Genomic DNA, 109625 nt, shown 5'->3' on the forward strand with positions numbered 1-109625 from the left:
GACCACCTCCGTGCCGTTCGGCCGCTTCGGGCAGGACTCCAACGGCCAGTCGGTGATCATCTGGGACAAGGAACGCGCCGCGGCGATGTTCGACGCCCTGGCCAAGGACCAGCCGATCCCGCCCGACATCCTCGACAAGTAGCGCACGTGGTGAAGGGGGACGCCCGGCCGGCGTCCCCCTTCGTCGTGTGCGGGGTCAGGACACGAAGCTGGCCAGCTGGCGGTGGTCGCCGTTGAACGTGTTCTGGTCCCCGGGCAGCACCCCGTGGTTGGAGAACTGCCAGATCGTCTGGAAGTCCCAGCCCGCGGGCAGTTCCCCGGGCGCGGGCGCGTAGCGGGCCAGCCACAGCGGGTTGCGCGCGCCGAACGTGGGATTGGCCCCCGTGCACCGGTTCCACCACGCCGTGGTCGTGTAGATCGCGGGGTGGCGGCCGGTGCGCGCGAAGTAGGTGTCGCTGAACTCGGCGATCCAGGCCGACATCCGCTCCGGCGGCAGGCCGTAGCAGATCTCGCCGTAGGGGTTGTGCTCGATGTCGAGCGCGCCCGGCAGCAGCCCGGGCGACCAGCCGCCGCCGTGGTCGACGAAGAAGTTCGCCTGCTGGGCGCCGGAGGAGCGGTCGGGCAGCCCGAAGTGGTAGGCGCCCCGCACCATGCCCACCGCGTGCGCGCCCTCGTACTGGGCGGCGAAGTGGTCGTTGCGGAACCCGGTGCCCTCGGTGGCTTTGACGTAGGCGAACCGGGCGCCGTCGGCCCACGCCCGCGGCCAGTCGACCACTCCCTGGTGCCCGCTGACGTCCATGCCCGCCACACCTCCCGCGGGCACCGGCGCGCTGCGCTGCGCGGGAGCACCGATGCTGTAGCCCGCCCACGCGCCTGCCGGATCATCGGGATCCAGCCGGGGCGCGGTACCGGACGCGGCAGGCGCTCCGGCCGCGGTCACCGCGACGATGATCGCCGCGAGAATGATTCCCCGTCGCGGGAACCGGGAGCTTCGGACAACGGCCATCACAGGGGCCTCCTCACTGTCGGCGGGGCGCGCACGGCCACCGGCACAGGTAAAAGTGAGAAATCTTCCGCTCAGCGGAGAATAACCCGTCGCGGGGCTTCCCGCCGTCCACATGCGACTCGTGTCCGTCCACTGTGGCACACGCCGGGAATGTCCGATTGGAGAATCGCCGCCGGGTCGGGTAGGTCTCGGGGCATGGCACAGCGACCAGGACCACGCCGCGGTGACCGGCCTCGCCCGGCCGGGGGACGACGGGACGAACGAGGGCTGCGCGACGAACTGCGGTCCATGCACGGCAGCAGCTACGGACGCTACAAGTCGCTGCGCGGATCGTGGTCGTTCGACTCCTTCGAGCTGGAGGTCCAGCGGGTCCAGCCCGACCCCTTCGCCCCGGCCAGCCGCTGCCAGGTGCGGGTGGAGCCGCGGGTGGCGGGATTCCCCGAGCAGCTGTGGCGCAACCCGGTGCGCGCCCGCGGCCTGGCCGGGTTCCTGCTGCGCGCGGTGCACCGGCAGCTGCGCGACAGCCGGTTGCGCGTCGACGCCGGCGGTCAGGAGGTGCTCGACCGCAGCGCCTGCCAGATCGCCGGCGGTGCGGTCGTGCTGCGGCTGGGCATCGACCTGCCCGGCCGGGGCCGCACCATCGACGGCCACGCCGCCGCCCGCGCGCTGTGCGACGACCTGCCCGAGGCCGTCGAGGCCGCGCTGCGCTACGCCACCGCCGACCAGCGGCGCGCCCAGGAGTTCGTCGACTCCGTCGAGGACACCGACGCGCTGCGCCGCGCGCTGGACCCCCGCGGTCTGGTCGCCTTCGTCGCCGACGGGGCGATCCTGCCGCGCCGCAGCGGTGTCGACGACCGGCCGCTGGCCACCGCGGTCCCGTTCGACTCCCCGGAATCACTGCGCGTCGAAATCGAACTGCCCAATCGTGGGACGATCACCGGAATGGGCGTGCCGGAGGGGATCACGTTGATCGCCGGCGGCGGTTTCCACGGCAAGTCCACCCTGCTGCGGGCGCTGGAAGACGGCATCTACGACCACGTGCCCGGCGACGGGCGGGAACTGGTGGTCTGCCGCGACGACACCGTCAAGATCCGCGCCGAGGACGGCAGGCGGGTGCACCGGGTCGACGTCAGCCCGTTCGTCTCCCACCTGCCCACCGGCGCCGACACCCGCGACTTCTCCACCGACAACGCCTCCGGCTCGACCTCGCAGGCCGCCGCCATCGCCGAGGCCGTCGAAGCGGGCGCCCGCGCGCTGCTGGTCGACGAGGACACCGCCGCGACCAACCTGATGATCCGCGACGCGCGCATGCAGGCGCTGGTGGCCAAGGAAGCCGAGCCGCTGACCCCGTTCGTCGACCTCGTCCGGCCCCTGCACCGCCAGCGCGGCGTGTCCACCGTGCTGGTCATGGGCGGCTCCGGCGACTACATCGACGTCGCCGACCGGGTCCTGATGATGGACGCCTACCACGCCCGCGACGTCACCGGCCGCGCCCGGGAACTGGCCGCCCGGCCCACCGGCAGGCACGCCGAGGCAGACGAGTTCCCGCCGGTGCGCCACCGCGTGCCCGACCCCCGCTCGCTGGAGACCGACCGGCCCCGCGTCCGCGCCCGCGGCGTCGACGCCCTCACCCTCGGCGAATCCACAGTGGACCTGCGGGCCGTCGAGCAGATCGTCGACGCCGCCCAGGTCACCGGCATCGGCCTGGCGCTGGTGACCTGCGTGCGCGAGGGCCTGATCGACGGCACCCGCAGCCTGGCCGAGGTCCTCGACGCCTACGCCGCCCGCGTCGACCGGCGCGGCCCGGCCGCCGTCGACGACCACTACGTCGGCGACTTCGCGGTGCCCCGCCGGTTCGAACTGGCCGCCGCCCTCAACCGGCTGCGCACCCTGCGCATCGCCGCCCACAACGGGGTTTGACCGACCCGGCCCAGCGGGCATCACCTCCAGTGGGAGCCACCCGCACGCGCCTTCGCGGCGGAGGGAGGCCGACGATGTCGCGCACCGGATTTCCCGAGCGGGCCAGGGAAGGATTCGACGACCGCAGGCACGCCGGGCGCCTGCTGGCCCGGCAGCTCACCGGCCTGGACCTCACCGACCCCGTGGTGTTCGGGCTGGCCAGGGGAGGGGTGCCGGTGGCAGCCGAGGTCGCCCTCGCCCTCGGCGCGCCGCTGCGGGTCGCGGTGGCCCGCAAGATCGGCGCCCCCGGCCAGCCCGAACTCGCCCTCGGCGCCGTCACCGCCGACGGGCCCGTCAGCTACGACCCGCGGCTGCTGCGGGCCTTCCACGTCGACGAGCAGGTCCTCGAACCCGACTGCGCCCGCGAACGCGCCGAGGCCCGCCGCCGCGAGCAGCTGTTCCGCCGCGGTGAGGACGTGCCGCTGGCCGGACGCGACGCGGTGCTCGTCGACGACGGCCTGGCCACCGGCGCCACCGCCCGCGCGGCGGTGCGGATGCTGCGCGAGGCGTCCCCGCGCAGCATCGTGCTGGCCGTGCCCGTCGGCGCACCCGACGCGGTCGCCGCGCTGCGCCGGGAAGCCGACGTCGTGGTCTGCGTGCTGCAACCGGTCGGGTTCGCCGCGGTGGGGCAGTGGTACCGCAACTTCCGCGCGACCAGCGACGAGGAGATCTTCGACGTCCTGGCCGAAGTCGGGTCGTGATCAGCCCACGGGGGTCAACGTGCCCAGCGCGGCCTCGATCGCCCCGGCCGCGGTCAGGCACAGGTCCTCGCGGAACGGGCGGCCGATGACCTGCACCCCCATCGGCACCCCGCCGGACACGCCGGTGGGCACCGCGACCGCGGGGACGCCGACGAACGAGGTCACCGTGCACAACCGGGCCGCCAGCGCGAAGCGGAGGAACTGCTCCTCATCGGGTTGGCCGTCGACGTCTCCGGGCGGTTCGGTGGACACCGGGCCCAGCACCAGCGGGTAGTGGGCCAGGAAGCGCAGCCAGTCGCTGGTGATCCGGTGCCGGTCGGCGGTGGCCCGGACGTAGTCCGGCAGGCTCACCGGGGGCTGTCGGCGCAGGCTCAGCTCCATGTGCCGGGCGCTGTCGTCGGTCAGCAGCGGGCGGATCCGCGGCCACGACAACCCGAACTCGGTGGTGATCAGCTTGCCGTAGCAGTGCAGCGCCTCCGGCAGCGCGGGCACGTCGCGTTCCTCCACCGCGTACCCGGCATCCGAGAGCACCCCGGCGGCCCGCTCGATCTCGGCCCGCACGCGGGGGTCGACGCCGAGACCGCCCGGATCGGCCGTCACCGCCACCCGCACCGGGCCGGTCGGGGCGGGACCGTCCAGCGGGGCCGGGACCGCGCGCGGATCACGCGAATCCGTTCCGGCCAACACCTCGAACGCGGCCCGCAGGTCGCCCACGCTGCGGGCGATCGGCCCGTCCTTGGGGAACAGCTGCGAGGCCAGCGCCGGATCGCGGCCGCCGACCCGGTGCTCCATCGGGAACCGCCCGTAGCTCGGGTTGAGCGCGGTGACCCCGCAGCACAGCGCCGGTCCCCGCACCGAACCGCCCGAGTCGTTGCCCAGGCCGATCGCGGCCATGCCCGCCGCGACCGCGGCGCCGTCGCCGCCGCTGGTGGCGCCGGGATCGCGGATCGTGCCCCACGGGTTGACCGTCTCGCCGAACAGCTGGCTGCGGGTGGACCCGCCGATGGTCAGGTCCGGCATGTTGGTGTGCCCGATGGGGATCGCGCCCGCCGCGCGCAGCCGGGCGACCGGGGGCGCGTCGGCGTCGGCGACGTTGTCGCGGAACCGCGGCACGCCGTGGGTGGTGGGGACTCCGGCGATGTCGATGTTCTCCTTGACCGTGAACGCGACCCCGGCCAGCGGTCCCGGCTCCTCGCCCGCGGCGCGGCGCCGGTCGAGATCGGCCGCCGCGGACCGGGCGCTGCCGGCCAGCAGGGCGGTCACGGCGTTGACGGCCGGGTTGACCGCGGCGATGCGCTCCAGGTGCGCCTCGACGACCTCGGCCGCGCTGATCCGTCCCGAACGGACGGCGGAGGCCACCTCGGTGGCCCGCATTTTCCACATGCCACCGCAAGATACGGATCTGTATCTGAATTCGCTAATGTATATTGGGGTCATGCCGCCGAACCGCCTCAGCCGGCAGGAAAGCCGCGCCCGGACCCGGCAACGCCTGCTCGACGCCGCCGGTGAGCTGTTCGCCGAACGCGGCGTCAACGGCACCTCCGTGGAGCAGATCGCCGAGCACGCCGGATACAGCCGCGGTGCCTTCTACGGCAACTTCACCGACAAGCAGGCCCTCGTCGCCGAACTGCTCAAGCACCGCACCCTGCGCGAACGCGAGGAGGTCGCCGCGCTCCAGCGGGATGCGACCGACGAGCAGGACGTGCTGGAACCGCTGCGGGCCTGGCACCGCGACCGCGCCGAACACCTCACCGGCTGGCTGACGCTGCGCCTGGAACTGCTGCTTTACGCGCTGCGCAACCCCGAGATCCGGCCCGAGGTCGCCGAGCGGGAGACGATCGCGCGCGAGGCCATCGCCGGCGGCGTGCGCCACGAACTCGGCGATGACGCCCCGGCCGACGCCGACTTCCTCGCGCTGATCCTGCACGCGCTGGAAGACGGACTGCTCATCCAACGGCTGCTGCATCCCGACCGGATCAGCGACGAGGTCGTGGTCGACGCCGCCGAGCTGCTCCTGCGCAGCTGGAAGCGCCCCGGCTGAGAATCAGCCGCGCGTCGCGATCACGACGGTCGCCTCCTCGTGCCGCACCACCCGCGGCTCCAGCCCGTGCCCGGCGAACACCGCGACGCTGTGCGCGGCTTGGCCGTCGCTGACCTCCACGAGCACCGATCCGCCCGGCGCCAGCCACCGCCGCGCGTCGGCGGCGACCCGCCGCTGCACGTCCAGCCCGTCCGCGCCGCCGTCGAGCGCCACCCGCGGTTCGTGCTCGCGGGCCTCCGGCGGCATCAACCCCACCGACTCCGTCGGCACGTACGGGGTGTTGGCGAGCAGCACGTCGATCCGGCCCCGCAGCCCGGCAGGCAGCGCGTCGAACAGATCGCCCTCGTAGACCCGGTCCCGGCCGAGGTTGCGGCGCGCGCAGCGCACCGCGGCCGGATCGATGTCGGCGGCGTGCACCTCGACACCGTCCACAGTGGCCGCCAGCGCCGCGCCCAAAGCGCCCGAGCCGCAGCACAGGTCGACGACCACCGACCCCGGCGCCACCAGCTTGGCGGCCTGCGACACGAGGAACTCGGTGCGGCGGCGGGGAACGAACACCCCCGGTTCCAGCGCGACGCGCAGTCCGCAGAACTCGGCCCAGCCCAGCACGTGTTCCAGCGGGAGCCCTGCCACCCGGCGGGCGGCCATCGCGTCGAGTTCGCCAGGGGTGCGCGCGGTCGCCAGCAGCAACCGCGCCTCGTCCTCGGCGAACACGCAGCCCGCCGCACGAAGCCTGGACACCAGAGCAGAAGGAGGGGAAACCGACATCTCACGCGCCTTTCGGGAACTGCCGAGGGGCGCTGCCGCAGTCACCGCCGCGGAGTCGATCCCGCGCGGAGGCCGATGGCAAGCACCCGGACCGCACAAGCGAAAACGGGTCTCACCTCCTCGGCCGTTCCGGACGCCGCCACGCTACCCGAGCCCGTCGCGGGCAGGCTCGGGCGGTGTGCGGGCGAACGCTCGCGCCGCCGCCGAAGAGCACCTCAGCTGTGGTGCCGGCGCTGAGGACGCGGCTTGACCTGCGGAGATCCCAGCCGTCCAACACGGATCTTTTTCGCGTCTGTGGTTTCAGCGTGAACCGAAACCAATCCCGGAGCGGGAAAACCTCCACTACCGGCCCCGAAAGAGCTAGCCTGCTCGCCAAGCAAGGATGCCCCAGGTGTGATAACCGGGTGTTTTTCGACACCGGTTGGGCGGCGATGGGCGCGTCAGGGTGGCTACCGGAACAGGACTCGGGTTGGCTGGTTGGTTATGACTGCCGCTGGACATTCCGACAAGCAACGCGCCCACAACGGACGGCACACGCCGCCCCGGCGCGGGGCCAGACGGAGTGCCGAGTCCGGCGAGGTCGAGACGGGCTACTCCGCCGAGATCGCCGCCCAGCTCGGCGAAGCCTCCGCGCAGCTCGGCGCCCGGCTGGTGGATCCGGCGGTGGCGCACTCGGTCGCCGAGGTCGAGCAGGTCGCCCGCGGGTTCTCCGTCGTGGCCGACGGCATGGCCGAGGGGATGGGCGGGGTCACCGAGTGGCTGCGGGCCGCCGGGCACGCCGGACCGCTGTCCGGGCACGCCAGCGTGGTGGCCGACCGGCTGGCCCACGTCAGCAAGGAACTCACCCGGCTCGCCGAGGCGATCGAGAAAGCCCGCCAGGACACCCCCTGACCGCCGCCTCGCCTCCAGCGCGCCGCGGGCCTCTCAGTATGTTGGGAACGACATCGCGGCGGCGATGATCGAATGGTGCCTCGCCGGCGCGGTCGACCACCCGGGCGCACAGCGCTTCGGCACCGCCGCGACGGTCACCGGCAGGCGGAAACGAGTGTGGAGGTGAGCCGTGAGTCGCGGCAGTGTCGGAGATTCCTCTGCCGCCTTCGATTCGCTGCTCAGTGAGTTGTTCGAGGTGCACGCCGGCGGCGGGCAGCCTGCCGCGCCACCCGTGCCGGGCGGTCTGGAGCTGGGCAACCTGCTCGACACCCAGGCGCACGAGGTGGTCTCGAAGGCGATCCGGGCCACTGTGGACTGGGGCAGCCGGGAACTGGACAGCGCCCACCTGCTGTGGGCGGTGACCCAGGTGCGGCCGACCGCCGAGATGCTGGCCGACTCCGGTGTGCGGGTCGAGGAACTGGCCTCGGCGGTGCGCACAGTGGCGGGCACCTACGACGCGCTGGGCGGGCAGGCGCGGGGCAAACCGGTGCTGTCCTCCTCGGCGCGGCGCGCGTTGCTGGGCGCGCACCAGCAGGCGCTGAGCGAAGGCGCCGACGCCGTCGGTGCGCGGCACGTGCTGCTGGGGCTGGCCACCGACGCGGACTCGGTGGCGGGCCGGGCGCTGGCCCGCGCGATCGAGCGCAGCGAACGCGGCCGCCCGGCCGGGCGGGGATCGGTGCTGAGCACCACGCCCAAGCTCGACGAGTTCGGCCTGGACATGACCGAACTGGCCCGCTCCGGCGGGCTGGACCCGGTCGTCGGGCGCTCCGAGGAGGTCGACCAGGCCGTCGAGGTGCTGGGGCGGCGCACCAAGAACAACCCGGTGTTCATCGGCGATCCCGGGGTCGGCAAGACCGCGATCGTGGAGGGCCTGGCGCAGCGGATCGTCGAGGGTGCGGTGCCGTGGTCGCTGGCGGGCAAGCGGCTGGTGTCGCTGGACCTGGCCGGGATGGTGGCCGGGGCGAAGTACCGGGGCGAGTTCGAGCAGCGGTTCCGCGACGTGATGAACGAGATCCGCCAGCACCGCGACGAACTGCTGGTGTTCATCGACGAGATCCACAGCATCGTCGGCGCCGGTGCCGGCGAGGGCACCATGGACGCGGGCACGATGCTCAAGCCCGCGCTGGCCCGCGGCGAGGTGCGGGTGATCGGCGCGACCACGGTCGAGGAGTACCGCAAGCACGTCGAGAAGGACCCGGCGCTGGAACGCCGGTTCCAGCCGATCCTGGTGCCCGAACCGTCGGTCGAGGACACCGTCCTGGTGCTCAAGGGGCTGCGGGAGCGCTACCAGCGCCACCACGGGGTGGTGATCGCCGACGACGCGCTGACCGCGGCGGCCGGGCTCTCGCAGCGCTACATCGCCGACCGGTTCCTGCCGGACAAGGCGGTCGACCTGCTCGACCAGGCGTGCTCGCGGGTGCGGCTGCTGCGCGGCGGTTCGCCCCGCGACACCCCGGCCGGGGGCGCCCCCGAGCCCGCGGTGGGCCGTGACGACGTCGCCGACGTGGTGTCGCGGCGCACCGGCATCCCGGTCTCGGATCTGACCGCCGCCGACAAGCAGCGCCTGCTGGGGCTGGAGAAGCAGCTGGGCGACCGGGTCATCGGGCAGGAGGCCGCGGTGCGGTCGGTGGCCGAGGCGGTCCGGCGGGCGCGGGCGGGCCTGTCCGATCCGGAGCGGCCGATCGGCAGCTTCCTGTTCCTCGGGCCGACCGGGGTCGGCAAGACCGAGCTGGCGCGCGCCCTGGCGCGGGCGCTGTTCGGGGACGCGCAGCGGCTGATCCGGTTCGACATGGGCGAGTTCCAGGAAAAGCACACGGTCTCGCGGCTCATCGGCGCGCCGCCGGGCTACGTCGGCTACGGGGAGGCCGGGCAGCTGACCGACCGGGTGCGCCGCCAGCCGTATTCGGTGCTGCTGCTCGACGAGGTCGAAAAGGCGCATCCGGACGTGTTCAACACCCTGCTGCAGCTGCTCGACGACGGCAGGCTGACCGACGCGCAGGGCCGCGGCGTGGACTTCCGCAACGTCGTGGTGATCATGACCTCCAACATCGGGGCGCAGCGCATCCTCGACGGCACGCTCGGCCCGCAGGAGTCGGCGCTGGTGCTGCTGGAGGAGCTGCGGGCGTTCTTCCGCCCGGAGTTCATCAACCGCATCGACGAGGTGACGGTGTTCCGCGCGCTGGGGCCTGCCGAACTGCGGGAGATCGCGAGCCTGCTGCTGGAGCGCACCTACGACCAGTTGCTGGCCAAGGGGATCCGGCTGGAGGTCACCGAGTCCGCGGTGGCGTGGCTGGCCGAACGCGGCCACGAGCCGGAGTTCGGGGCGCGGCCGCTGCGGCGGGTGATCCAGCGGGAGCTGGACAACCGGCTGGCCGCGCTGGTGCTCGACGGGTCGCTGGGTTCGGGGCACCGGGTGCTGGTCGACGCCGTCGACGGGGAGCTGGCGCTGGAGGTCGCGCGGGAGCACACCTCGGGCGGGCGGCACGCGGCCCCGGCCGCGGTGTGGTCGTGATCGGGCCCGGTTTCTGCCAGGCTGGGGCCCATGGTGGCCTTCGATGCGATCGGTGAGCGCTACGTCAAGGAGCGCGAGGAGCTGAGCGAGCAGCTGCGGGCGGGGCAGTGGGTGATCGACCGGCTGCCCGCCGGTGCCCGGGTGCTGGATCTGGGCTGCGGTACGGGGTTTCCGACGGCCGAGCAGTTCGCCGCCGCCGGCGTGGAGGTCGTCGGTGTCGACGAGTCGCCGCGGATGCTGGAGCTGACCGCACGGCGGGTGCCCTCGGCGCGGGTGGAGCGTGGCGACATGCGCTCGCTGGATCCGGGGCTCGGGGATTTCGACGCGGTGACGGCGTTCTTCTCGCTGCTGATGCTGACCCGCGCCGAGGTCGCCGAGGTGCTGGCCGCGGTGCGGGGGCGGCTGCGCGGGCCGGGGCTGCTGGCGGTGGCGATGGTGCAGGGCGACTTCGACGCCGAGCCGATCACGTTCCTGGGCACCGAGATCCGGGTGTCGGCGTGGTCGCCGCAGGAGTTCGGCGAGGTCGTTGAGGCGGCCGGGTTCACCGTCGAGGAGCTGCGGGACGTGCGGGTCGAGTGCGAGACCGACCGGCCGTACCAGGTGGAGCCGCAGGTGTTCGTCTACGCCCGCGCGGGCCGGTAGCTCGTCAGCCGAGGTCGGCGAGCTTGCGCTCCAGCACCGCCCGCTCGCGTGCGTTCCCGCACAGCCGCGCGGCGCGTTCCAGTTCGGTGCGCGCTTCGCCGGTGCGTCCCAGGCGGGTGAGCAGTTCCCCGCGGACGCTGGGCAGCAGGTGCGAGTTCGGCAGCGACCCGGCGGCCATGAGCTCGTCGACGATCGGCAGCGCCGCAGCCGGTCCCCGGGACATGGAGACCGCCACCGCCCGGTTGAGGTCGACCACCGGTGACGGCACGAGCCTGCCGAGGGCCTCGTAGAGCAGGACGACGCGTTCCCAGTTTGTCGCGTCGACTGATGCGGCGACGGCATGGCATTCGGCGATCGCCGCCTGCAAGCCGTAGGCGCCCAGGCCCCGGCCGGTGCGTTCGGCGCGGGCGAGGGCGGCTCGTCCCCGGCGGATGGCGGCGCGGTCCCAGCGGCGGCGGTCCTGGTGTTCCAGCAGCACCGGCTCGCCGTCGGGCCCGGTGCGGGCGGGAAAGCGCGCCGCGGTCAGCTCCAGCAGCGCCAGCAGGCCGTGGGTCTCGGGCTGGTCGGGCACCAGCCGGGTCAGCACCCGGGCCAGGCGCTGCGCCTCGCCTGCGAGGTCGAATCGGATGAGGTGTTCACCGGAGCTGGCCGAGGACCCTTCGGTGAAGATCAGGTAGATCACGTTGAGCACCGAGCCGAGCCGTTCGGTCCGCTCCTCGGCCGGGGGCACCGCGAACGGCACCCGGGCGGCCGCGAGGGTTTTCTTCGCGCGAGTGATCCGGGCCTGCACGGTCGCGGTGGGCACGAGGAACGCTTTGGCGATCTCGTCGCTGGTCAGGCCGCCGACCACGCGCAGGGTCAGCGCCACCCGTGCTTCGCGGGACAGCACGGGGTGGCAGGAGGTGAACATCAGCGCGAGCACGTCGTCGTCGATCTGGTCCGGATCCCACAGCACGTCCTCGGCGTCCCGGGCCGGGTCGGCGGGCGCGCTGCCCGCGAAGGCGCCGCCCTCGCCGAGGTCGTGGGCGAGGGCGGCGTAGCGTTCGTCGAGGGCGTGGCGGCGGCGGAACGCGTCGATCGCGCGGCGGCGGCCGACGGTGAGCAGCCATCCCGCGGGGTGGCGGGGGACGCCGTCCCGGGGCCAGGTCACGAGTGCTTCGGCCAGCGCCTCCTGGGCGAGGTCCTCGGCCAGCGCGAAGTCGCCGGTGTAGCGCGCGAGCGCGCCGACGATCCGCGCGGACTCGATCCGCCAGACGGCGGCGACGGCCTCACGGCCGGTGCGACCGGTCATCGCCCGTCGGTCCCCTCAGAGCTGGCCGTTGGCTTCGCGCCACGCCCGCTCCTTGCGGATCCACTCGTTGTCCTGCGGGAACTCGTCGATCGTGGCGACCCGGCGGATCTCGGTCTTGAAGCCCGGCCCGGTCATCGGCGACCGCTTGGCCCACTCGACGGCCTCCTCCTTCGACGCCACGTTGAGGATGTAGAACCCGCCGAACAGCTCCTTGGTCTCGCCGTACGGTCCGTCGGTGACCACCGGCGGCTCCGAGGAGTAGTCGACGACCACGCCCTCGGCGGCGTCGTCGAGTCCTTCCGCCGCGACGAGCACGCCCGCCCGGATCATCTCCTCGTTGTACCTGCCGACGATTTCGAGCATCTCGTCGAAGTCGGCGTCGGCCATCTTCGCGAGGCCCTCGTCGGTGGCGCGCATGATCAGCATGTACTTCACGGTTGTCTCCCTGGTCGTCTGGCCCGCTCTCGGAGCCTCTCACCCCTAGGTCGAACGGGGAACGCCGTGGATCGACACACCCGCCGAAACGTGTTCGAGCGGGAGATCGTTTCGGTGGTTGCGGTGCCGGGTACGCGGGGTGGTGGCCGTGATCCGCGCCGGAGGGAGGCCGCGCCGATGCAGCGCTCGCTGGCCCACAAGCTCATCGGTTCGCACCTGGTCGACGGCGATCTGGTGCCCGGCACCGAGATCGCGCTGGCCGTCGACCAGACGCTGACCCAGGACGCCACCGGCACCCTGGTGATGCAGGAGCTGGAAGCGCTCGGGCTGGACCGGGCCCGCACCGAGGTCAGCGTGCAGTACGTCGACCACAACCTGCTGCAGACCGACGAGAAGAACGCCGAGGACCACGAGTTCCTGCGTTCGGCGTGCCGCCGCTACGGGCTGTGGTTCTCCAAGCCCGGCAACGGGGTGTCGCATCCGACGCACATGCAGCGGTTCGGGATTCCGGGCCGCAGCATGGTCGGTTCGGACTCCCACACCTGCGCGGCGGGGTGCCTGGGGATGCTGGCGATCGGGGTCGGCGGGCTGGAGGTCGCGCTGGCCATCGCCGGGCAGCCGCTGCGGATCCGGATGCCCGAGATCTGGGGCGTGCGGCTGGAGGGGCGGCTGCGGCCGTGGGTGTCGGCCAAGGACGTGATCCTGGAAATGCTGCGTCGCCACGGGGTTTCCGGTGGGGTGCACCGGATCATCGAGTACCACGGGCCGGGGCTGGCGGGCCTGTCGGCGATGGACCGGCACGTCATCGCGAACATGGGTGCCGAGCTGGGGGCCACGACGACGGTGTTCCCTTCCGATTCCGCGGTCTACGAGTTCCTGCGCGCCGAGCGGCGGGAGCACGATTTCGAGGTGTTCACCGCCGATGACGGCGCTTCCTACGACGTGACCGAGACCCTGGACCTCTCGGAGGTCGAGCCGCTGATCGCGCGGCCGTCGGCGCCGGACTCGGTGGTGCCGGTGCGCGAGGTCGCCGGCACCGAGATCGGGCAGGTGGTGATCGGGTCCTCGGCGAATCCGGGGCTGCGGGACTTCGCTGTCGCGGCGGCGATGGTGCGGGGCCGCCAGACCGATCCGCGGGTCAGCTTCGACGTGAACCCGACCTCGCGGGAGATCCTGGCCGATCTGACCCGGATCGGCGGGACCCTGGACCTGGTGACCGCGGGTGCGCGGATCCACCAGGCGGGCTGCATGGGCTGCATCGGCATGGGCCAGGCGCCGGCGGTCGGGCAGAACTCGCTGCGCACGTTCCCCCGCAACTTCCCGGGCCGTTCGGGCACCCGGGAGGACTCGGTGTGGCTGTGCTCGCCGGAGACCGCGGCGGCCTCGGCGCTGACCGGGGTGATCACCGATCCGCGCGATCTGGGCCAGGACCCGCCGCGGCCGGTGCTGCCGGAGAGGGCGTCGGTCAACACCGCGATGCTGGTGCCGCCGCTGCCGGTGGAGCGGGCGCGGGAGGTGGAGCTGGTCAAGGGGCCGAACGTCTCGGCGCTGCCGGAGTTCCCGCGGCTGCCGGACCGGCTGGAGCTGCCGGTGCTGCTCAAGGCCGGTGACGACGTCTCCACCGACGAGATCTCCCCGGCCGGGGCGCGGGCGCTGCCGCTGCGGTCGAACATCCCGGCGCTGGCCGAGTTCAGCTTCACCGGCATCGACCAGGACTACCCGCGGCGGGCGCACGAGGCCGCCGGCGGGCACGCCGTGGTCGGCGGCGCCAACTACGGGCAGGGGTCCTCGCGGGAGCACGCCGCGATCGCGCCCCGCTACCTCGGGCTGCGGATGGTGCTGGCCAGGTCCTTCGCCCGGATCCACTGGCAGAACCTGGTCAACTTCGGCATCGTGCCGCTGGAGTTCGACGACCCCGCCGACTACGAGCGGGTGGGCGTCGGCGACGTGCTGGTCCTCGACGACGCGCCCCGGGCCGTCACCACCGGGGAGATCACGATCCGCAACACCTCGCGGGATCTGGTCGTCCGCGCCAGGCACAGCCTGTCCCCCCGACAGGTGGACACGGTAATCGCAGGGGGTGTCATTCCGCTGATCGCCACTCGACCGTGAGTGAGGGTCACACGAAAGTGGTGATGCTTTGTTGGCCTGCTCCGCTGCTCCTACGGTGGAGGCAGCGGTGGAGACCCCCGTCGCGGTGGCGGTCACGGGTGGTCCGCATCCCGGGTGGCGACCGGCCCCCGCGGCCCGCACAGGGAATCACCACCGACGATGGAGGTAGTGTGATCGTCTTCAGATCCGGTGCGCCTCGCCGGGAGGTCGCGCCCTGGGTGCCCGGCGGGCTCATCGCCGCCCCGCGCGCGGCAGGCGACCCGCCGCTGCAGCACAGCTGCGGAACCCCCGCGCTGCGGCTGTCGGTGGAATGGCCCGCTCCCGGAGTCGTGGTCGTGGGGGTGCGCGGGGAGATCGACCTGGCCTGCGTGCCCCGGCTGACCGAACTCGTCCGGCAACGGCTGACCGCCGCCTCGCTGCGGGCGGTGGTCATCGACGTCTCCGGCGTGACCTACAGCAGCAGCGCGGGCCTGGAGCTGCTCATCCACGCCCACCGCCGCGCCGAACACCGCGGCATCGACCTGTACGTGGTGCCCGGTGACGGGCCGGTGCGCAGGCTGCTGGAGCTGACCGGCCTGCGCGACCACTTCACCTGCCGCGACACCACGGCCGAGGCCCTCGCCGACGCACGGCACTGACCGTCCGCGGCCGCCAGGAACCGGGCCCGGTCAGGGCTTGCCGAGCCGGCGGTGGAGCGGAGTGCTCCCGCTGAACGGTCTCCCGATCACCGCGGTGTCGGCTCGCGCGCCTACACTTCCGCCGCTGGTCCAGGAGAGGCGGACGGACATGACGACCCACATCGCGCTGCTGCGCGGGATCAACGTCGGCGGTCGCACCAACATCGCGATGGCCGATCTGCGGCAGGTGTTCGCCGGGCTCGGCTGCGAGGAGGTCCGCACCTACCTGCGCAGCGGCAACGTCGTGTTCGGCTGCGCGGACAGCGCGGTGGCGGGCCTGGCCGCGGCGGTCGAGCAGCGGGTCGCCCGGGATCTGGGGGTGAGCACGACCGTGCTGCTGCGCACCGCCGGCGAGCTGGCCCGGGTGGTGGCGGGAAACCCGTTCCTGGACGAGGAATCCGACCTCACCCGGCTGCACGTCGGGTTCCTGTCCGAGCCGCCCGGGCCGCAGGCGCGGCTGAGCGTGCCGGGGCAGGGCCGGGAGCGGTTCCGGCTCGCCGGGCGCGAGCTGTTCCTGCACTACCCCGACGGGGTCGGGCGCAGCCGGTTCACCAACGCCCACATCGAAAAGCAGCTCGGGGTCGCGGCCACGGCCCGCAACTGGCGGACCGTGCTGGCGCTGGCGGAGATGACCCGCTAGGCGCGGAACGGCGCGAGGGTGAACCGCAGCCGCCGTCGCAGGCGGTCGGTGAGCGTGCCTTCGGGTTCGATGGCCCAGGTGATCAGCGAGCCGTGGTAGGCGGTCACCACGGCGTCGGCCAGTTCGTCGAGGTCGGGGCAGTGCAGCTGTCCGCTGTCGGCGGCTTCCTGCAGCACCCGGCGCACCTCGGCGCGCAGGCCCGCGGCGAAGGCGCGGGTGTGGTCGTGCAGCTCGGGGTCGGTGAGGTCCATGAGCAGGAACGCCACGTGGTGGGCCATCTGCTGGTGGGTGTCGATGCCGCCTGCCAGGCCGGTCAGGGCCGCTTCGAGCCGGGCCAGCGGCGTGCCGCGGCGCCGGAACGCCTCGCCGACGGTGCCGGCCGCGCGGGTGTTGAGGGCGGCCAGCAGGCCCTTCTTCGAACCGAACCGCTTGATCAGGGTGGCGGGGGAGGCGCCGGTGCGGTCGGCGACGTCGGCGAGGGTCAGCCGCGCCGGGCCGATCTCGGCGATGGCGGCCGCGGCGGCGTCGAGCAGTTGGTCGTCGGTGAAGGCCAGCGGGCGGGGGCTCATGCCAGCCAGCCTACCTTGATTAGTAAATGAACAGTTATTTACTATCGGTGTCATGAACGCACCCCTGCACGGACACATCGCCCTGGTCGCCGGCGGCACCCGCGGCGGAGGCCGCGGCATCGCCGTGGAACTCGGCGCCGTCGGCGCGACCGTCTACGTCACCGGCCGCAGCAGCCGCGCCGGGCGCTCGGAGATGCAGCGGCCGGAAACCATCGACGAGACCGCCGAGCGGGTCACCGCCGCGGGCGGCACCGGCATCCCGGTCCGGGTCGACCACAGCGACCCCGCCCAGGTCCGCGACCTGCTCGCCCGCATCGCCCGGGAGCAGGGCGGGCGGCTGGATGTGCTGGTCAACTCGGTGTGGGGCGGTGACCCGCACACCGACTGGGAACACCCGCTGTGGGAGCAGGACCTCGACACCGGGCTGCGGCTGCTGCGCCAGGCCGTCGAGACGCACGTGATCACCAGCCGCCACGCGCTGCCGCTGCTGGTGCGCCGCGGCCGGGGACTGGTCGTGGAGGTCACCGACGGCAACACCGCCCGCTACCGGGGCAGCTTCTTCTACGACCTGGCCAAGTCGCAGGTGATCCGCCTGGCCGTGGCCCAGGCCGCCGAGCTGCGCCCGCACGGCGTGGCCGCGGTCGCGATCACCCCGGGGTTCCTGCGCTCGGAGGCGGTGCTCGACCACTTCGGCGTCACCGAGGACACCTGGCGCGAGGCGATCGCCCAGGACCCGCACTTCGCGCACTCCGAAACCCCCGCCTACCTCGGCCGGGCGGTGGCCGCGCTGGCCGCCGACCCGCACGTCATGGCCAAGTCCGGGCGGGCGCTGTCGACGGCGGGCCTGCACCGCGAGTACGGCTTCACCGACACCGACGGCACCCAGCCCGACTTCGCCGCCTACTGGGCCACCGCGCTGGAGGACCAGTACGGGCCGCTGGGCGATCCGCTGTAGCTGGGAGTCCGCCCCCGGGGAAGACTCCACACTGGACGGGTGATGAACATCGGACAGTTCGCCCAGTTGACCGGTCTGAGCCTCAAGGCGCTGCGCCTCTACGACGAGCAGGGCCTGCTGCGCCCGGCCGCGGTGGACCCGTGGTCGCGCTACCGCCGCTACACCGCCCGGCAGCTCACCACCGCGGTGCGGCTCAAGGCGCTGCGCGCCGCCGACGTCCCGCTGGCCGAGGCGGGCCGCGCGCTGGAGGGCCAGTCCGCGGCGGTGCTGGCCGAGCACCGCGAGCGCCTGGCCACCGAACGCGCGCGCCAGGACGCCGCACTGGAGGCGGCCGAGGCTCTGCTGAGCGGGGACGAGCAGCGGTGGCGCGTCGAGGAACGCCAGGCGCACCAGCAGCACTGGGTGGCGGTGGTGCTGCCGGTCGACGACGACGAGGACGACGAAGCGGGCACCGAGCGGGCCAACTCCGCCTACACGGCGTTGTGGTCGGCGCTGGAGGCCGAGGGGAACCGCCCGGTCGGCGGGTTCTGGTCGTCGCTGCGGGCCCGGACCGACGGCGAGGTGGAGCTGCTGTGCTGCTGGCCGGTGGCCGGCCCGCCGCCCACCGGGTGGACGCTGCCGGGCTGGGCGGTGCAGACCGGTCTCGTGCCCGAGGGCCGGGAGCTGGTGGTGCGCTGGCGGCACGACGACCCGGTGCCCGCGGTCGACGGCGCGGTCCACCCGGCGGTGCTGGCGCTGCTGGCCGAGGCCGAGCGGCGCGGCACCGACCTGGATCTGGCTCAGCTGCGCCAGATCGGCCTGCTCGACGAGTCCGGCGACAGCGTCGGCGTCGAGGTCAGCGTCGCGGTGGGCTGATCACGGTTCCCGCACCGCCCCGGCCAGGACGGTGGTGACCATCCGGCGGACGGCCTCGGGCTCGGGCGGGGCGGCGGTGCGGTCGGCGAACAGCAGGTGCGCCGCGCCGATGAGTGCGGGGGCCAGCGCGTCGACGTCGGCGCAGGCGTCCAGCCGGCCGAGGTCCCGTTCCGCGGTGAGGTAGGCGGCGATCATGCCGGCGGCCTCGGTCAGGACCGGGACACCGGCGGGCAGGGTCTCGCGCAGCCGGGCGCGCAGGCCGTCCCGGGAGGTGATCAGGGCGACGATCGCCACCGCGACCGATTCGAACAGCGACGTCAGCGCACTGGTGAGGTTGTCCGCGAGGGTGCCGGTCCCGGCGGCCTCGCGCAGCGCCTCGGCCTCGGGGGCCAGCCTGGCGATCCGGTCGAGCACGAACTCGGCCAGGAAGGCGTCGAAGTCGGCGAAGTGCCGGTGCAGAACCCCTTTGGCGCAGCCGGCTTCGGCCGTGACCGCCCGGCTGGTCAGGGCGTTGGGCCCGTCGTGGAGCACGATGCGCTCGGCGGCGCCGAACAGCTGCTCGCGCACGTCGCGCAGGGCCACCCCGGTCGGCATCCGCGGTCCCTCCTTGTCGAGTGGGCATGTGCCCACTACTGTGGGCGCATGCCCACTTTAGCGTCGGGTCCGCCCGAACCGCACCACCACCGACAGGTGGCCGAGTCCTTCGGCACCGATCCCGAGCGCTACGACCGGGCCCGGCCCCGCTATCCCGGCGAGCTCATCGCGCGGATCGCCGGACCCGGGCGCGAGGTCCTCGACGTCGGCTGCGGCACCGGCATCGCCTCCCGGCAGCTGCGCGACGCCGGGTGCGCGGTGCTCGGGGTCGACCCGGACGAGCGGATGGCCGCGTTCGCGCGGCGCAGCGGTGTCGAGGTCGAGGTGGCCAGGTTCGAGGACTGGGATCCGGCGGGCCGAACCTTCGACCTGGTCGTGGCCGCGCAGACCTGGCACTGGGTCGACCCGGTCGCCGGAGCGGCCAAGGCGGCGCGGGTGCTGCGTCCCGAGGGCCGGCTGGCGGTGTTCGGCCACGCGTTCCGGCTGCCGCCCGAGGTGGCTCGCGCCTTCGCCGAGGTCTACCGGCGGGCGGTGCCCGGCTCGCCGTTCTCCGCCCCGCAGGCAGACCGGCACGAGGAGGTGTTCGACAAGGCCGCTGACGGAATCCGGCAGGCGGGCGGTTTCGGCGCTGTCGAGCGGTGGCGGTTCGACTGGGAGCAGCACTACACGCGCGACGCGTGGCTGGATCAGCTGTCGACCACCGGGATGCTCACGTGGCTGCCTGAGGACAAGCAAGCCGAAGTGCTTGACGGTGCCGGGGCCGTTCTCGACGCGTTGGGCGGCGGTTTCACGATGCCCGGCAGCACGATCGCGATGGTCGCCGCCCGCGAAAGCTGAGCGCTCTGACCGCGCCCAGCCCGTCGTGGGAGATCAACGGGTACCACGCGCAGGCACCAGTGCGGTTACGGTGCTGCCGGGTCGGCCGACGTCGACCGGCGTGGCCCGGCACACGAGTCCACAGTGGCCGGTGGCCGCGCCAGCAACGCGCGAACCAGGAGAAGTGATGACCGACCAGAGGTTCCAGCTGTCCCTCGACGGGTTCGACCCGCAGATCGACGACGCCGCGTGGGTGGCGCCCGGGTCCAGCCTCATCGGCCGGGTGCGGCTGGCCGCCGGGTCCAGCGTCTGGTACTCGACGGTGCTGCGCGGCGACACCGAGTGGATCACCATCGGCGCCGGAAGCAACATCCAGGACGGCTGCGTCGTGCACGCCGACCCCGGTTTCCCGGCGACGGTCGGGCAGGGCGTGACCGTCGGCCACCGCGCGGTGCTGCACGGCTGCACGATCGGTGACCACGTGCTGATCGGCATGGGCGCGGTGCTGCTCAACGGCGCCACGGTCGGGTCGGAGTCGCTGGTGGCGGCCGGGACCGTGCTGCTGGAAGGGGTGGAGGTGCCGCCGGGCTCGCTGGTGGCCGGCACCCCGGGCAAGGTCCGGCGGGAGCTCACCGACGACGAGAAGGCGGGGCTGCGGATCTCCGCCGAGCAGTACACCCGCAACGCCGAACGGCACCGCCAGGCCCTGCGCGGATAAGGCCCGCGAAAACGCGGAAGTGCCGTGACCGAGCGGTCACGGCACTTCCGGTCGTACCTGGTGGGACCACGGCGTTGGCGATGCGGTTCAGCGCATCGCGACCCGACGGTTGACCACGTTCAGCGGGTTGTCGCTTGGGAACCGGGGCTGAGGTGTGTCAGCCCTGAACGCGGCGCTGGGCGGTCGTGGAGCTCGGGTGCCGCATCACGGTGCGGGCCCGTCCCATCTCACGTGCCATGTTGCCCAGCCAACGAACCAGACCTGCCATTTCGGCGCCCTCCACTACGTCGTATTTGGTCCAGTCGAGATCCACCGTCTGCCTTAAGGGTTCTTGGTCCTGAGACCGCGGGCCCCTCCGGTGTTGAAGGCTCTCACCCGCATCATCGCCACAGGTAGTCGCGGTATTTCAGCTGTGAATAACGAACAGATAACGAAAAGTCCGGGGTGGTTGCACCGCTGAAACGGTGCGCCGGAGGCAGGAAAGCGCGGGGCGCAAGGGAGGACAGCGCACCCCGCCAAATGGGCTAACGAACGGACTCGGATCAGGGGTGTGCGCCGACGGTGTCGCGCAACTCACCCGCCATCGCCATGTCGGACTGGCGTGCGCAGTGGGCGCAGCAGAAGAACCGGCCGCTGGCCTCCACCCCGTGGCCGAGGATCCGGCAGCCGCAGTGCTCGCACTGCGGAGCCAGCCGCTGCGCGGCGCACTCGAACGAGTCGAAGGTGTGCACGGCGCCGCCGACGGTGTGAATCTCGAACGTCATCCAGTAGTCGTTGCCGCAGACTTCGCAGGTGCCCATCGTGGACCTCCCTGGGGGTTCGCCGGAAAACCCAGCATGCGTGGCCGTGCATGGGTCGGCAACCGCGGCGCGGTTCGGTGTTGATCGCCGCGCCCGGGCCTGGCAGCGTGCGAATACTCCACCCGCGCGGACCCCGGGAGTGTGCATGCACGACGACCGCAGCAACGTCGAGAAGCGGCTCGACCGCGTCCTGCCGGAGCGGTTGCGGCCCGCCCAGTACACGCGGACCGCGCCGTGCGAGGTCGCCGTCTGGCACGTCCCCGGCGAGCCGGTGCCGGTGGCCGAGGCGCTGGCCGCCGACTACGCGCCCGCCGCGGTGGGCGAGGCATGGGGACCGCCGTGGGGGACCAGCTGGTTCCGCGTCACCGCCGAGGTTCCGGCCGAGTGGGCAGGCCTGCCGGTGGAGGTGCTGCTGGACCTGGGGTTCGACGACGACCGGGCCGGATTCCAGTGCGAAGGTCTCGTCCACACCCCCGACGGCACACCGGTCAAGGGCCTCAACCCCCGCAACGCGTTCATCCCCGCCGGCCCCGACGCCGCCGGGCAGCGCCGCACCTGGTACGTCGAAGCCGCCGCCAACCCGCTGATCCTGGGACCGGACGGATTCCGGCCCACCCGGCTGGGCGACCGCGAGACCGCCGGCAGCACCCCGCTGTACCGGCTGGAACGCGCCGAGGTGGCGGTGCTCGACGAGACGGTGTGGAACCTGGTGCAGGACACCGAAGTCCTCGACCAGCTGATGCGGGAACTGCCCACCGACTCCCCGCGCCGCCACGAGATCCTGCGCGCCCTGGAACGCATGCTCGACCGCCTCGACCTGCACGACGTGCCCGGCACGGCCGCCGGCGCCCGCGCCGAGCTCGCCGACGCGCTCGCGCGCCCCGCGCACGCCAGCGCCCACGTCGTCTCGGCCGTCGGCCACGCCCACATCGACTCGGCCTGGCTGTGGCCGCTGCGCGAAACCGTCCGCAAGGTCGCCCGCACCGTGGCCAACGTGACCGCGCTGATGGACGACCACCCCGACTTCAGGTTCGCGATGTCGCAGGCCCAGCAGCTGGCCTGGATCAAACAGCACCAGCCCGCGCTGTTCGAACGGGTCCGCCACCACGTGGCCACCGGACAGTTCGTCCCGGTCGGCGGAATGTGGGTCGAGTCCGACACCAACATGCCCGGCGCGGAGGCGATGGCCCGCCAGTTCGTGCACGGCAAGCGGTTCTACCTCGACGAGTTCGGCCTGGACACCCCGGAGGTGTGGCTGCCGGACTCGTTCGGCTACAGCGCGGCCCTGCCGCAGCTGGTGACCGCGTCGGGCTCGCGATGGTTCCTGACCCAGAAGATCTCCTGGAGCCAGACCAACACCTTCCCGCACCACACGTTCTGGTGGGAAGGCATCGACGGCACCCGGGTGTTCACCCACTTCCCGCCGGTGGACACCTACAACTCCGAGATCTCCGGCGCCGAACTCGCCCACGCCTCCCGCAACTTCGCCGAGCACGGCTTCGCCACCCGCTCCCTGGTGCCGTTCGGCCACGGCGACGGCGGCGGGGGACCGACCCGCGAGATGCTGGCCCGCGCCTACCGCACCGCCGACCTGGAAGGCTCGCCGAAGGTGCGCCTGGAATCGCCCTCGGCGTTCTTCGAAGCCGCCCACGCCGACCACCGCGGGCCCGCAGTGTGGTCAGGGGAGCTGTATCTGGAGTTCCACCGCGGCACCTACACCTCCCAGGCCCGCACCAAGCAGGGCAACCGGCGCAGCGAGCACCTGCTGCGCGAAGCCGAGCTGTGGTGCGCCACCGCCGCGGTCGCCACCGGCCGCGACTACCCCTACGACACGCTGGACCGGGTGTGGAAAACGGTGCTGCTGCACCAGTTCCACGACATCCTGCCGGGCTCGTCGATCGCGTGGGTGCACCGCGAAGCCGAACAGACCTACCGGCAGGTCGCCGCCGAACTAGCCGAGGTCATCGACGACGCCCAGCGCGCCCTGGCCGGCCCCGACAGCGGAGTACCGGTGACGTTCAACGCCGCACCGCACACCCGCGACGGCGTGCCCGCGATGGGCGCAGGCACGGCCGCCGAACCCCCGGCGACCACGGTGGCGCGGCAGGCCGACGGCACCACCGTGCTCGACAACGGCCTCGTGCAGGCCACTGTGGACACCCGGGGCCTGCTGACCTCGGTCCGCGACCACGCCGCCGAACGCGAAGCGCTGGCCGGGCCGGGCAACCTGCTGCAACTGCACGCCGACCACCCCAACGCCTGGGACGCCTGGGACATCGACGACTTCTACCGCCACAACGTCCGAGACCTCACCACCGCCGACGCCGTCGACATCGACGGGGACGCGGTCGTGGTCCGCCGCAGCACCGGCGAGTCCACGATCGTCCAGCGCATCACCCTCGGCCCCGGCGCACGGCGGGTCGACATCGACACCGAGATCGACTGGCACGAGTCGGAGAAGCTGCTCAAAGCAGCCTTCCCGCTGGACGTGCACGCCGACCGCTCGGCCTCCGAGATCCAGTTCGGCCACGTCCACCGCCCCACCCACACCAACACCTCCTGGGACGCGGCGAAGTTCGAGATCTGCGCGCACCGCTGGATCCACGTCGGCGAAACCGGCTACGGGCACGCGCTGACCAACGACTCCACCTACGGCCACGACGTCACCCGCGACACCCGGCCCGACGGCGGCACCACGACCACGGTCCGGCTCTCACTGCTGCGCGCCCCGCGATTCCCCGACCCCGACACCGACCACGGCGTGCACCGCCTGCGCTACAGCCTCGTCGTCGGCGCCGGCATCGGCGACGCGGTCCGCGAGGGCTACCGGATCAACCTGCCCGAACGCACGGTTCGCGGTTCCCGTGAGGTGCAGCCGCTGATCGCCGTCGACGACGAAGCCGTGGTGGTCGAGTCGGTCAAACTCGCCGACGACCGCTCCGGCGACGTCGTGGTCCGCCTCTACGAGTCGCGCGGCGGACGGGCCCGGGCACGGGTGTCGGCCAGCTTCGCGGTCGCGGCGGTCACCCGCACCGACCTGCTGGAACGACCAGTGGAACAGCCCGAAGGCGGCACCGACGTCGTCGACCTGCGGCTGCGCCCGTTCGAGATCGTCACACTGCGCTTCAGGCGGGCGCGGTAGCGATGACGACCTGGATCTGCGGCCCCTCGTCCTCGGTCATCCGCAACACGTACCGATAGGACTCCTGGTCCAGGGTCACACCCTCGCCGTCGAGGAACGCCCACGTGACATCCACGGTCAGCAGCTGCCTGCTCAACGTCGTGTGCGAGCGCAGCGACGGCCTGGCCGCGACGATCCCGCGACCGTGGTAGTGCTGGACGCGATCGGCGTAGAACGCCTCGACCTCGTCGTTGGCGGAGAAGGCCACGGCCCCGGCGTCGGAGAGCACCAGCGCGGGCACCCGGTAGCAGCCCGCGATACCGGCCAGGTCGACGTCGGCCAGCGCCTTGCCGTAGTCGTCGAAGAACCGCCGCAGCTCGTCGAGGTCGCCCATGCACCAAGACGGTAGCCCCCGACCGGCCACCGCGCGCTCCTGATCTCCGCGCGCACGGGTCTTCCGACCTGCCCGAACAGGCCGGAAGACCCGCGAGCCGGGTCAGCGCAGCAGCCGCTTCCACACCTCGTGGTCGGCCACCCCGGTGGGCTGCAGGCCCTGAGCGGACTGGAACTCGCGCACCGCGTCCGCCGACCGCCCCGCGTACTGGGCGTCGGCGGGCACGTAGTGACCACGCGAGGTCAGCAGCACCTGCAACGCCAGCACCGCATCACCCCGGCTGTCACCGGCCAGCACCGGCGCCAGCGCGGTCCAGGCCGTGCCACCGAAGTACCCGGGCTCCTCGACGCGGGTGGCGTGGCAGGTGGCCGCCTCGATCCGGTGCGAGCGCAGGAACTCCCCGGTCGCGGCCTGCGTCTGCGGACCGTAGGCACCATCGACGGGCACCGACAGGCCCTGCGCGCGCAACAGGTGCTGAGTCGCGGTCACAGCGGGCCCACCGGCACCGGGCTTGAGCAGCAACCACGTCACCGGGTGCACGACCCGCTGGCCGACAGCGGCACCGACCGCCTCGCGTAATTCCGGTAAGCGGCCGTAGAACACCTCGCCGGGGCACTCGGTGGACATGAAGTCCCGGTGCCCGTAGATCTCGCTGGCGCTGATCCCGTACTGGGAGACCATGTACGAGCACAGCGACACCAGCGACGTCCACAGCTTCTCGGGCACGTCGACGTCGGTGTAGGTGCCCTCGTTCTCGATGCCCAGCGCGACCGAGTTCTGGTCCCCGGCGTGCGCCCCGAGCACGTGCTGGGCGCCCTCCTGCAACACCGACAGGCTCTTGTGGCGGCCCTCGGTGATCCAGCCGCCGCGGCTGTTGGTGAAGTTCTGCCCGGTGTCCTTCCAGCCGTTGCCGTCCATGTGGTGGTCCTGGATGGACCGCGACAGCGCGAACGCCTGCGCCTGGGAGGTGTCGTCGACGTTGGCGGAGGCGGTGTGGTGCACGATGATCTTGGTGGGCTTGGAGTCGAGCACGTCGATGGCGCTGCTGGGTTCGCGGGCGCCCCAGTCCGCGGTGCCGGCGATCTCCGGTGCCGCGGGCCGGGCGGAGGCGGGCAGGCCGAGCGCGCCGACGGCGGTGACGGTGAGGCCACCGACCAGGAACGACCGGCGCGCGACGGGGGAGCGGTGCAACGACATGTGAGCCCTCCAAGGACGTGGTTGATCACGATCGGGCCGAACCTAGAAACATGAGCGTGCACGCATAACCCCCGGATGAGTTAAATCTTGGCGAAAAAGCGCCAACAACACGTTGCTAGATCACAGGAATCGCACGACCAAGACGGAGGCGAACGTGAAAGTCGCAGTCACCGGCGCACGCGGCACCATCGGCCGGGCCCTGACCCGAGCCCTGGCCGACGCGGGCCACCAGGTCCGCGCCATCGACCGCACCGGCCCCGACCCGGTCGACACCGGCGACTACCCCCGGCTGCGCGACGCCGTGCACGGCAACGACGCCCTGATCCACCTCGCGGGCATCCCCACGCCCTGGCACGACCCCGGACACCTCGTGCACAACACCAACGTCACCGGCAGCTACAACGCCCTGTCAGCCGCCACCGAATGCGGCATCGACCGGATCGTGCTGGCCTCCAGCATCAACGCCGTCGGCGGCGCCTTCAGCCGGCGCGCCCACTACGACTACTTCCCGGTCGACGAAACCCACCCCACCTACAACGAAGACCCCTACAGCCTGTCGAAGTGGATCGCCGAAACCCAGGCCGACTCCTTCGCCCGACGCCACCCCGACCTCACGATCACCAGCCTGCGCCTGCACGGCGCCACCCCCGACCGAGCCACCGCCGCCGCCCACGGCACCGACCCGACGATGACGGTCAACCACCTGTGGGGCTACGTCCGCCTCGACGCCGTCACCCAAGCCTGCCTGCTCGCCCTGCACGCCCCCTGGACCGGCCACCAGGTCTGCAACATCGTCGCCCCCGACACCATCACCGACACCGACTCCCGGACACTGGCCGCACGCCACTACCCGGACGTCCCGATCCGAGGCGACCTCGACGGACGCGCCGGCTTCTACGACTGCACCAAGGCCAAACAACTCCTCGGATGGACCCACCCGCCGGCAACAACGTGATCACGACCGCGTCATGAACCCCCCGGCCACCGGTCCCCACCCCGACAGCTGGCATCAGGCTAGGGGAATCCATGGACCGGTTCGCCGACTTCCTGCGGCGGCAGATCGACATCGACCTGGAACTGCTGCGCTGGGTGCGCGAGGACGCCGAATCCGGAACCAGCCGCGGATGTTTCATCACCATCATCCGCGGCTTCCGGGAATGCGAACTCAAAGCCCGCCTGCTGCGCGTGCACCAGTGGTGCGGACAGGGCTCCGGCCCCTGCGACCAGGTCGGCGACGCCTTCCCCCCAGAGGACGAACGCGGCTGCACCACCCGTGCCCTGCTCGGCCTGCCCTACTCCGACCGGCCCGGCTACGCCCACCGCTGGCGGCCCTGACCCGCAACCCGGTAGCGCAGGTGCACCGCACCACCGTCGAACCGCACCTCGTCCACCAACTCCAACCCGAACCGGACACCCTCCGGCAACCCCTTCTTGCCCGCACCCACCACAACCGGCTGCAAGTAGAGGCACACCTCGTCCACCAACCCCGCGCGGAACGCGTGCACAGCCAACGCGGGCCCACCAATGCTGATGTCGTACCCGGCCCCCGCCTTGAACCGCCGCACCGCCTCCGGGTCGAACACCCGCTCCAACCGCGTCCGTGCCGTCGACACCGACTCCAGCGTCGACGAATAGACGACCTTGTCCAAACTCCGCCACAACTCCGCGAAATCACGACCAGGCGACGGCTGCTCGTCATCGACGTGCATGGTCTCCCAACCACGCATCAACTCGTACGTGCGACGCCCGTACAAATGCGCACCAACACCGCGCTCCAGAGCGTTGACGTGCGCATGCACCTGATCATCGGGCACCGCCCAGCTGAAATCACCGCTCTCATCGGCGATGTAGCCATCCAGCGACATGATCGCGGTGTAGATCAGCCTGCCCATCAGCGCCCCGCCTCCACCACGGCCAGCACCTCCGGCGTCACCGGATCCAGCAGATCGTCGAAGTCGTGGTGCCGCCCCACGTACCTGGCCACGAACGGGCACACCGGCACGACCCGCATACCCGCCGCCCGCGTCCCCGCCAACGCCTCAGCCACCAGAACACCTCCCAGCCCCTGTCCGGCGAAACCCGGATCGACCTCGGTGTGGTAGAAGATCCGCTGCCCATCGCGGTCGACGTACTCGGTGAACCCCGCCAGCTCACCCTCGACGCTGATCTCGTAGCGATGCCGGCCGGAAGCGTTGGTCACGGTAACCATGGCCCTCACTATGCCCCACCCGCGCCACCAGAACCCCGCCGTTGCCGACACCCCCGCCCACGCGCACGCTGGAACCGGCACCAACACGAGGGGGCCACTCGTGAACATCACGTTCCCAGGCGAAAGCGAGCAATACCGCACCGCCCGCGACAAACTCCTGCACCAGGAAGCCGAACTGCGCCGCGCCACCGAAGCCGTCGCCGCCGCCCGCCGCACCCTGCCACCCGGCGGCCCCGTCCCGCAGGACTACCTCTTCCAAGCCGCACAACCCGACGGCACACCCGTCGACATCCGCCTGTCCGAACTGTTCACCACCAACACCCTGCTGATCTACAGCTTCATGTTCCCCCGCCACCCCGCCGACGACCGCCCAGGACCAGGGGAAGGCCGCACCGCCCAGCTCGCCGCGAGCCAAAGCCCCTGCCCGTCCTGCACCGCACTGCTCGACCAGCTCGACGGCGCCATCGAACACCTCACCCAACGCGCCGACTTCGCCGTCGTCGCCCGAGCACCGCTCCCACGCCTGCTCGCCTTCGCCGCCGACCGCGGCTGGCGCCGCCTGCGCCTGCTCTCCGGCGCCGCCAACAACTACACCCGCGACTACCACGGCCAAACCCCCGACGGCGACCCCATGCCCATGCTCAACGTCTTCCACCGCGACGGCGCCACCATCCGCCACTTCTGGGGATCCGAACTCCTCTACACCGACCCCGAACCCGACCAGGACCCGCGCCACCTCGGCACCATCGAACCGCTCTGGAACCTGCTCGACCTCACCCCCGAAGGCCGCGGCACCGACTGGCACGAACAACTCCGCTACCCCTGACCCACCACCGGAGAACGGCATGCTCGACCTCGGACCAGCAGCCCGGCGGATGACCACCCTCCTCGAAGGAGTCACCGACGACCAGCTCACCGCACCCACACCCTGCGAGAACTACCGCCTCGGCGACCTCGTCGACCACATCGACGGCCTCACCCGCGCCTTCACCGCCGCGGCCACCAAAGACCACGCGGAAACAGGGGACCAGCAGCCCACGGCCGACGCCCGGCGACTCGCCCCGGACTGGCGCACCCGCATCCCCACCCAGCTCGCCGCACTCGCCGAAGCCTGGCGCGCACCGCAAGCCTGGCAGGGCACGACCCGCGCAGGCGGCATCGACCTGCCCGGCGAAGTCGCCGGCCTCGTCGCACTCGACGAACTCGTCCTGCACGGCTGGGACGTCGCCCGCGCCACCGGCCAGCCCTACGACATCGACACGCCCTCCCTGGAAGGCTGCATGGAGTTCGTCTCCGCGATGTCGACCCCCGACCAGCTCGACAGCCGCGAAGGACTCTTCGGCCCCATCGTGCCCGTCCCACCCGACCGCCCACTGCTCGACCGCGTCCTCGGCCTCAGCGGCCGCGACCCGGCCTGGACCGCCTGAACAGCGACCGCGCGGCCCCCATCGCCGGACTCACTCGCCGCGACACCGCCCACCACCAAAGGCCGAAAGCCCCGCGCCTACACCGCCTGACGACTGATCCGGTTCGAGACCAGGAACGCGTTGGCCCACCGAGCGCGCGGATCGCTGTCGACCAGCAACGCCTTGGCCAACAGCGTCAGCGGAATGGCCAACACCGCCCCCAGCGGCCCGAGCACCCAGGTCCAGAACACCAGCGACAGCATCGTCACCGTCGTCGACAACCCGACCGCATCACCCACGAACCGAGGCTGGATCACGCTCTGCACCAGGAAGTTCAGCACGAGGTAGATCACGACGACGGTCAGCGCCAACTGCCACCCGCCCTGCAACAGCGCGAGCACCACCGGCGGCACAAGCCCGATGAAGAACCCGACATTCGGGATGTAGTTGGTCACGAACGCCAGCAAACCCCACAGCACCGCAAGCGGAATCCCGAGCAGCGCCAACGCGACCGCGTCCAGCACGGCCACGATCGCACCGAACACCGTCGACACCACCAGGTAGCTGCGCGTGCCCCGCGCGAACCCGGTCAGCGCCCGCGCCGTCTCCGGATGATCACCGATGATCACGGCCATCCGCGTGCCGAGCCCACTGCTTTCCACGCTGAGGAACAACAGCAACGCCAACAGGAACACGAGGTTCGTACCGATCGTCGCCACACCCGACAGCAACGCACCCATGAACCCCGCCAACCGCCCGAAGTCAATCTTGCCCACCGCGGCCCTGACCTGGTCCGGACCGATGCCGAACCCGGCCAGCGCGCGCGACAGCTCCGCCACCATCTCCTCCGCGCGATGCGCGTACTGCGGCAGGATCGTCGCCAGCCTGCCCACGGAAAGGACCACGACCACCGCGAAGGTGATCAGCACCGCGTACACGAGCACGACCAGCACCAGGGTCGACAGCCAGCGCGGACACCCCTTGCCCGCAAGCCAGTCGGACACCGGACTCGTCGCGATGACGATGACCAACGCCAGGAACGTCGGAGCCACGAGCCAGGAGATCGACCGCAACCCGGCCACCACGATCACCACCGACGCCAGGCCGAGCAGCACCACCAGGCCCCTGGGCAGAGCCCGCGAGTCTGATCCAGTAGGAGCAGCGGCGCCCATCCGGCCAAGATAGGGCGACCGGCGGCAACGCGCCGCATGACCACCGGCCGCCATGCCGCGCACCCCGGTCCGCGCGACCATGGACGCGTCGATCCGAGGATGGAGGCGCAGTGGCCGGACGCAAACCGGTGGTCGTCGGCTTCGACCGATCCACCCGATCACGCCGGGCCGCCGCCTGGGCGGCCAGGGACGCCGCCAGCAGGCGTCTCCCGCTGCTGCTCGTCCACGCGATCGGATGGCCGTTGAGCCCGCAGGCCGTGGCAGGGGGAGAGGACCCCCGCCAGCCACTGCGCGAAGTCCTCGAACGCGAACTGGAACAGCTGGTCGACTGGTGCGCCGGAATCGCCCCCGCACTCGACGTCCGCAGCGAGCTGGTGTTCGCAGACCCGGTCGAAGTGCTCGGCGAACGCGCGGCCGACGCGGAGCTGCTCGTGCTGGGCGGCCCGAGGATCGAAGACGACCTGGGCTTCGTCGGCTCCACCTCGGCCGAACTGCTCACGCACCGCTCCGGCGTTCCTGTCGTCGTCGTGCGGGGCGACCGGGAGCAGCCGGACTCGGCACCGGTCGTAGTCGGCGTCGACGGCTCCACGACCAGCGCCATGGCGATCGGCTTCGCCTACGACTTCGCCTCCCGCCACGGCGCCGACCTGGTCGCCGTGCACGGCTGGAGCGATGTCCTCCCGGACCCGTTCGTACGACTCCCGGACTGGGACCAGGTCCACGAAAACGCGCGCACCGAAGCCGCCGAGCTGCTCGCCGAATCCCTGGCGGGATGGGGCGAGCGGTATCCCGATGTCGCCGTGCGCAGGGTGCTGACCCCGGAGAAACCCGCCAGCGCGCTGCTGGACGAGGCCCGGAACGCGGGACTGCTCGTCGTGGGCAGCCACGGCCGCGGTCCCGTGCGACGCGCGCTGCTCGGATCGGTGAGCCACACTGCGGTGAACAAGGCTCCGTGCCCAGTGGCGGTGCTGCGCTCACCGAAGCTGGGGGACTAGTCGGCAACGGAGGCTGGCCGACGCCTCCGAGCCAGGGGAGCGGCGGTCGGACGGGCTTTCCCTCAGTTCCCGTGCGTCCGGCGCGTCACCGGCAGCGAGCGAAACTCCGTGCTGGCAGGGAAGTTTCGGAGCCGGGACCGCCAACAGTGGACGTTCGGCAGCTGGTGCGCCTGTTTCTCTATTTGGTGGATAATCTTCATTATCCACCAAATAGAGAAAGACCTCAGCAGAGGATAGCCCGCACCTGCCGCGGGGGACACGACTTCCGCTGGCGCGTTCTCCGGCTGCGCCCGCAGCTTCTCGTTTCGTTCGGCTTCGCGCCGTCTCGCTTCGATGACCGACGCCGGTTGCTGTGCCGCCGCTGGACGGGACGACCGGCATCGAGATCAACTTCGACGGGTCGGCATTGGCTGGTTGTCAGCCTTCTCCGGCGCTGAGACTCGACGTCCGGGACCGCCTACCCGGAATCGTCACTGTGACGTTAATACAGTGACCCTCCGGGGATTTCCCGGCCGGGCAGTCGAATGCCGCCCCGGGCGCCGCGCACTGAGCCATGAGCCACGAGCCGCGCCCCGTCGTCGTCCGCGCGGTCCGCGCTCCGCAGCAGCCGAGCGTCGTTCGCCGTCGGATGCCCGCCGCGCGCCCGCCGGACGCGACTTCGGCCGGCGCCGCCGGAACACGGCGCCTGGCCACTTCCCGGCGGATCTTCCCCGGTCGCTCAAATGCCGATAATTGACATTATGTTAAGTAGTAGGTTCGGAGGCGCCTGAGAGCGGTCCCCTGCGCGCTCTGATCGAGCCGAGCCCCCGAATGCCGCCTTTCCGGTACCTGACGCGGATCTGCTCATGCCCGGATCGGCCGAGCCGGTGGCTCTCCGGCGCCGGACCGGGATCGCCGGTCGCGAGTCGCCGAGCGGCTGTCCGGGGCCGTTCGCCAGGCAGCGGTACCCGCCGAAACTCCGACCTCTCCCCTGGCTTGCGGCCCAACAGCAGCCTCCGTTGGGAAGGCCCCGGATGACCGTCCGGTCGCTACGCTCGCGGTGTTGGGGTTTCTCCCGATCCCGCTGGGGGTTCCGTGGAACCGAGCGATGGCCTGCGCGCAGTGGCGGACCGGTGCGCCGCGCGGATCGACCGGGAGCGGCTCACTGCGACCCTGAGCGAACTCATCAGCCTGCCCAGCGTCAACCCGTTCGGCGGCGAGCTCGGTGACGGTCAGGGTGAGCTGCTGGTGGCGCGCTACCTCGATGATCGGTTGGGGCGGCTGGGCTGGGACGGCGATGTCGTGGAGTACGCGCCCGGGCGGTACAACGCGGTCGCCCGGCTGGCCGGTGGTGGTGGCCAGGTGCTGATGCTGGCGGGCCACCTGGACACCGTGGAGACCACCGGCTATCCGGAGCCGTTCGCCGGGGCCGTGCGCGGCGGCAGGGTTTACGGGCGTGGTGCCTGTGACATGAAGGCGGCGCTGGCCTGCTACGTCGAGGCGGCCGAGGTGCTGGCCGCCGAGGCGGTCGAGCTTCCGGGTGATCTGGTGGTCGCGGGCGTCGGTGACGAGGAATACCGCCAGGAGGGCGCGAAAGCGCTCGGACTGCGGGCCGACGGTGTGATCATCGGCGAGCCGACCGAGCTGGTGATCTGCCACGCGACCAAGGGGCTCGCCGCCTACGACCTGACCGTCACGGGCGAGGCCACCCACAGCAGCGTGCCGCAGCACGGGTCGAACGCGATCCTCGGTGCTGCCGCGTTGCTGGGCTCGTTCGGCGAGTACGTGCGGTTGCTGGAGCGGCGCGGGCATCCGTTGCTGGGCCCGCCCACGGCCAATGTCGGCGTCATCGAGGGCGGGGTGAAGCCGAACATCGTGCCTTCGTCGTGCACGGTGCAGCTCAGCCGCCGGCTTCTTCCCGGGGAGACCGCGGCGGGTGCTCGGGAGGAGCTCGTGGGCGTGCTGGCGGGTGCTGGTGGTTCCGCGCGGTGGTCGCTCGGGGATTCGTGGTGGACCGTTGAGCCCTACGAGCTGCCCGCCGGGCATCCGCTGGGTGGCGTTGTCGCCGTCGCGGCTGAGCTCAGTGGTCTCGCCGACACCGTGCCGCGGGGTTTTCCGGGCAGTTCGGACGCGGCGTACTTCGGTTCGCCGGTCGTGCTGTTCGGTCCTGGTTCGCTGGCGCAGGCGCACAGCCTCGACGAGTGGGTGCCGGTCGAGGAGATGGTCACCGCGACCGAGGTGTACCTGCGCTCTGCCCTCGCGTTCGGTGGTTGACCTGCGCGTGGGTGCCGGTTCCTGTACTGCTTTTCGGGGGGTCCGTTCCGCGCTGGAAGGACGATGAGGATGTTCGTGCTGGGGTTTCTCGCGGTTTCGCTGCTGGTCGCTCTGACTCCGGGGGCCAACAACCTGCTGGCGCTGCGCCACGGGATGTCGCACGGTTTCGGCGGTTCGATGGTCGGGGTCGGCGGGCGGCTGGTGGCGTTCGCGGTTCTGGTGCTCGCGGTGGTGGCGGGGTTGGGGCCGCTGCTGTCGGCGTCGGAGTGGGCGTTGACGGTCATCAAGTGGGCCGGGGTTGCTTATCTGGCTTATCTCGGTGTCACGACGTTGTGGGCGAGCTTCCGGCCGGGTGCTGAGCCGGGTGGTGCGGAGGTTCCGGCGTCCGGGCCGGTGTTTTCGTTGGCGCGCAAGGAGTTCCTGGTCGCGATCACGAATCCGAAGGCGGTTTTGGTGTTCACCGCGTTCGTTCCGCAGTTCGTGGTGCCCGAGCACGGGGCGGTGACTGGGCAGTTGGCGGTGCTCGGTGCCTTCTACCTCATCGCGGAAGGGGTGGCGGCCGGGGTGTTCGCCGTGGTTGGTGCGGTGATCAAGGCGGTTCGCCTGAGCTACCGGGCGCACCGCAGGCTGGATCGCGCCACGGGTGGTGTCCTGCTGGGCATGGCGGGTCTGCTTGCGGTGGAGTCGACCTGAGACGGGTTATTTCCGGAATCCGGCGTCAGTGTTGATGGTGATGCGCCGTGGTCGTTCTTTGGGCAGCAGGAACCGGTTGAGGTCGGTGCGGATCTGGTCGGCGCGGGAGATGTCGTCGATGTGCAGTTCCAGGTCCAGCTGGGTGGAGCCGTCGTCAGCGGTGGTGAGGTGGGGCGTGCAGCGCAGGACTCCGGGGATGCTGTGCGCGGCTTGGCGGATGGTGAACAGCGAGATCTTCTCGCCGCGGAGGACGACGAGTTCGGATCGTCTGCCGTGGAAGTGGAGGTAGCCGTCGTCGTCGAGGCGGAAGAGGTCGCCGGTGGCGATCTGGCCGGTCGGCAGCAGTGGCGGGGTGCCGTCGGTGCGGCGGATGAGTGCGGTGTCGGTGCGGATGAGGAGTTCGCCTGCGCCGGTTTCCGGTTGCGGGTCGCGGAGTTGGACTTCGACTCCGGGTAGTGGCAGGCCGGCTGAGGTGTGGCGGTGGGCTGGTTCGGCGTGTGCGGCGAGGGTGGAGACGCGTGGTCCGGCTTCGGTGAGTCCGTAGGTGAGGTAGAGCTCGTTGCGGTGCAGTGCGAGGAGGTTGCCGACGTCGGTTGCGGCGAGGTGGTCGCCGCCGATGGTGAGCATGCGGAGTCGGGTGGGTGGTGCGTTGCCGTGTTCGAGGAGTGCTCGGGCGATGGTCGGGGTGATGGACGACGAGGTGATGTCGTGGCGGTGCAGTGCCGAGTGGTAGGTCTGCGGTGAGAACGGGGGTCCGGAGACGACGATGCGGGCGCCGGTGACGTAGGCGGCGAGCACTTGTGCGACGACGGCGTAGGAGTAGTACAGGGGCAGGTTGATCAGGATGGTGTCGTCCGGTCGCAGTCCGACGGCTTGGGCGTGTTTGGTGGCGTTGCGCAGGAGTGAGCCGAGGTGGTGCACGCAGGCGCTGAACAGGCCGGAGGTGCCGGAGGTGAGGATGACGAACTCCCCTGGGCTGTAGGGGGTTTGTGGTGTGTTGAGCAGGGCTGCTTTGGCGGTGGCCACCTGGTGGGTGTGGTGGGTGGGTCTGGTGCTGATGAGCGCGCCTGCGCCGAGTCGCCGGGCGAGGGCGTTGATCCGGTTCGCCGGTGTTGCCGGGGATGTCGGCATGGGGACGGCGCCGGTGAGCAGCAGGGCCAGCAGGATGTGGATCGTGGTGGCGGTGTTGGGCAGTGCGACGATCACGAGGGTGCCGGGGAGCAGGCCGAGCCGGTGGATGTCCTCGAGCGTGGTGTCGAGGTCGGGGGCTGCCGGTTTGGGGGTTTCGTCGGTGGTCCGGGCGGCGAGGTCGGCCACTCGTGCTGCGGTGAGGGCTCGGTCAGCCGGCATCTGCCGCTCCCCTTCCGGTGATGAGGGGGTGTATGTCGTGGGTGGTGAGCGGGTGGCGGGCCACGACGCATTGGACTTCGTGCGTGCCGGTGTCGTCGAGCGTGTGGCCGGCGAGCACGAGGAAGCGGGCGAGGCCGCGGGTCAGCCACGAGTCGGCGACGGTGAGTGCTGTTGGTGCGGCTGCTGCTGGGGTGGTCGACAGGGCCAGTGAGGGGCCTCGTAGTCCCCAGCGGATGCAGGGCAGGCCGGTGGTGGCTCCGGGGTTGGAGCCTGCGAAGCGCAGTGGGGACACGCGTCCGCGTTGGGCGGTGGTGGCCACTGCTTGCATCGTGAGCAGGGTGGCGTGCTCGGACATGGTGATGATGGCGACGTCGTCGGGGTTGGCAAGGACGGTGGCGTGGTGGGGTTGGAGTGCTTGTCCGATGGCTGCGGCGAATTGCCATGCCACGGGGTCGGCGAAGAAGGATGGGCGGTTCTCGGCGAATTCGGCGGGGTTGGTGCTGCGGACGGTGCTGTGGCCGAGTACGGAGGTTCGCATCAGGCGTCGCCGTTCCTGGTGAACAGCAGGCTGGTGTTGAAGCCGCCGAAGCCGAGGGTGATGCTCAGTCCGGCGGTGCCGTTGAAGGCGTGCGGTCTGCCGAGCACGAGTGGCAGGGCGGTCGCGGGGGTTGTGGTGGCGGCGATCGGTGGGGCGAGCTGGTCGCGCAGGGCGAGGACGGTGGAGACGGCTTCGATGGCGCCGGTTGCTCCGAGGCTGTGGCCGAGTGCGCCTTTGGTGGCGAACACCGGTGGTGGGTGTTCGGTGAACAGTGCGGCGAGGGTTGCTTCCTCCACGGTGTCGTTGAGCGGGGTTCCGGTGGCGTGGGCGTTGATCACGGCGATGTCGGCGGTGGTCAGGCCGGTGCCGGTGAGGCTGCGGTGGATGGCGAGCCGGATGCTGGTGCCGGAGGTGTCGGGTGCGGTCATTCCGGCGGCGTCGTTGGCCGATCCGGCTCCGGTGAGCAGGGCGTGGGTGCGTGCTTGCCGCAGGTGTGCCGAGCGGGCTGATTCGAGGACGAGGAAGGCGGCGCCTTCGCCGAGGAGCATGCCGTCGTGGTGTTCGTCGAAGGCTCGGAGGGTGGTGGGTGACATCGTGCCGAGTGCGGAGTGGCCGAGGCGTTTTGCCGTGGTCAGGATGTCCGCGCCGCCGCAGACGCAGGTGTCGTGGGTGCCGGCGCGGATCAGTTCGGCGCCGATGAGCAGGCTGTCGGCTCCGGCGGAGCAGGCCGTGGTGACGGTGATCGGTTCGTTGCGGTGTCCTGCGCGGCGGGCGCTTTCCCGGGCCCAGTGGTGCAGTGATGTGGTGCCGGGTGTGTCGAGGTGGTGGGCGTAGCTGGTGCCCAGGATGGGTGTGATCGCGGGGTCGGCCGGGTCGATTCCGGCGTCGGCGCAGGCGGCGCGCAGGGTGTTCGCGGTGATGGTGAGTTGTCTTTCCCGGAGGTCTTGGGCTGCGTCGGGTATGGCGGCGGCGAGGTCGTTGCGCAGTGGGAAGGGCGAGGTGTGGTGGTCGAACGCGGTGCGTCCCGCGCAGAGGTCGCGCCAGGTGCTGTCGAGGTCGGAGCCCAGCGGGGTGCACCAGGCCATGCCGGTGATCCTCGGGGTCCGGTCGGTCACCACAGTTGCCGGCCCAGTTGGCTGATCGTGGTGCGGACCAGGTTGCCGGAGAAGGCCGCGACGCGGCGGTCGTCGACGGTGGCGTTGGCGGAGAAGAAGAACACGTTGTCCCGCAGGCGGTCCTGGCGGAGGTGGAACAGGACGCGGTCTCCGGGGACGACGATGCCGGTGAAGCGGGATTTGACGCTGCCGATCAGGGTGATCTCGTCTTCGGTGAGGGGGCTGGTGCTGAGCTGGTGGAAGACGATGCCGGACTGGGCGAAGGCCTGCATGAGGTGGCTGCCGGGGAAGATCGCGCGGTCCGGGAAGTGGCCCGCGATGCTGTCGAGGTTGGCCGAGACCGACAGCACGCTGGTCAGGTGTGATCCGGGTTCGTAGTCGGTGACGCGGTCGATGTAGAGCATCGGGTGGCGATGGCGCAGGAGTTGTTTGAGTTCGGAGAAGCCCAGCTGCCGGTCGGTGGTCTCAGTCATCTGCGGTGAGTCCTTTCAGGCTTCGCGCTGCTTGGGCGGGCAGGGCGACCGCGCGCCCGGTTCCGGTGTCCACGGCGCACAGCACGAGCTTGGCGACTGCCAGCGGTTCGCCGGTGTCGCGTGCGAGGTCGGCGCGGGCTCGCAGGGTCGCGGCGGTGGCGCGTTCGAGGGTGGTGGTGGCGAGCACGACGTCGCGGAACCTCGCGGGTGCGAGGTAGCGGATGTGCAGGTCGGTGACGGCGAGTTCGGTGCCGTGGCGCTGGAACAGGTCGAGTCCGGTTCCGTTGTGGTGCAGGAAGGACAGGACCGCGGTTTCGGCGAGCGAGGCGTAGCGGGAGAAGTGCATGACGCCTGCGGCGTCGGTGTCGACGTGTTCGACCCGGTGCCGGAGCGCGGGGTTCATCACGACTCCTGGAAGGCGCGGGTGCCGGTGGCGATGCGTTCGACGATGGTGTCGGCCTGTGCGGTGGTGGTGATCGCGGGTGGTGCGATTCGCATGGTCGGGTGGAGGTAGCGCAGTCCGCGGGTGCGGCGGCCTGCTCCGGCCATGAACTCGACGTAGACGCCGGCGCGCAGGATTTTCTCCCGCAGTTCGGGGAGTTTGCGGGCGGCGCGTTCTTGCAGTTCGAGGCCGTGGATGACGCCGAGGCCGCGGTTTTCCCGGTAGATGTCGGGGAATTGGGTGACGAGCTGGTCGTGCAGGGTCTGGTTCAGGTGCTGGCCGAGTGCGGCGGTGTGTTCGAGGATTCCGGTGGTGCGCAGGTGGGTCAGTCCGTCGTTGAGCACGGCGCAGGTGATGGGTCGCAGGTCGGAGGTGGCGACCGCGCCGCTGCTGCGGGTGCCGAGGTCGGCGCGGGTGATGACCATCGAGGCGGGGACCACACCCATGCCGAGGTTCTTGCCGATGACGGTGATGTCGGTGGGGATGGGGCCGTGCTGGTCGGTCATCGCGAAGAACTGGCCTGTTTTGGCGAATGTGAGGACTTCGTCGGCGACGAGCAGCACGTCGGAGTCGGCGCACAGGCGGGACACCGCGCGCAGGTAGTCCGGTGGCGGGACCAGGATGCCCGCGTCGCCTTGGACCGGTTCGATGACGACTGCGAGCAGGCGTTCGGCGTTGTCGGCGAAGTACTCCTGGATGGCGTCGTGGTCGCCGAAGGGGATGTGCTGCACGCGGACGTCGTAGTCGCCGCTCGTGGCGCGGGCGGGCAGGCCGACCTGGTAGTGCCTGCGGTTGAGCAGCGGCACGAGGCCGTCGGTCCAGCCGTGCCAGGCGCCTTCGAAGGCGAGGACGGTGTCGCGGTGTTCGCGGCCGGGGTGGTGCCGGAGCCTGCGGCGGTCGAAGCGGGATTCGAGGACCAGCCGGACGGCCAGTTCCATGCCCTCCGAGCCGGAATTGCGTCCGCTGACGCGGTATTGGCCGGTCGGAAACCGGTCGGTCCAGATTCCGCCGGGGCCGAACAGGGTGTGCAGGAGGCGGGCGCGTTCCAGGGATGCCATTTCGTCGGTCGAGTAGCCGACTTCCTGGACCGCGCGGCGCAGTGCGCGCACCATTTCGGGGTGACCGGCGCCGAGGCAGGCGGTTCCGTAGCCGCCGCTGGCGTCGATCGCGGTGTGCGGCTGCCCGAGGTTGTCCTCGGCGGTGCCGACGAGGTTCATTTCGATTCCGCGGGCGCCGGTGCAGGCGTAGGGCAGCTTCGGCCCGCCGTAGTGGTCGAAATGTATTTCCCGGGAGGAGAGGAGGAGGTTCAGGTCGGTTGGGGACGTTTCGTGCGTTCCGGTCAAGACCACCTCGGTGTCCCGTCTGTGCGGCGGATGGGGTCTGCTGGGGGCGCTGGTCAGGGTGCGGTGGGGTCGGCGTCGGCCGAGGTCAGCCGTTCGATGAGGCCGGCGAGCGAGGAGATCGAGGAGAAGTTGTCCGGGGAGAAGTCGTCGTCGTCGATGGTGATGCCGAATATGTTCTCGCACTGGACTCGCAATTCGACGAACCCCAGGGAGTCCAGGCCGAAGATGTCGCGCAGGTTTTCGTCCTCCCTCATTTCTTCGGCGGGTACTTCCACGAAGAGATCGGATACCAGTACTTCCTTGATTTTGTCCGCGATGTTCATCGAACACTTCCTCTCCGAAGAAAGACGAAGTGGATGTGGGCCCCGATCTGAACGTTACTGGCGGCGAATCAGGCGTCGCAAGCGTCGTGCCGACGTTCACTGTTTTGTATCATCGCCGGGCCGTTGTTCGCGGCCGATAGGAGTAGGCGGTCCGGCTGAAGGAATGGTTGTGGGTTCCGCAGACGTACGACACCGCGGGCGTGGCGTGATCATTTCTTCGGTCAGGTGGTGCGGCGCACGGCGCTGGGTGTGCTCCCCCACCAGCGGCGGCAGCAGCGGCTGAGCGCGGACTGCTCGGACAGGCCGAGCAGCGCGGCGATCTGGCTCATGGGCATCTCGGTGGTGGTGAGGTAGCGGCGGGCGGCGTGGCGGCGGACGTCGTCGAGGATGTCGGCGAAGGTGGTGCCTTCGCGGGTGAGGCGGCGCTGGAGGGTGCGCGGGTGGATGTTGATCAGGCGGGCGATGGCGCCGATCTCGGGCGGGGTGGTTCCCAGCGACTGGGCGATGACGCTGCGGACTCGCGGGGTCAGGTGGGTGCTCTCCCCCGCCGACTGCTCGTCGAGGTAGGCCAGGGCGAGCTGGCGGAGCCGTTCGTCGGTGCCGGTCAGCGGTGTGGTGGCGAGGCTGCGGGGCAGGCGGAGCATGGGGGCGGTGCTGCCGGTGCGGACGGGGACGCCGAAGAAGTCCTCGTAGGCGCTGAGCGGGGCTCGGGGGGTGTGGGGCAGTTCGACGCCGCGGAGTCCGTAGGGGCCGGAGACCAGGAAGGTGATGGCGCGGTGGAGGAATCCGAGGCTGAGGTCGACGGCCTGGGCGGAGATGGGGGCGGTGCGCGGGAGTTCGTAGCGCAGGGCGGCGATGCCGTGGGCGCCGCGCGGGTCGTCGGTCAGGACGAGTTCGAGGGAGCGGGTGTGGACGAACAGGTAGCGGGAGGTGCAGTCGAGGGCGTCGCCGACGGTGGGCGAGTTCTGGATGGCCAGGGCGAGCGGGCCGAGCAGGCCGAGGTCCTGGCGGGCGGCGACGAGCAGGCCGAGGTCGGGTCGGCGCAGTGCGGTGGCCGCGATGTCGAGGACGGCGACGAGCGCGTCGTCGGGGACGAGGAGGTCGTCGGTGTCGAGTGCGGCGACGGGCAGGCCGGCGGCCCGGGCGTAGTCCTCGGCGTTGCCGCCGAGTTCGGCGACGGTGGCGCGGAAGCCGCGGAGCCCGGCGGAGCGGATCACCGACATGTCGTGCAGGGTCAAATACTTGTCGTGGGAAGTCAAGAGCGCGGTGGGCGGGCTGAGCACACTGGGGGCATGGCCACCGCTGATGAGGTCGAGCACCTGGATGTCGTGATCGTCGGTGCCGGGTTGTCCGGTGTCGGTGCGGCGTACCGGTTGCGGACGGAGTGCCCGGGCAAGTCGCTGGCGCTGCTGGAGGCGCGGGACGCGATGGGCGGGACGTGGGATCTGTTCCGGTATCCGGGGGTCCGGTCGGATTCGGACATGTTCACGCTGGGGTATCCGTTCCGGCCCTGGCGGGAAGCGAAGGCGATCGCGGACGGGCCGTCGATCCTGAGCTACATCCGGCGGACGGCGGCCGAGCACGGGATCGACGCGTTGATCCGGTACCGGACGAAGGTGGTCTCGGCGGACTGGTCATCAGCAGAGGCGCGGTGGACGTTGGTGCTGGCGGTGCGCGATGAGCGGGGCAACGTCGAGCAGCGGCGCCTGACGTGCGACTTCCTGTATTCGTGCGCGGGTTACTACGACTACGAGCGGGGGCATGATCCGGTGTTCCCCGGGGTGGAGTCGTTCGCGGGGACGGTGGTGCATCCGCAGTTCTGGCCGGAGGAGCTGGACTACGCGGGCAAGCGGGTCGTGGTGATCGGCAGCGGCGCGACGGCGGTGACGTTGGTGCCGTCGATGGCCGAGGACGCGGCGCGGGTGACGATGTTGCAGCGCTCCCCCACCTGGATCAGTCCGGTGCCGGGGCGGGACCGGGTCGCCGACCGGGTCCGGGCGGTGCTGCCCGCCGGGTTGGCGCATCGGGTGGTGCGGGCCAAGAACATCGCGTTCACCGCGGGTTTCTACCAGTTCTGCCGGCGGTGGCCGAAGGCGGCGCGGCGGCTGCTGACGAGGTTGAGCAGGCGTGCGTTGCGGGATGCGCGGGCGGTGCGGGAGCACTTCACGCCGTCGTACGACCCGTGGGATCAGCGGTTGTGCGCGGTGCCGGATGCGGATCTGTACCGGGCGATCCGGAAGGGCCGGGCCGAGGTCGTGACCGATCACGTCGACTCGTTCGTGCCCGAGGGCATCCGGTTGCGGTCGGGGCGGGTGCTGGAGGCCGATGTGGTGGTGACCGCGACCGGGTTGCGGTTGCTGGCGTTCGGTGGGATCGCGCCGCGGGTGGACGGCCGCCGGGTGGAGTGGCCGGAGCAGTTCGTGTGGCGTGGGGCGATGGTGACCGGCGTGCCGAACTTCGCGGTGTGCATCGGTTATACGAACGCGTCGTGGACGTTGCGGGCCGATCTGACGTCGCGGTTGGTGTGCAAGGTGCTGAACCTGATGGAGCGTCGGGGGCTTGCGGCGGTGGTGCCGGAGCCGGACCGGGAGCTGGTGGCGCGTCCGCTGCTGGATCTGGCGTCGGGCTACGTGCGGCGGTCGATCGACGAGTTCCCGCGGCAGGGTGATCGGGGTCCGTGGCGGGTGCGGCAGAACTACCCGCTGGACGCGGTGCTGACGCTGCGGGGTGATCTGGCTCGGGGCCTGTCCCCCACGCCGCGGTCGTCGGTGCGGCGGGCCTGAGCGTCACCGGGGATGACGGGGTTCCAGGGTTCGGGGGCCTGGCCGGAGCCGGAGTGCAGGACGCTGCGGAAGGTGGCGGTGGTGTCGCGGGCGAGTTCGGCGTCGGCGATGCCGGGCTGCTGGAAGTACTGCATGTAGTCGTTGTCGCCGAAGCGGGTGCGCATCGCGGTGAGCAGGCTCTGCTGCCCTCGTGGGATGAACGGGATGCTGAGCGCGGCGACGCCGCGGACGCGGTCGGGGCGCAGGAGCGCGGTGGTCCAGGCGATCATGGCGCCCCAGTCGTGGCCGACGATGACCGCGTCGCGTTCGCCGAGGGCAAGGAACAGCTGTTCGCTGGCCGGCCACCTCGCCGGGACGCTGCGCCACATCCTGCGCGGCTGATCAGGCGGGCCGGGCTCGGTCGGCGGCCAAGTGCACCGCGATCCCGGCCAGCACGGTGCCCATCAGGTAGCGCTGCACCCGCAGCCACGCCGGGTGCCGCGCCAGCAGCGCGGCGAGCGCCCCGGCGCCGAGCACGATCAGCCCGTTGACCGTCAGCGCCACCGCGATCTGGGTCGCGCCCAGCACCAGGCTCTGCACCGCCACGTCACCGAGCGCGGGCTCGATGAACTGCGGCAGCAGCGACACGTAGAGGACCGCGATCTTCGGGTTGAGCAGGTTGGTCACCAGGCCCATCGCGAACAGCCGCCGCGGCGGATCCGCGGGCAGCTCCCGCGGGGGCGCGAACACCGACGTGCCGCCCGGCCGCACCGCCTGCCAGGCCAGCCACAGCAGGTACCCGGCGCCGGCGAGCTTGATCGCGGTGTAGAGCGCGGGAACGGCCGTGAACACGGTGACCAGCCCGGCGGTGGCCGCGGCGAGGTAGACCAGGAACCCGGCCGCCACCCCCAGCAGCGAGATCAGCCCGGCCCGGCGTCCCTGGGTGATCGAGCGCGACACCAGGTAGAGCATGTTCGGGCCGGGGGTGAGGACCATGCCCAGGGCGATCAGCGCGATACCGGCCATGGCGTGCGTGCTGATCATCGGACCTGCTTCGGCGTCGGGGACGGGTTCGGCGTCGGACGCTAGCCGCGGGCGGTTCCGGCGGAAACGGCCAATTCGCGGGTGCTGGCCTTCGTCACGAGGTCTGCCGGGTGCGGATCCGTTCGACGGCGGCGGTGACGAGTTCGGCGTTGTCGGCGGCGATCTGCCCGTCCGGCAGCAGCAGGGTGTCCTCCAGGCCGATTCGGGTGTCGAGGTCCCGGCGGGCGGCCAGCGCCAGCACCGGCCACGCCCCCGCTCCCTCACCGTGCAGCAGCACCGGTGCCGGTGCGGGGTCCAGGCGGCGCAGCAGCGCCTCGGCCGTGGTGGCCGCGCCGCGCTTGGTGAGGTCGGTGACCTCGGCCAGCACCCGCAGCACGTGGTGGCGCAGCGGGGAAGCCAGGAACTGCTGTTCGGAGCCGGTGCCGGAGTGGATCCCGGCCTCCACGGCGACTCCCCGGTCCAGCAGCGCCTGCGCGAGGTCCTCGGCGCCGGGCTCGTGCCAGTTGACCGAGGCGTGGTCGGGCAGCACCGTCCAGGAGCGGATCAGCCGGATGCGGTCCTGCGGGTCGGGCGTGGTCCAGGCTCCGGTGGTCACGCCCACCGGCACCCCGGGCGCGGCGGCGCGCACCGCGCGCAGCGTGGCCGCGACGACCTGGGCGTCGAGGGTGTCGGACCCGCCGGGAGCTTTCGGGTGCAGGTGGATGTCGGAGGCGCCGGCGGCGACGCTGGCCGCGGCGGCGCTGGCGAGGTGCTCGGGGCGCACGGGCAGGTGGTGGTGTTCGCGTGGGGACCGGGCGCCGTTCAGGCAGACCTGCAGCATGCCCCGATTGTCCCCCGAGCCGGGTCGGCCGCGGTACCGCGCGCGGGGCGGTCGTTGGCGTGTCGTGATCATTCCGCGCGCTCGTGCGCTGCGACGATCGGGTCAGCGCAGCGCGGCCCAGTCCGTTCGGGTGAGCACGTGCAGGTGGGTGTGGACGCCGTCGCTGTCGGTGCGGTCGGCGTGGTGGGTCATGCCGAGTTTGGTCATGATCCGACCCGAGACGTCGTTGCCGGTCTGGTACTGGGCGTAGACGACGTCGGTGTGGCCGAACGCGTGGTCGCGCGCGGCGCGCACGGCTTCGGTCGCCACGCCCTTGCCCCACGCGGGCGGCGCCAGCAGCCAGCCGAGCTCGACGGCGGGCCGCCCGAGGACGGATTCGCCGACCGGGCGGTGGCTGACCGAAACCATGCCCACCGCGGTGCCGTCGTGCCGCCACCGGATGGCCCGCCAGCCGAAGCCGTGGGCGGACCAGTGCTCCAGCGCCGCGTCGTGGCGCTCACGGGTGAACTCCGCCGACCACGGCTCCTGGTCGCGGATGTGGCGCACGACGAGCGGATCCGAGACCAGGGTGGTGAGCAGCCGGAGGTCGTCGCCGGTCCACCTGGTCAGTTCCAGTCGCGGGGTCGTCAGGCTGGCGGACACGGCGTTCTCCTCTCACGCGCGGCGCGCCACACCGTAGCGGGTCACCGAATTCGGTTGCCACGGCCGGGTGTCGCGGTCAGAGTCGGTAGATGATCTCCAGCGCGCTGGCCCGGTTCCTGCCCGCCCGGCACGGGCACTTCCGGTTCGAGTCCGGGCATCACGGGCAGCTGTGGCTGGACCTCGACGTCCTGTTCATCTCCCCCGCCCGGCTGCGGCCGGTCGTCGACGACCTCACCCGGCGGCTCGCCCGCCACGCCGTCACCGCGGTGTGCGGGCCGCTGACCGGAGGCGCGTTCGTCGCGCAGCAGGCCGCCCTCGGGCTCGACGGGCTGTTCACCGCGGCCGAACGCCACCTCGACGGCGACCAGGTCGCCTACCGCGTCCCGGACGCGGTGCACGCTCACTTGGCGGGCCAGCGCGTCGCGGTCGTCGACGACGTGCTCAACGCCGGGTCCGCTGTGGACAAGACCGTCGCCGATCTGCGGCGCTGCGAGGTCGAGGTGGTCGTCGTCGGCGGGCTGCTGGCGCTGGGCTCGGGCGCGCAGGCGATGGCCGCGCGGCGCGGAGTGCCGCTGGAGGCCGTCGAGACCTGGCCGCACGAGCTGTGGCCGCCGGAGCAGTGCCCGCTGTGCGCACGGGGCGAGCCGCTGACGGGCTAGCGTGGACGGATGTTGTTGAGCAGCCAGGTGTTGCGGGGCGTGGTCGCCGGTGAGATCACGCTGGCGTTCCGCCGGTGGGCCAGCCCGCAGGCCAGGTCCGGGTCGCGGATGCGGACCGCGGTGGGCGTCGTCGCGATCGGCGAGGTGCGCGAGGTCGATCCGGACGGGATCACCGAGGAGGACGCGCGGCTGGCCGGATTCCGCTCGGCGGCCGGCCTGCGCAGCTCGCTGGACAAGCACGGCACCGGACGGGTGTTCCGGATCGAGATCGGCTACGCCGGGCCCGACCCGCGCGCCGAACTGCGCGAGCAGGCCGAGCTGACCGCCCGGGACCGGGCCGAGCTGGACCGGCGGCTGGCGCGGATGGACACCTCCCCGGTCCGCGGCCCCTGGACCCGGCAGCTGCTGGAACTGCTGCGCGACCACCCCGGCGTGCGGGCCGCGGAACTGGCGCAGGCCCAGCGGCGCCCGGTGGCGCGGTTCAAATCCGACGTCTGGAAGCTCAAGGAACTGGGCCTGACCGAAAGCCTGCCCGTCGGCTACCGGCTCTCGGCCCGCGGACAGGCGTACCTGGACGGACGGGACTGACCGAGGAGGAACATGTCGGACCGGCAAGCCGTGGCGGCCTTGGCCCGCGCCTACGCGCAAGGCACCGCACCGGCGGAGCTGACCGGCCACGTCACCGGCCTGGAATCGGCTCTGCACCTGGGAATCCGGGCGCACGCGATGCGGGACCGCTCCACCGCGCACCACTGCGCGACCCGCGCCGTGCGGTTCGATCCGGGCAGCGAGTTCGCGCGGCTGCTGGTCCGCCACACCGCCGACGACAACGGCAACCGCGTCTACGACTCCCCGGCGGCGTTCCGGGCGTTCATCCGCGGCGGCGGCAACATCGGGCTCTACGAGCAGACCTCGGCGGCGCTGCGCGACGCCTACCGGCGGCACCGGCCGCGCCGGGTGCTCGACATCGGCGTCGGTGACGGGCTCGCCCTGCTGCCCGCGCTGGGCGCGGGCGGGCCGGCCGTCGACGTCGTCGAACCCAGCGCCGAACTGCTCACCCGCACCCGCCAGGAGCTCCACGACCGCGGCATCGAGCACCGCGCGTGGCAGTCCACGATCCAGGACTTCGCCGCGGACCACGACGAGCACGGGGAAGGCGAGCACTGGGACCTGGTGCAGTCGACCTACGCGATGCAGAGCCTGCCGCCCGGCGACCGCGCGACGGTCCTGTCCTGGATCGCCCGGCACAGCTCGACGTTCGTGCTCGTCGAGTTCGACGTGCCGGAAGTGCCCTCGCCCTGGGAACCGGACTGGTTCTTCGAGTTCGTGCGCCGCGTCGAACGCGGACTGCGCGAATACACCGGCGACCGCGACCTCGTCGGCCTGGGCTTCGTGCTCCCGGTCGTGCTGGGTGTCTTCGGCCCCGGCCCGCGGACCAACTACGAACTGGCCATCGACGGCTGGCAGCGCGAACTGCGCGCGGCGGGCTTCACCGACGTCTCCGGGCGGGTCCTGCACGACTACTGGTGGCGGCCCGCCCACATCGTCGAAGCCCGCCGCTGACCCGCCGCCCCTGGCGGAACTCCCCAGGCCTGCCGCCAAACCCGCAGGTGATGCGTTTTCGCAGGTCAAATCGGGTGGCGTAACTCCGGCGTAACAGGTGGTCCGGTACCGTTCGCCGGACCCGAACCCGGTCAGCCAGGAGGACGCGTGCCCGAGAACCGATCGTCGCGGCCGGAGGGCACCTGGCGGCCGAGGTCGGACCGGGCCCGCCAGGTCGCCGACGTGCTGCGCCAGCAGATCGCCGACGGCGCCTTCGGCTCCGGGATGCTGCCCGACGAGCGGGTCCTGGTCGCCGAGTTCGCCACGACCCGCAACGCCGTGCGCGACGCGCTGGACGTGCTGCGCGCCGAAGGGCTGATCGTGCGCCGCCGCGGGGTCGGCACCCAGGTCGTGGCCCGCAAGTACGGGCACGGCCTGCACCGGCTCAGCGGGCTGGCCGAAACGCTGCACGAGCAGGGCACCGTCGTCAACGACGTCCGCGTCGCCGCCCCGATGCGCCCGCCCGCCGCGGTGGCCGCCCGGCTGGGCATCGATCCGTACACCCCTGTGGTGTACCTGGAACGGCTGCGGCTGCTCGGCGACCGGCCGCTGTCGCTGGACATGACCTACCTCGCCGCCGACATCGGCACCCCGCTGCTGGCCGAGGACCTGCGCCACCACGACGTGTTCGCGCTGATCGAGCAGACCAGCGGCTCCCGCCTGGGCGCCGCGGAGCTGGCGATCCAGGCGGTCAACGCCGACGCCCGCACCGCCGAGGTCCTGGAGATCGACGAGGGCGCCGCGGTGTTCGCGGTGGAGCGGCTGACCCGGCTGGCCTGCGGGCGGCCGGTGGACCTGGAGATGATCCGCATCCGCGGCGACCGGCTCACCCTGCACGGCGATCTGCACCGCTCCCGCTGACGCCCGCTCGTTTCCCGTTGTCCGGCAAGGAGGTTTCGCGTGCTCACAGCGGTGTTGCTGGCGTTGTCGGGGCTGGCGGCCGGGATCGGCATCACCGCCGTCGGCCCCGGCGGGGTGCTGGCCACCATCGGCCTGTTCGCGTTCACCGCGCTGCCGCCCGCCGAGGTGGCGGGCACCGCGATCGCCACCCACATCGCCACCGGGCTGCTCGGCACCGCCGTCTACGTCCACTCCGGACAGCTGCGGGAGGCCGCGACCCGGCGGACCGCGGTGATCCTGGCCGCCACCGCCGTCCTGGGCACCCCGGTCGGCGTGCTGGTCAACTCCGCGGTCTCCGGGCGGGCGTTCGGCGTGCTGCTCGCGGTGTTCGTCACCGTGATCGCCGTGCTGGTCTGGTACCGCGACCGCCGCGCCGGACCAGCCGCGCACCACCACCCCACCGTCCTGCTGGCGGGAATCGGGTTCGGCGTCGCGGCGGCCGGTGGCGTGTTCGGCGTCGGCGGGCCGATGCTCGCCGTTCCCCTGCTGGTGCTCATCGGCACCGGGGTGCTGCCCGCGCTGGCCGCCGCTCAGGTGCAGTCGGTGGTGATCTCCACCGTCGGCACCGCCGGATACCTGGTGCGGGGAGCCGTCGACTGGCGGCTGGCGCTGCTGGTCGGGGTGCCCGAGCTGTGCGGGGTGGTGCTGGGCTGGAAGCTCGCCCGCGCCGTGCCCGCCCGCCGCCTGACCTGCGCCCTGATCGTCTCCCTGCTGGCGCTGGCCCCCTACCTCGCCCTGCACGGCTGACAGAAGGAGGAAACCGATGACCCACCACGACGGCATCCCCCGGCGGGGATTCCTCGCCGGGGCCGGACTCGCCGGCGCCGCGGGACTCGCCCCGGCCGCCTCGGCGGACCCGCGACCCCCGCTGGGACCCCGGGACCTGTCCGGCGACGAGCTGCTGCTGGTCCCCGACGCGGTGCTGCTGCCCGACGGCATCGCAGCCGATCACGCCGTGCTCGTCGCGGGCGGCAGGTTCGCCGACATCGGCCCCACCGAGCGGATCACCGCCGCCCACCCCGGAAAAACCCCGCTGCGGCTGCCCGGACACCTGCTCATGCCCGGCTTCGTCGACGCCCACCACCACCTCACCCAGAGCTTCGGCAAAGCCCAGGCGTTCGGCCAGCCCTCGGAGATCTTCAAGCAGATCTGGGAACCGCTGGAACACACCCTCGACGAGCACTCCGCCTACGTCGCGGCCAAGCTCGCCGCGCTGGAAGCGCTGCGCGGCGGCTTCACCACCGTCGCCGACGCCGGCACCCGCGCCCCGGTCGACACCGGCGTGCTGGCCGCCGCGACCCGGGACGCCGGAATTCGCTGCGTGCTGGGCAAAGTCTGCTCCGACGGCACCGGCGGTCCCGAACACCTCGCCCGCTTCGAGCACACCCCGCTCGTGCATCCGTCGCTGGCGATCCCGGTGCCCGAGGACGCCACCGACGACGTGCTCGCCCGCACCGCCGCCCTCTGCGAGGAAGCCGGCGCGGTGTTCCAGATCCACGTCAACGAACACCTCGCCGCCGTCGAACGGTCCCTGAAAAGCGTCGGCAGGCGCCCGATGCAGCACCTCGGACACCTCGGCGCGCTCGGCCCGCGGACCCTGTGCGCCCACGCCACCCTGCTCACCCCCGACGAGATGCGGCTGGTCGCCGGCACCGGCACCGCGCTCAGCTACAACCCGGTGGCCAGCGCGTGGAAGGGCAACGCCGTCGCCCACGCCGCCATGTGGGCCGCGATGGGCATCCGCTTCGGCACCGGCACCGACGGCACCCGCGGCGACGGGTTCCGGCTGGCCGACGCCGCCGAGACCGCGCAACGACTGGCCTTCGGCCTGCACACCGGCGACTCCGCGTGCGGGGCGGGACAGCTCTGGCTCGACCACGCGACCACCCGCGGCGCCGACGCGCTGGGCCTTGGCGGGATCACCGGGGCCGTCGCGGCCGGGCAGGCCGCGGACTTCCTGCTCGTCGACCTCGCCGTGCCCGAGTTGACCCCGTCCTGGGACCTGCCGTGGGAACTGGTGCGGCTGGCAGGCCGCGACCAGATCACCGCCGTGGTCGTCGACGGCCGCCTGCGGTTGTGGCGGGGCTGGCCCACCGACTGGGACGGGCCCGCGCTGGTCCGCCAGGCCACCGAGGTCGGCCGCGACGTCGTGCGCCGCGCACCGCTCAAGCGGGTCGACCCCACTCCCTGATTCCTACTCCGCCTGATTCCCTCTGCGGCCCGCCGCTTCCCGGCACGGCGGGTCACCGGGTGCGGACCAACCCCCGCTCCAGCACCGCGGTCCGGGTGTCCACGCCCAGCTTGCGGGAACAGCCGCCAGAGCCGCTGCCGACGCGGATCAAGGCACCGCCACGGTCAACCACGTACCGGTCACCTCGAACCCGAGCCGCTCGTAGACCCGCACCGCCGGATTGCCGACGGTCACCGCCAGCCCCATCGCCGCCCAACCGTCCGCCGCGGCCTTGGCCAGCGCCCGGCGCAGCAACACCGACCCCAGCCCGGCGCAGGCCGAACCGGGCCGCCGGAACACGTCGCCGACCCACGGCACCCCGTCGCGGTCGTTGACCACCGCGGCGGCCACCACCCGCTCGCCGGAGTCGACCACCAGACCGCTGCACGGCAGCAGCGGACCAAGCACCCGCCCCGACAGCAGCGGCCCGATCAGGTCGGTGACCACGTCCTCGTCCCCGCCCGGATACGCGTCCGGATGCCCGGGCGGGAACGCCTCCCGCCACGCCTCCACCAGCTCACCGGGCGGACGATCGCAGGCCACCACCCGGAAACCGGGCGCCACCACCGGATCCGCCCACTCCGCCGCGGGCGGCTGCGCCACCAGATCCCGCCGCATCGCGTGCGCCCGCCGCAACCCCCGGCCGCCGCGCCGCAGCAGCTGCTCGCCCAGCTCGACCGGCGCGATCACCTCCCAGCCCGGCAACCGCGACCACACCAGGCCCGCCGGATCCGGACCGGTCACCTCCACCACCCGCGCCCTGCGCGGGCCGACACCCACGTACGACACCGACGTCCGACCCGACGACACCACCGACGTCGCCCCCACCGGCCACCTCCCAGATCGTCACCGCCCGCCAGCATCCTCCAGCGGCGCAACCGGATTTCCCACCGCCACCAACACCAGCGGCTCGTGCCCGGCGGGCACGAACCCGCGCACCACCTCATCGGCGAAACCCCCGACGAGCACCACGCCCAGACCGCACTCACCGGCCTGCAAGTACACGTTCTGCGCCGCCGCACCGGCCTCCACCCACGCGTACCGGACACCCCGGTCGCCGGGCGGCTGATCGGCGAAATGCCGGCGCATGCCCTCGACATCGCCGCTGAGCACGATCACCGCCGCCGCGTCGGCCAGCCACGGCTGCGCACCGATGCCCGCCGCGGCGAGCGCGCGCCGGTGATCCCCCGGCACCACGGTCTCCAGCGCGTGATCGCGATACCGGTACACGCCGGGCCCGACACCGTCCACAGTGGACGCTATCAGTCCGGCCGCCAGCGGGTGGCGACCACCCGCCGACGGGGTCGTGCGGCGCCCGCCGTCCAACTCGCCCTGCGCGGCCCACAACAGCCGCATCACCAGCGCTCGCGGTACGGGCGCGGCCGAGAACGACCGCACCGTGCGCCGGTGCCGCAGCGCGGATCCGACCGGTCCCTCGGGTTCAAGATCAGCTGGTTGCACGCCCGCATTCTGCCCGCGGAAACCGGCTTGTCGCTCCCGTCCGGGCTGGGTTACCGTACCAATGTAGTTTAGAAGCTAAAGGAGTTTTACGTGCGACAGATCGTCGTCACCGGTGCGGGCACCGGCATCGGATACGCCATCGCCGAGCACTTCGCCGCCGCGGGCGAAGCCGTGACCATCACCGGCCGCCGCACCGACGTCCTGCACCGCGCTGCCGAGACCCTCGGCGCCCGCGCCCTGCCCTTCGACGCCACCGACCCGGCCGCCGTCGAAGCCGCCACCGAACACCTGCCCGACCGGATCGACGTCCTGGTCAACAACGCAGGCGGCAACACCGACCTCGACGGACCCGAACCCGCCGGGCTCGCCGACCTCGCCCGCGCCTGGGAAGCCAACCTGCGCGCCAACCTGCTCTCCGCCGTGCTGGTCACCACCGCGGCCACCCCGCGGCTGTCCGACGGCGCCCGCGTCATCACCATCGGATCCATCGCGGGCAGCCAGGGCGGCGGCTCCTACGGCGCGGCCAAAGCCGCCGTCGACGCCTGGAACGCCGGCCTCGCCACCGAGCTCGGACCGCGGGGCATCACCGCCAACGTGATCGCCCCCGGCCTCATCGGCGACACCGAGTTCTTCCGCGGCAAGCTCTCCGACGAACGCCGCGCCCAGCTCGTGGCCGCCACCCGCAACAAGCGCGCGGGCACCCCGGCCGACGCCGCCGCGCTCGCCGCGTTCCTCGCCTCCGACCAGGCCGGACACCTCACCGGCCAGGTCATCCACCTCAACGGCGGCGCCCACCTCGGCCGCTGAGGCGGCCCGGTCCGGCGCCGGCGTCCATCATGGACGGTCGTCGGCGCCGAACCGGCTCGTCAGATCCCGCAGCAGCACCCGCAGCAACTCCGTCAGCTGCGCCCGCTGCCGCGCGTCCAGCGAGGACAGCAACGTCTCCTCGTGCCGCAGCAGGTCATCCACCCGCTCCTCGATCAGCGCGTGGCCCTGCTCGGTCAACTCCACCTGCACCGACCGCCCGTCGGCACCGCCCTTGATGCGGCGCACCAGCCCGCGCTCCTCGGCCCGCGCCAGCCGCTGCGAGATCGCCCCCGCGCTGACCAGGCACTGCCGCGCGATCTCACCCGCGGACAACCGGTAGGGCGCGCCCGAACGCCGCAACGTGCTCAGCAGATCCCGCGTCGGCGCGTCCAGCCCGATGCGCGCGTCGGAACGGCGCCGCTCGTCGTCGAGCAGCTTGGCGATCCGCCAGATCCGGGTGATCACCCCGATCGACTCCACCGGCATCCCCGGGCGCTCCCGCTGCCACGCCCGCTGGATCCGGTCAACGCCGTCCTCGCCGTCCGACATGGTCGGCAAGCCTAGTCCGCGCGGAAAACCGGTGGACGCCCCGACCGGGGGTGTGGCTATACTCCCGGCATCATGAAGAACTGACCTCACCCACCGCCCGCGTCCGCGGCGTCCGCGAACCCGTTCGCGTCGACCCATGCCCGGCGGGCACCCTCTCGATCTTCCCGGTGAGTGAGCTCCGCATGTCATTTCCCCTGCTGGCCCGTGACCTGGTCAAGTCCTACGGCGAGCGCCGCGTCCTCGACGGCGTGTCGCTGACCGCCGCCCCCGGCCGCCGCATCGGCCTGGTCGGCGAGAACGGCGCGGGCAAGTCCACGCTGCTGCGGCTGCTGGCCGGCCACGAGCAGCCCGACACCGGCGAGGTCACCCGCCCCGACGACCTCGGCTTCCTGCACCAGGAACCGCCGTTCGACCTCGACGACACCCTCGACGAGATCGTCGACCACGCCCTGGCCGAACTGCGCGCCGCCGAATCCCGGCTCGCCGAGCTCACCGAGGCCATGACCCGCGACCCCGACGACACCACCGTCCAGGCCGACTACGCCGAACTGCTGGAGTGGGCCCAGATCCACGACCTGTGGGACGCCGACCACCGCGCCCGGCTGGTCCTGGACGGGCTCGGACTCGGCGGCCTCGACCGGCACCGCCGCGCCCGCACCCTGTCCGGCGGGCAACGCGCCCGGCTGGCCATCGCCGCGCTGCTGCTGCGCCAACCCCGCGCGCTGCTGCTCGACGAACCCACCAACCACCTCGACGAACCCGCGCTGCTGTTCCTCCAGCAGCACCTGAGCAAACTGCCCGGCGTGGTCGTGCTGGCCAGCCACGACCGCGTGTTCCTCGACGCCGTCTGCACCGACATCGTCGACCTCGACCCCACCGCCGACGGCATCACCCGCTACGGCGGGACCTTCAGCGACTACCTCGACGCCAAGCGCGCCGAACGCGCCCGCTGGGAACAGCGCTACGCCGAGGAACAGGCCGAACTGGCCCGGCTGCGCCACTCCGTGGACGTCACCGCGCGCAACGTCAGCCACCACGCCCCGCGCGGCAACACCAGCAAGCTCGCCTACGACTACAAGGGCGCGCGGGTGGACAAGCAGATCTCCCGGCGCGTGCGCAACGCCCAGCAACGGCTCGACGAACTCACCCGCGACCAGGTCCGCAAACCACCCCAGCCGCTGCGGTTCGCCGCCGAGCTCACCAGCGGCACCACCACCGGCGACGTCGTCGTGCAGGTGCGCGCGGCCAGCATCGACCACCGCCTGCACATCGACGAGCTCGACCTGGCAGGCGACGGCCGCATCCTGGTCACCGGCCCCAACGGCGCGGGCAAGTCCACCCTGCTGCGGCTGCTGGCCGGCCACCTCCCACCCGACAGCGGCACCGTGCAGCGCCGCCGCGGACTGCGGGTGGGACTGCTGGAACAGGACGTGGTCTTCCCCGACCCCGCCCGCACCCCGCGCCGCGTCTACGAAGCCGCCACCGCGGGACGCCCGCGCGTGCCCGCGCTCGGCGAGCTCGGCCTGATCGCACCGCGCGACCTGGACCGCCCGGTCGGCGCGCTGTCGGTCGGCCAGCGACGGCGGCTCGCGCTGGCCGCGCTCATCGCCGACCCGCCGCACGTGCTGCTGCTCGACGAACCCACCAACCACCTCTCGCTGACCCTGGCGGGAGAGCTGGAGGACGCGCTGCGCACCGCACCCGGCGCCGTCGTCGTGGCCAGCCACGACCGCTGGCTGCGCCGCCGCTGGGACGGGCCCGCGCTCGCCCTCGACAGCGGACACATCGCCGCCTGACCACCGGAACGAGTGATGAGCACCCGTCGGCGCCCGCCACCGCCGTGGTGCGATCGTGCAGCGACAACGACCTTCGAGGAGTCCCATGCCCCACGTACCCGACCCGGCCGCGCCACACCCCAGCACCCGGCCGGAGCTGACCGGCGTCACCTTCCTGTCCGCGGTGGTCACCTCACCGTTCGTCGAGGTCGGTGACTACACCTACTACGACGGGCCGGAGAACTTCGAGACCGACAACGTCCTCTACAACTACGGGCCCGCCAAGCTGCGCATCGGCCGGTTCTGCGCCATCGCCACCGGCGCGCGGTTCGTCATGCCCGCCGCCAACCACCCCATGATCGGCTGCTCGACCTACCCGTTCACCATGTTCGGCGGCGACTGGACCGAGGCGACCCTCGACATCGCCGCCGCCCTGCCCGCCAAGGGCGACACCGTCATCGGCAACGACGTCTGGTTCGGCCGCGACGTCACGATCATGCCCGGCGTGCGCGTCGGTGACGGCGCGGTCATCGCCACCTCGGCGGTGGTCACCTCCGACGTCCCCGCCTACGGCATCGCCGGCGGCAACCCGGCCCGCGTCATCCGGCGGCGCTTCTACGACGCCGACGTCGCACTGCTCCAGCGCATCGCGTGGTGGAACTGGCCGATCGAGACCATCACCGCCCACGTGCGCACGATCATGGGCGGCCAGCCCGCCGACCTCGCCGCCCTCGCCCGGCGGGAAGGACTGCTCGATGACTGACCCCACCCCAGCTGTGATCGACACCGGCCTGCACGGGCGCACCGCGATCGTCACCGGCGCCAACAGCCCGCTGGGCATCGGCGCGGCGATCGCGACCGCCCTGGCCCGCCAAGGAGTCCGCGTGCTGCTGGCCGCCCTCCCGGAACCCGGCCCCCGCCACGACGACACCGGCGCCGCCCGCACCTACGCCGAAGCCAAGGCCGCCGACGGCAGCGCGGTGCGCGACGCCCTGCGCGCCGACGGAGCCGACGTCGAGTTCCTGGCCGTCGACCTGGCCGACCCCGGCGCGGCACCGGAGCTGTTCGACCGGGCCGAAGAGCTGTTCAGCCCGGTCGAAATCCTGGTCAACAACGCCGCGCACTGCGTGCCCGACACCTTCGACCCGGCCGCGGGCGGCCTCGACGTCGCCGGGCTCGACGCCCACCACGCGGTCAACACCCGCGCCCCCGCGCTGCTGATGGCCGAGTTCCACCGCCGCCACCTGCACCGCGGCGCCGACTGGGGACGGGTGATCAACATCAGCACCGACGCCGCACCCGGAGCCGCCGCCCAGATCTCCTACTGGGCCACCAAGCACGCGCTGGAAAGCCTCAGCCGCTCAGCGGCCCTCGAACTCGGTCCCGCGGGCATCACCGTCAACACCATCGCCCCCGGCCCGGTCCAGACCGGCTGGATCGACCAGGACATGGACGCCGAGTTCGCCCGGTTCAGCCCGCTCGGCCGCATCGGCCACCCCGACGACATCGCCGACATCGCGGTGTTCCTGGCCTCCCACCAGGGCCGCTGGCTCACCGGCCAGAACCTGCTCGCAGGCGGCGGCAAACGGATGTGGTGACCACTTCGGACAGAGGTGTGACCATCCTCAACCGGTCAGGCCACCCAGGTCGCCTCGTCGCAGTGTTCGTAGCGTCCGTCGTGCGACTTCAAGCAGATGTGAAACCTGTACTTCTGGCCATCCTGGAGGTCGTACTTCGCATCGACCGCCGGGCTGAGTTTCTGACACGTGCCGAAGCCGGTCGTGCTGAGCAGTCGTTGATTCCTCACTACTGATCCCCCTTGGTTTACCGCCCTCCCACCGCCATGACCAACTGGGAGGGCATCCGATGACGCCTTCCAGTTCAGCTTGTTCACGGAACTCGCACTAGCGACCATGGCTGCATTGGCGGTGACGAAAGTCGGGTCATCTGCTTGGAACGACAGTCGTTCGTATGGTCTTCGGCGCATTCGGTTGAAAGACGGCGTCACCGCTTGACCTGGGCGCCACTCCATCCCAGCTCAGGCACGCAGCCCGGCTCGCCGACCCGCACAGGTCCTCTTCCGGCGAATTCGCTTCCCATTCCAGATACAGTTGTGTATCTGAAATGGAGGAAGCCATGACCGACCACACCCACCGCGTGATCGTGCGCGGCAGGTTCGACGCGCTCGACGACACCGCCCGCACCGCGCTGCTCGACGCCGCCGACGCCCACGACAGCACCGACGTGTTCAACGCCCGCTTCAGCGCCGACGGCAACCTCACCTACGACCGGCGCCTGACCGGGTTCACCCTGCGCTGCGAGATCACCCTGCCCCGCGACGCGGGCACCGGGGACCTGCGCGCCCGCGCCGAGGCGCTGCTGGCCGCCGCGCTCGCCCCCTTCGGCTGCGGGCACCGCGACCTCGACATCAGGGCGACCGACATGGACGAGATCAAGATCCGCCGCCGCTGACCGCCTACCAGGCCAGCGGCAGCCCGTCGTCACCGTGGGCCGACCTGCGCTCGAAGTCCAGCAGCTGCCGCTTGCGCTCCAGCCCGCCGCCGTAGCCGGTGAGCGCGCCACCGGAACCGACCACGCGGTGGCACGGCACCACGATGCCGATCGGGTTCCTGCCGTTGGCCAGCCCCACCGCCCGCGACGCCGTCGGCCTGCCGATCCGCTCGGCCAGCTCGCCGTAGGACACCGTCTGCCCGTAGGGGATCTCGCACAGCGCCGCCCACACCGTCCGCTGGAACGGCGTGCCCGCGAAGTGCAGCGGCAGGTCGAAGTCGCGCAGCCGCCCGGAGAAGTACTCCTCCAGCTGCCGCGCGCACGCCTCGAACGGCGCGTCGTCGGGCTCGCCGAAGGTCTCCTGCGGCGGCCGGTGCCGCTGCTGGTCCATGTAGATCCCCGACAGCACCCCGTCGGTGGCCACCAGCGTCAGCGGCCCGACCGGACTTTCCACGACGGTATGCGCACGCATCCCGGTTTTTCCTTTCACGCAGCAGGAAGTGTGTTGATGGCGTGGTCCCCGGTGGCCCACAGGTACTGCACCGCGTAGGCCCGCCACGGCCGCCACGCCGCGGCGCGCGCCGTCAGCGCCGCCGGGGTCCGCGGCAGCCCCAGCTCCCGCGCGGCCAGCCGCACCCCCAGATCGCTGACCACGAACGCGTCCGGATCACCCAGCGCCCGCATCGCGATCGACTCCACGCTCCACGGCCCGATACCCGGCAGCGCCGCCAACCGCGCCCGCGCCTGCCGCCAGTCCCCGGAGACCTCCAGGTCGATCTCCCCGGCGGCCAGCGCCTCCACCAGCGCCAGCAGCGCCCGCCGCCGCGCCCGCGGGAAGGCCAGCCGCTCCGGATCCAGCGCCGCCAGCGCCGAAGGCGACGGGAACAGGTGGGTCAGCCCGCCCTCGTCGTCGTCCACCGGCTCCCCGTGCGCGGTGACCAGCCGCGCGGCCAGCGTCCGCGCCGCCGCCGTCGACACCTGCTGGCCCAGCACCGTGCGCACCGCGAACTCGGCCGAGTCGACCGTGCGCGGCACCCGGCGCCCGGGGTTCTTGTCCACCAGCTCGGTCAGCAGCGGGTCCTCCCGCAGCAGGTCGTCGACCGCCACCGGATCGGCGTCGAGGTCCAGCAACCGGCGGCACCGGTTGATCGCGATCGGCAGATCCCGCAGATCGGTCAGCGACAACCGGCACGCCACGTGATCGGGCATCGGCCGCAGCGCCACGACCCCGTGCCCGTGCGGCAGCCGCAACGTCCGCCGGTACGCGCCGCCGCGCCACTCCTCGACCCCGGGCACCGCCGTGGCGACCAGATGCCCGAACACGTTGTCCGGGCACAGCGGAGCGCGGAACGGCAACCGCAGCGACAGCGCACCCGAGGTCGCCGGACACGTGCCTGCCCGCCGCCGCAGCTCCGTCGGCGCCAGCCCGAACACCTCGCGCACCGTGTCGTTGAACGCGCGGATGCTGCGAAAGCCCGCCGCCAGCGCCACCTCCGCCATCGGCAACGCCGTCGTCTCCACCAGCAGCCGCGCGGTCTGCGCGCGCTGCGCCCGTGCCAGCGCCAGCGGACCCGCCCCGACCTCGGCCAGCAGCTGGCGCTCGATCTGCCGCTCGCTGTAGCCCAGCCGCGCCGCCAGACCCGGCACCCCGTCGCGGTCGACGACCCCGTCGGCGATCAGCCGCATCGCCCGCGCCACCAGATCCGCCCGGTGGTTCCACTCCGGCGAACCGGGACTGGCGTCGGGACGGCACCGCTTGCACGCCCGGAACCCGGCCAGCTGCGCCGCCGCCGCGCTCGGGTAGAACCGCATGTTCTCGGCCTTCGGCGGCACCACCGGGCAGCTCGGCCTGCAGTAGATCCCGGTGGTGACCACCGCGGTGAAGAACCACCCGTCGAACCGGGAGTCCCGGGAGCGCACCGCCCGCACGCACCGTTGAACGTCTTCATGCACCCCCGCAGCATCCACCGCGGGCGCGGACCGGTCTAGCAGAAATCCGACATCCACCGGAATACCGGTGATCTTGGTCAGACGAGCCGCTGCTCCAGCACCTGGCCCGGCCACCCCCTGTGCTCGAAGGTCTCGGTCGGCGTGAACCCCGCCCGCACGTAGTAGTCGACCAGCTTCCGGTCGCCACCGCCCCAGCAGTCCACCCGCAGCAGCGCGACCCCCAGCCTGCGCGCCTGCGCGCGGGCCTGCTCCAGCAGCGCCGCACCGATGCCCCGGCCCGCCAGCCGGCGCGAGGTCAGCAGCAGGCGCACGTAGAGCTCGGGCTCACCGGCCGCGGGAACGTGCTCCGGTGGACGTTCGCCCAGCACGGTCGCCCCGGCCACGGCGCCGTCGACCTCGGCGATCCACAGATCACCGGCGTCGAGCAAACCCCGCACCCCGTCGACCCGCGCCGGGTCCTGCGACCAGGGCAGCGCGCCCCACTGGTCCTGGCTGCCCCGGTCGGCCAGCCACGCGACCGCCTCGTCGAACATCGCCAGCAGCGCGGGCACCTCGTCACGGCCACCCAGGCGAACGGAAGTCATGATCACCAGCCTGCCCGAGGACCCGGCCCGGCGTCGGCGCGGGCGGGAACTCGCCACCACCGAGTGACCCGGGCCTCGATGCTGAATCGGTCCGGCAGCGGGTCCACTGTGATCCTCTGCGGCCTCGCGCGGCAGCCCCGCCACGGCCGATAGCATCGCCTCGGCAACCACCCGGCGAGCAGGAAGTAAATTCAGATGACCCAAGCTCCCGTCACCGTGACCGTCACCGGCGCGGCCGGTCAGATCGGCTACGCCCTGCTGTTCCGGATCGCCTCCGGCCAGCTCATCGGGCCCGACACCCCGGTCAAGCTCCGGCTGCTGGAAATCCCGCAGGCGGTCAAGGCGGCCGAGGGCACCGCGATGGAGCTCGACGACTGCGCCTTCCCGCTGCTGCACAGCGTCGAGGTCACCGACGACGCCCGCAAGGCCTTCGACGGCACCAACGTCGCGCTGCTCGTCGGCGCGCGCCCCCGGACCAAGGGCATGGAGCGCGGCGACCTCCTGGAGGCCAACGGCGGCATCTTCAAGCCGCAGGGCGAGGCGATCAACGCCGGTGCCGCCGACGACATCCGCGTGCTGGTCGTCGGCAACCCCGCCAACACCAACGCGCTGATCGCCCAGGCGCACGCCCCGGACGTGCCCGCCGAGCGCTTCACCGCGATGACCCGCCTGGACCACAACCGGGCGCTGACCCAGCTCGCGCAGAAGCTGGGCGTGTCGGTCACCGACATCAAGAAGCTGACGATCTGGGGCAACCACTCCGCCACCCAGTACCCGGACCTGTTCCACGCCGAGGTCGGCGGCAAGATCGCCGCCGAGCAGGTCGAGCAGTCCTGGCTGGCCGACGAGTTCATCCCCACCGTGGCCAAGCGCGGCGCGGCGATCATCGAGGCCCGCGGCGCGTCCTCGGCCGCCTCGGCCGCCAACGCCGCCATCGACCACGTCCACACCTGGGTCAACGGCACCCCGGAGGGCGACTGGACCTCGGCCGGTGTGGTCTCCGACGGCTCCTACGGCGTGCCGGAGGGCCTGATCTCCTCGTTCCCGGTCGTCGCCCGCGACGGCAGGTTCGAGATCGTGCAGGGCCTCGACATCGACGAGTTCTCCCGGGCGCGCATCGACGCCTCGGTCGCCGAGCTCAGCGAGGAGCGCGAAGCGGTCCGCGGCCTGGGCCTGCTCTGACGCACCGCCCGCGGGGCCGCACCTCGCGCCGAGGTGCGGCCCCGCGGTGCTTTCCTAGGCGGATGGGGCGTTTCCTATGCGGGGTGCGCGAAAACCGGGTAGTGGTCGGAGAAGTCGGTGAACGTGTAGGTCTGCCCCCACGACTCCACCGTCCACTCCGGCGAGTGCACCGCGCGGGTCTCGTTGACCCACTGCTGCCGACCGTGCCCGGCCAGCGGCAGCACGTGGTCGAGCAGCTGGCCCGGCCAGCCCGGAGCCTGGTGGGCCGCCACCGAGTTGGTCGCCGCGTCGTAGGAGAACGGGTGCCCGGTGGCCTCCGGCCGCTCGGCCCCCAGCGTCTGCAACGCCGAGTCGAACTCCCCGGCGGAGGCGTCGACGTTGAGGTCCCCGGCCACGACCACCGGCTCCGCGGCGGGAATCGCCCGGTCCCGCACGAACGCCGCGATCTCGGCCAGCTGCGAGGCCCGCACCTGCGGGGCGCGGTCGCCGCAGGCGCTGTCGTCGGCCTGCAGGTGGGTGCCGATCACGTGCAGCGGACCGTCCGGCGAGTCGACGCGGGCGTAGGCGAAGCCCTTGTTCGACGACGCGTCGGCGCCGCATCCCGGCGGGAAGACGTACTGCACCCGCTCGGCCACCGGCCAGCGGCTGAGCACCGCCACCCCGCCGTCCTCGGGCCGGGTGTCCGAATAGGAGCCGAGCGTGGCGTCCCAGCCGTCCCGCGAGCGGCCCAGCACCGGCGTCTGGTGCGGGTACTGGTCGCCGAGGTTGGACAGCAGGCGCTGCGAGGCGTCGTTGTCGAAGGCTTCCTGCACGACCACGACGTCCTGACCGGCCAGCACGCCCTCGGAGTCGATCAGGTCGGCCCGCTGCTGCTGGCCCCAGTTCGGGTACAGCGAGCGCGGCAGCATGAACACGTTGTAGGAGGCGATCCGGGGCCCGTCGGCGGGATCGGCGACGGCCTGCGGCGCGGCCAGCCCGCCCACCAGCACCACCAGAGAAATGAATGAAATTCGTCTTCTCACGTCGGGTCATCCTGCCCGGCCGGTGGTGCGGCGAGCCAGCGCCCGGCGTGTTCCCGCCGCGTCTTTCCACAGTGGACACCTGCCTGCGGCGCTGACCGGGCCGGTCGCTGGCACCATCGGCGGATGGGCACCGAGCGGTGGGCGGACTTCGGCGTCCGGGCGCTCCCTGGTGCTGCTCGGTGTGATCACGGGATTCCTCGGCGCCATGCTCAACGCCTGGGTGCTGCTGGTGGAAATCCTGCGCTGAATTCCGCGAAACACGTTGTCCCGCCACGCCGGTGCGATTAGTGTTGCGGCCGTGACTGCCGGGTCGGCCATGTGCCACGAGCGAGTGAGGTTCCCGGCCTTGGCGTGAGCGCCGGGCGGGCCCGCGGGCCTCCTTCCCCTTGTTTCGCGCGCCGCTTCCGCGCGCCCTTCTTTCTTTTCCCCAGCGGTGTTCGCCGCTGATTTCCGCATGTCCCGGCCCCGGAACCGAATTCCCCGGCCGGTTCACCACCATGCCTTTTTCACCGACCGCCATCGGCGGTGAATTCGTGCTGCCCGCGAAAAGCGGGTCGACCCCTGAAACCTGGAGAAGAATGCCGCACGATTTCAACCACCAGATCATCGAGGAGTTCCGCGCCAACAACGGCCGCGTCGGAGGCTGGTTCGAGGGAGCCCGCCTGCTCCTGCTGACCACCACCGGAGCCCGCACCGGCCGCGCGCACACCACGCCCGTCGGCTACCTTCCCGACGGCGACCGGGTCCTGGTCATCGCCTCGGCCGGAGGCGCGCCCAAGCACCCCGCCTGGTTCCACAACCTGCTCGCCCACCCCCGGGCCACCGTCGAGGACGGCGTGTTCACCTACGAAGCCCGCGCCACCGTCCTGGACGGCGACGAACGCAACCGGATGTTCGCCCGCGCGGTCGAAGCCGACCCCGGATGGGCCGAGTACCAGGCCAAAACCACCCGCACCATCCCCGTGATCGCCCTGGAGCGGATCTCCGCCGGGCCGCCGGACGCCTCCTCGCCCAGCGCGGCGCTCAAACTCGTCCACGACGCGTTCCGGCGCGAACTGTCCATCATCCGCACCGAAATCGCCGGATCCGGCCCCCGCCTGGGCGCCCAGCTGCGCGTGAACTGCCTGACCATGTGCCAGGGACTGCACTTCCACCACCACGCCGAGGACACCGCGGTCTTCCCCGCCCTGGCCGAGAGGTATCCGGAACTGGCCCCGACCATGGACCGCCTGCACGCCGAGCACGGCACGATCGCGGCCCTGCTGGACGACCTGCGGAACGTCCTGGCAGGCGACAACGCCGATCCGCGGCAGCTGCGGGCCGAGGTCGACCGGCTCACCGGAGAACTGGAACGCCACCTCGACTACGAGGAGGAACAGCTGATGCCGCTGCTCGACACCCTCTGAAACCGCGACGCGTTCCCCGCCCGGTCACCGGGCGGGGACGTCGTGCTGGAACCGGTCTGACCACGCCTCACACGTCGAGCACGAGGTGCGGGCGCGCCCAGGTGATCGCCCCGTACGGGCCGACCTCACCGACCCGGCGCGCGCCGAGCGACAGGTAGAACGGCTCCGACGGCGGGTGCGACACGATGTGCAGCCGCCGCAGCCCCCGCTCGGCCGCCCGCTCCCGCAGGTCGGCGACGAGCAACCGGCCCAGGCCGCGGCCCTGCTGGTCGTTGTCGACGAACAGGTAGTCGAGCTCGCCTTCGCCGTCAGTACCTCGTCCCGGGGTCATCAGCAGGTAGAACCCCAGCGGCCGGTCACCGTCGCGGGCCACCCGGACCAGGTGAACGGCCAGGTCGCCCGCGGTGATCGACGCGTCGGCCACCATCGGCCGGTACTCGCCCCGGTAGGCCGAGCTGGCCCGGACCATCGCGGTCAGCAGCGGCAGGTCGTGCTCGGTGGCGTCGTCGACGAAAAGCATGAACGAACGTTAACCGGGCGGGCTGACGGGGTACCCGGGCAGGACGACACGCCCGCGAGTCGTGTGTGGGGGGCAACGCCAGCGGGGCCGCAGTGCGTGTACTCGTCAAGATCGGCGCACGCACTGGGGAGGCCGTCATGTCCACCGAACACCTGGCCCCGTCGCGCCCGGGACTGCTCAGCGTCGACGACGCCGTGCGGCTCGGGCGCGACGCGATCGGCCGGCTCTACCGCCAGCACGTCAGCCCCGGCCAGTGGGCCGCGTTCGGACTGCTCGGCCTGGACCGGATCACCGTCGACCACGCCGAGGACGTGCACTACGTCGACCGGTCGGGCCGCCGGATCCTGGACTTCTTCGGCGGCTTCGGCGCCATGGCGCTCGGCCACAACCACCCCCGGCTGCTGGCCGTCCGCCGCGGCTTCCAGGACCAGCAGCGCCACGAGCTCGGCCTGACCCTGCCGTCCCAGTACGTCGCCGCGCTCTCCAGGAACCTCGCGATGCTGGCACCCGAGGACCTGGACCGGGTCATGCTCTACTGCACCGGCTCGGAGGCCGTCGAGGCCGCGATCAAACTCGCCGAACGCGCCCAGGGCCCGCGCCGCGCCGGGGTCGCCTACGCGCGGAAGTCCTTCCACGGCAAGACGATCGGCGCCCTGTCGGTCACCGACTCGAGGTTCTACAGGGGACGGTTCGAGGTGCTCCCGCGCCGCCGCGCGGTGCCCTTCGGCGACGCCGAGGCCCTGGAGGAACTGCTGCGCCGCGACCGCGGCATCGGCGTGCTGATCCTGGAAACCGTGCAGGGCGGCGCCGGCATCGTGCTGCCGCCGCCCGGCTACCTCCAGCGCGTGCGGGAACTGTGCGACCGGTACGGGGTGCTGTGGATCGCCGACGAAGTGCAGTGCGGCGTCGGCCGGACCGGCCGCTTCTTCGCCTTCGAGCACGCCGGGGTCACCCCCGACATCGTCACGCTCGCCAAGGCCCTGGGCGGCGGCAAGACCGCGATCTCGGCCGTCCTGGCCCGCAGGGACCTCCACGACCGCGCCTACGGCGGCACCCGCGGCGCGCTGGTCCACGGGCCCTCGACGTTCAGCGGCATGGGCGAGGCCTGCTGCACCGCGATCGAAACCCTGCACGTCCTGCACGACGAGAACCTCCTGGCCAACGCCGCCGAGCAGGGCGACTACCTGCTCGCGCGGCTGCGCGGGCTGCGCGACCGGCACCCGCAGCTCATCCGCGAGGTGCGCGGCAGCGGGCTGATGGCCGCGGTGGAGTTCACCGACATCAGTGCCAGCTTTCCGGGCATCACCGGACTCCTGGCCGGGGTGCTGGACCGGCCGCTGCGCGGCAGCGTGGCGATGCTGACCGGCTCCCAGCTGCTGTCCGAACACGGCGTGCTGGTCGGGTTCACCGACTACAACCGCAACGTCGTGCGCCTGGAACCACCGCTGACCGTCCAGCCCGAGCACATCGACGCGTTCGCCGACTCGCTCGACGAGCTGCTCTCGCGCGGTGTCGGCAGGCTGGCAGGCGGTTTCCTGCGCCGCCGGTGCCTTCCTCGAACCGGCGCGCAGACGCCGGTACTGTCGTGATCATGAACCCATATGTCCGATTGGTCCGAAGCTCGCAGTTGTCCGACGCCGCCGAATACGCCTACGCCGCCACCATCGAACCCGGCGCGCGCACGGTGTTCACCGCCGGAGCGTGCCCGCTCGACGCCGAGGGCAACACCGTCGCCGTCGGCGACTACGCGGGCCAGGCGCGGCAGGTCATGGCCAACCTGCGCACCGCGCTGGGCGAGGCCGGAGCCGGACTCAGCGACGTCGTCAAGAGCACCGTCTACGTGGCCTCCACCCGCCAGGACGACCTGGTCGCGGCCTGGGAGGTCGTGCGCGAGCACTTCGGCGACCACGACGCCCCCAGCACCCTGCTCGGCGTGGCCGTCCTCGGCTACGACGACCAGCTGGTGGAGGTCGAAGCGGTCGCCGTCGTGCACTGACCCGGCCGCCCCCGCCTGCGGGTATCCAGCGCGGTTGTGCCGCCACCGCAACCGCGTGTTTCCCCCGGGCGGCAACCGCCGCCTAGGGTCCGGTTCAGGTCGCTCACCAGCATCGACGCGGAAGAAGGAGTGGTGATCGTGACGGAGCACGGGCTGCGCGGCAAGGTCGTGGTGATCGGCGGGGGCGCCAAGAACCTCGGCGGACTGCTGTCGACCAGATTCGCCGGGGCCGGGGCGAAGGTCGTCGTGCACTACCACAGCGACTCCTCGGCCGACGACGCCGACAAGGTCGTCGACGCGGTGCGGGACGCCGGTTCGCAGGCGGTCGCCGTGCAGGGCGACCTGACCCGGGTCGCCGACGTGCGGCGGCTGTTCGACACCGCGGTCGACACCTACGGCGGGGCCGACATCGCGGTCAACACCACCGGGATGGTGCTGCGCAAACCGATCCTGGAGACCACCGAGGACGAGTTCGACCGGATGTTCGCGGTCAACGCCAAGGCCGCGTACTTCTTCATCCAGGAAGCGGGCAGGCGGCTCAACGACCACGGCAGGATCATCAGCCTGGGCACCTCGCTGCTGGCGGCGTTCACCGACGGCTACTCCACCTACGCCGGCGGCAAGGCACCGCTGGAGCACTTCACCCGCGCCGCGGCCAAGGAGTTCGCCGACCGGGGCATCTCGGTCAACACCGTCGCCCCGGGCCCCATGGACACGCCGTTCTTCTACCCGCAGGAAACCCCGGAGCGCGTGGAGTTCCACAAGTCGCAGGCCATGGGCAACCAGCTCACCCGGATCGAGGACATCGCCCCGATCATCGAGTTCCTGGCCACCGACGGCCGGTGGTTCACCGGGCAGACGATGTTCCCCAACGGGGGCTACACCACCCGATGAGGGCGGGGGCCGCGGTGCGGGCGCCCGGCTTGCGGACCGGCGCCCGCACCGCGTACAAACCGCGCGGGACAACTGAGGGGTGTGGGAACGGGTGAATGCCGAACAGCCGGTCGCGGGCCACCGGATCAGCGCGTGGTGGCAGGTGATGCGCGGACGCGATCCGCAGGAGGCGCACCGGGCGTCGACGCCGCTGGAACTGTTCTTCGACCTGTGCTTCGTGGTCGCGGTCGCCCAGGCCGCCGTCCAGCTGCACCACGCGCTCGCCGAGGGCCACTGGGCCGCCGGGCTCGCCGGCTACGCGGCGGTGTTCTTCGCGATCTGGTGGGCCTGGATGAACTTCACCTGGTTCGCCTCGGCCTACGACACCGACGACGTGCCCTACCGGTTGCTGACCCTGCTGCAGATGGGCGGCGTGCTGGTGCTGGCCGCGGGCGTGGCGCCGGCGTTCCAGCGTTACGACTTCACCGTCGTGGTGATCGGCTACGTGATCATGCGCGTGGCGATGATCGCCCAGTGGCTGCGGGCCGCGGCCGAACACCCCGAAGGCCGGGCCGCCGCGCTGCGCTACGCGGCCGGGATCGCCGTCGTCCAGCTCGGCTGGATCGCGCGGCTGTGGGCACCCGGGACCTGGGCGTGGATCACCTTCCTCGTCCTGGTCGCCGCCGAGCTGGCGGTGCCCGCCTGGGCGGAGTCGCGCGGGCGCCGGACGAACTGGCATCCCGAGCACATCGTCGAGCGCTACGGGCTGTTCACGATCATCGTGCTCGGCGAGGTCATCCTCGCCACGTTCACGGCCGTGCAGTCGTCGCTGGCCGAACGGGGCCTGTCGAGTTCGCTGCTGCTCATCGCCGTGGGCGGGCTGGCGCTGGTGTTCGGGCTGTGGTGGATCTACTTCACCGGCCCCGCCGCCCGGCTGCCCACCCTGCGCGTCGCGCTGTCGTGGGGATACGGCCACTACGTGGTCTTCGCCGCCATCGCCGCGCTCGGCGCGGGCCTGGAGGCCGCGGTGGACACCGCCGGGCACCACGCACACCTGTCGGAGCACGCCGCCGCTCTGACCGTGGCGATCCCGGTGGTGATCGTGCTCGGCGTGCTGGCCGCGCTGCACCTGATGACCGGCGCGGGCACCGTCGGGCACCCCCTGCTGGTGGCCGCCGGCGCGGTCGTGGTGCTGGCGCTGACGTGGAGCCCACCGGTGCTCGGGCTCGGCGGCGCGGTGCTGGCCATGGGACTGGTCCTGGCCGCGACGCTGACCGCCAACCTCGTGGTCAGCATCCGCAGGCACGCCGCGGTCAGGGCGTGACGTGGCCGTCGACCTGCACAAGCTCGAACACCTCGTCGCGGTCGCCGAGGAAGGCAGCTTCACCCGCGCCGCGGCCCGGCTGCACCTGTCCCAGCAGGCGCTGTCGACCTCGGTGCGCGCGCTGGAACGGGAGGTCGGCGTCGAACTGCTCGACCGCGGCGGCAACGCCGTCACCGCCCGGCCCGCCGGGCAGGCGCTGATCGCCGACGCCCGGGTGCTGCACGGCCTGGCCCGCTCCGCGGTCCAGCGCGCCCGCCGGATCGGCCGCGGCGAGACCGAGGTCCTGCGCATCGGCCACACCCCGGCGGTCACCGGCGACGAGATCACCGCGCTGCTGCGCCAGGTGCACCGCACCCACCCCGACCTCGCCCCGCAGGTCAACCAGCGCTACCCGCACGAGCTCACCGACCAGCTGCTGGCCGGTGAGCTCGACCTCGGCCTGTGCCGGGCGATGGCCCCCGCGCACGGCCTGACCCGCAGCACCCTGTCCGAACAGCGGCTCCACCTCGCCGTGTCCGCCGACCACCACCTCGCCGGCCGCGACCGGGTCGAGCTCGGCGAGCTGGCCGGGGAACTCATCGTGGTCTGGGGACATCCGGGGCGTTCCGGCTACACCGACCTGCTGATCGACCACTGCAGGCGGGCCGGGTTCGAACCCCGCGTCCACCGCAACCCGATCCAGGGCACCCCGCCAGTGACCGCCGTGCTCGGCACCGACCAGGTCGCCTTCGTCACCGCCTCCCCCGGGCCCGCCGCGGGCGGCCAGGTGCGGGTGCTCGAACTGCACCCGCCGGTGTTCGCGCCGCTGCACGCGCTCTGGCCGCACCACACGACCTGCCCGGCCCGCGACGCCTTCCTCGAAACCGCGGCTACGCCGCCGGCCGCCGCGCCGGAAGCGTGACGTCGGGCTTGAGCGTCGCCGGATCGAACTCGGCAGGCGGCCGGTGCTCGGCGAGCCGCCGCGGCCAGTCGGGGTTGGCCAGCGCACCCCTGGCGAGCGCGACCAGGTCGGCGTGCCCGCCGGTGAGCACCGACTCGGCACGTGCCGGGTCGTGCATCCCGCCGTTGGCGATCACCGGCCGCCCGGTGACCTGCCGGGCCAGCGCGGTGACCGTGACGCCGCCGTCGAGCACCGCGGTCTCCAGCCAGTCCCGGCCCTCGCTGGCCAGGTGCAGGTAGTCGGCTTCTCCGAAGGCGCGCAGGATCCCGCTCGCCTCGGCCACCCCGCTCCACCGGTAGGCCAGGTCGTTGACCTTGGTCTGCGACAACCGGATCCCGACGGTGAACCCGGGCCCGGTGGCCGCCCGCACCGCGCGCAGCACCTCCACCGGAAGCCGTGTGCGGCCGGTGACGTCACCGCCGTACTCGTCGTCGCGGTGGTTGGTGTAGGTGGTCAGGAACTGGTCGAGCAGGTAGCCGTTGGCGCCATGGAGCTCGACCCCGTCGAAGCCCGCGTCGCGGGCGCGCACCGCCGAGGCGGCGAAGCCGTCGACGAGCTCGCGCAGCTGCGCGGCGGTGGCCGCCGCGGGCAGCGGGAACGGTCCCCGTCCGCCGTAGGCGGGCATCTTCTGCCCCTTGGGCGCGACCGCGGACGGCGCGATGGTGCGGTCGAGGGTTTGCGACAGCGCTCCGGCGTGCATCAGCTGGAGCACGATCGGCGACCCGCAGGCGTGCACGGCATCGGTCACCCTCCGCCACGCCGCGACCTGCTCGGCGGTGACGATCCCGGGCTGGTCCGGGTAGGCCTGGCTGTGCGCGGAGTCGGTGTAGGTGCCTTCGGTGATGACCAGGCCGAATCCGCCGCGCGCGAATTCGGCGTAGTAGTCGGCCATCTCCGCCGTCGCGACGCCGTCCCCGCCGGTGCTGACCCTCGACATGGGAGCCACCACCGCCCGGTTGGCGATGGTCGTCCCGGCCAGGCGCACCGGGTTCAGGGCAGGGTGGACCGACATCGGTTTCTCCTTGGTGTGTCGGTGAAATCGGCTGCGAACAGCTTCCGCCGCGACTCTCGCGCCGACAAGTACGGTCTTTTCCGACCGGTGGTTCCAGGATGTATACCGAGCTGGTCGGCGAGGTGCGGAAAAGGATTCGCCGCCGCGGGAACCGATCACTACTGTCGCCGCCGTGACGACTCCTGACTACCTCGCGGTCAACCGGCCGATGTGGGACGAGCGGGTTCCCATCCACGTCTCCAGCGACTTCTACGACCTGGCCGGGTTCCGGGCCGGGAAGCTGGCCCTGCGCGAGTTCGAGCTGGCCGAGGTCGGCGAGGTCACCGGCCGCGGCCTGGTGCACCTGCAGTGCCACTTCGGACTCGACACCCTGTCCTGGGCCAGGCTGGGCGCGACGGTGACCGGGCTGGACTTCTCCGGCAAGGCGGTCGAAGCCGCCCGCGAAGTGGCCGGGCAGGCGGGGATCCAGGCCCGGTTCGTCGCCGCCGACGTCTACGACGCGGTCACCGCGCTCGGCGAGACCTACGACATCGTCTACACCGGACTCGGCGCGCTGTGCTGGCTGCCCGACATCGACCGCTGGGCCGAGATCGTCGCGACCCTGCTGCGCCAGGGCGGTTTCCTGTACCTCGCCGAGTTCCACCCCTTCACCGACACCCTCGACTACGCCGACGGCCGCACGGTCACCTACGACTACTTCGCCGAAGGACCCCAGATCGACGAGGACAGCGAGGGCAGCTACGCCGATCCGCAGGCCCACGTCGAGCACACGCGGTCGATCCAGTTCGCCCACGGACTGGGCGAAGTGGTCACCGCGCTCATCAACGCGGGCCTGCGCATCGAGTTCCTGCACGAGCACGACCACACCCTCTGGCCGCGGTTCCAGGTGCTGGAACGCGACGGCATCGCCTACCGCTACCCCGAAGGCAGCCCCCGGGTGCCGCTGATGTACTCGCTGCGCGCGGGCAAACCCTGAACCACCCCGCCGGTACGCTCGGTTCCCAGGACCGCTCGGGGAGGGAACGGGAATGCGGCAGCACGTGGCGGACATGCACGACTACTGCACCATCGAGGCGGCGATGGCGGTCGTCGGCGGCAAGTGGAAGCTGGCGATCCTCAACCACCTCTTCGACGGCACCCGCCGCTTCGGGGAGCTGGGCCGCGCGCTGCCCGGCATCACGCAGCGGATGCTGACCCGCCAGCTGCGCGAACTGGAAGCCGACGGCCTGGTGCACCGCACCGTCCACCCGGAGGTGCCGCCGAAGGTCGAGTACTCGGTGACCGCGATCGGCCAGAGCCTGCGGCCGATCGCCGCGCAGTTGCAGGAGTGGGGCGTGCAGTACCGCCGGCACGTCGATTCGGGACAGGGTGCCTGAGAGTACGGTGGCAGGATGCCGCCGCAGACCAACCCTGATTCCGCCTCGGACGTCGATCTCCTCCGCCCGGTAGGACTGTGGGCCGCAGACTGCGCTGAGCGGGTCCTGCCCCTCTTCGAAGCGCAAGCACCGTCGGACACCCGGCCGAGGGAAGCGATCGAATGCATCCGGACCTTCGGCAACGGCGGCCCGCGGAACAAGCAGCTGCGCGTGGTGGCACTGGCCGCGCTGGCCGCCGCCCGCGAGGTGGACGACCCGGCCGCGACCTCCGCGGCCCGCGCCGCGTGCCTGGCAGCCTCCTCCGCGTACACGCACCTGGACCTCGACAGCCCGGAACAGGTCAAGCACGTCCTGGGCCCGGCGGTGTACGCGGCGCAGGCGCGGGAGATCGCCGCCGAGGGTGACACCAGCGCCGCAGAGGACGAGATCCGGTGGGCGATCGAGCAGGCCACACCGGCGATCCGCAAGGTCGTGCGACAGATGCCCGCGCCCAACGTCAGCCGCACCCGGCTGAGCACGCTGTTCCAGCTGGCCGACGCGGCCCTGCGCTGACCGGCTAGCCGAGTTCGGCGGCGAACCGGTCGGCGGCCTGGCCGCGGAGCCTGCCGGGCGGCAGCTTGCGGCCGAAGGCGACCAGCAGCAGGTCCTGGCCGCTGCCGGTCAGCGGGGTTCCGGCTCCGAACGACCAGCCGAGGTCGTCGGCGCGGAGCTGGACGCCGTCGAGGTCGGCGCCGAAGAACCGCAGCGACTTGGGCGTGACGCCGTCGAGCAGCACGCGCAGCCGGTCTTCGGGAACCCGGCGGTCGTGGCCGAGCGCGACCGTGATGTCCAGGCCGTGAACCACGTCGTGGCCCAGCGCCGCCTCGATCCCGCCGACCGGCGGCTTCCACGGGTGGCGGGCGTTGTCGCGGAGGGCGGTCGCCAGCTCCGCGGTCGAGAAGGCGGTGGCGTCCGCGCGGGCACAGCGGTCGGTCATCCGGTTCAGGTTGCCGCGCGCCTTGAGCAGTTCCGCGGCGATCCGGGGCAGCGAGTAGCGGAACCCGAAGCTCATGTGCGCCGCGACCTCCCGGACCCGCCAGCCCGTGCACAGGCTCGGCGCCTCCCACTGCTCGGGCGCGAGGTCGTCCAGCAGGGCCGCCAGTTCGGTGCGTTCGGCTGCGATCGCCGACCGGATGTCCATCGGTGCTGCTCTCCGTTCGTCGTTGCTGCCCCGATGATTCCCACGACTGTCCGATAAGTCCAAGAGCCGGTCGTTCCCGGAACTAGAATCATCGCTTATGGAACTTCGGCAGCTGCGGTACTTCGTCGCGGTGGTGGACGAAGGCGGTTTCACCCGCGCTGCCGCCCGCCTGCACCTGGCCCAGCCGGGCCTGAGCGCGCAGATCCGCCAGCTGGAACGGGAACTCGGGCAGCCGCTGCTGCACCGGGCCGGGCGTTCGGTGACCACGACCGAGGTCGGCGCCGCGGTGCTCGAACACGCGCGGGCAGCCCTCGCCGCCGCGGACGCGGTGCGGGCCACGGTGGACGAGTTCACCGGACTCCTGCGGGGACAGGTCCGGATCGGACTCGTATCCGGCGCCGCGGCCGCCCGCGAGTTCGACGTCGCCGCCACGCTCGCCGACTTCCACGACCAGCACCCGCAGGTCGAGATCGCGCTCACCGAGGACACCTCGGAGCGGATGCTGGCCGCGCTGCGCCGCGGCGAGCTCGACATCGCCGTGGTCGGGCTGTCCGGCGCCCAACCGCCGCCGGGCACGTCGACGCAGATCGTCGTCGACGAACCGCTGGTGGCCGCGGTCGCCCCCGGCGACCCGCTGCTCACGCCAGGCCGCACCAGCGTGGCGCTGGCCGACCTGCGGGACCGCCCGCTGATCAGCCTGCCCCGCGGCACCGGGCTGCGCGGCGTGCTCGAAAGGGCCTGCGCGGACGCCGGAATCCAACCGCGGATCGCGTTCGAAGCCGCCGCTCCACCGCTGCTGGCCCAGCTCGCCGCACGCGGCCTCGGCGTGGCGGTGGTGCCGGCGGCGCCCGGCGACACGGTGGCCGGGCTGCGGACGCTGGAGATCACCGATCCGCGGATGCGGGGGCGGATCGGTCTGACCTGGCCCGCGAACGGTCCGACCAGCCCGGCGGCGCGGATACTGCTGGGCGAGCTCCGCGCCGCGCTAGGGCACGGCGTCCAGGTCGGCGTAGGCGATCATCCGCACCACCTGGCCGTCGCGGACGGTGAACACGTCGACCGCCCTGGCCTCCTGCGGAGTGCCGTCGAGCAAGGTCCCGGAGACGCGGTGCACGACGACCACGTCCCCGCCCCGACGGCGGACGGTGCGCTCGGAGGTCAGCTCCGACCACCTCTCCCGTGAGGCGCGCAGGTAGTCGGCCACCGACTCCCGCCCCTGGCGCGGACCCCCGTCGGGAAACTCCTCGGGTTCCACCCACTCGACCTGCGGGTGCAGCTTGGCCACAGCCGCGTCGATGTCGCCGCGTTCCCACGCCGCGTAGCAGTCCAGGACCAGCGCGACGTCCTGGTCGTGTTGTCCGGTCACCTGCCCGACCGTAGGCGGTCCACGGCGGTCACCGGCGCGTGTTCGCTTCCGGCGCAGCGGAAATCCGGTTGCCGCGGCCGGATTCCCCGGCCATCCTCCATCCGTGATCGTCCGGACTGGCAGCGGCCTCGTGCGCGGCAGGCAGACCGCGGCAGGTGTCGTGGCCTTCCTCGGAATCCCCTACGCCGCGCCCCCTTTCGGCCCGCGGCGCTTCCTCCCGCCGGAAGCGCCCGAGCCGTGGCGGGGTGTGCGGGAGTGCGCGGAGTTCGGACCGGTCGCGCCGCAGTCGGCGAAGCTGCCCGGAACCCCGGAGTGGTCGCCGGGCGATGAGGACGTGCTCACCCTCAACGTGTGGACGGCACCACCGGCCGGGCCGCGGCCGGTCCTGGTCTGGATCCACGGCGGTGCCTACGCCTTCGGCTCGTCCGCGCAGCCCGACTTCGACGGCAGCGCGCTCGCCCGCGCGGGGCTCGTGGTCGTCAGCTGCAACTTCCGGCTCGGTTTCGAGGGATTCGGCCGGTTGCCGGGCTGTCCCGACAACCGGGGGCTGCTCGACCAGACAGCGGTTCTGCGGTGGGTGCGGGCCAACATCGCGGGCTTCGGCGGCGACCCGGGATCGGTCACCGCCGCCGGGCAGTCCTCCGGAGCGGGATCGATCGCCTGCCTGCTCCGGGAACCCGGACTGGCCGACCGCGCGATCCTGCACAGCGTTCCCGACGCCTACCTCACCGCCGAGGCCGCCGCCGAGATCTCCACGGCGATCCAGGCGGAACTGCCGGTCCCCATCGACACCGCCGCACCCGAGCAGCTTCTCGACGCCGCCGACCGCGTCACCGCCGCGTGCCGAGGTCGTGCACCGGGCCGGCTCGGCTACGACCCGGTGCTGTTCGGACCGATCACCGGCGAGCCGCACATCGACGCCCGCGTGGATCTGCTGGTTTGCCACACCACCGACGAATACGGGCTGTTCGACGCGGTCGGCGGGCTCACCCCGGTCGACACCGGCCGGCAGCTGACCGCGTTCGCACGGGCGCTGGACATCCCCGACCGGATCGTGACCGGATACCGGCGCCTGCTGCCCGGGATGCCGGTGCGCGAGCTGTACCTGCGGCTGTTCGGCGACCGGATCTTCAGCGCCCACACCACCGCGCTGGCCCGCCACCACACCGCCGCCGGTGGCCGCGCGCACCTGGCGCGTTTCGCACGTCCCCGCGCCTGGCACTGCGCGGACGTGCCGTTCTGCTTCGGCACGATCGACGTGCCAGAAACGCATTTCCTGCTCGGCGGCGCGCCGGACGCGCAGGACCGGCAGCTGTCGGCGGCGATGCTGCGCGCGTGGGCCGACTTCGCGGCCACCGGTGATCCCGGCTGGCCCGCGTGGTCCTCCGATGCGAGGCCGGTGAAGTGGTGGACCGTGCCGCGCAGCCCGGTGCTCGACGACGAGCCCCCGACACTGCGGCTGTGGCACGACGTCCCGATGTCGAGATGACGCACCCGGCTCCGACGTCCCGGGTGAAGCGTCCACCAGGGACGCCGGACGAGGAGGCGACCATGCCCGATCCAGTGGTGCACTTCGAAATCATCGGCACCGACCCCGCCGCGCTGCGCGACTACTACGGCGCGCTGTTCGGCTGGGAGTACGGCGTCGGAGACGCGGCCACCGAAGCCGTCTCCGCACCCGGCGACTACGGCTTCGTCGATGGGAACACGACCGGCGGGATCAACGGCGGAGTCGGCGGCGGTGCGGGTTACCAGCGCCGAGTGCTGGTCTACGTCGACGTCGACAGCGTGGAGGCCGCGCTGCGCAAAGCCGAAAGCCTCGGCGGCAAGCGCCGGATGGGGCCCGTGCACGCACCCGGCGGTGACCTGGTGATCGGACAGTTCACCGACCCCGAGGGCAACCTCATCGGGGTGGCAGGCGGCGCGTGAGAGCCCGGTCGGGCCCGCCCGGCGGAGACGGGCCCGATCGAGCCGGATCGGTGGTGCTGGCAAGATCGCCGGGTGCGCTATTACGCCGATCTGCACATCCACTCGAAGTACTCCCGCGCGTGCAGCAAGGACTGCGACATCGAGCACCTGACGTGGTGGGCGCGCCGCAAGGGGATCAGCCTGGTGGGCACGGGCGACTTCACCCACCCCGCGTGGTTCGCGCACCTGCGGGACGTGCTCGAACCGGCCGAGCCCGGGCTGTTCCGGTTGAAGCCCGACCACGACCGGGAGTTCTCCCGCGGCATGCCGCCCACCTGCGCCGGCGAGGTGCGGTTCATGCTGTCGGTCGAGATCTCCACGATCTACAAGTACGGCGACTTCACGCGCAAGGTCCACCACCTCTGCTACATGCCCGACTTCGCCGCGGCCGAGGAGTTCAACCGGCGGCTGGGCCGCATCGGCAACCTCGGTTCCGACGGCAGGCCGATCCTGGGGCTGGACTCCCGCGACCTGCTGGAGATCACGCTGGAAAGCGGTGACGGCGCCTACCTGGTGCCCGCCCACATCTGGACCCCGTGGTTCGCGGTGCTGGGCTCCAAGGCCGGGTTCAACCGCATCGACGACTGCTACCGCGACCTCGCCGGGCACATCTTCGCGCTGGAGACCGGGCTCTCCAGCGATCCGGAGATGAACTGGCGGGTGTCCATGCTGGACCGCTACACCCTGGTCAGCCACTCCGACGCGCACTCCCCGCCGATGCTCGGCCGGGAGGCCAGCGTCTTCGACACCGACCTGGACTACTTCGCGGTCAAACGCGCGCTGGAGACCGGCAACGGGTTCGGCGGGACGGTGGAGTTCTTCCCCGAGGAGGGCAAGTACCACCTCGACGGGCACCGCAAGTGCGAGGTGCGCATGGACCCCGGCACCACCCGCGCCCACGACGGCCGGTGCCCGTCCTGCGGCAAGCCGCTGACGGTCGGCGTCCTGCACCGCGTGCACGAACTCGCCGACCGGCCCGCGGGCGTGCGACCGGAGGGCGCGGCCGGCTACCGGAACCTGATCCCGCTGCCGGAGATCGTCGGCGAGCTCATGGGTGTGGGCCCCAAGAGCAAGCGGGTCCTCGGCGAGATCGACCGGCTCACCGCCGCGCACGGGCCGGAGCTGTCGATCCTCGAAGACGTCCCGGTCGACGACCTGCGCCGCAGTTCGGCACCGCTGGCCGAGGCGATCGACCGGCTGCGCCGAGGCGAGGTCATCCGGGAATCCGGTTACGACGGCGAATACGGCACGATCCGCCTGTTCCAGCCCGGCGAAGTCCAAAGCCTGCGCACCGGGCACACCTCCGCCCTGTTCGACGACGCGCTGTTCACCCCGCCCGCGCCCGAGCCGGTGCGGGAGCCGGTGCCGCAGGCCCGCCCGCAACCGGCGACCCCGGCCGAGCCCGCGCCCGCCGGGACCAGCGGGGTGCTCGACGGGCTCGACCCGGACCAGCGCCGGGCCGCGGCCGTGGAAAGCGGGCCGCTGCTCATCGTCGCCGGACCCGGCACCGGCAAGACCCGCACGGTCACCCACCGCATCGCGCACCTGATCCTCGAACGCGGCGTGCCCGCCGAGGAATGCCTGGCGATCACCTTCACCCGCCGCGCCGCCGAGGAGATGACCGAACGCCTGCACGCCCTGGCCGGAACGGCCGCGGCCGGCGCCACGGTCGCGACGTTCCACTCCTTCGGCCTGCAACTGCTGCGCGACCACCACGGCAAAGCGGGACTGGCCGCCGACTTCGGGCTCGCCGACGCCGCCTGCCAGCACGAGATCCTCACCGGCATCGCCGGGGACGAACGCTCGGCGCGCAAGCTGCGCACCGAGCTGTCCCACGCCCGCCGCACCGGCGAACACGCCCCGGCGCTGGCCGACTACACCGCCGCGCTGCGGGAACGCAACCTCGTCGACTTCGACGACCTGGTGGTGCTCGCCGTGGAACTGCTGGAGTCCGACGACGAGCTGCGCGCCGCCTGCCGCCGCCGCTACCGGTGGGTCACCGTCGACGAGTACCAGGACGTCGACGACACCCAGTACCGGCTGCTGCGCCAGCTCGCCCCCGAGGACGCCAACCTGACCGCGATCGGCGACCCGGACCAGGCGATCTACTCCTTCCGCGGCGCCGACGTCGGGTTCTTCCTGCGGTTCCAGCAGGACTGGCCGCAGGCCCCGGTGGTGGCGCTGACCCGCAACTACCGCAGCGGCAAGCACATCCTCGACGGCGCGGTCACCGCCATCCGCCCCAGCACGCTGGTCGCCGACCGCGCGCTGCTGGCGGCCGGTGACCGCGCCGCGCACCGGATCGCGGTGCACGAGGCCGCCGACGAGCGCGCCGAGGCGGCGTTCGTCGCGCGCAGCATCGACCAGCTGCTCGGCGGCGCGTCGTTCCACTCGCTGGATTCCGGACGGGTCGACGGCGACGGGCACGGCGGCATCGGGTTCGCCGACATCGCCGTGCTCTACCGCACCGACTCGCAGTCCCACGCGGTGCTCGACGAGCTCACCCGCTGCGGGTTCCCGGTGCAGAAGCGCTCGCACGATCCGCTCTCGGCGCGCCCGGGCGTCGACGACCTCATGCGCGAACTCGCGCTCACCTCGCAACGTTCCGGAACCGTGGCGCAGCGGGTGCGCTGGGCCGCCGACGCGGTGCTGGCCACGATGCCCACCGCGGAGGAGGAGCGGATCAACGGCGCGGTCGAGGTGCTGGCACCGCTGGCGCACCGCTGCGGCGACGACCTCGACCGCTTCCGGCGGGAGATCCTGCTCGGCGCCGAAGTCGACACCCTCGACCCCAGGGCGGACGCGGTGTCGCTGCTGACGCTGCACGCCGCCAAGGGCCTGGAGTTCCCGGTGGTGTTCCTCGTCGGCTGCGAAGACGGGCTGCTCCCGCTGCGCTGGCCCGGCACGACCGCCTCCGACGACGACATCGCCGAGGAACGCAGGCTGTTCTTCGTCGGCATGACCCGCGCGCAGGACCACCTGTTCCTCACCCGCGCCGCCCGCCGCACCCGGCACGGCCGGGAGCAGGACCGCACGCCGTCACCGTTCCTGTCCGGCCTGGGCGCCGACGTCGCCGAACACGTCCGGCACTCCGCGCCGAGGCGGCCCAAGGCCACCCAGCTGAGCCTGCTGTAGGAACCGACCGATCGGGCGCTTGGGAACCGAGCTCGACGCTTACCGCGGCCACGCCACCCTGGTCAAGAAGGTGGGCAGGGCTCTGACGAGGCGGTGAACGCCCGTCACGACGTGACGGCGCACTGCCCGCGGTCCTGCCGGACCGGGCCCGCGGCGGTGGGCCGGATGTCGAAGTCGAAGATCGCGGTCGGGATGTAGAGGGTGCAGCAGGCGTTGGGGATGTCCACGACGCCGCTGATCCGGCCCTCCACGGGCGCGGATCCGATGAGCAGGTACGCCTGTTCGCCGGTGTAGCCCCACTGCTTGAGGTACTCGATCGCGTTGAGGCAGGCGCGGCGGTAGGCCACGGTCGCGTCCAGGTAGTGGTTGGTGTCGGTGTCGTGGTCGACCGACACGCCGGAGAACGACAGGAACTCCGAGTACCGGGGCTCGACGTTGCCGGGCATGAACACCGGGTTGGTGCTCACCCCGTACTTGGCCATGCCGTCCTTGATCAGGTCCACGTGCAGGTCGAGGTAGCCGCCCATCTCGATCGCGCCGCAGAAGGTGATCTCGCCGTCGCCCTGGCTGAAGTGCAGGTCGCCCATGGACAGCTTGGCGTCGGGCACGAACACCGGGAAGTACACGCGTGATCCGCGGGTGAAGTTCTTGATGTCCTGGTTGCCGCCGTTCTCCCGGGCGGGCACGGTGCGGGCGCCTTCGGCGGCGATCCTGCGGGCGTCGTCACCGGTGGCCTGCCCGGCGAGCGCACCGGGCGGGGTCGGCGGCAGCGCCAGCGGCGGGACCCGGTGCGGGTCGGTGTCGATCAGCGCCTGCTCCCGCCGGTTCCACCGGGACAGCAGCTCGGCCGACGGGGCGGTGCCGATCAGCCCGGGGTGGGTGATGCCGGTGTAGCGGATGCCGGGCAGGTGGCGGGAGGTGGCCTGCTGGCCGTGGAAGTCCCAGATCGCCTTGTAGGCGTCCGGGAAGTGGTCGGTCAGGAACCCGCCGCCGTTGACCTTGGCGAACACACCTGTGTAGCCCCAGCCCTGGCCGGGGGCGCCGCCGGTCTCCTGCGGCACCGGCCCGAGGTCGAGGATGTCGACGACCAGCAGGTCCCCGGGTTCGGCGCCCTGCACGCCGATCGGGCCGGAGAGCATGTGGGTCAAGTCCAGGTCGACGTCGCGCACGTCGTTGGCCGAGTCGTTGTTGCCGAGCTGCCCGTCGGTCCACTCGCGGCACTCGACGCGGAACTCCTGACCCGGCAGGACCATCGCGGCCAGCGGGATGTCGGGGTGCCAGCGGTTGTGCCCGGGGACCGCCTGGTCGCGCATGGACTTCGACTGGTCGACGCTGAAAACGACTTGTGGCATGGGGATCAGCCCTTTGGAACGCCCGTGTGCAGACGAGGAGACGCGCGACACCCGAGGTGTGTCAAGTGCGGCGACCCGGATTTGCGTCTTCCGCCAACGGAATTCCGCCGGTGTATCTCGCGTCGGCCAGTTCAAGGGCAGCCGTCGGTTCCGCCTGCGGAATGTACTTGTCCGACAGGAAAGTGCTCCTGTACTTTCCCAGTAGGCAACAACATGACGGGGAAGCAAGTTTTTCTGGTCAAGGAGGAACCAACGCATGCCTGCCACGGAGGTCTCCATGGGCGCGCGCGTGGGCCGACTGGCCGTGGCGGCGGTACTGGCACTCCTGCTGGCGGCGGTCCTGCGTGCCGCACATGTGCAGTTTCCCACGACGATCGGTATGGCACTGCTGGCCGTGCTGATCTTCGGATGGGAACCGCTGCGCGCCCGAATGCGGAGGCGCACGCATGCATGAGCACGGCCAGCTGGACACCGCACTGCTGGACCCGACGCGGCTGTCGATCGTGTCGCTGCTGGCGGCGACACGCTGGGCGGAGTTCAGCTACGTCCGGGATTCCGTCGGCCTGTCCGACTCGGCACTGTCCAAACAGGTCAGTGCGCTGGACCGGCTCGGATACGTCGAGGTGGAGAAGGGCTACGTCGGCAAACGGCCGCGCACCTGGCTCAACCTCAGCGAAACCGGGCGCGCTGCGCTGACCCGGCACATCGCCGCGCTGCAGAGGATCGCCGACAGCGCCAGCGAGGCAGGCCAGCAGCACCACAAGCACACCGCTGACTAAGCCGCCGCGGCGCACTGTGCAACGCTCACCGAGGAATCCCCGGCTGAGGTGGGGATTCCTCTACATGTCCCTCAAGCCCCGGCTAGCCCTGCGGTCGCAGCGCGTCGAGGGCAGCGGTGACCGTGCCGCGCAGTGTCGTGGCGTCTGCTCCGGCGCGGGAGCGGAGGTTGACGCCATAGGCCAGGAGCGCGAGCACGTCGGCGGTGGTGGCAGTGTCGGTGGCGTCGGCGAGCTGTCCTCGGCGGCGCGCGGTTTCCAGTGCGGCGTGCATCGAATCGCGCAGCTGTCGGTGGTGTTCTTCAAGCACCGCCTGCACATCGGGGTCCTGGCGGTCGGTTCCGGTGTGGGCGTTGACGATCATGCAGCCCCAGCCCGCGTAGGCGCCGGTGCAGCGGACGCCGACGAGCTGGGTGAAGAACTCCTCGATGGCGGGCAGTCCCCGCTCGTCCTCGGCGAGCAGGCGCAGTGCGGGTTCGGCGCGCAGGCGGCGGTAGCGGCGCAGCGCGGCCAGGTAGAGCTCCCGCTTGCCGCCGAAGGTGGCGTAGAGGCTGGACCGGTTGAGCCCGGTCGCGGTGGCGACGGCCTGGATCGAGGTGGTGGCCGCGCCGTGCTGCCAGAACAGCTCCTCGACGCGTTCGAGCGCGGTGTCGGGATCGAAGTGCTTGATGTCGGGCATGGTCGTCTCGCAATGTCCTGGAACGGCGGTTCCAAGATAGTCCTTGACGGCCGCCACCCGGTACGGGAATCTTGAAATGATCGTTCCAAGATTTTCGGGAGGCACCGGATGACCCTGCGCGACGAACTGCGAGCCATGCATGCCGAGGGCCAACGGCGGCTGCCGGAGGACGTCCGGGCGACCATGAACCGCAACGCCGCCGACCTCGCCGCCTCCGGCTTGGCCGAGCAGGCCCTGGGTGCCGGGGCGCGAGCGCCGGAGTTCACCCTGCCCTCCGCCACCGGCACGCCGGTCGCACTCGAAGAACTGCTGGCCGAAGGCCCGGTGGTGCTGACCTTCTACCGCGGAGCCTGGTGCCCGTTCTGCAACATCGCCCTGCGGGCCCTGCAACAGCACCTCGACGCGCTGCGCGCCCGCGGCGCGCAACTGGTCGCCGTCTCACCGCAGATCGCCGACGAGTCGCTGTCGCTGACCGACAAGCACGAGCTGGCGTTCCCGGTGCTCAGCGACATCGGGTCCGAAGTGGCCAAGCGCTTCGGCATCGCGTTCGACCTCTCCGAGGAACTGGCCGCGGTCTACGAGCGGCTGGGCTTCGACCTCCAGCGCGTCAACGCCGGGCACGCCCGCACCCTGCCGCTGCCCGCCACCTACGTCATCGACCGCACCGGCACCGTCGCTTGGGCCTTCGTCGACACCGACTACTCCCGGCGCGCCGAACCCGCCGACATCCTGGCCGCGCTCGACGCCCTTCCCTGAAGCGGGAAAACCAGTGGCGCGCGCTCATAAGGTGCGAGGTGATGAGCGCGCACGCCCCGGAGTCGGTCCTGGTCAACTTCGTCTACTGCCACCCAGTCGGTCACGCCGTCGAGGCGGTGCAGCACTGCCTCGGCTACCGGGCGGCCGATCCCGCGCGGCGGATCGGCGTGGTGCTCAAGGCCAACACCGCGGTCGACCTCGCGCACTGGAGCCCGTTCGTCGACGAGGTGTACACAGTGGACTTCGACGTGTTCGGGCAGGTGCCGCCGGGCGCGCTCGACCACCTGCCCCGCGACTGGGACTGGGTGGTCGACGACCCCCGCGGCCACCAGCAGTGGCAGCACGACATCTTCCCCGGCCTGGCCGAGTACTACCGGCTGTCGGCCGAGCACTTCCGCGCGCGGCGCGGGCACCACCAGGTCGGCAGCCCGCAGCCCTCGTACCGGCCGCGCAGCCGGCTGGAGCTGCGACTGCCCGCGCCCGCGCGGGAGTGGGCGGCCGAGGCCGTGCCCGACGGCGAGGGGCCGACGATCGCCGTGCTGCCCGCGGGCAGCGACCAGCGGTGGATGTACCCGTCGCTGGAGTCCTGGCGCAGGATGCTCGCCGCGCTGCTCGACCAGTACCCGCGGGCGCGGTTCTGCTTCGTCGGCAAGCTCGCCGACGACGGCCGCACGAGCACCGGGTTCTCCCGCGCGGAGTTCGACGCCCTGGCCGCGGCGGTGCCGACGGCGCTGTGGGCGGTCGACGTGCCGCTCGCCGAGCAGCTCGCCGCGGTGCAGCGCTGCGACCTGCTGTTCTCGCCGCACTCGGGGTTCGCGTTCGCGGCCATGGCCGTGGGCACACCGTGGCTGGTGCTGGCGGGCAACAAGTGGGCCGAGTACTACTTCAACCCCGGGGTGCCGTTCTACTCCGTGCTGCCCGACATCGACCGGTTCCCGTGCTACGTGATGCTCGGCAACGATCCCGAGCCGGTGCCCGACGACGGGCCGCGCTCCCCCAGCATGTCCGCGGAGCGGATCACCGGCGACCTCGACGAGATCGTCTCCGGGGCGCGGTGGCTGCTGGAGGGCGGGGCGGACTTCGACGCGGCGATGAGCGACCACTTCGCCCGCATCCTCGCGATGTACCGGGGCCGCACCGACCTGATCTTCTCGGTCGACGGCCTGCACCACGACTACCTGCCGAAAACCAGGGAATAGCGCCAGAACAGGTGCCTGCGGATCCGCGCGCCGGGCAGTTCGCGGGCGGCCACCCGCCGGATCTCGGCCAGCGGCATCGAGGCGGGACGGGTCACCGCGGTCATCGCGACCGGACGCTTCCCGCCGCGCGGCGATTTCGCCCATCCCACCGCGAGGTTCGCCGGGACAGCCATCAGGGCCAGCGTCCAGTCCCCGATCGTCTGCGGCTGGTAGACGCCGAGAACGACCAGCCTGCCGCCCGGGGCGAGATTCGCGCGCAGCGTCCGCAGCGTCTCGGCGAAGGGCAGGTGGTGCAGGGTGGCGACGCAGGTGATCACGTCGTAGTCGCCGCCCGGTGGCAGCTCGCGCGCGTCCTGCTGCCGGAACCGGATGTTGTGCCGGGGGATGTCGCCCGCGTGCCGCAGGATTTCCGGGTCCTGGTCGATCGCGTCGACGCTGTCGGCACGCTCGGCCAGCGCACGCGCCAGCTCACCGCTGCCGCAGCCGACGTCGAGCGCGCGGCCGAACCGCGCGGGGAGCTGCCGCAGGATCCACCGGTGGTAGTGCCGGTTGTGATCCCAGGGGTGCGCGGCGTTGAACCGGTCGAACGCCGCGCGCACACCGCTGATCATGACCGGACGCTAGCAGCCCGGCCGGTTTCAGCCGTTCGGACCTCGTCACGTCGGCGGGCGCAGGCCAGGCTGGCACCAGCAGGCCGACAGCACCGACCACCTGGGGGAGTCATGGGTTCGCCCGAGCAGCGCGCCGCCGCGACGCGATCGAGACGGGTGCGCGATGTGGTGCGGGACGTGGTCGAGCAGGTCGCGGACGAGGAGCTGCCGGTCGTGGACGGGCTGTCCCGGTTCGACGACGACACGGTCGTGCGGCGACTGGGCCGCCGGGACCGGCAGCGGGATCCGCTGGGCTTCGGCCTCGGTGAGCTCGCGGTCATGGTGACCCCGGTGGTCTGGCTGGTGCTGGACCAGGTGGTCAAGCAGGTCACCGAGACCGCCGTCGACAGCGCCGCCACCGGGACGAAGAACGCGCTGCGCAAGCTGTTCGGCAGGAAGCGCGGCGCGGCTCCGGAGGTTCCGGAGCTGACCCCCGAGCAGCTCGGCGAGGTGCGGCAGCGGGTGCTGGACGCGGCCCTGCACCGCGGGCTACCGCAGGAGCAGGCCGAGGAGGTCGCCGACGCCGTGGTGGCCCGGCTGGCGATCGCCGCACCCTCAGACGACACCGACGACGACACTGACGGCCAGGAGAAGGCGCCGGCCTAGGCTCGATCGTCGATGAGCACGGCCAGCCCGTCGAGGATCCGTCGCAGGCCGAACTCCCACGCCTGATCTCTCCCGCCGGAGTCGGCGAGCGCGGCGGTGAGGGCGGGGAAACGGCTGCCGTGGGTCCGCATCAGCTCCGCGAGCAGTGCGCCGAGCTGCGCTTCCGCGCCGGGACCGGAAGCGCGGGCCTGCTGGGCCAGGGAGCGCACGTGGCCGGTCAGCAGCACGGCGGCGTCCATCCGCTCCGGGCCGGTGAGCCCGGTGCCGTCGAGGGCGGCGACAGCGCGTTCCAGCCAGCCCAGTTCGACCGGCCCCATGACGCGGGGGCCGATGGTGGCGTCGAGCAGCCACGGATGGCCGTCGAAGACCTCGGCCAGCGCGCGGGCCCACGCGTCGAGCCGGCCCCGCCAGTCCTGTTCCACCGGTTCCGGAGGGTCGCTGATCGCGGTCTCGACCATGACGGCGACGAGTTCTGCTTTGCCCGGCACGTAGCGGTACAGCGCCATCTTGGTGACGCCGAGCTGGGCGGCGACCCGCTGCATCGACACCGCGGCCAGGCCCTCCGAGTCGGCGACGCCGATGCCGGCTCGGGCGATGCGTTCCAGGTCGAGCGTGGGCTTGGGACCGCGTGCGGCGGTGGTTCGCGGCTCCCACAGCAGCCGCGCGGTCGCGGTGTGCTCGTCGTTCATCCGTACCCGTCCTTGCCGCCGTCATCGAACTGTGTCTATCGTACACAGTAATTACCGTGTCCTGCGGAAGCAGTTTCTGGGGGAGCCATGACCCGAACCGTCCTGATCTCCGGCGCGAGCGTCGCCGGGCCTGCGCTGGCCTACTGGCTGGGCCGCTACGGATTCCGCCCCACCGTCGTCGAGCGGGCGCCCGCGCTGCGCGACGGCGGGCAGGCGGTCGACTTCCGCGGCGACACGCACCTGTCGGTGCTCTCACGGATGGGAGTGCTCCCCCGGCTTCGCCAGCTGCGCACGGGCGGGAGCCCGATCCGCTTCGTCGACGAGAGCGGGCGGGTCCTGCTGCACCTGCCCGCGGAGTTCGCCGGTGGCGACGTGGAGGTGCCGCGGGGTGATCTGGTGCGCGTGCTCCACGAGCACAGCCTGCCCACCACCGAGTACGTCTTCGGCGACTCGATCACCAGCCTCGACGAGACCGCCTCGGGCGTGCGGGTCGGGTTCCGGCACGCGCCCGCGCGCGAGTTCGACCTGGTGATCGGCGCGGACGGCCTGCACTCCCAGGTGCGGCGGCTGGCCTTCGGCCCCGAGCGGGACTACGTCGGCCACCTCGGCTACTACGCCGCGACGTGGGCGATGCCCAACGACCTGCGGGTGGCCGAGGGTTCGGTCGGGTTCAACGCTCCGGGGCGGTTCGCCTCGGTCGGCGTCGACCACCGCGATCCGGACCGGGCGGGCGCGTTCGTCGTGTTCGCCGCTCCCCGCCTGGACTACGACCGCCACGACCTCGGCCAGCAGAAGAAACTGGTGGAGACGGCGTTCTCCGGTCTGGGATGGGAGGTTCCGCGACTGCTGCGATCGCTGCCGGAGGCGCCGGAGCTGTACTTCGACTCGATCAGCCGGGTCGACGTGCCCTGCTGGTCGACCGGCCGGATCGGCCTCGTCGGCGACGCGGCCTGCGGGGCGACCATCGGCGGCATGGGCACGGGAACAGCGGTGGTCGCCGCCTACGTGCTGGCCGGGGAGCTGGCCAGGGCGGGCGACGACTACCGCACCGGTTTCGCGCGGTACGAGGCCACGCTGCGCGACTACGCGCAGGGATGCCAGAAGGGCGGCGACCGGACGGGCAAGTTCCTCGCTCCCGCCACCGCGCTCGGGCTGCGCGTGCGCAACTCCTTGCTGAGCAAGGACTTCTTCCTGAACTGGATGCTCCGGGAGGGCCAGAAGGTCACCACGATGACCGTGCCGGACTACTCCGCCGAACTCGCCAGGGCCGCGTAGGGCCGTCGCGGCGCCCGGGCAGGACGCCGCGACGGCCCGGCGGGGTCAGTCGGTGCCGGACTCGATCGCGACGCGGTCGAGGGTGGCGTCCGGGCCGGAGTCCTGGCCGCGGGAGGCGATGACGTCGGCGCCGCCCTGCGGCATCGCGCCGATCAGCCCGGTCGAGGCGGCCTGGGCGGCGCCGATCAGCGCGGGGTGGCCGGTGCCGACCATGCCCAGGCCCGCGTACTGCTCCAGCTTCGCGCGCGAGTCGGCGATGTCGAGGTTGCGCATGGTGAGCTGGCCGATCCGGTCCACCGGGCCGAACGCCGAGTCCTCGGTGCGCTCCATCGACAGCTTGTCCGGGTGGTAGCTGAACGCCGGACCGGTGGTGTCCATGATCGAGTAGTCCTCACCGCGCCGCAGCCGCAGCGTGACCTCGCCGGTGATCGCGGTGCCGACCCAGCGCTGCAGCGACTCGCGCAGCATCAGCGCCTGCGGGTCCAGCCAGCGGCCCTCGTACATCAGCCTGCCCAGGCGCCGGCCCTCGTTGTGGTAGGCGGCCAGGGTGTCCTCGTTGTGGATGGCGTTGACCAGCCGCTCGTAGGCCGCGTGCAGCAGCGCCATGCCGGGGGCCTCGTAGATGCCGCGGCTCTTGGCCTCGATGACCCGGTTCTCGATCTGGTCGGACATGCCCATGCCGTGGCGTCCGCCGATCGCGTTGGCCGCCAGCACCAGCTCGACCGGGGTGGCGAACTCCTCGCCGTTGATGGTGACCGGGCGGCCCTGGTCGAAGCCGATCGTGACGTCCTCGGCGGCGATGTCGACCTCGGGGTCCCAGAACCGCACGCCCATGATCGGTTCCACGGTCTCGATGCCGGTGTCGAGGTGCTCCAGCGTCTTGGCCTCGTGGGTGGCGCCCCAGATGTTGGCGTCGGTGGAGTACGCCTTCTCGGTGCTGTCCCGGTACGGCAGCCCGTGGGCGAGCAGCCACTCCGACATCTCCTTGCGCCCGCCGAGCTCGGAGACGAAGTCGGAGTCCAGCCACGGCTTGTAGATCCGCAGGTGCGGGTTGGCCAGCAGGCCGTAGCGGTAGAACCGCTCGATGTCGTTGCCCTTGAACGTCGAGCCGTCGCCCCAGATCTGCACGTCGTCCTCGAGCATGGCCCGCACCAGCAGCGTCCCGGTCACGGCGCGGCCGAGCGGGGTGGTGTTGAAGTAGGGCCGCCCCGCCGAGCGGATGTGGAACGCGCCGCAGGTCAGCGCGGCCAGGCCCTCCTCGACCAGCGCGGCGCGGCAGTCGACCAGGCGCGCGATCTCGGCACCGTAGGTCGACGCGCGACCGGGCACCGAGGCGATGTCGGGCTCGTCGTACTGGCCGATGTCGGCGGTGTAGGTGCACGGGACGGCGCCCTTGTCGCGCATCCAGGCGACCGCGACCGAGGTGTCGAGGCCGCCGGAGAAGGCGATGCCGACGCGCTCGCCGGTGGGCAGGGAGGTGAGAACCTTGGACATAGGAGAAGTATGCATTGCCATGAATGACCATGCAAGTTGGGGGTCCGGTGTGGTGTGTCGCAGCACCGGGCGGGACGGCCTGCGCATGTCTGTCCACAGTGGTTTCTTCTGCTGAATTGGCTGGAACGGCGGGGATTCCGGCTTTCGTGTCGGTACTCTTTGATCACCGACACGAGGAGGACTGGGTGCCGATCGCACGCCGCGACGGGTTCGAGATCGCTTACGAGGTCGCCGGGGACGGCCCTCCCCTGGTCCTGCATCCCGGCATGTACCAGGTCGGTGACCACTGGTCCCGGGCCGGTTACACCGGGTCGCTGACCGGCTCGTGGACGGTGATCACCATCGATCCGCTGGGCCTGGGAGCCAGCTGCGCCCCGCACGACCCGGCGGCCTACGCGCTGCCCCGGCGCGCGGAGTCGGTCGTCGCCGTGCTCGACGATGTCGGCGCGGACCGCGCGGCGTACTGGGGCTACTCGCTGGGCGCGCTGACCGGCTACGCCGTGGCCGTGCACGCTCCGGAACGGCTCGCCCGGCTGGTCGCCGGCGGGTTCGATCCGATCGGCGGGTTCCGCACCGCGGTCGACATGGTGCTCGAACATTTCGGGCTCCCCGCTGACACCGACCCCTATCCGCTCATGGAGCAGGCGGCCCGCGCCGATCCGGTGTTCGCCGCCGTGATCGAGGCGGCGGATCCGGCCGCTCTGCGCGCGAACTTCGAGGCGTTCCTGCACGAGCCGGGTGTGCACGCCGATCTGGCGAGCGCCGGTGTGCCGATGCTGATGTACGCGGGCACGGCCGATCCGTGGCACGAGCCGATGCGGACCTTCGCCGACCGCACCGGCACGCCGTTCTTCTCGCTTCCCGGCGCCGATCATCAGAACGGCTGGAGCAGATCGGCCGACGTGCTCCCCCTGGTTCTGCCGTTCCTGACCGGATCTGTTTCGTCACCGTGACGTTGCAACCGGTGGCCGGTAGGTCGGGTTCGGGCCCTCCCGGAACCGGTATCCGGAGGCGCGCAGGTGCCGGTATTCCCAGAACGCCAGCGCGAGCGTGGAGATCAACCCGCAGATGTTCAGGCTCAGCCACAGCGGAGACGGCAGGCCGTTGGTCTCCCGCAGGTACGTTTCCCTGGCGGTGACCACCAGCACCAGCACGACCGATCCGACCGGCGCCAGCAGCGGATGCATCTCGCCGAGCCAGAAGCTGGTCCGCGCGGCCCAGTAGATCGTGCACGCGAAGAACACGGCGCACCACAGGCCGGTGAGGATCAGACCGGGCAGGGAGGCCAGCGCCAGCAGCGCTTGGACTCCCCTGAGCTCACCGTTGAACAGGCTGAAAAAGCCCATGACGGCGAAGGCGTACCCGAACAGCACGCCGTAGCAGGCGATTACGGTTGCGACGCGGCGCACCAGCCGCGGTGTCCTGCCGACGAATTCGTGGCGGTAGGCCGAGCGGGTCGCGGCGAGCAGGACGAAGAAGGCCAGGGGCAGGCCGATCATGGCGTACTGCGCGGTGAGCAGCGCTTTCTCCTGGGCGTTTCCCAGGACGGCCCGGACGGACAGATAGGGGGTGCTCGCCACGGCGACGGCGGCCAGTCCGATGACCGCCCGCCAGAACCCGATCCGGTCCAGCAGCCGGTCCCGGGGCTGCGGCCCGATCGCGGGTTTGAGCAGGAATCTGGCGGTTGACCAGGGAAAGAACACCACCGCGAGCACGCGCAGCGCTACTCTCCCACCGCTTTCGGGTTGCTGAAGCTGTTGCGGCTGTTGTCCCCACATCGCTCCCCCAGCGTCGACAGGCCGACACCCAGAGTATCGATCTTTCGGCGGGTGCTGGGGCTAATCGGTCGCGAGCCAGCCCCGGTGCAGGGCCGGGGACAGTTCGTGGGCGGCGGAGTTGGCGAGGTTGTCGGCGTCGTGCAGGTAGCCCTCGGTGGTGGCCAGTGCCGCGTGCCCGAGGTCGCGCTGGACCTGGCGGGGGTCGGCGCCGCGCTCGATGGCGTGGGTGGCGTAGGAGTGGCGGGCCGAGTGCGGGTGGATCGTCTCGCGCAGCGGGGCGAGGTGGGTGGCGATGAACGCGGCGTCGGGTCCGGTGAGCAGGTCGGCGAGCCAGCGGGCGCGGGGCGGGCGGGCGCCGGGAGCGGGCGCGAAGATACCGCACAGCCGCCGGAGCACGGCCCGGACGTGGGTGACGTGCACGCGGGTGCTGGTGCTGGTGACGAACAGCGGTTCGCTGCCGGGGCGCCCGCTGTGGCCTGGCAGGGCGGGCGCGGAGGCGGGGACCCGCTGGGCGAGGTAGGCATCGACGGCGTCGGCGACGGGTGCGGCCAGGGCGACCCGGCGGTCCTTGGCGCCTTTGCCGTGCACGCGCAGCGCGGCGGGGCCGCCGGGGGTGGGCCGGTGGTAGTCGGCGAGGTTGACGCCGACGAGTTCTTCGGCGCGGATTCCGGTGCCGATCAGGACTTCGACCATGGCGCGGTCGCGGTGGCCGTCGCGGCGGTGCTCGGCGAGCAGGTAGGCGGCCAGCAGGAGCGCGCGGCAGGCTTGGAAGGACCACATCGCGGTCTGGGAGGGCGTGCCCGTGGCGCGGTTGAGGTGCTGGGCTGAGCGGTCGACCAGGGCGGCCGGGTTGTGCTCGGCGAGCCCTTCGCGCATGAGGTACTTGCGGTAGAACGCCGAGACGGCCGAGAGCATCCGGGCGCGGGTGGCGTCGCGGTAGCCGGCCCGGGCCAGTTCGTCGAGCCAGCGTTCGACGTGCTCGACGCGGATGTCGGCGAAGGAGGCGAAGCCGTTGCGCAGGCACCAGGTCAGCCATTCCAGGCCGGTGGGTTCGGTGCGCCTGGTCCGGCCCCGCCTGCGCCGCGGGTCTGGTGGGGCGTAGCCGGGGACCCAGTCCAGCGGGATGCCCAGATCGGTGGCGTAGGCGATGCGGGTGTTCAGCGACGTGTAGATGCGCAGGAACTCCGCGAAGCGTTCCCGGGTGGTCTTGTCGGGCTGGCCCGCCAGGGCCACCTCGTGGGTCACCAGCACCCTCCTGTCCGTTTCATCCGTTTTGGGGGGCGGTCCCCAGTTTTCGGCGCCCTGTCACGGGGTTTGGGGAGCCGTCTCGGCCTGTTCCGCTAGATCATATCGATAATCCTCCTTATTCATATGACTCGGGTCGGGCGCTCGACTCGCTGAGTTCTAGGTTCAAAACCTAGAACTCATGTTATGATTCGTAACCTCTGATCTTGATGACGACGTTTGTGCAGGCAGAAGAGCTGGGAGGGTGCATGGCGCCGGAGTGGACCGCCGCGGGACCGTCGGAGGACGAACGGGACGCCGAGGGAAGGCCGGAGCCGCCGCCCCGGCAGGGCAGTCGCGCGGAGCGGCGTGAGCGCACCTTGCGAGCCTTGGCAGACGGCGGGGAGGCGGCGTGCGCCTACTGCGGCGCGCCGCTGCCGCCTGCGCCACCCAAGGGTGGACGTCCCACGCCGTATTGCCCCGCGAACACGGACCGCTACGGCAAGTGGGGCACGAAAACGATCACCTGCGCGATGCTGGACGAGCACCGCGAGATCTGGATGCAGGTCTACGGACCGGACCAGCCGATGACCAAGGTGGATCTCGACGGGCTGCGCCTCCGCCTGGCCGATCTGAAGGCCGTGCTGAGCCCGGTGCACGAGGAAATCGCCGGGCTCGAGAAGCTCGCCGCCGCCGAACTCGCCCGGGCGCTGGCCGCCCGCGAGACCGCCGACGCGAAACGCGCAGCCGCGGAGGAAGCCGCGCGCACGGCCGTAGCCGAACGCGACGAGGCCGTGGCCGCGGCCGCGGAGGCCCGGGAACACGCCGGGGCAGCCCAGGCCGAGCACGCCGCCGCCGAGTCCCGCGCCTCCGAGGCGATCGTCGAGCGCGACCGAGCAATCACCGATCGCGACGCCGCCCGGGGCGAGGCCACCCGCGCGCACGCCGATCGGCAGGCCGCACTCGACCAGGCTGCCCAGAGCCACCAGCGCATCACCGAGCTGCAAAACACCCTGGCAGAAGAACGCGCCTCCACGCTCGACCGCATCGATGCGCTGCGGCGCGACCATGAACAGGCGCAGCGGGACCTGCGCCGCACGCTCAGCGAGGACTACGATCAGCGCTTGCGCTCGCAGAGCGATGACTTCACCCAGCGTCTGCAGGCCGCACAGACCGCCGCCGAGCGCCGCAGCACCGAGCTCACCGAACGACTGGCCGAAGCCACCCGTGCCTACGCCGACAATCTCGGCCCGCTCCACGACAAGGTCCGTGCCCTGACCGAGGAACTCGCCACGCTCCGGGCCGCGGCACACGACGAGCGCGCTCGCAACGAGCAACTCCGTGCCGACCTCACCGAGGTCCTCCAACACGACGACGACGCGCTGCGCGCCAGCCTGCACGCCGCACTGCATCGCCACGACCCCGTCGCACCCTCCACACGGCGAGACAACATCCCTGAGGGCGGTGTCGGATGATCTCGATACTGTGCGCCCATGACCGACTTCGTGGAGTCATGGGCTGACGGGCCGCTGCTGGCCCTCGATTTCGAATCCACCGGCACCGACACGGCCACTGACCGGATCGTCACGGCCACGGTGATCTCGATCGTTCCTGGCAAGTCCCCGGATGTCCGGACATGGCTGGCCAATCCGGGAGTGGACATCCCCGCCGAGGCCACCGAGATCCACGGCGTAAGTACCGACTATGCCCGCCAGCACGGACGCGATGCCGCCGTCGTGGTGGCCGAGGTCGCCGACGTGCTCACGGCGGACTGGAGCGAATCGACACCGTTGTGCGTCTTCAATGCCCCGTTCGACCTGTCGCTGCTGCACGCCGAGCTACGCCGCCACCACCAGCGCGACCTGGAAATGGTTGGCTCGGTGGTGGATCCGCGGTGCATCGACAAACACCTGGACCGCTACCGCAAGGGCAAACGCACCCTCGGTGATCTGTGCACCCACTACCGGGTCCGGCTGGACGAAGCGCACGACTCGGCCGGGGACGCCCTGGCCTGCGCCCGACTGGTATGGCGCCTCGCCAAGGCTTATCCCCGTAAGATCGGCACCCGGCCGCTGGCGGACTTGCACCGCGACCAGATCGCCTGGCACCGGGCCGATCAGCACAACTTTGCCGAGTTCCTCGATCGCCAGGCGCGCCGCGTCGATGAGCGCGCCGAAGCCGACCAGCTGCGCGAGCGAGCGGCGGACGTGCGCACGAACGCCGATGGATGGCCTGTGAAGACTGCGGTGACCGCGTCGAGCGCCGCGCTCGTCCATGCGCATTCCCGGTGATGCGGACCCCCGTAACGCGCACGCGGTGGCCTTCTATGAGATAGATCACCGCGCTTGCTGCCCCGGGACATCCCAGTGCAGGATCCTGATTGCCCTCGCCGATCAGGGACGGTTCGCCGAAGCCAAGGATCTCGCCGAAACCCTCGCCCTGACTGGATAACTGGCGTGTCAGGCGCGGTGTTGCTCGCTGGCGGCACCGTCAGGGCAGGACTTTGTCGCCCGGCTACGCCAACACCGACAGGTTCCTGCTTGACATGGACAAACTCCTGAATCTCGATGTGAGGGCCGCGTAGCCGCACTCGCGAACGGCCACCCAGCGGCATGAGCGGACGTTGAGGAACATGACGACAATTGCTCGTCGGCAAACGATGTTTTGGGCAGGCTCCACTGGGCGATCGGGAACGTCAATGGTCGGCGGGCAAGGATTGAGACATCCGTCCTGTTGCGCGACGCGGTATTTCATGGCCTGTGCGGGTGGAGTTGGCTCACTGTGGGTGCTGTGACCTGCGGTGGGCCGTCTTCGATGGCAGAACGAGTGCGCGACTTCGCCGGTGAAGGTGGCCCGTTCGGCTTCCCTGTTGCGCGAAACGGGATTTCATGGCCTCTGCGGCAGGCCGATAGCTTCGGATTCATGGAGTGGAATTTTCGGTCGGCCGAAGAGCTCGCGGTCGCGTTGCGTGCCGGTGAGGTGACCTCGGTGGAATTGACCGACGAGGCGATCGCCCGTATTGAGCGCGATGACGAGGTGATCAACGCGATCTGCGTGCCGGACTTCGACCGTGCGCGGGCCGCCGCACACCGTGCCGACCAGGCACGCGCGCGTGGTGAGGATCGGCCGCTGCTCGGCATTCCGGTGACGGTCAAAGAGTCGTACAACATGGCCGGGCTGCCCACGACCTGGGGCATGCCGCCGCACCGGAACTATGTGCCGGCTGAGGACGCGGTACAGGTGTCGCGACTCAAGGCCGCGGGCGCGGTGGTGCTCGCTAAGACCAATGTGCCCTTGGGGCTGCAAGACATCCAGAGCTTCAACGAGATTTACGGCACCACCAACAACCCGTGGGATCACGGTCGCACCTCGGGCGGTTCCTCCGGCGGGTCGGCGGCGGCCCTGGCGTGCGGGTTCGGTGCGCTGTCCATCGGCTCCGACCTCGCCGGTTCGCTGCGCACCCCCGCGCATTTCTGCGGCATCTACGCGCACAAGCCGACACTCGGGCTGGCGGCAACCCGCGGCATGGTCCCCCCGTCCGAGCCGGCATTGCCGGTCGACCTCGACCTCGCCGTCGTCGGTCCGATGGCGCGCACCGCCCGCGACCTCACGCTCCTGCTCGACGTCATGGCCGGACCGGACCCGCTGACGCTCGGCATAGCGCACGAGTTGACGCTGCCGCCCGCGCGCCATGAGCGGCTCGGCGACTTCCGGGTCTTGGTCCTCGATGAGCATCCGCTCATTCCGACCGGGTCCGCCGTGCGGGCGGGCGTGAACCGGGTGGCCGCCGCGCTCGTCGACGGCGGTGCCCGCGTCGAACGGCACAGTCCGCTGCTGCCCGATCTGACCGAAGCCGCGAGGCTCTACATGCAGTTGCTGATTTCGGGCTCCGTTGCGCGTTTTCCCATCGAATCGCACGAGCAGCTGCGGACCCGCGCCGCCGGACTGAGTGCGGGCGACCAGAGTCTTGACGCTGTGCGGCTGCGCGCCATGGTGTTCAGCCACCGCGACTGGATCGAGGCGAACACCCGTCGCGAACTCCACCGCCACGGCTGGCGGCAGCTGTTCGCCGAGTTCGACGCCGTGGTGTGCCCGATCACGCCGACGCCCGCGTTCCCGCACGACCACAACCCCAATCCGTTGGAACGGCGCATCGACATCGACGGCGTCGAGTACCCGTACTTCGACCAGCTCGTCTGGGCCGGCCTGGCCACCATGCCCGGGCTGCCCGCCACCGCCATACCCGCGGGCCGGTCCCCCGAGGGCCTGCCGGTCGGAGTGCAGATCATCGGCCCGATGTTCGAGGACCGCACCCCGCTGCGGCTGGCCGAACTGCTCGAGCACACGACCGGCGGCTTCCAAGCACCGAAATAGCGAGCAGGCCGTCCGCCAAGACCACACGCTCCTGCAACTGTGGACCGGGGAAGGCAACCAGCGTGGCCCTCGAACTGTCGCGCACCGGGAACCCGCCGGATCGGCTGGTCAAGGCCAGCGCGCTCCTCGGCGATATCGTCAACAACCGGCTGCCCTCGGTGGAGGAAGTCCGGATTCGTTGTGAGCTGGCCGAATTCCGAGCCAAGCAGGGCGTTCCGATCGCTGCCGTCGCCATCGCCGGCGCGAACGGGACAGGCAAGGCCACCGGTTGGCGCAGGCCGCCGTACAAGCCGGGCGGGAAATCTTCGGCAGCTGCTTCCGCCGGAGAGCTCGGCGACGATGTTGTCGTGCTGCTGCGCGCCTCCGAGTAGGAGTGGGAAATGCGGGATCGCGTCCAGCAGATGTACCAGCGGCTGTCCCAGCACCATGGCCGAAGCGCGGGGCAAGCCTTGGTCGCCGCTGCCGGAGCGCCGGTCCGGGAGCTGGAGGCGCTACCGCAGACGATCGGCCAGGCCCAAGAGTCGGTGACCATCGCCCGCCGGCTCGGCATCCGCGGACAGGTGCTGCTCGCCAATGACCTCGGTGCCTACCGGCTGCTGTCGAAGTTCCAGCACGCCTTGAGCAAGGCCGAAACGGCCAGGACATTACGGCCTCGGGGAACATCGGTCTGGCCCCAGCGGTCAACCCCGGCTACGAGGCGTTGACCCGGGCCCGGCTCGTGCACGTCGATCAGTACTACCTGCGGGCCGACACCATCGCCGCGGCGAACGCCGCGCTGATCGCGGCCCAGGCCGAGATCCCGATCGTGCAGTTCTGGGGCGACGGGCTGCTCGCCTCCGTGGACGGGTTGCGGTTCGTCGTCCCCGTCCGGACCATGAACGCGGCACCGTCGCCGAAGTACTTCGGCTTCAAGCGGGGCATCACCTGGCTCAACGCGGTCAACGACCAGGTCGCGGGCATCGGGCAGATGGTCGTGCCCGGCACCCCGCGCGACTCGCTGCACATCCTGGACGCCCTGCTGAACCTGGACGGCGGGAGGAAGCCGGAGATGGTGGCGACCGACAACGCCTCGTACTCCGACATGGTGTTCGGTCTGTTCAAGATCCTCGGCTACAACTTCAGTCCGCGGTTCCGCGACCTGGACGACCAGCGGTTCTGGTGGGCCACGATGCCCGGCGTCGAGACGGGCACATACGGCGTGGTGGAGGACCTGGCCCGCAACCGGGTCCACCTGAACAAGCTGATCACGCACTGGCCGGACATGTTGAAGGTCGCCGGTTCCCTGGTCACCAACCAGGTCCGCGCCTACGACCTGCTGCGCGTGGTCGACCCGGTGGACGACACCTACCGCCGGCAGATGAACCGCCAGCTCACCGTGCAGGAGTCCCGCCACAAGCTCGCCCGTGACGTGTGCCACGGCAAGCGCGGCACCATCCACCAGGCGTACCGGGACGGGATGGAGGACCAGCTTGGCGCGCTCGGCCTGGTCCTCAACGCCATCGTGCTCTGGACGACCCGCTACATCGACGCCGCCGTCGCCCAGCTGAAGGCCGAGGGCCACGAGATCCGGGACGAGGACATCGCCCGGCTCTCCCCGCTCAAGCACCGCAACCTGAACCTGCTCGGCCGCTACAGCCCCGGCCGCCGGCGCCCTGCGCCCGCTGCGCGACCCAGAGGCGTCGGAGCTGGACGAAGACGACGGCGGGCAGAAGTGAGCATCAGGAGCCGATCGGATCAATCCGTGACGGGCAGGCACTCGGCGAGCAGAGCGACGACGTCACGCCAGGCTCGCTGTGCGTGCCGTGGGTGGTAGCCGACGCCGGGACGTACCGTGTGGTCGACCGGTGGATGGTGGAAGGCGTGAAGGGCTCCCCCGTAAACCACGAGGCGCCAGTCGACGCCCGCAGCCTCCATCTCTGCGGTGAACGCGTCCCGTTGGGCGGGCGGCATGATCGGGTCTTCCGACCCGACCCCGGCCCATACCGGGCAGCGAATGCGTGCCGCCTCGCCCGGTCGGCCCGTGGTGAGTGCGTTGACTGTCCCAATCGCGCGCAGACCGACACCATCGCGACCGAGTTCCAGTGCGACTGCACCCCCAGTGCCGTAGCCGACGGCGGCGGTCCGGTCGGGGTCGGCCCGTGGTTCGGCACGCAACACGTCGAGCGCGGCGTGACCGATTCCTCGCATCCGGTCGGGGTCGGCGAGCAGCGGCATGCAACGGGCCAACATTTCCTCTGGGTCTTCCAAATAGCGTCCACCGTGGAGGTCGAAAGCCAGCGCCACGTACCCCAGCTCGGCCAGAGCCTCGGCCCGGCGGCGTTCGACATCGCTGAGCCCCACCCCCTCGGGTCCGATCAGGACTGCGGGTCGGCGCTCGGTACCGGCCGGGAGCGCGAGGTATCCGATCATCGTCAGGTTGTCGGCCGGGTATTCGACCGTACGGGTTGTGACCGTCGTCATGCGACTGGACGGTAATGACCGTTGCGCCCGCTCGGGGTGGTGTTCACCGATGGCAGACAGCAGTCTGTCCCGACTACAACACCCGGACACGTCGCCCTCCTGTCGGCAAACGATCGTTTAAAGACAGGGCGGCCGGACGTCCAATGGACCCGTGGATTTCCGGGATCGGTAGGGCCCGAATCCAATCAGATCCGATGGTGATTGCTGACAGGTTTTGACGTCCAATCCTCCGCGTGAAAGGGCACTCCCGGTGGCGAACCTCGTCTACAAGCGAGTTCAGCCGCGGCGCCATCCGCACGGCTGTCGCCGACGTCCTGCCCGAGCACAAGTCCGCCGACCCGGACGCCCCCGCCCCAGAACTACCGGTCACCCTCGACATGCCGGGCAAGGTCGCCGACTTCCTCCGTGCCGCCGACCTGGAGCCCGCAGAGCGGGCCGCGCTCGACCAAGGGACAATCGCTCGACGGCGGCCAGGGCGTCCCTGCTGTCCCGGCCCAGCGCAAGGCCCGCCGCGAGTACGAGAAACCGCGTCAGCACACTCGCGCCGATCGGACCATGATCAATCTCAGCGCCAACCGCTGTCCGATGTTCCCCGAGGCCGCATTAGGCATCCGCCGGCAAACCCTGTACAACTGCCTGGCCAACATCGAAGAAGTCCTCGGCCCCGTCGCCCTCACAGACCAAATCGGCGAACCGCCCTGCACCCCTGGCGCCTGCGCGCGGGTCTCGGCCCCGAAGCCTCTGACGATGACGTGTTCGCCGGGACCTGGGCGAGCAAGCCTGAAGTTTAGGATGGGTCCCCGAGCGGCTGGGGCAAAGTCGACGCGGTGAACGGGGCGGCCATGGACCTGCGGCAACTTCAGTACTTCGTCGTCGTCGCGGAGGAGCTTCACTTCGGGAGGGCCGCGGAGCGGCTGCACATCGTCCAGTCCGCGGTCACCCAGCAGATCCAGCGGCTCGAACGGCAGCTCGGTGTCCAGCTGTTCGACAGGTCTCGCCGACAGGTGCAACTCACTGATGCGGGCACACGGGTACTGCCGGCGGCCAGGCGGGTGCTGGACGCGGCTGACGGGGTTGTTGCGGCAGCACGCGGTGTTGAGGACGACCCGGTCATGCTCCGCCTGGGTACGGCGTCCGGGTTGGGCCGCCGACTTGACGCCGTCCTTGAGCGGCTGACGTCGAAGAGCCCGGTACTGCGTGCGCAGCTGGCGCGGCTTCCCGTGGTGAACAGGTTGAACGACGTCCGTTCCGGCCGCCTGGATGCCGCGTTCGCCCGCGCGGTGCGAACCCTGCCCGGTTTGCGTGTGGCTCCACTGTGGCAGGACGACCTCATGGTCGCCTTGCCCTGCACGCACCCGCTCGGGGATCACGACGCGCTGCGGCTCGGCCAGCTCGCCGACCTTCCGCTTCGGCTGGTGCCACATGAGCGGAATCCGTCGTTCGTCGACTTGGTCGTGGCTGCTTGCAACGCGGCGGGTTTCGATCCGGTCATGGGCGCCGCGTTCACCACACTCCAGGACACCCTGGCCGAACTTGGTCAGGGTGTCCCGGCGTGGACGGTGGTGGCCGACAGCGAATACGTTCGGCCGGCCAGTGCGAAAGTCAGGCTCATACCCCTGGTCGACCCACCGGTTCCGGTCGTGACCGCACTGGTGACCGGGCCGGCGCCGAGTTCCGAGGTCGAGTTGTTGATCGAGTCGTGCCGCGAGGTCGTCGAGATGTCCTAGTGATTCACGCGGTGTGCGGGACGGTGAGGACGACCTTTCCGCCCTCGATTTTGCGTTCCCGCAGCGCGATGAGTGCGGAGTTCAGCTCCGTCCAGTCGGCCACGTGACCGAGTGTCGGGTTGAGCCTGCCACTGGCGACCAGTTCGACGAGGATCCGCAGGTCGGCGTCATCGGCCTGGCCTGCCTGGTACGACATGTAGTTCTGCAGCCGGGCGCCTTCGTGCCCGATGAAGTCGTACACGCTGATCGGCGCGGGCTCGTTCGAGCTGTTGCCGAGGACGACGACAGTCCCGCGTGGGGCGATCTTGGCGATGGCGTCGACGAGTGAGGAGCCGCCGACCGATTCCTGCACGAGGTGAAAGGTGTCCTCGGCGTCGCCCACCGTGCCCACTACGGAGTCGGCGCCGAGTGCGGTCAGCTCGTCGGCCTTGTCGAGTCGGGTGGTCACGGCGGTGACGCGCGCGCCCGCGGCCGCGGCGAGCTCGATGTGGAACCGCCCGACCCCGCCGTTGGCACCGGTGATCAGGACCCGGCGTCCCAGCAGGTCGCCGCCCAAGCGCAGCGTGCGCAATGCGGTGAGCCCTGCCATCGGCAGTGCCGCTGCTTGCTCGATGGAGACCTCATCCGGCAGGGCGGTCAGGCGTGAGGTACTCAGCGCGACCTGCTCGGCCCATCCGGCCTGGTCCACCATGCCGACGACGCGCGTGCCGACCGGCGGGCCGGACCCGTCGGCGGCTTCCCGCAGTACGACGCCGGCCACGTCTTGCCCGGGCCGCCATCCGGGCCGGCGATTGGCGATCAAGGCCAGCTCGCCGCGGTTCACCGAGAAGGCTCCGACTTGGAGCAGTACCTGGTCGTCCGCGGGCTCCGGGTACGGCACCTGCTGGATCTCGACCGGGTCCGGCATGTCCGGAGTGGGAGTGTTCACCACACCACGCACGTTCGTGTCCTTTCCTTTGTTGCCGTCGTCGTTTCCATGACACGTCGGCACGAGGGCACCAACAAGCGGCAACGCGCAATCGCTGTGATCACGAACGCCGATCAGTCGGCCCAGGCGGTCGAACCTGGAGGCGGTCATGAGGGCCGGCGTTAGTCGGCCACGCGCGCGACGTACTTGCCGGCGCCGGTCCCGTCGGCGAGGCCGCGCAGCAGCTGGCCGCTCAATCCACTCAGGACCGCGATCAGGCCGTGGCCGAACGCGAAGCCGCCCAGCGCGACGCCGACAAGCGCGTCGCCGAAATCAACGGCCAGCTCACCGAAGCCACCCGCACCTATGCGTCCCCTGCACGACGAACTCGGCTCCCTCAAACAGGAACTGGCCACCCGGACCACCACGGCCTCCGCTGTCCAGCAGCAGCTCGACGCCCTGCGCGAACACCTCCGCCACGCTGTGTGGCATGCCGCGCTCGACGATGCCACCCGCGCGGACCTGCAGGCCGCGCTCGACGGCTGACGGTCACCGCGGCCGGCGCAGTCCCGCGATGAGCAGGCCGACCAGCCGGCGCGCGTCGTAGCGGGGGTTGTCGCCCGCGCCCGCGCACAGGCCACCGACGCCGCGCATCAGCTCGTAGGCGTCCTGGCCTGCGTGGATCTCGCCCGCCTCGGCTGCGGCGTCGAGCAGTCGCGTGCACACGGGTACGAGGCGGTCGAGGAAGTAGGAGTGCAGGGGGTCGTAGCAGGGGTCGTCGGACTGGAGCACGGTGGCGAGCCCCTGCTTGGTGATCACGAAATCGACGAAGCGGCCGATCCATTCGCCGAGCGCGGCGTAGGGGGTCGGGCTGGTCGCCAGCAGGTCGGTGCCGGCTTCGGCGAGGGATTCGACCTGGTGCTGGTAGACGGCGATGATCAGATCCGCTCGTGTCGGGAAGTGCCGGTAGATCGTGGCCGTGCCGACCCCGGCTTCGGCCGCGATGTCGCGCATCGGCGCGTTGACGCCGGATGCGACGAAGACCGCGGCGGCCGCGTCGAGCAGGGTCTCCGCGTTGCGCCGCGCGTCGGCCCGCCTGGGCCGGGCCGTGCCCCGATCGCTGTCGCTCACCACGCTCTTCCTCCCACTGTCCTGGATAACCGGGACAGTGTCCCGTATCTTCAAACGGGACACTGTCCCGTTTCCTCATGGTGGCAGATCAGCGACCCAGCCACGAAGGAAGTTCCATGACCGCTGCATCCTCCCCCGTCGTCTCGGTGAAGCCGGTGGTCTTACCGGCGCCGGGCCGCGGGGACGACCTGCGCGTGCGCGTGTCGGCGCCCGCGACCGGCAGTGAGCTGCCGGTTGTCGTGTTCTCGCACGGCTTCGGCTCGTCGCTGGACGGCTACGGGCCGTTGACCGACTTCTGGGCCGCGCACGGCTTCGTGGTGATCCAGCCGACCCACCTCGACTCCCGGACGCTGGGCATCGGCCAGGACGATCCCCGCACACCGCGGATCTGGCGCTTCCGCAACGAGGACGTCAAGCGCGTCCTCGACCAGCTCCCTCTACTGGAAGACGCCGTTCCCGGCCTCGCCGGGCGCGTGGACCGCAGCCGCATCGCGGCGGCAGGGCACTCCTTCGGCGGGCAGACCGCGGGAACCCTGCTGGGTTTGCGGGTCCGCGATCCGCGGACCGGGGTGGCCGAGGACCTGTCCGACCCGCGGGTGAAAGCGGGCGTGCTGCTGGCCACGGCCGGGCGTGGCGGAGCGGACCTGACGCCGTTCGCCGCCGAGAACTTCCCCTTCATGAACCCGGATTTCGCGGACATGACCACGCCGGCGCTGGTGGTCGCCGGAGATCGGGATGACCTGCCGCTGACCGTCCGGGGTCCGGATTGGACGGCGGACCCGTACTTCCTGAGTCCTGGCGGCAAGAGCCTGCTCACCGTGTTCGGCGCTGAGCACTCGCTGGGCGGCATCCCCGGCTACGAGGCTCGGGAAACCACCGACGACAGCCCGGAGCGGGTCGCCCTGGTCCAGCGGGTCACCTGGGCCTACCTCCGCCACGCGCTCGGCGTCGAGGGGGCGAGCTGGACGGCGTTGTCGGAGGGCGTCGGCCCGTTGGGGCGGCTTGAATCCAGGTGAGGCCGGATGGCTGTCGCAGCCGCCGTCGCGCTCGACGCGGCCGATCACGGCCAGAGCAGACCGGCGCCGACCCACAGGCCCCATGCGGTGCACCCCGCCGCCCGCGACTAGGCTCGTCGCGGCGTGCCCGGCTTCGTGCACGATCGTGCCGAGGAGGTTGATGGTGCGCAGTGCCCGGCTTCCGATGACGTCGGCGCACCGACAGCTCCGCCGGTGTCGAATCGCCCCACCTGACCATCCAACACCCCGGCATCGCCGCACCGCGCCGGAGCGGGGACGATGGGGTGGTTGCACCCTCAAACCCGGGAGATCCGCACCGTTGTCCCCGACCTCCGACGCCGAACTGCGTTCCGACTGCGGCAGCTGTTTCGGGCTGTGCTGCGTGGCACTGCCCTTCACCGCCTCGGCGGACTTCCCGGTCGACAAGGACGCGGGCACGCCGTGCCGCAACCTGCTGGCCGACTTCCGGTGCGGGATCCATTCCCGGTTGCGGGACAACGGGTTCGCCGGCTGCACGGTCTTCGAGTGCTTCGGCGCGGGGCAGAAGGTCTCGCAGGTCACCTTCGGCGGCCGGGACTGGCGGCAGCACCCGGGCACGGCGCGGCGGATGTTCGAGGTGTTCGGCGTGATGCGCCAGCTGCACGAGCTGCTGGCCTACCTCGGTGAGGCGCTGACCCTGCCGCGGGCCGAGCCCGTGCACGAGCAGCTGCGGCAGGCGCGCGCCGAGGTCGACCGCCTGACCCGCACCAGCGCCGAGGAACTGGTCGCGCTGGACGTCGCCGCGCAGCGCGCCGAGGTCAACGTCCTGCTGCTGCGCACCAGCGAGCTGGTGCGGGCCGGGTTCGGCGGACGGGGCAAGAACCGCCGGGGTGCTGATCTCATGGGTGCCCGGCTGCGCAATGCTGATCTGCGGGGCGCGAACCTGCGCGGGGCGTATCTGATCGCGGCCGATCTGCGGGGTGCTGATCTGCGTTCGGCGGATGTGATCGGCGCGGACTTCCGCGACGCCGATCTGCGCGGGGCGGATCTGACCGACTGCTTGTTCCTGACCCAGGCTCAGCTCAACGCCGCTCGGGGCGACGCGGCGACCACGGTTCCGCCGGCGCTGGCCAGGCCCGCGCACTGGTAGCCCCGCGTCTCAGGGTCCCGCGGCGAGCCACTCGTCGGTCTCGCGGTGCAGGCGCCGCTTGGTGTCCTCCGGGGCGAACGACGCGTCGATCGCGGTGCGCGCGAGGTCGGCCAGGTCGTGGTCGGTGTAGCCGAAGGTGTCGCGCACGAGTTCGTACTCGCGGGTCAGGGTGGTGTCGATGACGGCGGGCACGTCGGTGTTGACGGTGACGCGCAGTCCGGCGTCGCGCAGCCGCGGCAGCGGATGCTCGGCGGCCGAGGCGGTGAAGCCGAGGGCGATGTTCGACGACGGGCAGACCTCCAGGGGCAGGCCGAGGTCGCGGACCTCGGCGACGAGGCCGGGGTCGTCGAGGACGCGGATGCCGTGGCCGAGGCGGCGGGTGCGGCCGGTGGTGATCGCTTCGCGGATGCTCTCGGCGCCGCGGGCCTCGCCCGCGTGGTGGACCAGGTGCACGCCCGCGTCGTGGGCGGCGTCGACGACGTCGGCGAACGGTGCGAGCGGGTAGGACTCCTCCCCTGCCATGCCGATCGCGATCACCTGCTCGTAGCGGGTGGCCAGCCGCAGCGTCGACCAGGCTCGTTCGACCGACCGGCGGCGGGAGTGGTCGAGCAGCACCCGGCATTCGAGCCCGGTCTCGGCCTGGCCGCGGGCCAGGCCGTCGAGCACGGCTTCCAGCGGCATCTCGGGGTGGCCGAGCCGTTCGCCGTGGGCGGCGGCGGTGAAGGTGACCTCGGCGTAGCGGGTGCCGTGGGCGGCTTCGGCGTGGCAGAACTCGCGCGCGACGCGGGCGAAGTCCTCCGGCCTGCGCAGGCAGTCGCGGACCAGCGCGTTGTGGTCGGCGAACTGCCGGAAGCCGGCGAAACCGGTGGTCTCGGCGGGCACCGTGACGCCGTTGGCGTCGCCGATCTCGCGCAGCGTCGAGGCGCTGACGGTGCTTTCGAGGTGGACGTGCAGGTGCGCTTTGGGCAGCAGGGTCAGGTCTCGCACCGGGCGAGGCTATGCGGCCGGGTGTGACCACCGATACCGGGTTTTGCCGCCGCCGGCCGGTGTGCCCGCTCACCAGCGGTGTCGTGGTCGCCGGGTGGGTGTGGCCCGGATGATCTCAGGATCGGGCTGGGACAGGGGTGGTGCTTTACCGGTCCGTTACCGGTAAGGTCTGACGCGCCGGAAGGGTGACCTCCGGCGACACTGGCCGTTTGCTTCCTCAGAGTCGATACGGATGACACTTCAAGACGACCTTGCACGACCTTGGTTCCAGCCGATGGTCCCGATGGAAGCGCAGCAGGAACAAGCGCGACCGGACGCCGGGCCGGTGACCACCCGCATCGTCGGGGAACTGCCCCTGGACGAGGCGATGGCCCCGGTGGGTCCGGCCTCGCCCGGGCGGGTTCCCCCGCCGGACCGGGTCGAGGTGACCCAGCCCTACATCCCGGCGATCAGGGGTGAGCAGCCGGAGTTCGCCAAGCGGCTCAGCCCCGAACCACCGACGCCGTCCGGTGCGGCGGCGCTGGTGACCGACCCTATCCCCGCTCCCGTCCCCCGGCCCGCGCCCGTTCCGGCTTCGCCGCCCGCGCAGGCGGCCAAGCCCGCGGTGCCGGTCAAGAAGCGCAGCCTGGTGCGCCGGGTGGTCCGCAAGATCATCGGGCCGGACCTGCTGCGCAAGGATCCGCCGAAGAAGCGCCGCTGATCCGCGCCCGCTGACCCGGGCGTGGTCCGGGTCAGCGGGTGGTGCGCCGGTAGTGCAGCCCGGTGATCGTGTGCCCGGAGGGCGCGGTGCCGGTGACGGGTTCGCCGTCGGTGCGGAAGCCGTTGCGTTCCAGCACGCGCTGGGAGGCGTGGTTGTCGATGTCGGCGCGGGCGCCGAGTTCGCGGATGCCGTGTTCGTGCGCCCAGGCGGCGACGAGCGCGATCGCGCGGTTGGTGGCGCCGGTGCCGCGTGCGTCCGGGGTGAGCCAGAACCCGATCTCGGCGGTGTCGCCGGTGATGCCGAACAGGGTGATCGAGCCGAGGAACCGGTCGTCGGTGGCGTCGGCGATGGCCAGGACCGCCAGTTGCCCGCTGCGCAGCCCGTCGGCGATGACGCCGCGGATCTGCTCTCGCACGGTGCCGGGCGTGTAGTGCTCCAGCGGGAGGTGCGCGAAGCGGCGCACGGCGTCGTCGGCGCTGCCCGCGGCGAAGGCGTCGGCGTCGCGGTCGGCCAGTTCGCGCACGGTGATGATCTGGTCGGTGAGGCCGTGGCTGGGCAGTTCGAGGGGTCGGGGCACGGGCAGCCTTTCCGGACGTGATGATCTTCAACGGTAGCAGCGGCGGGTGTCCCGGGATCTGGATCGACTTCGAGGCCGCGGGCCGGGATCGCCTAGTCTGGGCGGGTTGGCTGTTCCCGAGTTCCACTGAGGACATCGATGACGTTGAGCCCCCAGGACACCGGTCTCCCGGTGCTGGCCGACAGCGTGCGGCTGGCCGACGACGGGGTGCACATCCTCGACCGCCGGGTGTTCCCGTTCGAGCGGACGTGGGTGCACGCCCGCACCGCCGAGGAGGTCGCCAGGGCGATCGAGGACATGGTGACCCAGTCCTCCGGCCCGTACTTCGCGACGCTGTGGGGGATGGTGCTGGCGGCGCGGGAGATCGCCGGGGGCCCGTCCGCGCGGGAGCGGATGGGCGAGGCGGGCAGGCGGTTCGTGGCGACGCGGCCGACCAACGACCAGCCGCGCAAGGCGGTCGGCTGGGTGCTGGCGGCGCTGGACGCCGATCCCGGGGGCGATCTGGTGGAAGCGGCGCTGGCAGGCGCCCGCGCCGGGGACGAGGACTACCGGCGGCGCAGCCGCGAGCTGGGCGAGGCCGCCGCGGCGCTGCTGCCCGACGAGGCCCGGGTTCTGACGCATTGTTGGGGTGATCTGTACCTGGTGGGGATGGTGCAGGCGGCGCTGGCGCGGGGAAAGCGGCCGGTGTTCTTCTGCACCGAGACCCGCCCGTACCTGCAGGGGGCGCGGCTGACCGCGGAGACGCTGGCCGAGATGGGCGTGGACACCACGCTGGTCACCGACGGCATGGGGGCGTCGCTGTTCAGCGAGGGCCGGGTGGACGCGCTGGTGACCGCCAGCGACCGGGTCACCCTCGACGGGCACGTGATCAACAAGGTGGGCACGTTGCAGCTGGCGGTGGCCGCGCAGGCGTTCGGGGTGCCGTTCCACGCGCTGTGCCACGCGCCGGACCGGGGCTCGCCGACGGGCTCGGACGTGCCGATCGAGTACCGCGACGGCGACGAGGTGCTGCACGCGCTGGGTACCCGCACGGCCACCGAGCGGGTCAAGGGCCTGTATCCGGCGTTCGACGTCACTCCCCCGCGTTTCGTCACCTCGATCGCGACCGACCGCGGGGTGTTCGCGCCCGAGCGGGTCGGCGAGTACTGGAAGGAGCAGGGGTGAGCGCGTCCGTGGCGGCCCGGTGGGTCGTGGTCGACATCGAGGGCACGTTGACGCCGACGAGCCAGGTGCACGTGGTGCTCTACGACTACGCGCGGCCCCGGCTGGGCCCGTGGATCGAGGCGCACCCGGATGATCCGGTGGTGCGGGACGCGGTGGCCGAGGTCCGCGCCGAGGCGGGGCTGGCGCCCGACGCCGGGACGGCGGAGGTCGTGGCGGTGCTGCACGGCTGGATGGACGCCGACCGCAAGGCCGCGCCGTTGAAGGCGTTGCAGGGGTTGATCTGGCAGGACGGCTACGCGCGCGGCGAGCTGGTCACCGACTACTTCGGCGATGTGGTGCCGAACCTGCGGGCGTGGAAGGACCGGGGCCTGGGGCTGGCGGTGTTCTCGTCGGGGTCGGTGGCCGGTCAGGTGGCGTCGTTTTCGAACACGACCTCGGGTGATCTGCGGCCGTTGTTCGCGGCGCACTTCGACACGGTCAACGCGGGCCCGAAGCGGGAGCGGGCCTCCTACGAGGCGATCGCGGCGGGGCTGGGTGGTCCGCGGCCGGAGCAGGTGGTGTTCCTGTCGGACGTGCCCGCCGAGCTGGACGCCGCGGTGGCGGCGGGCTGGCGCGCGGTGGGTCTGGCGCGTGCGGGGGAACCGTTCGCCGACGCCGATTTCGGGGCGCATCCGGTGGTGGGCGGTTTCGACGAGATCGACATCGAGGTGGTGGCGTGAGCGCGGTGGGGTTGCGCGAGGCCGGGGCGGCGCTGGCCGCGGAGTCGGCGCGGTTCGCGGGACTGGGCTGGATGCGCGGCACGTCGGGGAACCTGTCGATGACGCTGGGCCGGGATCCGCTGCGGCTGGCGGTGACGGTCAGCGGCGTGGACAAGGGCGAGCTGGGCGCCGACGACGTGGTCGTGGTGGACGCGGCGGGGGCCGCGGTGCCCGACCAGCCGAATCCGGCGTCGCGCCCGTCGGCGGAGGCCGGTCTGCACGCCCGCATCGCCGAGGTCTCGGGTGCGGGCGCGGTGGTGCACGTGCACATGATGGCTCCGGTGCTGGCCGCGCAGCGGTGGCCGGACGGGGTGGTGCTGCGTGATCTGGAGATGCTCAAGGGGCTGGGGCGCGGTGCGCACGGTGACGTGATGACCGTGCCGGTGGTGCCCAACAGCCAGGACATGTCGGTGCTGGGCGCGGCGTTCGAGGCGGGTTTCGATCCGGCGACGCCGGCGTTGATCGTGGCCCGGCACGGGGTGTACGTGTGGGGTGAGGACCTGCGGCAGGCCCGGCACCGCACCGAATGCCTGGAGTGGTTGTTGCGGTTCGCGCTGGAAACCGACTGACGTAGGA

At 71.6% G+C, this 109625-nt stretch carries 116 protein-coding genes and 2 pseudogenes (1 of these 118 only partly in view); 69 read left to right on the forward strand and 49 right to left on the reverse strand.

The annotated features are described in order from the left end of the window. Positions 1-142 carry the end of an LCP family protein gene (locus tag ABD691_RS14750; RefSeq protein ID WP_344680233.1) on the forward strand. The gene continues 998 nt to the left of window position 1, outside the view, so the window shows 142 of its 1140 coding nt (coding positions 999-1140); its start codon lies beyond the left edge, outside the window; it ends in the stop codon at positions 140-142. A gap of 54 nt (positions 143-196) precedes the next feature. On the opposite strand, the gene ABD691_RS14755 is transcribed toward ABD691_RS14750, so the two are convergent. Then, positions 197-1006, reverse strand: a complete 810-nt coding sequence (locus ABD691_RS14755; protein ID WP_344680234.1) for a lysozyme — start codon at positions 1004-1006, stop codon at positions 197-199. A gap of 195 nt (positions 1007-1201) precedes the next feature. On the opposite strand from ABD691_RS14755, the gene ABD691_RS14760 reads away from it, so the two are divergent. Then, positions 1202-2926, forward strand: a complete 1725-nt coding sequence (locus ABD691_RS14760) for an ABC-ATPase domain-containing protein (RefSeq protein WP_425565086.1) — start codon at positions 1202-1204, stop codon at positions 2924-2926. A gap of 74 nt (positions 2927-3000) precedes the next feature. Then, complete coding sequence (locus ABD691_RS14765; RefSeq protein ID WP_344680235.1) at positions 3001-3666, forward strand: phosphoribosyltransferase; 666 nt, start codon at positions 3001-3003, stop codon at positions 3664-3666. Here the strand turns inward: ABD691_RS14765 and ABD691_RS14770 are convergent, their stop codons facing one another. Beyond that, positions 3667-5049 carry an amidase gene (locus ABD691_RS14770; protein ID WP_344680236.1) on the reverse strand — a complete coding sequence of 461 codons (1383 nt, stop codon included), beginning with the start codon at positions 5047-5049 and terminating at the stop codon, positions 3667-3669. A gap of 52 nt (positions 5050-5101) precedes the next feature. On the opposite strand from ABD691_RS14770, the gene ABD691_RS14775 reads away from it, so the two are divergent. After that, positions 5102-5707: a TetR/AcrR family transcriptional regulator gene (locus tag ABD691_RS14775; RefSeq protein ID WP_344680237.1), complete on the forward strand. Its 606-nt coding sequence runs from the start codon at positions 5102-5104 to the stop codon at positions 5705-5707. A 3-nt stretch (positions 5708-5710) separates the two neighbouring features. On the opposite strand, the gene ABD691_RS14780 is transcribed toward ABD691_RS14775, so the two are convergent. Next, positions 5711-6475, reverse strand: coding sequence for a putative protein N(5)-glutamine methyltransferase (locus ABD691_RS14780; protein WP_344680238.1), 765 nt, complete (start codon positions 6473-6475; stop codon positions 5711-5713). Positions 6476-6958: 483 nt separating this feature from the next. On the opposite strand from ABD691_RS14780, the gene ABD691_RS14785 reads away from it, so the two are divergent. From ABD691_RS14785 to ABD691_RS14795, 3 genes are all read left to right on the forward strand, one after another. Continuing rightward, positions 6959-7366: a hypothetical protein gene (locus tag ABD691_RS14785; protein ID WP_344680239.1), complete on the forward strand. Its 408-nt coding sequence runs from the start codon at positions 6959-6961 to the stop codon at positions 7364-7366. Positions 7367-7535: 169 nt separating this feature from the next. Further along, positions 7536-9917, forward strand: a complete 2382-nt coding sequence (locus ABD691_RS14790; protein WP_344680240.1) for an ATP-dependent Clp protease ATP-binding subunit — start codon at positions 7536-7538, stop codon at positions 9915-9917. 30 nt (positions 9918-9947) lie between these two features. After that, the gene (locus tag ABD691_RS14795; protein ID WP_344680241.1) at positions 9948-10559 is read left to right on the forward strand and encodes a class I SAM-dependent methyltransferase; all 612 of its coding nucleotides are present in this window, start codon (positions 9948-9950) and stop codon (positions 10557-10559) included. A 4-nt stretch (positions 10560-10563) separates the two neighbouring features. On the opposite strand, the gene ABD691_RS14800 is transcribed toward ABD691_RS14795, so the two are convergent. Continuing rightward, the gene (locus ABD691_RS14800; RefSeq protein WP_344680242.1) at positions 10564-11850 is read right to left on the reverse strand and encodes an RNA polymerase sigma factor; all 1287 of its coding nucleotides are present in this window, start codon (positions 11848-11850) and stop codon (positions 10564-10566) included. Positions 11851-11865: 15 nt separating this feature from the next. Next, the gene (locus ABD691_RS14805; RefSeq protein WP_344680243.1) at positions 11866-12285 is read right to left on the reverse strand and encodes a YciI family protein; all 420 of its coding nucleotides are present in this window, start codon (positions 12283-12285) and stop codon (positions 11866-11868) included. A gap of 177 nt (positions 12286-12462) precedes the next feature. On the opposite strand from ABD691_RS14805, the gene ABD691_RS14810 reads away from it, so the two are divergent. The 3 genes from ABD691_RS14810 (at position 12463) to ABD691_RS14820 (ending at position 15714) form a co-directional block, all read left to right on the forward strand. Then, positions 12463-14397, forward strand: a complete 1935-nt coding sequence (locus ABD691_RS14810; RefSeq protein ID WP_344680244.1) for an aconitate hydratase — start codon at positions 12463-12465, stop codon at positions 14395-14397. Positions 14398-14567: 170 nt separating this feature from the next. Then, positions 14568-15035, forward strand: a complete 468-nt coding sequence (locus ABD691_RS14815; protein WP_344680245.1) for an STAS domain-containing protein — start codon at positions 14568-14570, stop codon at positions 15033-15035. Between the two features lie 148 nt (positions 15036-15183). After that, complete coding sequence (locus ABD691_RS14820; RefSeq protein ID WP_344680246.1) at positions 15184-15714, forward strand: DUF1697 domain-containing protein; 531 nt, start codon at positions 15184-15186, stop codon at positions 15712-15714. On the opposite strand, the gene ABD691_RS14825 is transcribed toward ABD691_RS14820, so the two are convergent. Further along, positions 15711-16283 carry a TetR/AcrR family transcriptional regulator gene (locus tag ABD691_RS14825; protein WP_344680247.1) on the reverse strand — a complete coding sequence of 191 codons (573 nt, stop codon included), beginning with the start codon at positions 16281-16283 and terminating at the stop codon, positions 15711-15713. The genes ABD691_RS14820 and ABD691_RS14825 overlap by 4 nt on opposite strands. 52 nt (positions 16284-16335) lie before the next feature. Between ABD691_RS14825 and ABD691_RS14830 the strand changes: the two genes are divergently transcribed. Together ABD691_RS14830 and ABD691_RS14835 are read left to right on the forward strand one after the other, a co-directional pair. Continuing rightward, a complete protein-coding gene (locus tag ABD691_RS14830) occupies positions 16336-17238 on the forward strand; it encodes an SDR family oxidoreductase (protein WP_344680248.1) in 903 nt (300 codons plus the stop codon). A 42-nt stretch (positions 17239-17280) separates the two neighbouring features. Beyond that, positions 17281-18093, forward strand: coding sequence for a MerR family transcriptional regulator (locus tag ABD691_RS14835; protein ID WP_344680249.1), 813 nt, complete (start codon positions 17281-17283; stop codon positions 18091-18093). On the opposite strand, the gene ABD691_RS14840 is transcribed toward ABD691_RS14835, so the two are convergent. Next, positions 18094-18687 (reverse strand): TetR/AcrR family transcriptional regulator, encoded by a 594-nt coding sequence (locus tag ABD691_RS14840; RefSeq protein WP_344680250.1) that lies wholly within the window; start codon positions 18685-18687, stop codon positions 18094-18096. It lies immediately after the preceding gene. Positions 18688-18735: 48 nt separating this feature from the next. Here ABD691_RS14840 and ABD691_RS14845 point away from each other — a divergent pair, with 48 nt between their 5' ends. Together ABD691_RS14845 and ABD691_RS14850 are read left to right on the forward strand one after the other, a co-directional pair. Further along, positions 18736-19524: a class I SAM-dependent methyltransferase gene (locus tag ABD691_RS14845; protein ID WP_344680251.1), complete on the forward strand. Its 789-nt coding sequence runs from the start codon at positions 18736-18738 to the stop codon at positions 19522-19524. A gap of 166 nt (positions 19525-19690) precedes the next feature. Further along, the gene (locus ABD691_RS14850; protein WP_344680252.1) at positions 19691-20221 is read left to right on the forward strand and encodes a gamma carbonic anhydrase family protein; all 531 of its coding nucleotides are present in this window, start codon (positions 19691-19693) and stop codon (positions 20219-20221) included. A gap of 542 nt (positions 20222-20763) precedes the next feature. Here ABD691_RS14850 and ABD691_RS14855 read toward each other — a convergent pair. Next, entirely contained in the window at positions 20764-21021 is a 258-nt protein-coding gene (locus ABD691_RS14855; RefSeq protein ID WP_344680253.1) for a Prokaryotic metallothionein, read from the reverse strand. 145 nt (positions 21022-21166) lie between these two features. On the opposite strand from ABD691_RS14855, the gene ABD691_RS14860 reads away from it, so the two are divergent. Continuing rightward, positions 21167-24163, forward strand: coding sequence for an alpha-mannosidase (locus ABD691_RS14860; RefSeq protein WP_344680254.1), 2997 nt, complete (start codon positions 21167-21169; stop codon positions 24161-24163). On the opposite strand, the gene ABD691_RS14865 is transcribed toward ABD691_RS14860, so the two are convergent. Together ABD691_RS14865 and ABD691_RS14870 are read right to left on the reverse strand one after the other, a co-directional pair. Beyond that, positions 24147-24536 carry a hypothetical protein gene (locus ABD691_RS14865; RefSeq protein ID WP_344680255.1) on the reverse strand — a complete coding sequence of 130 codons (390 nt, stop codon included), beginning with the start codon at positions 24534-24536 and terminating at the stop codon, positions 24147-24149. The two genes, ABD691_RS14860 and ABD691_RS14865, sit on opposite strands and share 17 nt — an antisense overlap. 102 nt (positions 24537-24638) lie before the next feature. Continuing rightward, positions 24639-25733: a peptidoglycan recognition protein family protein gene (locus ABD691_RS14870; RefSeq protein WP_344680256.1), complete on the reverse strand. Its 1095-nt coding sequence runs from the start codon at positions 25731-25733 to the stop codon at positions 24639-24641. 154 nt (positions 25734-25887) lie between these two features. Between ABD691_RS14870 and ABD691_RS14875 the strand changes: the two genes are divergently transcribed. Together ABD691_RS14875 and ABD691_RS14880 are read left to right on the forward strand one after the other, a co-directional pair. Beyond that, entirely contained in the window at positions 25888-26688 is an 801-nt protein-coding gene (locus ABD691_RS14875) for an NAD-dependent epimerase/dehydratase family protein (protein WP_344680257.1), read from the forward strand. Between the two features lie 71 nt (positions 26689-26759). After that, positions 26760-27068, forward strand: a complete 309-nt coding sequence (locus ABD691_RS14880) for a DUF6221 family protein (RefSeq protein WP_344680258.1) — start codon at positions 26760-26762, stop codon at positions 27066-27068. On the opposite strand, the gene ABD691_RS14885 is transcribed toward ABD691_RS14880, so the two are convergent. Next, on the reverse strand, positions 27044-27625 hold the full coding sequence (locus tag ABD691_RS14885; RefSeq protein ID WP_344680259.1) for a dihydrofolate reductase family protein: 582 nt from the start codon (positions 27623-27625) through the stop codon (positions 27044-27046). The genes ABD691_RS14880 and ABD691_RS14885 overlap by 25 nt on opposite strands. Next, entirely contained in the window at positions 27625-27942 is a 318-nt protein-coding gene (locus tag ABD691_RS14890) for a GNAT family N-acetyltransferase (protein WP_344680260.1), read from the reverse strand. The genes ABD691_RS14885 and ABD691_RS14890 overlap by 1 nt, the downstream gene beginning before the upstream one ends. 100 nt (positions 27943-28042) lie before the next feature. Here ABD691_RS14890 and ABD691_RS14895 point away from each other — a divergent pair, with 100 nt between their 5' ends. Beyond that, the gene (locus tag ABD691_RS14895; RefSeq protein WP_344680261.1) at positions 28043-28768 is read left to right on the forward strand and encodes a DUF899 family protein; all 726 of its coding nucleotides are present in this window, start codon (positions 28043-28045) and stop codon (positions 28766-28768) included. Between the two features lie 19 nt (positions 28769-28787). Beyond that, positions 28788-29369, forward strand: coding sequence for a TIGR03086 family metal-binding protein (locus ABD691_RS14900; RefSeq protein ID WP_344680262.1), 582 nt, complete (start codon positions 28788-28790; stop codon positions 29367-29369). Between the two features lie 77 nt (positions 29370-29446). Here ABD691_RS14900 and ABD691_RS14905 read toward each other — a convergent pair whose 3' ends face one another. Then, positions 29447-30520 (reverse strand): AI-2E family transporter, encoded by a 1074-nt coding sequence (locus ABD691_RS14905; protein WP_344680263.1) that lies wholly within the window; start codon positions 30518-30520, stop codon positions 29447-29449. Positions 30521-30630: 110 nt separating this feature from the next. Here ABD691_RS14905 and ABD691_RS14910 point away from each other — a divergent pair, with 110 nt between their 5' ends. From ABD691_RS14910 to ABD691_RS14920, 3 genes are all read left to right on the forward strand, one after another. Continuing rightward, the gene (locus tag ABD691_RS14910) at positions 30631-31515 is read left to right on the forward strand and encodes a universal stress protein (RefSeq protein ID WP_344680264.1); all 885 of its coding nucleotides are present in this window, start codon (positions 30631-30633) and stop codon (positions 31513-31515) included. Positions 31516-32589: 1074 nt separating this feature from the next. Beyond that, positions 32590-33768, forward strand: coding sequence for a M20 family metallopeptidase (locus ABD691_RS14915; RefSeq protein ID WP_344680265.1), 1179 nt, complete (start codon positions 32590-32592; stop codon positions 33766-33768). Between the two features lie 63 nt (positions 33769-33831). Further along, complete coding sequence (locus ABD691_RS14920) at positions 33832-34461, forward strand: LysE family translocator (protein ID WP_344680266.1); 630 nt, start codon at positions 33832-33834, stop codon at positions 34459-34461. Positions 34462-34467: 6 nt separating this feature from the next. Here the strand turns inward: ABD691_RS14920 and ABD691_RS14925 are convergent, their stop codons facing one another. The 8 genes from ABD691_RS14925 to ABD691_RS14960 all read right to left on the reverse strand — a co-directional run bounded on the left by ABD691_RS14925 (position 34468) and on the right by ABD691_RS14960 (position 41268). Further along, a complete protein-coding gene (locus ABD691_RS14925; RefSeq protein WP_344680267.1) occupies positions 34468-35811 on the reverse strand; it encodes a class I adenylate-forming enzyme family protein in 1344 nt (447 codons plus the stop codon). Further along, positions 35801-36349, reverse strand: coding sequence for a hypothetical protein (locus ABD691_RS14930; protein WP_344680268.1), 549 nt, complete (start codon positions 36347-36349; stop codon positions 35801-35803). The genes ABD691_RS14925 and ABD691_RS14930 overlap by 11 nt, the downstream gene beginning before the upstream one ends. After that, positions 36349-37434, reverse strand: a complete 1086-nt coding sequence (locus tag ABD691_RS14935; protein WP_344680269.1) for a beta-ketoacyl synthase N-terminal-like domain-containing protein — start codon at positions 37432-37434, stop codon at positions 36349-36351. Before ABD691_RS14935 ends, ABD691_RS14930 begins: the two co-directional genes overlap by 1 nt. 26 nt (positions 37435-37460) lie before the next feature. Then, positions 37461-37937 (reverse strand): 3-hydroxyacyl-ACP dehydratase FabZ family protein, encoded by a 477-nt coding sequence (locus ABD691_RS14940; RefSeq protein ID WP_344680270.1) that lies wholly within the window; start codon positions 37935-37937, stop codon positions 37461-37463. Continuing rightward, on the reverse strand, positions 37930-38340 hold the full coding sequence (locus tag ABD691_RS14945; RefSeq protein WP_344680271.1) for an acyl-CoA thioesterase: 411 nt from the start codon (positions 38338-38340) through the stop codon (positions 37930-37932). Before ABD691_RS14945 ends, ABD691_RS14940 begins: the two co-directional genes overlap by 8 nt. After that, positions 38340-39722, reverse strand: coding sequence for an aminotransferase class III-fold pyridoxal phosphate-dependent enzyme (locus tag ABD691_RS14950; RefSeq protein ID WP_344680272.1), 1383 nt, complete (start codon positions 39720-39722; stop codon positions 38340-38342). Before ABD691_RS14950 ends, ABD691_RS14945 begins: the two co-directional genes overlap by 1 nt. Before the next feature lie 53 nt (positions 39723-39775). Continuing rightward, entirely contained in the window at positions 39776-40045 is a 270-nt protein-coding gene (locus tag ABD691_RS14955) for an acyl carrier protein (protein ID WP_344680273.1), read from the reverse strand. Between the two features lie 221 nt (positions 40046-40266). After that, positions 40267-41268 (reverse strand): AraC family transcriptional regulator, encoded by a 1002-nt coding sequence (locus ABD691_RS14960; protein ID WP_344680274.1) that lies wholly within the window; start codon positions 41266-41268, stop codon positions 40267-40269. Between the two features lie 69 nt (positions 41269-41337). On the opposite strand from ABD691_RS14960, the gene ABD691_RS14965 reads away from it, so the two are divergent. Beyond that, a complete protein-coding gene (locus tag ABD691_RS14965) occupies positions 41338-42828 on the forward strand; it encodes a flavin-containing monooxygenase (protein ID WP_344680275.1) in 1491 nt (496 codons plus the stop codon). Here the strand turns inward: ABD691_RS14965 and ABD691_RS14970 are convergent. The 4 genes from ABD691_RS14970 to ABD691_RS14985 all read right to left on the reverse strand — a co-directional run bounded on the left by ABD691_RS14970 (position 42741) and on the right by ABD691_RS14985 (position 45313). Then, positions 42741-43196, reverse strand: a complete 456-nt coding sequence (locus ABD691_RS14970; RefSeq protein ID WP_344680276.1) for an alpha/beta hydrolase — start codon at positions 43194-43196, stop codon at positions 42741-42743. The genes ABD691_RS14965 and ABD691_RS14970 overlap by 88 nt on opposite strands. A gap of 13 nt (positions 43197-43209) precedes the next feature. Further along, on the reverse strand, positions 43210-43851 hold the full coding sequence (locus ABD691_RS14975; protein ID WP_344680277.1) for a LysE family translocator: 642 nt from the start codon (positions 43849-43851) through the stop codon (positions 43210-43212). 94 nt (positions 43852-43945) lie between these two features. Continuing rightward, positions 43946-44671: a 3-keto-5-aminohexanoate cleavage protein gene (locus ABD691_RS14980; RefSeq protein WP_344680278.1), complete on the reverse strand. Its 726-nt coding sequence runs from the start codon at positions 44669-44671 to the stop codon at positions 43946-43948. 102 nt (positions 44672-44773) lie between these two features. Further along, positions 44774-45313 (reverse strand): GNAT family N-acetyltransferase, encoded by a 540-nt coding sequence (locus ABD691_RS14985; protein WP_344680279.1) that lies wholly within the window; start codon positions 45311-45313, stop codon positions 44774-44776. A gap of 89 nt (positions 45314-45402) precedes the next feature. On the opposite strand from ABD691_RS14985, the gene ABD691_RS14990 reads away from it, so the two are divergent. The 6 genes from ABD691_RS14990 (at position 45403) to ABD691_RS15015 (ending at position 50665) form a co-directional block, all read left to right on the forward strand. Continuing rightward, positions 45403-45972, forward strand: coding sequence for a phosphoribosyltransferase family protein (locus ABD691_RS14990; protein ID WP_344680280.1), 570 nt, complete (start codon positions 45403-45405; stop codon positions 45970-45972). Positions 45973-45981: 9 nt separating this feature from the next. Further along, on the forward strand, positions 45982-46560 hold the full coding sequence (locus ABD691_RS14995; protein ID WP_344680281.1) for an ASCH domain-containing protein: 579 nt from the start codon (positions 45982-45984) through the stop codon (positions 46558-46560). 12 nt (positions 46561-46572) lie between these two features. After that, positions 46573-47535, forward strand: coding sequence for a class I SAM-dependent methyltransferase (locus ABD691_RS15000; RefSeq protein ID WP_344680282.1), 963 nt, complete (start codon positions 46573-46575; stop codon positions 47533-47535). Between the two features lie 147 nt (positions 47536-47682). Continuing rightward, on the forward strand, positions 47683-48435 hold the full coding sequence (locus tag ABD691_RS15005; RefSeq protein WP_344680283.1) for a GntR family transcriptional regulator: 753 nt from the start codon (positions 47683-47685) through the stop codon (positions 48433-48435). Between the two features lie 39 nt (positions 48436-48474). Continuing rightward, positions 48475-49221, forward strand: a complete 747-nt coding sequence (locus ABD691_RS15010) for a sulfite exporter TauE/SafE family protein (protein WP_344680284.1) — start codon at positions 48475-48477, stop codon at positions 49219-49221. A gap of 16 nt (positions 49222-49237) precedes the next feature. Then, positions 49238-50665, forward strand: coding sequence for an amidohydrolase family protein (locus ABD691_RS15015; protein WP_344680285.1), 1428 nt, complete (start codon positions 49238-49240; stop codon positions 50663-50665). A 147-nt stretch (positions 50666-50812) separates the two neighbouring features. On the opposite strand, the gene ABD691_RS15020 is transcribed toward ABD691_RS15015, so the two are convergent. Together ABD691_RS15020 and ABD691_RS15025 are read right to left on the reverse strand one after the other, a co-directional pair. Next, on the reverse strand, positions 50813-51532 hold the full coding sequence (locus ABD691_RS15020; protein ID WP_344680286.1) for a GNAT family N-acetyltransferase: 720 nt from the start codon (positions 51530-51532) through the stop codon (positions 50813-50815). An 18-nt stretch (positions 51533-51550) separates the two neighbouring features. Then, positions 51551-52165 carry a SagB/ThcOx family dehydrogenase gene (locus tag ABD691_RS15025; RefSeq protein ID WP_344680287.1) on the reverse strand — a complete coding sequence of 205 codons (615 nt, stop codon included), beginning with the start codon at positions 52163-52165 and terminating at the stop codon, positions 51551-51553. A gap of 90 nt (positions 52166-52255) precedes the next feature. On the opposite strand from ABD691_RS15025, the gene ABD691_RS15030 reads away from it, so the two are divergent. Next, positions 52256-52972: an SDR family NAD(P)-dependent oxidoreductase gene (locus ABD691_RS15030; RefSeq protein WP_344680288.1), complete on the forward strand. Its 717-nt coding sequence runs from the start codon at positions 52256-52258 to the stop codon at positions 52970-52972. Positions 52973-52999: 27 nt separating this feature from the next. On the opposite strand, the gene ABD691_RS15035 is transcribed toward ABD691_RS15030, so the two are convergent. Beyond that, on the reverse strand, positions 53000-53521 hold the full coding sequence (locus tag ABD691_RS15035; RefSeq protein ID WP_344680289.1) for a MarR family winged helix-turn-helix transcriptional regulator: 522 nt from the start codon (positions 53519-53521) through the stop codon (positions 53000-53002). A gap of 182 nt (positions 53522-53703) precedes the next feature. Here ABD691_RS15035 and ABD691_RS15040 point away from each other — a divergent pair, with 182 nt between their 5' ends. The 4 genes from ABD691_RS15040 (at position 53704) to ABD691_RS15055 (ending at position 57768) form a co-directional block, all read left to right on the forward strand. Continuing rightward, a complete protein-coding gene (locus tag ABD691_RS15040; protein ID WP_344680290.1) occupies positions 53704-55317 on the forward strand; it encodes an ABC-F family ATP-binding cassette domain-containing protein in 1614 nt (537 codons plus the stop codon). A gap of 85 nt (positions 55318-55402) precedes the next feature. Further along, positions 55403-56059 (forward strand): CatB-related O-acetyltransferase, encoded by a 657-nt coding sequence (locus ABD691_RS15045; RefSeq protein WP_344680291.1) that lies wholly within the window; start codon positions 55403-55405, stop codon positions 56057-56059. After that, entirely contained in the window at positions 56052-56894 is an 843-nt protein-coding gene (locus tag ABD691_RS15050) for an SDR family NAD(P)-dependent oxidoreductase (RefSeq protein ID WP_344680292.1), read from the forward strand. The genes ABD691_RS15045 and ABD691_RS15050 overlap by 8 nt, the downstream gene beginning before the upstream one ends. Positions 56895-57432: 538 nt before the next feature. Continuing rightward, entirely contained in the window at positions 57433-57768 is a 336-nt protein-coding gene (locus ABD691_RS15055) for a DUF6204 family protein (protein ID WP_344680293.1), read from the forward strand. A gap of 4 nt (positions 57769-57772) precedes the next feature. Here ABD691_RS15055 and ABD691_RS15060 read toward each other — a convergent pair whose 3' ends face one another. From ABD691_RS15060 to ABD691_RS15070, 3 genes are all read right to left on the reverse strand, one after another. After that, on the reverse strand, positions 57773-58279 hold the full coding sequence (locus ABD691_RS15060) for a methylated-DNA--[protein]-cysteine S-methyltransferase (protein ID WP_344680294.1): 507 nt from the start codon (positions 58277-58279) through the stop codon (positions 57773-57775). A 14-nt stretch (positions 58280-58293) separates the two neighbouring features. Continuing rightward, positions 58294-59760, reverse strand: coding sequence for an AlkA N-terminal domain-containing protein (locus ABD691_RS15065; RefSeq protein WP_344680296.1), 1467 nt, complete (start codon positions 59758-59760; stop codon positions 58294-58296). Between the two features lie 74 nt (positions 59761-59834). Beyond that, positions 59835-60341 (reverse strand): GNAT family N-acetyltransferase, encoded by a 507-nt coding sequence (locus tag ABD691_RS15070; protein WP_344680297.1) that lies wholly within the window; start codon positions 60339-60341, stop codon positions 59835-59837. A gap of 195 nt (positions 60342-60536) precedes the next feature. Between ABD691_RS15070 and ABD691_RS15075 the strand changes: the two genes are divergently transcribed. Continuing rightward, positions 60537-61523: a malate dehydrogenase gene (locus ABD691_RS15075; RefSeq protein ID WP_344680298.1), complete on the forward strand. Its 987-nt coding sequence runs from the start codon at positions 60537-60539 to the stop codon at positions 61521-61523. A gap of 74 nt (positions 61524-61597) precedes the next feature. Here the strand turns inward: ABD691_RS15075 and sph are convergent, their stop codons facing one another. Continuing rightward, a complete protein-coding gene (gene sph, locus ABD691_RS15080; RefSeq protein ID WP_344680299.1) occupies positions 61598-62515 on the reverse strand; it encodes a sphingomyelin phosphodiesterase in 918 nt (305 codons plus the stop codon). A gap of 52 nt (positions 62516-62567) precedes the next feature. On the opposite strand from sph, the gene ABD691_RS15085 reads away from it, so the two are divergent. Both ABD691_RS15085 and ABD691_RS15090 read left to right on the forward strand, forming a co-directional pair. Further along, entirely contained in the window at positions 62568-62792 is a 225-nt protein-coding gene (locus ABD691_RS15085; RefSeq protein ID WP_344680300.1) for a hypothetical protein, read from the forward strand. Positions 62793-63123: 331 nt separating this feature from the next. After that, positions 63124-63951 carry a nitroreductase/quinone reductase family protein gene (locus ABD691_RS15090; protein ID WP_344680301.1) on the forward strand — a complete coding sequence of 276 codons (828 nt, stop codon included), beginning with the start codon at positions 63124-63126 and terminating at the stop codon, positions 63949-63951. A gap of 67 nt (positions 63952-64018) precedes the next feature. Here the strand turns inward: ABD691_RS15090 and ABD691_RS15095 are convergent, their stop codons facing one another. Beyond that, a complete protein-coding gene (locus ABD691_RS15095) occupies positions 64019-64471 on the reverse strand; it encodes a GNAT family N-acetyltransferase (RefSeq protein ID WP_344680302.1) in 453 nt (150 codons plus the stop codon). A 137-nt stretch (positions 64472-64608) separates the two neighbouring features. Here ABD691_RS15095 and ABD691_RS15100 point away from each other — a divergent pair, with 137 nt between their 5' ends. The 5 genes from ABD691_RS15100 (at position 64609) to ABD691_RS15120 (ending at position 69565) form a co-directional block, all read left to right on the forward strand. Beyond that, positions 64609-66060 carry an aspartate aminotransferase family protein gene (locus ABD691_RS15100; RefSeq protein WP_344680303.1) on the forward strand — a complete coding sequence of 484 codons (1452 nt, stop codon included), beginning with the start codon at positions 64609-64611 and terminating at the stop codon, positions 66058-66060. Between the two features lie 2 nt (positions 66061-66062). After that, entirely contained in the window at positions 66063-66467 is a 405-nt protein-coding gene (locus ABD691_RS15105) for a RidA family protein (protein ID WP_344680304.1), read from the forward strand. A gap of 138 nt (positions 66468-66605) precedes the next feature. Further along, positions 66606-67361: an SDR family oxidoreductase gene (locus tag ABD691_RS15110; protein ID WP_344680305.1), complete on the forward strand. Its 756-nt coding sequence runs from the start codon at positions 66606-66608 to the stop codon at positions 67359-67361. 91 nt (positions 67362-67452) lie between these two features. Next, positions 67453-68664, forward strand: a complete 1212-nt coding sequence (locus tag ABD691_RS15115; protein ID WP_344680306.1) for a low temperature requirement protein A — start codon at positions 67453-67455, stop codon at positions 68662-68664. A gap of 1 nt (position 68665) precedes the next feature. Continuing rightward, a complete protein-coding gene (locus ABD691_RS15120) occupies positions 68666-69565 on the forward strand; it encodes a LysR family transcriptional regulator (RefSeq protein WP_344680307.1) in 900 nt (299 codons plus the stop codon). On the opposite strand, the gene ABD691_RS15125 is transcribed toward ABD691_RS15120, so the two are convergent. Next, positions 69534-70616 (reverse strand): oxidoreductase, encoded by a 1083-nt coding sequence (locus tag ABD691_RS15125; protein ID WP_344680308.1) that lies wholly within the window; start codon positions 70614-70616, stop codon positions 69534-69536. The genes ABD691_RS15120 and ABD691_RS15125 overlap by 32 nt on opposite strands. A 172-nt stretch (positions 70617-70788) precedes the next feature. Between ABD691_RS15125 and ABD691_RS15130 the strand changes: the two genes are divergently transcribed. Genes ABD691_RS15130 through ABD691_RS15140 form a run of 3 tightly spaced genes read left to right on the forward strand, consistent with a single transcriptional unit; the run spans position 70789 to position 72544 of the window. Further along, complete coding sequence (locus ABD691_RS15130; RefSeq protein WP_344680309.1) at positions 70789-71592, forward strand: class I SAM-dependent methyltransferase; 804 nt, start codon at positions 70789-70791, stop codon at positions 71590-71592. A gap of 52 nt (positions 71593-71644) precedes the next feature. Then, positions 71645-71992 (forward strand): winged helix-turn-helix transcriptional regulator, encoded by a 348-nt coding sequence (locus ABD691_RS15135; RefSeq protein ID WP_344680310.1) that lies wholly within the window; start codon positions 71645-71647, stop codon positions 71990-71992. 15 nt (positions 71993-72007) lie between these two features. After that, entirely contained in the window at positions 72008-72544 is a 537-nt protein-coding gene (locus ABD691_RS15140) for a putative immunity protein (RefSeq protein WP_344680311.1), read from the forward strand. A 4-nt stretch (positions 72545-72548) separates the two neighbouring features. Here the strand turns inward: ABD691_RS15140 and ABD691_RS15145 are convergent, their stop codons facing one another. Beyond that, complete coding sequence (locus ABD691_RS15145; protein ID WP_344680312.1) at positions 72549-73172, reverse strand: maleylpyruvate isomerase family mycothiol-dependent enzyme; 624 nt, start codon at positions 73170-73172, stop codon at positions 72549-72551. A 97-nt stretch (positions 73173-73269) separates the two neighbouring features. On the opposite strand from ABD691_RS15145, the gene ABD691_RS15150 reads away from it, so the two are divergent. Then, positions 73270-74355 carry a LysR family transcriptional regulator gene (locus ABD691_RS15150; RefSeq protein ID WP_344680313.1) on the forward strand — a complete coding sequence of 362 codons (1086 nt, stop codon included), beginning with the start codon at positions 73270-73272 and terminating at the stop codon, positions 74353-74355. Here the strand turns inward: ABD691_RS15150 and ABD691_RS33750 are convergent. Next, positions 74251-74538 (reverse strand): annotated as a pseudogene (locus ABD691_RS33750) (nuclear transport factor 2 family protein); the annotation flags it as partial. The gene ABD691_RS15150 and the pseudogene ABD691_RS33750 sit on opposite strands and share 105 nt — an antisense overlap. Before the next feature lie 103 nt (positions 74539-74641). Here ABD691_RS33750 and ABD691_RS15155 point away from each other — a divergent pair. The 3 genes from ABD691_RS15155 to ABD691_RS15165 all read left to right on the forward strand — a co-directional run bounded on the left by ABD691_RS15155 (position 74642) and on the right by ABD691_RS15165 (position 79641). Then, a complete protein-coding gene (locus tag ABD691_RS15155; RefSeq protein WP_344680314.1) occupies positions 74642-76027 on the forward strand; it encodes a carboxylesterase/lipase family protein in 1386 nt (461 codons plus the stop codon). 62 nt (positions 76028-76089) lie between these two features. Continuing rightward, on the forward strand, positions 76090-76467 hold the full coding sequence (locus tag ABD691_RS15160) for a VOC family protein (protein WP_344680315.1): 378 nt from the start codon (positions 76090-76092) through the stop codon (positions 76465-76467). A 72-nt stretch (positions 76468-76539) separates the two neighbouring features. Next, on the forward strand, positions 76540-79641 hold the full coding sequence (locus ABD691_RS15165) for a UvrD-helicase domain-containing protein (RefSeq protein ID WP_344680316.1): 3102 nt from the start codon (positions 76540-76542) through the stop codon (positions 79639-79641). Positions 79642-79745: 104 nt separating this feature from the next. Here ABD691_RS15165 and fmdA read toward each other — a convergent pair whose 3' ends face one another. Beyond that, on the reverse strand, positions 79746-80993 hold the full coding sequence (gene fmdA / locus ABD691_RS15170; RefSeq protein ID WP_344680317.1) for a formamidase: 1248 nt from the start codon (positions 80991-80993) through the stop codon (positions 79746-79748). Positions 80994-81249: 256 nt separating this feature from the next. Here fmdA and ABD691_RS15175 point away from each other — a divergent pair, with 256 nt between their 5' ends. Then, on the forward strand, positions 81250-81447 hold the full coding sequence (locus ABD691_RS15175) for a hypothetical protein (RefSeq protein ID WP_344680318.1): 198 nt from the start codon (positions 81250-81252) through the stop codon (positions 81445-81447). Further along, the gene (locus ABD691_RS15180) at positions 81440-81772 is read left to right on the forward strand and encodes a winged helix-turn-helix domain-containing protein (RefSeq protein ID WP_344680319.1); all 333 of its coding nucleotides are present in this window, start codon (positions 81440-81442) and stop codon (positions 81770-81772) included. The genes ABD691_RS15175 and ABD691_RS15180 overlap by 8 nt, the downstream gene beginning before the upstream one ends. Positions 81773-81854: 82 nt before the next feature. Here the strand turns inward: ABD691_RS15180 and ABD691_RS15185 are convergent, their stop codons facing one another. Then, the gene (locus tag ABD691_RS15185) at positions 81855-82448 is read right to left on the reverse strand and encodes a TetR/AcrR family transcriptional regulator (RefSeq protein WP_344680320.1); all 594 of its coding nucleotides are present in this window, start codon (positions 82446-82448) and stop codon (positions 81855-81857) included. 108 nt (positions 82449-82556) lie between these two features. Between ABD691_RS15185 and ABD691_RS15190 the strand changes: the two genes are divergently transcribed. After that, the gene (locus ABD691_RS15190) at positions 82557-83204 is read left to right on the forward strand and encodes a peroxiredoxin-like family protein (RefSeq protein WP_344680321.1); all 648 of its coding nucleotides are present in this window, start codon (positions 82557-82559) and stop codon (positions 83202-83204) included. Between the two features lie 41 nt (positions 83205-83245). Continuing rightward, on the forward strand, positions 83246-84403 hold the full coding sequence (locus ABD691_RS15195) for a glycosyltransferase family 9 protein (protein ID WP_344680322.1): 1158 nt from the start codon (positions 83246-83248) through the stop codon (positions 84401-84403). On the opposite strand, the gene ABD691_RS15200 is transcribed toward ABD691_RS15195, so the two are convergent. Further along, complete coding sequence (locus ABD691_RS15200; RefSeq protein ID WP_344680323.1) at positions 84379-85014, reverse strand: class I SAM-dependent methyltransferase; 636 nt, start codon at positions 85012-85014, stop codon at positions 84379-84381. The two genes, ABD691_RS15195 and ABD691_RS15200, sit on opposite strands and share 25 nt — an antisense overlap. Positions 85015-85125: 111 nt before the next feature. Here ABD691_RS15200 and ABD691_RS15205 point away from each other — a divergent pair, with 111 nt between their 5' ends. Further along, positions 85126-85659, forward strand: a complete 534-nt coding sequence (locus tag ABD691_RS15205; RefSeq protein ID WP_344680324.1) for a hypothetical protein — start codon at positions 85126-85128, stop codon at positions 85657-85659. On the opposite strand, the gene ABD691_RS15210 is transcribed toward ABD691_RS15205, so the two are convergent. Further along, a complete protein-coding gene (locus ABD691_RS15210) occupies positions 85656-86348 on the reverse strand; it encodes a TetR/AcrR family transcriptional regulator (protein WP_344680325.1) in 693 nt (230 codons plus the stop codon). The two genes, ABD691_RS15205 and ABD691_RS15210, sit on opposite strands and share 4 nt — an antisense overlap. A gap of 87 nt (positions 86349-86435) precedes the next feature. Here ABD691_RS15210 and ABD691_RS15215 point away from each other — a divergent pair, with 87 nt between their 5' ends. Then, a complete protein-coding gene (locus tag ABD691_RS15215; protein ID WP_344680326.1) occupies positions 86436-87623 on the forward strand; it encodes an FAD-dependent monooxygenase in 1188 nt (395 codons plus the stop codon). Positions 87624-87668: 45 nt separating this feature from the next. Here ABD691_RS15215 and argG read toward each other — a convergent pair whose 3' ends face one another. Next, entirely contained in the window at positions 87669-89117 is a 1449-nt protein-coding gene (argG, locus tag ABD691_RS15220) for an argininosuccinate synthase (protein WP_344680327.1), read from the reverse strand. Between the two features lie 185 nt (positions 89118-89302). Between argG and ABD691_RS15225 the strand changes: the two genes are divergently transcribed. Continuing rightward, positions 89303-90070: an alpha/beta fold hydrolase gene (locus ABD691_RS15225; RefSeq protein WP_344680328.1), complete on the forward strand. Its 768-nt coding sequence runs from the start codon at positions 89303-89305 to the stop codon at positions 90068-90070. Here the strand turns inward: ABD691_RS15225 and ABD691_RS15230 are convergent. Continuing rightward, the gene (locus tag ABD691_RS15230; RefSeq protein WP_344680330.1) at positions 90062-90832 is read right to left on the reverse strand and encodes a hypothetical protein; all 771 of its coding nucleotides are present in this window, start codon (positions 90830-90832) and stop codon (positions 90062-90064) included. The genes ABD691_RS15225 and ABD691_RS15230 overlap by 9 nt on opposite strands. A 123-nt stretch (positions 90833-90955) precedes the next feature. After that, on the reverse strand, positions 90956-92140 hold the full coding sequence (locus ABD691_RS15235) for a tyrosine-type recombinase/integrase (RefSeq protein WP_344680331.1): 1185 nt from the start codon (positions 92138-92140) through the stop codon (positions 90956-90958). 209 nt (positions 92141-92349) lie between these two features. Here ABD691_RS15235 and ABD691_RS15240 point away from each other — a divergent pair, with 209 nt between their 5' ends. The 6 genes and pseudogenes from ABD691_RS15240 to ABD691_RS15265 form a co-directional block, all read left to right on the forward strand. Next, entirely contained in the window at positions 92350-93594 is a 1245-nt protein-coding gene (locus tag ABD691_RS15240; RefSeq protein ID WP_344680332.1) for a hypothetical protein, read from the forward strand. Positions 93595-93612: 18 nt separating this feature from the next. After that, the gene (locus tag ABD691_RS15245; protein ID WP_344680333.1) at positions 93613-94410 is read left to right on the forward strand and encodes an exonuclease domain-containing protein; all 798 of its coding nucleotides are present in this window, start codon (positions 93613-93615) and stop codon (positions 94408-94410) included. A 631-nt stretch (positions 94411-95041) separates the two neighbouring features. After that, entirely contained in the window at positions 95042-96493 is a 1452-nt protein-coding gene (locus ABD691_RS15250) for an amidase (protein ID WP_344681290.1), read from the forward strand. Between the two features lie 62 nt (positions 96494-96555). Then, positions 96556-96864: a hypothetical protein gene (locus tag ABD691_RS15255; protein ID WP_344680334.1), complete on the forward strand. Its 309-nt coding sequence runs from the start codon at positions 96556-96558 to the stop codon at positions 96862-96864. A 9-nt stretch (positions 96865-96873) separates the two neighbouring features. Further along, entirely contained in the window at positions 96874-97197 is a 324-nt protein-coding gene (locus tag ABD691_RS15260) for a CdaR family protein (RefSeq protein WP_344680335.1), read from the forward strand. Further along, a pseudogene (locus tag ABD691_RS15265) lies at positions 97137-98208 on the forward strand (Tn3 family transposase); the annotation flags it as partial. The gene ABD691_RS15260 and the pseudogene ABD691_RS15265, both read left to right, overlap by 61 nt. A 19-nt stretch (positions 98209-98227) precedes the next feature. Here the strand turns inward: ABD691_RS15265 and ABD691_RS15270 are convergent. After that, the gene (locus ABD691_RS15270) at positions 98228-98953 is read right to left on the reverse strand and encodes a dienelactone hydrolase family protein (RefSeq protein ID WP_344680336.1); all 726 of its coding nucleotides are present in this window, start codon (positions 98951-98953) and stop codon (positions 98228-98230) included. Positions 98954-99780: 827 nt separating this feature from the next. Between ABD691_RS15270 and ABD691_RS15275 the strand changes: the two genes are divergently transcribed. Further along, entirely contained in the window at positions 99781-100680 is a 900-nt protein-coding gene (locus tag ABD691_RS15275; protein WP_344680337.1) for a LysR family transcriptional regulator, read from the forward strand. Between the two features lie 4 nt (positions 100681-100684). Here the strand turns inward: ABD691_RS15275 and ABD691_RS15280 are convergent, their stop codons facing one another. The 3 genes from ABD691_RS15280 to ABD691_RS15290 all read right to left on the reverse strand — a co-directional run bounded on the left by ABD691_RS15280 (position 100685) and on the right by ABD691_RS15290 (position 102718). After that, a complete protein-coding gene (locus tag ABD691_RS15280; protein ID WP_344680338.1) occupies positions 100685-101758 on the reverse strand; it encodes a zinc-binding dehydrogenase in 1074 nt (357 codons plus the stop codon). 11 nt (positions 101759-101769) lie between these two features. After that, complete coding sequence (locus ABD691_RS15285) at positions 101770-102012, reverse strand: hypothetical protein (RefSeq protein WP_344680339.1); 243 nt, start codon at positions 102010-102012, stop codon at positions 101770-101772. Positions 102013-102136: 124 nt separating this feature from the next. After that, positions 102137-102718 (reverse strand): TetR/AcrR family transcriptional regulator, encoded by a 582-nt coding sequence (locus ABD691_RS15290; protein WP_344680340.1) that lies wholly within the window; start codon positions 102716-102718, stop codon positions 102137-102139. Positions 102719-102834: 116 nt separating this feature from the next. Here ABD691_RS15290 and ABD691_RS15295 point away from each other — a divergent pair, with 116 nt between their 5' ends. After that, positions 102835-103734, forward strand: a complete 900-nt coding sequence (locus ABD691_RS15295) for an alpha/beta hydrolase family protein (protein WP_344680341.1) — start codon at positions 102835-102837, stop codon at positions 103732-103734. 319 nt (positions 103735-104053) lie between these two features. Beyond that, complete coding sequence (locus tag ABD691_RS15300) at positions 104054-104863, forward strand: pentapeptide repeat-containing protein (RefSeq protein WP_344680342.1); 810 nt, start codon at positions 104054-104056, stop codon at positions 104861-104863. 9 nt (positions 104864-104872) lie between these two features. On the opposite strand, the gene add is transcribed toward ABD691_RS15300, so the two are convergent. Next, positions 104873-105850 (reverse strand): adenosine deaminase, encoded by a 978-nt coding sequence (add, locus tag ABD691_RS15305; RefSeq protein WP_344680343.1) that lies wholly within the window; start codon positions 105848-105850, stop codon positions 104873-104875. A gap of 283 nt (positions 105851-106133) precedes the next feature. Between add and ABD691_RS15310 the strand changes: the two genes are divergently transcribed. Further along, positions 106134-106550: a hypothetical protein gene (locus ABD691_RS15310; RefSeq protein WP_344680344.1), complete on the forward strand. Its 417-nt coding sequence runs from the start codon at positions 106134-106136 to the stop codon at positions 106548-106550. A 31-nt stretch (positions 106551-106581) separates the two neighbouring features. On the opposite strand, the gene ABD691_RS15315 is transcribed toward ABD691_RS15310, so the two are convergent. Next, positions 106582-107127, reverse strand: coding sequence for a GNAT family N-acetyltransferase (locus ABD691_RS15315; protein ID WP_344680345.1), 546 nt, complete (start codon positions 107125-107127; stop codon positions 106582-106584). Between the two features lie 138 nt (positions 107128-107265). Here ABD691_RS15315 and ABD691_RS15320 point away from each other — a divergent pair, with 138 nt between their 5' ends. From ABD691_RS15320 to mtnB, 3 genes are read left to right on the forward strand one after another with little or no spacing between them, the layout of a single operon-like run. Continuing rightward, complete coding sequence (locus ABD691_RS15320) at positions 107266-108291, forward strand: s-methyl-5-thioribose-1-phosphate isomerase (RefSeq protein WP_344680346.1); 1026 nt, start codon at positions 107266-107268, stop codon at positions 108289-108291. Then, the gene (mtnC, locus tag ABD691_RS15325) at positions 108288-109010 is read left to right on the forward strand and encodes an acireductone synthase (RefSeq protein ID WP_344680348.1); all 723 of its coding nucleotides are present in this window, start codon (positions 108288-108290) and stop codon (positions 109008-109010) included. The genes ABD691_RS15320 and mtnC overlap by 4 nt, the downstream gene beginning before the upstream one ends. Before the next feature lie 5 nt (positions 109011-109015). Further along, the gene (mtnB, locus tag ABD691_RS15330) at positions 109016-109618 is read left to right on the forward strand and encodes a methylthioribulose 1-phosphate dehydratase (protein WP_425565107.1); all 603 of its coding nucleotides are present in this window, start codon (positions 109016-109018) and stop codon (positions 109616-109618) included. Positions 109619-109625: the final 7 nt, after the last annotated feature.

The sequence above is a fragment of the Saccharopolyspora taberi genome (genome assembly GCF_039534165.1).
Taxonomy (GTDB): Bacteria; Actinomycetota; Actinomycetes; order Mycobacteriales; family Pseudonocardiaceae; genus Saccharopolyspora_D; species Saccharopolyspora_D taberi.

Excerpts from the sequence above, each read along its gene's own strand:
- ABD691_RS14755 (WP_344680234.1), bottom strand. The coding sequence starts at position 1,006 with ATGGCCGTTGTCCGAAGCTCCCGGTTCCCGCGACGGGGAATCATTCTC.
- ABD691_RS14760 (WP_425565086.1), top strand. The coding sequence starts at position 1,202 with ATGGCACAGCGACCAGGACCACGCCGCGGTGACCGGCCTCGCCCGGCC.
- ABD691_RS14765 (WP_344680235.1), top strand. The coding sequence starts at position 3,001 with ATGTCGCGCACCGGATTTCCCGAGCGGGCCAGGGAAGGATTCGACGAC.
- ABD691_RS14770 (WP_344680236.1), bottom strand. The coding sequence starts at position 5,049 with ATGTGGAAAATGCGGGCCACCGAGGTGGCCTCCGCCGTCCGTTCGGGA.
- ABD691_RS14775 (WP_344680237.1), top strand. The coding sequence starts at position 5,102 with ATGCCGCCGAACCGCCTCAGCCGGCAGGAAAGCCGCGCCCGGACCCGG.
- ABD691_RS14780 (WP_344680238.1), bottom strand. The coding sequence starts at position 6,475 with ATGTCGGTTTCCCCTCCTTCTGCTCTGGTGTCCAGGCTTCGTGCGGCG.
- ABD691_RS14785 (WP_344680239.1), top strand. The coding sequence starts at position 6,959 with ATGACTGCCGCTGGACATTCCGACAAGCAACGCGCCCACAACGGACGG.
- ABD691_RS14795 (WP_344680241.1), top strand. The coding sequence starts at position 9,948 with ATGGTGGCCTTCGATGCGATCGGTGAGCGCTACGTCAAGGAGCGCGAG.
- ABD691_RS14800 (WP_344680242.1), bottom strand. The coding sequence starts at position 11,850 with ATGACCGGTCGCACCGGCCGTGAGGCCGTCGCCGCCGTCTGGCGGATC.
- ABD691_RS14810 (WP_344680244.1), top strand. The coding sequence starts at position 12,463 with ATGCAGCGCTCGCTGGCCCACAAGCTCATCGGTTCGCACCTGGTCGAC.
- ABD691_RS14820 (WP_344680246.1), top strand. The coding sequence starts at position 15,184 with ATGACGACCCACATCGCGCTGCTGCGCGGGATCAACGTCGGCGGTCGC.
- ABD691_RS14825 (WP_344680247.1), bottom strand. The coding sequence starts at position 16,283 with ATGAGCCCCCGCCCGCTGGCCTTCACCGACGACCAACTGCTCGACGCC.
- ABD691_RS14830 (WP_344680248.1), top strand. The coding sequence starts at position 16,336 with ATGAACGCACCCCTGCACGGACACATCGCCCTGGTCGCCGGCGGCACC.
- ABD691_RS14835 (WP_344680249.1), top strand. The coding sequence starts at position 17,281 with ATGAACATCGGACAGTTCGCCCAGTTGACCGGTCTGAGCCTCAAGGCG.
- ABD691_RS14840 (WP_344680250.1), bottom strand. The coding sequence starts at position 18,687 with ATGCCGACCGGGGTGGCCCTGCGCGACGTGCGCGAGCAGCTGTTCGGC.
- ABD691_RS14845 (WP_344680251.1), top strand. The coding sequence starts at position 18,736 with ATGCCCACTTTAGCGTCGGGTCCGCCCGAACCGCACCACCACCGACAG.
- ABD691_RS14850 (WP_344680252.1), top strand. The coding sequence starts at position 19,691 with ATGACCGACCAGAGGTTCCAGCTGTCCCTCGACGGGTTCGACCCGCAG.
- ABD691_RS14855 (WP_344680253.1), bottom strand. The coding sequence starts at position 21,021 with ATGGGCACCTGCGAAGTCTGCGGCAACGACTACTGGATGACGTTCGAG.
- ABD691_RS14860 (WP_344680254.1), top strand. The coding sequence starts at position 21,167 with ATGCACGACGACCGCAGCAACGTCGAGAAGCGGCTCGACCGCGTCCTG.
- ABD691_RS14865 (WP_344680255.1), bottom strand. The coding sequence starts at position 24,536 with ATGGGCGACCTCGACGAGCTGCGGCGGTTCTTCGACGACTACGGCAAG.
- ABD691_RS14870 (WP_344680256.1), bottom strand. The coding sequence starts at position 25,733 with ATGTCGTTGCACCGCTCCCCCGTCGCGCGCCGGTCGTTCCTGGTCGGT.
- ABD691_RS14880 (WP_344680258.1), top strand. The coding sequence starts at position 26,760 with ATGGACCGGTTCGCCGACTTCCTGCGGCGGCAGATCGACATCGACCTG.
- ABD691_RS14885 (WP_344680259.1), bottom strand. The coding sequence starts at position 27,625 with ATGGGCAGGCTGATCTACACCGCGATCATGTCGCTGGATGGCTACATC.
- ABD691_RS14890 (WP_344680260.1), bottom strand. The coding sequence starts at position 27,942 with ATGGTTACCGTGACCAACGCTTCCGGCCGGCATCGCTACGAGATCAGC.
- ABD691_RS14900 (WP_344680262.1), top strand. The coding sequence starts at position 28,788 with ATGCTCGACCTCGGACCAGCAGCCCGGCGGATGACCACCCTCCTCGAA.
- ABD691_RS14905 (WP_344680263.1), bottom strand. The coding sequence starts at position 30,520 with ATGGGCGCCGCTGCTCCTACTGGATCAGACTCGCGGGCTCTGCCCAGG.
- ABD691_RS14920 (WP_344680266.1), top strand. The coding sequence starts at position 33,832 with ATGAGGATGTTCGTGCTGGGGTTTCTCGCGGTTTCGCTGCTGGTCGCT.
- ABD691_RS14925 (WP_344680267.1), bottom strand. The coding sequence starts at position 35,811 with ATGCCGGCTGACCGAGCCCTCACCGCAGCACGAGTGGCCGACCTCGCC.
- ABD691_RS14930 (WP_344680268.1), bottom strand. The coding sequence starts at position 36,349 with ATGCGAACCTCCGTACTCGGCCACAGCACCGTCCGCAGCACCAACCCC.
- ABD691_RS14935 (WP_344680269.1), bottom strand. The coding sequence starts at position 37,434 with ATGGCCTGGTGCACCCCGCTGGGCTCCGACCTCGACAGCACCTGGCGC.
- ABD691_RS14940 (WP_344680270.1), bottom strand. The coding sequence starts at position 37,937 with ATGACTGAGACCACCGACCGGCAGCTGGGCTTCTCCGAACTCAAACAA.
- ABD691_RS14945 (WP_344680271.1), bottom strand. The coding sequence starts at position 38,340 with ATGAACCCCGCGCTCCGGCACCGGGTCGAACACGTCGACACCGACGCC.
- ABD691_RS14955 (WP_344680273.1), bottom strand. The coding sequence starts at position 40,045 with ATGAACATCGCGGACAAAATCAAGGAAGTACTGGTATCCGATCTCTTC.
- ABD691_RS14960 (WP_344680274.1), bottom strand. The coding sequence starts at position 41,268 with ATGTCGGTGATCCGCTCCGCCGGGCTCCGCGGCTTCCGCGCCACCGTC.
- ABD691_RS14965 (WP_344680275.1), top strand. The coding sequence starts at position 41,338 with ATGGCCACCGCTGATGAGGTCGAGCACCTGGATGTCGTGATCGTCGGT.
- ABD691_RS14970 (WP_344680276.1), bottom strand. The coding sequence starts at position 43,196 with ATGTGGCGCAGCGTCCCGGCGAGGTGGCCGGCCAGCGAACAGCTGTTC.
- ABD691_RS14975 (WP_344680277.1), bottom strand. The coding sequence starts at position 43,851 with ATGATCAGCACGCACGCCATGGCCGGTATCGCGCTGATCGCCCTGGGC.
- ABD691_RS14980 (WP_344680278.1), bottom strand. The coding sequence starts at position 44,671 with ATGCTGCAGGTCTGCCTGAACGGCGCCCGGTCCCCACGCGAACACCAC.
- ABD691_RS14990 (WP_344680280.1), top strand. The coding sequence starts at position 45,403 with ATGATCTCCAGCGCGCTGGCCCGGTTCCTGCCCGCCCGGCACGGGCAC.
- ABD691_RS14995 (WP_344680281.1), top strand. The coding sequence starts at position 45,982 with ATGTTGTTGAGCAGCCAGGTGTTGCGGGGCGTGGTCGCCGGTGAGATC.
- ABD691_RS15000 (WP_344680282.1), top strand. The coding sequence starts at position 46,573 with ATGTCGGACCGGCAAGCCGTGGCGGCCTTGGCCCGCGCCTACGCGCAA.
- ABD691_RS15015 (WP_344680285.1), top strand. The coding sequence starts at position 49,238 with ATGACCCACCACGACGGCATCCCCCGGCGGGGATTCCTCGCCGGGGCC.
- ABD691_RS15035 (WP_344680289.1), bottom strand. The coding sequence starts at position 53,521 with ATGTCGGACGGCGAGGACGGCGTTGACCGGATCCAGCGGGCGTGGCAG.
- ABD691_RS15040 (WP_344680290.1), top strand. The coding sequence starts at position 53,704 with ATGTCATTTCCCCTGCTGGCCCGTGACCTGGTCAAGTCCTACGGCGAG.
- ABD691_RS15045 (WP_344680291.1), top strand. The coding sequence starts at position 55,403 with ATGCCCCACGTACCCGACCCGGCCGCGCCACACCCCAGCACCCGGCCG.
- ABD691_RS15050 (WP_344680292.1), top strand. The coding sequence starts at position 56,052 with ATGACTGACCCCACCCCAGCTGTGATCGACACCGGCCTGCACGGGCGC.
- ABD691_RS15055 (WP_344680293.1), top strand. The coding sequence starts at position 57,433 with ATGACCGACCACACCCACCGCGTGATCGTGCGCGGCAGGTTCGACGCG.
- ABD691_RS15060 (WP_344680294.1), bottom strand. The coding sequence starts at position 58,279 with ATGCGTGCGCATACCGTCGTGGAAAGTCCGGTCGGGCCGCTGACGCTG.
- ABD691_RS15070 (WP_344680297.1), bottom strand. The coding sequence starts at position 60,341 with ATGACTTCCGTTCGCCTGGGTGGCCGTGACGAGGTGCCCGCGCTGCTG.
- ABD691_RS15075 (WP_344680298.1), top strand. The coding sequence starts at position 60,537 with ATGACCCAAGCTCCCGTCACCGTGACCGTCACCGGCGCGGCCGGTCAG.
- ABD691_RS15090 (WP_344680301.1), top strand. The coding sequence starts at position 63,124 with ATGCCGCACGATTTCAACCACCAGATCATCGAGGAGTTCCGCGCCAAC.
- ABD691_RS15095 (WP_344680302.1), bottom strand. The coding sequence starts at position 64,471 with ATGCTTTTCGTCGACGACGCCACCGAGCACGACCTGCCGCTGCTGACC.
- ABD691_RS15100 (WP_344680303.1), top strand. The coding sequence starts at position 64,609 with ATGTCCACCGAACACCTGGCCCCGTCGCGCCCGGGACTGCTCAGCGTC.
- ABD691_RS15105 (WP_344680304.1), top strand. The coding sequence starts at position 66,063 with ATGAACCCATATGTCCGATTGGTCCGAAGCTCGCAGTTGTCCGACGCC.
- ABD691_RS15125 (WP_344680308.1), bottom strand. The coding sequence starts at position 70,616 with ATGTCGGTCCACCCTGCCCTGAACCCGGTGCGCCTGGCCGGGACGACC.
- ABD691_RS15135 (WP_344680310.1), top strand. The coding sequence starts at position 71,645 with ATGCGGCAGCACGTGGCGGACATGCACGACTACTGCACCATCGAGGCG.
- ABD691_RS15140 (WP_344680311.1), top strand. The coding sequence starts at position 72,008 with ATGCCGCCGCAGACCAACCCTGATTCCGCCTCGGACGTCGATCTCCTC.
- ABD691_RS15145 (WP_344680312.1), bottom strand. The coding sequence starts at position 73,172 with ATGGACATCCGGTCGGCGATCGCAGCCGAACGCACCGAACTGGCGGCC.
- ABD691_RS15150 (WP_344680313.1), top strand. The coding sequence starts at position 73,270 with ATGGAACTTCGGCAGCTGCGGTACTTCGTCGCGGTGGTGGACGAAGGC.
- ABD691_RS15160 (WP_344680315.1), top strand. The coding sequence starts at position 76,090 with ATGCCCGATCCAGTGGTGCACTTCGAAATCATCGGCACCGACCCCGCC.
- fmdA (WP_344680317.1), bottom strand. The coding sequence starts at position 80,993 with ATGCCACAAGTCGTTTTCAGCGTCGACCAGTCGAAGTCCATGCGCGAC.
- ABD691_RS15175 (WP_344680318.1), top strand. The coding sequence starts at position 81,250 with ATGCCTGCCACGGAGGTCTCCATGGGCGCGCGCGTGGGCCGACTGGCC.
- ABD691_RS15180 (WP_344680319.1), top strand. The coding sequence starts at position 81,440 with ATGCATGAGCACGGCCAGCTGGACACCGCACTGCTGGACCCGACGCGG.
- ABD691_RS15185 (WP_344680320.1), bottom strand. The coding sequence starts at position 82,448 with ATGCCCGACATCAAGCACTTCGATCCCGACACCGCGCTCGAACGCGTC.
- ABD691_RS15190 (WP_344680321.1), top strand. The coding sequence starts at position 82,557 with ATGACCCTGCGCGACGAACTGCGAGCCATGCATGCCGAGGGCCAACGG.
- ABD691_RS15195 (WP_344680322.1), top strand. The coding sequence starts at position 83,246 with ATGAGCGCGCACGCCCCGGAGTCGGTCCTGGTCAACTTCGTCTACTGC.
- ABD691_RS15200 (WP_344680323.1), bottom strand. The coding sequence starts at position 85,014 with ATGATCAGCGGTGTGCGCGCGGCGTTCGACCGGTTCAACGCCGCGCAC.
- ABD691_RS15205 (WP_344680324.1), top strand. The coding sequence starts at position 85,126 with ATGGGTTCGCCCGAGCAGCGCGCCGCCGCGACGCGATCGAGACGGGTG.
- ABD691_RS15210 (WP_344680325.1), bottom strand. The coding sequence starts at position 86,348 with ATGAACGACGAGCACACCGCGACCGCGCGGCTGCTGTGGGAGCCGCGA.
- ABD691_RS15215 (WP_344680326.1), top strand. The coding sequence starts at position 86,436 with ATGACCCGAACCGTCCTGATCTCCGGCGCGAGCGTCGCCGGGCCTGCG.
- argG (WP_344680327.1), bottom strand. The coding sequence starts at position 89,117 with ATGTCCAAGGTTCTCACCTCCCTGCCCACCGGCGAGCGCGTCGGCATC.
- ABD691_RS15240 (WP_344680332.1), top strand. The coding sequence starts at position 92,350 with ATGACGACGTTTGTGCAGGCAGAAGAGCTGGGAGGGTGCATGGCGCCG.
- ABD691_RS15245 (WP_344680333.1), top strand. The coding sequence starts at position 93,613 with ATGACCGACTTCGTGGAGTCATGGGCTGACGGGCCGCTGCTGGCCCTC.
- ABD691_RS15250 (WP_344681290.1), top strand. The coding sequence starts at position 95,042 with ATGGAGTGGAATTTTCGGTCGGCCGAAGAGCTCGCGGTCGCGTTGCGT.
- ABD691_RS15260 (WP_344680335.1), top strand. The coding sequence starts at position 96,874 with ATGCGGGATCGCGTCCAGCAGATGTACCAGCGGCTGTCCCAGCACCAT.
- ABD691_RS15270 (WP_344680336.1), bottom strand. The coding sequence starts at position 98,953 with ATGACGACGGTCACAACCCGTACGGTCGAATACCCGGCCGACAACCTG.
- ABD691_RS15280 (WP_344680338.1), bottom strand. The coding sequence starts at position 101,758 with ATGACCGCCTCCAGGTTCGACCGCCTGGGCCGACTGATCGGCGTTCGT.
- ABD691_RS15295 (WP_344680341.1), top strand. The coding sequence starts at position 102,835 with ATGACCGCTGCATCCTCCCCCGTCGTCTCGGTGAAGCCGGTGGTCTTA.
- ABD691_RS15310 (WP_344680344.1), top strand. The coding sequence starts at position 106,134 with ATGGAAGCGCAGCAGGAACAAGCGCGACCGGACGCCGGGCCGGTGACC.
- ABD691_RS15320 (WP_344680346.1), top strand. The coding sequence starts at position 107,266 with ATGACGTTGAGCCCCCAGGACACCGGTCTCCCGGTGCTGGCCGACAGC.